This is a genomic window from Pseudomonas sp. OV546 (assembly GCF_900116845.1).
Taxonomy (GTDB): Bacteria; Pseudomonadota; Gammaproteobacteria; order Pseudomonadales; family Pseudomonadaceae; genus Aquipseudomonas; species Aquipseudomonas petroselini.
Genome location: NZ_FPCE01000002.1, coordinates 396449 through 510245, shown reverse-complemented (window position 1 = coordinate 510245; position 113797 = coordinate 396449). Strand labels below are relative to the sequence as shown.

Sequence of the window (113797 nt, the reverse complement as noted above, 5' to 3'; positions counted from 1 at the left end):
CGTCGGCGCTGATGGCCTGCTTGAGATAGCCGCTGATGTGTTGCAGCACGTTGGTGTGGGTGCCACGGGTAGCGCACTTGGTCAGGCCGGTCATCAGGTCGCTGAAATAACAACTGGCCAATTCGTCGAGGTTGGCGCCCTTGGTCATGCTGCCCAGCAGGTGGCCGAGACTTTTGTAATGCGCGGGGCTGTGGGCCATCAACAAGTATTTGTAGCGCGAATGAAAGGCCAGCAGGCGGTGACGGGTCAGGCCTTCGGCGAGCAATTGCTGCCAACTGGCGTACACGAACACGCGGGTCAGGAAGTTTTCACGCAGCACGGGGTCATTCAGCCGGCCATCTTCTTCCACTGGCAGGTTAGGGTGGCGTGCACAAAAGGCCTGGGCGTAGATGCCGCGTCCGCCGCCGTCGACCGGGGTGCCGTTTTCGCGGTACACCTTGACCCGCTCCAGGCCACAGGACGGCGACTTCTGCATAAAAATGTAACCGCACAGGTCAGTGTGTTCCGCGGCCATCTGCTGGCCGTAATCATCCAAAGGCTGGGTGACGTTCAGCTCGCGGTTCACCGTGCCGACGGCTTGCGGGTGGGCGGGGTCGCCCACCAGGCGGATAGGTTCACGCGGGATGCCCAGGCCAATGGCGACCTCGGGGCACAACGGCACGAAGTCGAAATAGTCGGCGAGGGTCTGGCTGCACAGCAGGGATTGTTTATGGCCACCGTTGAAACGCACGTTCTCGCCCAGCAGGCAGGCGCTGATGCCTATCTTCGGTTTGGTGGTGCTGGACATAAACCCATCCTCTGCAAGATTCCTGTACAAGATTTAAATCTTGTACAACTAAATCTCATCATAGGTTCGATGCTGTACAAGTCAAATTATTTGTACAAGTTTATGCGCAGGCTATTTCCAGCCGATTTTCCACGCGTCGACATCTTGCAGGGTTTGCCAGGGCAGGCGTTCGCTGCGGAGGGTCATGATGGCTTGCAGTTCGATTTCCAGCACGGTGCCTTCATCGTCGCGAAACAGCTCTGTGACCAGAAAGTGTTTTTCTTTGTTTCGGGGGCGCGCTGCTGTCCACTTCGACAGCAGCAATTTTGCGGGATTGATACGGTTCATTGCAGGTGTTCGATCAAGCGTCGCGCGGCTTCCTGGCCGCTGAGCCATGCACCTTCCACGCGGCCCGACAGGCACCAGTCGCCACACACATACAGGCCCAAGTCGGCATCGGCCAGCACGCCGAACTCGTGGCTGCTTGACGGTCGCGCATAGAGCCAGCGGTGCGCCAGGCTGAACGACGGCGCGGGCATGGCGCTGTGCAGCAGTTCGGCGAAGGCGCCGTGCAGGTGCTCGATCACCGCCTCCTTGGACAGGTCCAGATGGGCCTTGCTCCATGCGCTGGTGGCATGCAGCACCCAGGTATCGAGGGCGGTGTCGCGCCCCGGTTTGCTGCGGTTGCGCGCGAGCCAGTCGAGGGGGCTGTCTTGTACAAAGCAGCCTTCCATGGGCGTATCCAGGGGTTTATTGAACGCCAAGGCGATGGCCCAGGTCGGGTCCATCTTCACGCCGGCGGCGGCACTCGCCAGCTTGGGCGCGGCAGCCAGCAGGGCAGTGGCCTGGGGCGCCGGGGTGGCGATGATGACGTGGCTGAAGGGACCATGGTTTTCGCTGTCTGCATCCAGCAGGTTCCAGTGTTGTTTGCCCTGGAACACTTCGGTGATGCGGCACCCGAACTCCACCGGCAGGTCATCGAGCAGGGCCCGGGTTATTGCGCTCATGCGTGGCGTGCCGACCCAGCGGATTTGTTCATCGGGGGAGGGTGTGAGCTGGCCGGATTTGAAGTTATACAGCTGGGGCTTCCATTGCTCGGCCCAGCCATTGCTTTGCCAACGCTGCACTTCGTTGACGAAGCGCCGGTCGCGGGCGGTGAAGTATTGCGCGCCCATGTCCAGGGAGCCGGCATCGCTGCGCTTGCTGGACATGCGGCCACCGCTGCCGCGGCTTTTATCGAAGAGTTGTACAACGTGCCCCGCGTCTCGTAACGCTCGGGCGGCGGAGAGACCGGCGATGCCGGTGCCGATGATCGCGATGGGAACAGTCATGGGAGGCCTCGTTTTACCGTTGGGTACAGACTACGCCGACACCAATAGCTGTACAATATTGTTTTTTGGTATAAGTTTTGGCTTACCTGTTCTTACGGCGTGACCTATGGTTAAAGCAGAGGCTTAATCCAACGTCATGCCCGTTCAAATGATCCCTGCTTATAAAATAGACCAGTGATGGGCGGCGAACGTTACATGAGGAAGATCCCATGCACATTTTGCTGACCGGCGGTACTGGCCTGATCGGCCGTCAACTCTGCAAGCATTGGCTTGCCCACGGCCATCGCTTGACGGTGTGGAGTCGTCATCCGGACCAGGTCGCCAAACTGTGCGGCGAGCAGGTGTCGGGTGTTGCCAGCCTGCAAGAGGTTATCGGCCCGGTCGACGCGGTCATTAATCTTGCGGGCGCGCCCATCGCCGACCGCCCATGGACCCATAAACGCAAGGCGCTGTTGTGGAGCAGCCGTATCAGCCTCACGGAAACCTTGCTGGCTTGGCTTGAAACCCTCGCGCAAAAACCCGCGGTGTTGATCTCCGGTTCGGCGGTGGGCTGGTACGGCGACGGCGGCGAGCGCGAGTTGACCGAAGCCAGCGGCCCGGTACAGGACGATTTCCCCAGCCAGCTGTGCATCGCCTGGGAAGAAACCGCCCAGCGCGCCGAAGCCCTGGGGATCCGCGTAGTGCTGGTGCGTACCGGCTTGGTGCTGGCGGCCGAGGGCGGCTTGTTGTCGCGGCTGTTGCTGCCGTTCAAACTGGGGCTGGGCGGGCCGATCGGCAAGGGTCGGCAGTGGATGCCGTGGGTGCATATCAAGGATCAAATCGGCCTGATTGATTTTCTTCTGCACAAGCCTGACGCCAGCGGTCCTTATAATGCCTGCGCGCCACACCCGGTGCGCAATCGCGAGTTTGCGAAAACCCTGGGCCAGGTGCTCCACCGTCCGGCGTTCATGCCGATGCCGGCCTTTGCGTTGAAGGTCGGCCTGGGCGAGTTGTCCGGCCTGTTGCTGGGTGGGCAGAAGGCGGTGCCCGAACGGTTGCTGGCCGCCGGTTTCACTTTCCAGTTCACTGAGTTGCGTGCGGCCCTGGACGAATTGTCCAGCCGCCTCTAGAGATAGGATGTTGCATGACGGATCACGCGTTGTTACTGGTCAACCTGGGCTCACCGGCGTCCACTTCGGTGGCCGATGTGCGCAGCTACCTCAATCAGTTCCTGATGGACCCTTATGTGATCGACCTGCCGTGGCCGGTGCGGCGCTTGCTGGTGTCGCTGATCTTGATCAAGCGCCCCGAGCAGTCGGCGCACGCCTACGCCTCCATCTGGTGGGACGAGGGCTCGCCGTTGGTGGTGCTCAGTCGGCGCCTGCAGCAGCAGATGACCGCGCAGTGGACCCAAGGCCCGGTGGAATTGGCGATGCGCTACGGCGAGCCGTCGATTGAAAGCGTGCTGACCCGCCTCGCCACCCAGGGCATCCGTAACGTCACCTTGGCGCCGCTGTACCCGCAATTTGCCGATAGCACTGTGACCACGGTGATCGAAGAAGCCAAGCGCGTGGTGCGCGACAAAAAGCTCGATGTGCAGTTCTCGATCCTGCAGCCGTTCTACGATCAACCGGAGTATCTCGACGCACTGGTCGCGAGCGCGCGGCCTTATGTTGAGCAGGATTACGACCACCTGCTGCTGAGTTTCCACGGCTTGCCTGAGCGCCACCTGACCAAGCTCGACCCTACCGGCCAGCATTGCTTCAAGGATGCCGACTGTTGCAAGAACGCGTCCGCCGAGGTGCTCAAGACGTGCTATCGCGCGCAGTGTTTCAGCGTCGCTCGCGACTTCGCCGAGCGCATGGGGCTGCCGGAAGGTAAATGGTCAGTGGCCTTCCAATCGCGGCTGGGCCGCGCCAAGTGGATCGAACCCTACACCGAAGCGCGCCTGGAGGCCTTGGCCCAGCAAGGCGTGAAAAAGCTGCTGGTGATGTGCCCGGCGTTTGTCGCCGATTGCATCGAGACGCTGGAGGAGATTGGCGATCGCGGGCTGGAGCAGTTCCGCGAAGCGGGGGGCGAGGAGCTGGTGTTGGTGCCGTGCCTGAATGATGACCCGCAGTGGGCGAAGGCGCTCAATACGCTGTGCGAACGCGCACCGACGGCGCTGTAACCGAACCACGTGAAGATCGAAGTGTGGGAGGAGGCTTGCCCCTCCCACCTGTTGGTTGCGTTACAGGCTTAGGGTCAGGCTGACCGTAAAGTTGCGCGGTTCACCGGGGTTGATCCAGTAATTGCTGTAGGACCGTTCGTAGTACTTCTCATCAAACAGGTTGTTGAGGTTCAGGCCCACGGTGACATTCTCCGTGGCCTTGTAATGGGCCAGCAGATCGACCGTGTGGTAAGCCGGCAGCTCGAAACGCGTGCCGGCCTCGCCGGAGCGATCCCCCACATAAGTGAACGCCGCGCCCAGGTCTGAGCCGCGCAACACGCCATCCTGGAATTCATACACGCCCAGCAGACTGCCACTGCGCTTGGCAACGCCCAGAATCCGGCTGCCGGCGGGAATGGCTTTATCGCCCTTGGTCACTTCGGCGTCGATGTACGCAAACGCGCCGATCACGCGCACGGCCTCCGTCACTTGCCCTGTCAGTTGCAGGTCGAAGCCTTGGCTGCGAGCCTTGCCCATGGCGCGGCTGGTGTTGGTGGCCGGGTCCAGCGCGAGCACGTTTTCCTTTTCGATATGGAACGCGGCGAGGGTGGCGCTGAGGCGGTCGTCGAACAGCTCGCTTTTGATCCCCACTTCATAACCCACGCCTTCTTCCGGTTTGAAGGTTTTGCCGTTGGCGTCCAGGCCGCTGTTGGGTTTGAACGAGGTGGAGGCGTTGGCGAACACCCCGACTTGCGGGGTGAGCTGGTAAAGCAGACCGGCACGTTGGGTCAGCGCGTCGTGGGTTTGCCGGCTCTTGGCGTAGTTGCGCGCGAAGTCATCGGTGCTTTGCTCGAAATGCTCAAAGCGCGCGCCGACCATGCCGCGCAGGCGGTCGGTGAAAATGATTTGGTCTTGCAGGTTCAGCGCCTGGCTTTTGGTCTGCTCGAAGAAGTCGGTGCCGGAGCGTGTGCCGTTGGGTTTGGGCTGGCCGTAGACGGGGCTGTAGAGGTCGATGGGGTAGCGGCTGCCGCCGATAGCCGTGACGCGTTCTTTCTTGCGGTAGTCCTCGTATTCGGTGCCGATCAGCAGCTCATGCTGCCAACTGCCGATGTCGAACAGGCCGCGCAGTTCCAACTGGGTAATGCTGTCGTGCCAGCCCATGGAGCGTTCACGGTAGCGCCTGTCGAGGGTGTGACCGTCGGCATTCAGCGCACGGTTTTCCGAGGCGTCGCCCCACAGGCTGCCTTGTTTGTAGTGGCTGGCGAGGCGCAGTTTCCAGGCGTCGTTGAGGTGATGTTCGAGGGTGGCCTGGATACGGTTGTTGTGGTTGTCGATGTCACCGTCGTTCGGCTCGCCAAGGAAAGTTGAGCGCGAGATGCCTGGGGCGTCGACAACGCCGCGATCGAAGGTGGAGCTGTGGCGAACGAATTCGCTCTCCACCAGCAGGTGGGTGTCCGGGTCCAACTGCCAACTGAACGAGGGGGCGACGAATACCCGCTTGCTCTGCACGTGGTCGCGGAAGCTGTGGTTGTCTTCCACCGCCAGGTTGACCCGCGACAGCACGTTGCCTTCGCCGTCCAGCGGGGTGTTGACGTCAACGGCAGTGCGATAGCGGTCCCAACTGCCGGCGCTGGTTTGCACGGTGGTGAAGGCTTCCGGTTGGGGCTTCTTGGTGACGATATTCACGGTGCCGCCAGGATCTCCCCGGCCATACAGGCTGGCGGCGGGGCCCTTAAGCACTTCGATGCGTTCGATATTCGCCGCGTCAGGTGTACTCGGGTAGCCACGGTTGGCGCTGAACCCATCCTGGTAGAACTCTGAGGTCGTAAAGCCGCGCACGCTGTATTCGTAGAGGGTGAGGCCGCCGAAGTTGTTTTGTTTGGACACGCCACCGGCAAATTCCAGGGCGCGTTCCACATTGGTGCTGCCCAGGTCCTTGAGCACCGTGGCAGGAATCACACTGATGGACTGTGGGATATCGCGCAGGGCGGTGTCGGTTTTTGTCGCGCTGGCGGAACGGGTCGCGCGGTAGCCTTTGACCGGACCCGTGGCGGACTCATAGGCGTCGGTGGTGACGCTGATGGTGTCGAGTTCCAAGGTGTTTTCTTCGGCGAAGGCGGGATCGAGCAGCAAGCCCAAGGCCAGGCCAGCCAAGGGGGCGATTCTTCGAGACGGCATGATAGAGCGTTCCAATAGCGATATTGAAACAATATAACATGACCAATGAGAATGAATTGCTTTGAAATATAAACTTACAGGTACCCGCGAACGGGTACCTGGATCAGGCCGCTTATTCCTCTTCCTTGACCGGAGCCGGCGGTGGGCGAAGGCCGATTTCCGCCAGCAGCTTGATCTCTTTACCGTTGCGCATCACCTGGATCGCCACCTTGTCGGTCGGCTTGATCCGCGCCACCTGGTTCATCGACTTGCGGCCATCGCCGGCCGGTTCGCCATTGATGCTGAGGATCACATCCCCCAGCTGCAGGCCGGCTTTCTGCGCCGGGCCGTCGCGGAAGATCCCGGCGACCACGATGCCGGGGCGTCCGGTCAAGCCGAAGGACTCGGCCAGTTCCTTGGTCAACGGCTGCACTTCAATCCCCAGCCAGCCACGAATCACCTGGCCGTGCTCGATGATCGACTTCATCACTTCCATCGCGAGCTTCACCGGGATCGCAAACCCGATGCCTTGGGAGCCGCCGGACTTGGAGAAAATCGCCGTGTTGATACCGGTCAGGTTGCCATTGGCATCCACCAGCGCGCCGCCGGAGTTGCCCGGGTTGATCGCCGCGTCGGTCTGGATGAAGTCTTCGTAGCTGTTAAGGCCCAACTGGTTACGCCCGGTGGCGCTGATGATCCCCATGGTCACGGTCTGGCCCACCCCGAACGGGTTGCCGATAGCCAGCGCCACATCGCCCACCCGCAAGCCATCGGAACGGCCAAGGGTGATGGACGGCAGGTTCTTCAAATCGATCTTCAAGACGGCGAGGTCGGTTTCCGGGTCGCTGCCCACCACACGGGCCAGGGTTTCGCGACCGTCACGCAGCGCCACCACAATCTGGTCGGCGCCGGTGGTCACATGGTTATTGGTGAGGATGTAGCCTTCGGGGCTCATGATCACCCCGGAACCCAGGCTGGACTCCATGCGCCGCTGCTTGGGCCCGTTATCACCGAAGTAACGGCGGAACTGCGGGTCTTCAAACAGGGGATGGGCCGGTTTGTTGATGACCTTGGTGGTATACAGGTTCACCACGGCGGGTGCGGCGATCACCACCGCGTCCGCGTACGTCACCGGGCCTTGCACCACCGCGCTGGTCTGCGGTGCCTGTTGCAGGTTCACATCAAGGCTGGGTAGACCCACCAGCTCCGGGAAACGCTGAATAATCAGCATCGCGATCAGCACGCCAGCCAACAATGGCCATCCAAAAAAACGCAGCGCCTTGAGCATCAAGTAAGTCCTGACAGGTTGCAGGGGGCGGGAGAGCGCCCATAATGTCGCGCATTATACGAGGCTGCGACGCCTGCGAACGGGATATTTAGGAGTCTTTTATGGCCGTCCCCCTTACCACCCTCGTCGAGGAAGCAGACCGCTACCTCGGCAGTGCAAAAATTGCCGATTATTGCCCCAATGGCTTGCAAGTCGAAGGGCGCCCGCAAGTGATGCGCATCGTCAGCGGCGTGACCGCCAGCCAAGCCCTGCTGGACGCGGCCGTCGAAGCCCAGGCCGACCTGATCCTGGTGCACCACGGTTATTTCTGGAAGGGCGAAAACCCCTGCATTACCGGCATGAAGCAGCGCCGCCTGAAGACGCTGCTCAAGCACGACATCAGCCTGTTGGCCTACCACCTGCCGCTGGACCTGCACCCCGACGTCGGCAACAACGTGCAACTCGCTCGCCAGCTGGACATCACCGTCGAAGGCCCGTTGGACCCGAGCAACCCTAAAATCGTCGGCCTGGTCGGCTCCCTTGCCGAGCCCCTGTCGCCCCGCGACTTCGCCCGCCGCGTGCAGGACGTCATGGGACGCGAGCCGCTGCTGATCGAAGGCAGCGAGATGATCCGTCGCGTCGGTTGGTGCACCGGCGGTGGCCAGGGCTACATCGATGATGCGATTGCCGCCGGCGTCGACCTGTTCCTCAGCGGCGAGGCTTCCGAGCAGACTTTCCACAGCGCCCGCGAAAACGACATCAGCTTCATCGCCGCCGGTCACCATGCCACTGAGCGCTACGGCGTGCAGGCGCTGGGCGATTACCTGGCACGGCGCTTCGCCCTTGAGCACCTGTTCATCGATTGCCCCAACCCGATTTGAGGGCCAAACCTGGGGGCATATTCATATACCGTTTCGATCTAGCTGGCGCCCTGAATAGAAGCAGGTGCTGTGCTAGCATGCCCCGCTCGAACACGGCCCGCTGGCCGTCCATAAGATCGTTTTTCCGTGAGTAACCATGGTCGACAAACTGACGCATCTGAAACAGCTGGAGGCGGAAAGCATCCACATCATCCGCGAGGTCGCCGCCGAGTTCGATAACCCGGTGATGCTCTACTCGATCGGTAAAGACTCCGCCGTGATGCTGCACCTGGCGCGCAAGGCCTTTTTCCCGGGCAAATTGCCGTTCCCAGTGATGCACGTCGACACCCGCTGGAAATTCCAGGAGATGTACACGTTCCGCGACAAAATGGTCGAAGAGCTGGGCCTGGACCTGATTACCCACGTCAACCCGGACGGCGTGGCGCAGGGCATTAACCCGTTCACCCACGGCAGCGCCAAGCACACCGACATCATGAAGACCGAAGGCCTTAAGCAGGCCCTGGACAAACATGGTTTCGACGCAGCCTTTGGCGGTGCCCGTCGCGATGAAGAGAAATCCCGCGCCAAAGAGCGCGTGTACTCGTTCCGCGACAGCAAGCACCGCTGGGACCCGAAAAACCAGCGCCCCGAGCTGTGGAACGTCTACAACGGCAACGTCAACAAGGGTGAGTCCATCCGCGTGTTCCCGCTGTCCAACTGGACCGAGCTGGACATCTGGCAGTACATCTACCTGGAAGGCATCCCGATCGTACCGCTGTACTTCGCCGCCGAACGCGACGTGATTGAGAAGAACGGTACGTTGATCATGATCGACGACGACCGCATCCTCGAGCACCTGTCCGACGAAGACAAAGCCCGTATCGTCAAAAAGAAAGTCCGTTTCCGTACCCTTGGCTGCTACCCGTTGACGGGCGCGGTGGAGTCCGAAGCCGAGACGCTGACGGACATCATTCAGGAAATGCTCCTGACGCGAACTTCCGAGCGCCAGGGCCGTGTCATCGACCACGATGGCGCCGGCTCAATGGAAGATAAAAAACGTCAAGGCTATTTCTAAGGGGCTGTCATGTCGCATCAATCTGATTTGATCAGCGAGGACATCCTCGCCTACCTGGGCCAGCACGAGCGCAAGGAAATGTTGCGCTTCCTGACCTGTGGCAACGTCGACGACGGCAAGAGCACCCTGATCGGGCGCCTGCTGCACGACTCCAAGATGATCTACGAAGATCACCTGGAAGCCATCACCCGCGATTCGAAAAAATCCGGTACCACCGGTGACGATATCGACCTGGCCTTGCTGGTCGACGGGCTTCAGGCCGAGCGTGAGCAAGGCATCACCATCGATGTCGCCTACCGCTACTTCTCCACCGCCAAGCGCAAATTCATCATCGCCGACACCCCCGGCCATGAGCAGTACACCCGCAACATGGCCACCGGTGCGTCCACCTGTGACCTGGCGATCATCCTGATCGACGCCCGCTACGGCGTGCAGACCCAGACTCGTCGCCACAGCTTTATCGCCTCGTTGCTGGGCATCAAACACATCGTGGTGGCCGTCAACAAGATGGACATCAATGGCTTCGACCAAAGCGTATTCGAGCAGATCAAGGCCGATTACCTGAAGTTCGCCGACGGTATCGCTTTCAAGCCGAGCACCCTGGCGTTCGTGCCGATGTCGGCGCTCAAGGGCGACAACGTGGTGAACAAGAGCGAGCGTTCGCCCTGGTACACCGGGCAGTCGCTGATGGAAATTCTCGAAACCGTCGAGATCGCCAACGACCGCAACTACACCGACCTGCGTTTCCCGGTGCAGTACGTCAATCGTCCGAACCTGAACTTCCGTGGTTTTGCCGGCACCCTGGCCAGCGGCATCGTGCACAAGGGCGACGAAGTCGTGGTGCTGCCGTCGGGCAAGAGCAGTCGCGTCAAATCCATCGTCACCTTTGAAGGTGAGTTGGAGCACGCAGGCCCAGGCCAGGCCGTGACCCTGACCATGGAAGACGAGATCGACATCTCCCGTGGCGACCTGCTGGTGCATGCCGACAATGTGCCGCAAGTGACCGACGCCTTCGACGCCATGCTGGTGTGGATGGCCGAAGAACCGATGCTGCCGGGCAAGAAATACGACATCAAACGCGCCACCAGCTACGTGCCGGGTTCCATCACCAGCATCGTGCACCGTGTGGATGTGAACACCCTGGCCGAAGGTCCGGCGAGTTCGCTGCAGTTGAACGAGATCGGTCGGGTCAAGGTCAGCCTCGACGCGGCCATCGCCCTGGACGGCTATGACAGTAACCGCACCACGGGCGCGTTCATTGTCATCGACCGTCTGACTAATGGCACTGTGGCTGCGGGCATGATCATCGCGCCGCCGGTCACTCACGGCAGCTCGGCGCAGCACGGCAAGTTGGCCCACGTGGCCACCGAAGAGCGCGCCCTGCGCTTCGGTCAGCAACCGGCCACCGTGTTGTTCAGCGGCCTGTCCGGCGCGGGCAAGAGCACCTTGGCCTACGCGGTCGAGCGTAAGCTGTTCGACATGGGCCGCGCGGTGTTCGTGCTGGATGGCCAGAACCTGCGTCATGACCTGAACAAGGGCTTGCCGCAGGACCGTGCCGGGCGTACCGAGAACTGGCGTCGTGCCGCTCACGTGGCGCGCCAGTTCAACGAAGCGGGCCTGCTGACCCTGGCTGCGTTTGTGGCACCGGATGCCGAAGGTCGTGAACAGGCCAAGGCGCTGATCGGCGGCGACCGTCTGCTGACGGTCTACGTGCAAGCATCGCCGCTGGTGTGCGCCGAGCGTGACCCGCAAGGCTTGTATGCCGCCGGTGGGGATAACATCCCTGGCGAATCCTTCCCGTACGACGTGCCGTTGAATGCCGACCTGGTGATCGACACCCAGGCCCTGTCGTTGGAAGAGAGTGTCAAGCAAGTGCTGGAGCTGTTGCGTCAGCGCGGCGCGATCTAAAGATCTAAACCTCGCGGCCACAAAAAAGCCCGCCACCGAGTGATCGGTGGCGGGCTTTTTACAGTCTAGAGATCGGGCTCGGTCAAGTGTGGGAGGGGGCTTGCTGCCGATAGCGGTGTATCAGTAACAGCTGTACTGGCTGACACGCCGCCATCGGGAGCAAGCCCCCTCCCACAGGGTGATCATCGTTTGCCTGGGAATTCTGTGTGCAGTTTCTCCAGCAAGTGATCCTTGTCTTCCCATAGCTTGTTGATCCACCCCTGGAACGCCAACCGATACTCCCCATCCTGCTCATAATTCTTGCCGATAAACTCGGCCGGAATCTGCACCTCTTCGAACTGCACCACCACGTCCTTCACATTGCCACACAGCAAATCCCAATACCCTGGGCGCCCGGCCGGGTAGTGGATGGTCACGTTCACCAGTGACTTCAATTGCTCACCCATGGCATCCAGCACAAACGCGATACCGCCAGCCTTAGGCTTGAGCAGGTAGCGAAACGGCGAATTCTGCTGGGCGTGTTTGCCCGGTGTAAACCGGGTGCCTTCAGCAAAGTTGAAGATACCCACAGGGTTGTCGCGAAACTTCGCACAGGTCTTGCGGGTAGTTTCCAGGTCTTTGCCTTTCTTCTCCGGGTGCTTTTCCAGGTAAGCCTTGGTGTAGCGCTTCATAAAAGGGAAGCCCAGCGCCCACCACGCCAGGCCAATCACCGGCACCCAGATCAGCTCCTGCTTGAGGAAAAATTTCAACGGGCGAATCCGGCGGTTCAGCACGTATTGCAGCACCATGATGTCGACCCAGCTTTGGTGGTTGCTGGTCACCAGGTACGAGTGCTGATAGTCCAGTCCTTCAAGCCCGGTCAGGTGCCAGCGGGTGCGGCGTACCAGGTTCATCCAGCCCTTGTTGTTGGTCACCCACGCCTCATGGGTGTGGTTCATCAGCCATTCGCTGAAGCGCTTGGCGAACGGCAGCGCCTTGAACAGCGCCACGATAAACAGGAACGAACAGAGCAGGATCGTATTCAGCGCCAGCAACAGCGAAGCAATCACCCCGCGCACGGCGGCAGGTAGAAAATCCAGCATTTAGATATCCATAGGTCGGTTGGCGGCTTGGATCGCAGTCAGTGCGATGGTGTACACGATGTCATCCACCTGGGCGCCACGCGGCAGGTCGTTGACCGGTTTGCGTAGGCCCTGGAGCATTGGCCCCAGGCTCACGCAATCGGCGCTGCGCTGCACGGCCTTGTGGGTGGTGTTGCCAGTGTTCAGGTCGGGGAACACAAACACCGTGGCCTTGCCCGCCACCAGGCTGTTGGGCGCCAGTTGCCGGGCGACCGTCTCGTTGGCGGCGGCGTCGTATTGCAGCGGGCCGTCGATCAGCAGCGAGCTTTGTTGTTCGTGGGCGAGCAGGGTGGCTTCACGGACTTTTTCCACTTCCTCGCCGCTGGCCGAATCGCCGCTGGAGTAGCTGATCATCGCCACGCGCGGAGTGATGCCGAACGCGGCCGCCGAGTCGGCGCTTTGCAGGGCGATTTCCGCCAGTTCGGCGGCGCTCGGGTGTGGGTTCATCACGCAATCGCCGTACACCAGTACCTGCTCGGGGAACAGCATGAAGAACACCGACGATACCAGCGTGCAGCCGGGAGCGGTCTTGATCAACTGCAGGGCAGGGCGGATGGTGTTGGCGGTGGAGTGAATGACACCGGAGACCAGGCCATCCACTTCATCCAGGGCGAGCATCATGGTGGCGATCACCACGGTGTCTTCCAATTGCTGCTCGGCCATCGGCGCGTTGAGGCTCTTGCTCTTGCGCAAGGCGACCATCGGCTCGACGTAACGCTGGCGAATCAGGTCCGGGTCGAGGATCTCCAGGCCTTCGGGCAGTTCGATACCCTGGGCGCGGGCGACCGCTTCCACGTCCGCAGGCTTGGCCAGCAGCACGCAACGGGCAATTCCCCGCGCCTGGCAGATGGCGGCGGCTTGCACGGTCAGCGGCTCGCTGCCTTCGGGCAATACGATACGTTTGTTGGCCGCCTGGGCGCGTTGGATCAGCTGGTAGCGGAACACCGCGGGTGACAGGCGCATTTCCCGTGGCGTGCCGCAGCGTTGGTGCAGCCAGCGGGCATCGAGGTGGCTGGCGACGAAGTCAGTGATGATCTCCGCGCGCTCGCGGTCATCAATCGGGATTTCTTTGTTGAGGCTGTTGAGCTGGTTAGCGGTGTCGTAGGAGCCGGTGCTCACCGACAGCACCGGCAGCCCGGCCTGGAACGCGCCGCGACACAGGTCCATGATGCGCGGGTCGGGCAGGGTGTCGCTGGTCAGTAGCAAGCCGGCCAGGGGCACGCCGTTGATCGCGGCCAGGCTGACGGCGAGGATGATGTCGTCGCGGTCGCCGGGCGTCACCACCAGCACGCCAGGCTTGAGCAACTCCACGGTATTACGCATGGTGCGGGCGCAGATGATGATTTTGGTCATGCGCCGGGTTTCGTAGTCGCCGGCGTTGAGAATCTGGGCGCCCATCAGGTCAGCCACATCGCGGGTGCGCGGTGCATTGAGTTCCGGCTGGTAGGGAATGCAGCCGAGCAAGCGGAAGTCGCCGCTGCGCAACAGCGGCGAATGCTCTTTAAGGCGTGCCGAGAAGGCTTCCATGCTTTCTTCGGTGCGCACCTTGTTAAGAATCACACCGAGTACTTTTGGGTCCTTTGGGCCGCCGAACAGTTGTGCCTGCAATTCCACGCGGCCGGACAGTTCGGTGAGCACTTCGTTTTCCGGGGCGGACACCAGGATCACTTCCGCATCCAGGCTCTTGGCCAGGTGCAGGTTGACCCGCGCCGCATAGCTGGCGTTGCGCGTGGGCACCATGCCTTCGACGATCAGCACGTCCTTGCCCACCGCGGCTTGCTGGTACAGCGTGATGATTTCTTCGAGCAGTTCGTCGAGTTGGCCGTCGCCGAGCATCCGCTCTACGTGAGCCAGGCCCAGGGGCTGAGGCGGCTTGAGGCCGTGGGTGCGCGCCACCAGTTCGGTGGAACGCTCAGGGCCGGTATCGCCGGGATGCGGCTGGGCAATCGGCTTGAAAAAGCCGACTTTCAGCCCGGCCCGTTCAAGGGTGCGCACCAGCCCAAGGCTGATGGAGGTCAGACCCACACCAAAATCGGTGGGCGCGATAAAAAAAGTTTGCATGCGAATTCTCTGAAGGTGCATGGCTTCGGTGAGGTTCTATGTTTGAACATCTACCGGGAATCAGGCGCCAAGGTTATCGTTATTCGCGCGCTTGCGCACACCAGCCGCAGGCAAAGGGCTGGCCTATTTTTTCAAGGCGTTGCACGGGGTCGAGCACCCAGGCGCGTGCCTGCCAGGGTGGCTGGTGGCGTAGATGCTGGGTGTGGCCGCAGGACAGCTCGGCGACCCAGTGCTGGTCGGCGTCCTGGCGGAATCCGAGGATGAAGGAGGCCGTTGATCTGTCCCGTCCGTCCGGGTTCTGTTCGCTTTCGGGCAAATCCTTGTTTAGACTTGTCCGTTCTTCATTCTTATGCAAAAGGTCTCGCCCCATGACGATCGCCGCTAACAAGGCTGTCTCCATCGACTATACCCTGACCAACGACGCTGGTGAGGTCATCGACAGCTCCGCCGGCGGCGCGCCGCTGGTCTACCTGCAAGGCGCAGGTAACATCATTCCAGGCCTGGAGAAGGCGCTGGAAGGCAAACAAGTGGGTGATGAGCTGACTGTGGCCGTAGAACCTGAAGATGCCTATGGCGAGTACTCGGCCGAACTGGTCAGCACCCTGAGCCGCAGCATGTTTGAAGGCGTTGACGAGCTGGAAGTCGGCATGCAGTTCCACGCCTCCGCGCCGGACGGCCAAATGCAGATCGTCACCATCCGTGACCTGGACGGCGATGACGTGACCGTTGACGGCAACCACCCGCTGGCTGGCCAGCGCCTGAACTTCCAAGTGAAGATCGTTGCCATCCGCGACGCTTCCCAGGAAGAAGTGGCTCACGGCCACGTGCACGGCGAAGGCGGTCATCACCATTGATCGCGGTTTGATCAATAGGTAACAAAAACGCCCCGACTGGTTCGGGGCGTTTTTTTTTTGCCTGTGTTTTTTGGTTGACTGGTTTCCAGTGGTGAGCGGGCTTTTTGTGGTGAGCGGGCTTGCCCCGCGCTGGGGCGCGAAGCGGCCCTAAAACCTGAGATTGGGTTCTGTCTGGAGGAACGCGTTGAATGTATTGGGACTGCTGCGCAGCCCAGCGCGGGGCAAGCCCGCTCACCACAAAAAAGCCGCCGATCCAGGAAGGGGGGTATTTTCAGGCACAAACAAAAATGCCCCGGACCTTTCGGTACGGGGCATTTCTTAACTGTTGCACAACCTGGGCTGCGCGGCAGTTGTTACCACTTAGGCTGCAGCAGGAACGCTCAGAGCCTTGATGTGGCCATTCAGGCGGCTCTTATGGCGAGCGGCCTTGTTCTTGTGGATGATGCCTTTATCGGCCATACGGTCGATAACCGGCACTGCCAGAACGTAAGCAGCTTGGGCTTTTTCAGCGTCTTTGGTGTCGATGGCTTTAACTACATTCTTGATGTAGGTACGAACCATGGAACGCAGGCTGGCGTTGTGGCTGCGACGCTTCTCAGCCTGTTTTGCACGTTTTTTGGCGGAAGGTGTGTTGGCCACCGTCGAGCTCCTCGAAAGACTTTTTAGGAAATAGCAAACAAAATAGGCCGCGAATCATGCCGATGACTTGATGGGTTGTCAAGAGCGGCTGATGCGAACTGCTGAGTGGTCGATCTGAAGAGGCGGGTGATTTATTTCCGGCGCTTGACCTGTAAACTCGCGAGCTTTGGCTCTGTGCTGTTGCAGGCGCGCAGTATCGCATAAGTAGGCGCTTAGTTCGCCTGCTCTTTATCTATAGGCGCAAACTCTTTCAATGAATCTGCTCAAATCGTTGGCTGCCGTCAGCTCTATCACGATGATCTCCCGGGTTTTGGGGTTTGTGCGTGACACCCTGCTGGCGCGCATTTTTGGCGCCAGCATGGCCACGGATGCCTTCTTTATTGCATTTAAATTGCCCAACCTGCTGCGGCGGATCTTCGCCGAAGGCGCGTTTTCCCAGGCATTCGTGCCGATCCTGGCCGAATACAAGACCCAGCAGGGCGAGGAGGCGACTCGCACGTTTATTGCCTACGTCTCGGGCCTGCTGACCCTGGTGCTGATGCTGGTGACCGTCCTCGGCATGCTCGCCGCGCCCTGGGTGATCTGGGCCACGGCCCCCGGTTTTGCCAATACGCCGGAAAAATTCGCACTGACCACTGATCTGTTGCGCGTGACCTTTCCTTATATATTGCTGATCTCCCTGTCATCCCTGGCCGGGGCGATCCTCAATACCTGGAACCGTTTCTCGGTGCCGGCGTTTGTGCCGACGCTGCTGAACGTCAGCATGATCATCTTCGCGCTGTTTCTTACGCCGTATTTCGATCCGCCGGTAATGGCGCTGGGCTGGGCCGTACTGGCTGGCGGCCTGGCGCAATTGCTCTACCAACTGCCACATCTAAAAAAGATCGGCATGCTTGTACTGCCGCGCCTGAACCTCAAAGACACCGGCGTGTGGCGTGTCATGCGCAATATGCTGCCGGCGATCCTCGGCGTGTCGGTCAGCCAGATTTCGCTGATCATTAACACGGCGTTCGCTTCGCTGCTGGTGTCCGGCTCGGTGTCGTGGATGTACTACGCCGACCGCCTGATGGAGTTGCCGTCCGGCGTGCTTGGCGTGGCACTGGGCACGATCCTGCTGCCGACCCTGGCGCGCACCTATGCCAGCAAAGACCGTCAGGAATACTCACGCATCCTCGATTGGGGCCTGCGCCTGTGTTTTGTACTGGTGCTGCCGTGTGCGCTGGCGCTTGGGATCCTGGCCGAGCCGTTGACCGTGTCGCTGTTCCAATACGGCCAATTCGATGCCCATGACGCCTTGATGACGCAGCACGCGCTGGTCGCTTATTCCGTCGGTCTGCTCGGCATTATCGTGATCAAAGTGCTGGCCCCCGGCTTCTATGCCCAGCAAAACATCCGTACGCCGGTCAAAATCGCGATTTTCACGCTGATCGTCACGCAACTGCTCAACCTGGTGTTTATCGGTCCTTTGGCCCACGCCGGCCTGGCCCTGGCCATCAGTGCCGGTGCGTGCATCAACGCCGGGCTGTTGTTCTACCAACTGCGCAAACAGCAAATGTTCCAGCCTCAGCCAGGCTGGGGGATGTTCACCCTCAAGCTGTTGGTGGCGGTGGGCGCGATGTCGGCAGTGTTGCTTGGCCTGATGCATTTCATGCCCGCCTGGGACGAAGGCCATATGCTGGAGCGCTTCCTGCGCCTTGGCGTGCTGGTAGTCGCCGGTGTGGTGGTGTACTTCGGGATGTTGCTGCTGCAAGGCTTCCGCCTGCGCGATTTCAATCGCAAGTCACTGAGCTAGAGAGTTTGCCGCGATAAAACCGTTGTTTTATCGATTCGATCCATTTGGCCTGTGCTGTTGCCTGTCGTCCGAGGCCGGGTGTGGTTATAATCGACCACTTTATGAGCAAGAAGCGCGTTATGCAGCTGGTTCGAGGTCTCCACAACCTGCGCCCCGAGCATCGGGGCTGCGTCGCCACTATTGGCAACTTTGACGGTGTTCACCGTGGCCACCAGGCTATCCTGGCCAGGCTGCGCGAGCGTGCGGTCGAGTTGGGCGTGCCCAGCTGCGTGGTGATTTTCGAACCGCAGCCGCGGGAATACTTCACGCCCGAGACAGCGCCGGCCCGGCTCGCACGTCTCAGAGACAAGCTGCAACTGCTGGCTGAAGAGGGTGTAGACCGCGTTCTCTGCCTGGCTTTTAACCAGCGTTTGCAAAGCCTGAGCGCTGCCGAGTTCGTTGACCGCATCCTCGTCGATGGCCTGGGTGTGCAGCATTTGGAGGTCGGTGACGACTTCCGCTTTGGTTGCGACCGCGTCGGGGATTTCGATTTCCTGCAGGATGCCGGCGTCAACCAGGGGTTTACCGTCGAAGCCGCGCAAACCGTCGAACTGGACGGCCTGCGCGTGAGCAGTACCCAGGTGCGTAACGCCCTGGCCGCTGCCGACTTCGCCTTGGCCGAGCGGTTGCTCGGCCGCCCGTTCCGCATTGCCGGACGGGTCCTGCACGGCCAGAAGCTGGCGCGCCAATTGGGCACGCCAACCGCCAACGTGCAACTCAAGCGCCGCCGTGTGCCGCTGACCGGGGTTTACCTGGTGAGCGTCGACATCGACGGCCAATCGTGGCCGGGAGTCGCCAATATAGGCGTCAGGCCCACGGTTGCAGGTGATGGCAAGGCCCACCTGGAAGTGCATCTGTTGGATTTTGCCGGTGATCTGTATGACCGGCGTTTGACGGTGGTTTTCCACCAGAAGCTGCGTGAAGAGCAGCGTTTCGCCTCCCTTGAGGCGTTGAAAACGGCGATCAATGCGGATGTCGCCGCCGCCCGTGCACTAGCCGCACCTAGCGCCCATCGCTAACCGAAGAGCCTTAAATGACCGACTATAAAGCCACGCTAAACCTTCCGGACACCGCCTTCCCAATGAAGGCCGGCCTGCCACAGCGCGAACCGCAGATCCTGCAGCGCTGGGACAGTATTGGCCTGTACGGAAAGTTGCGCGAGATTGGCAAGGATCGTCCGAAATTCGTCCTGCACGACGGCCCTCCTTATGCCAACGGCACGATTCACATCGGTCATGCGCTGAACAAGATTCTCAAGGACATGATCCTGCGCTCGAAGACCCTGTCGGGCTTCGACGCGCCGTATGTTCCGGGTTGGGACTGCCACGGCCTGCCGATCGAACACAAAGTCGAAGTGACCTACGGCAAGAACCTGGGCGCGGATAAAACCCGCGAGCTGTGCCGCGCCTACGCCACCGAGCAGATCGAAGGGCAGAAGTCTGAATTCATCCGCCTCGGCGTGCTGGGCGAGTGGGATAACCCCTACAAGACCATGAACTTCAAGAACGAGGCCGGTGAAATCCGTGCCTTGGCCGAAATCGTCAAAGGCGGTTTTGTGTTCAAGGGCCTAAAGCCCGTGAACTGGTGTTTTGACTGCGGTTCGGCCCTGGCCGAAGCGGAAGTCGAGTACGAAGACAAGAAGTCCTCGACCATTGACGTGGCCTTCCCGGTTGCCGACGACGCCAAGCTGGCCGAGGCCTTTGGCCTGGCAAGCCTGAGCAAGCCGGCGGCCATCGTGATCTGGACCACCACCCCGTGGACCATCCCGGCCAACCAAGCGCTGAACGTGCACCCGGAATTCACCTACGCCCTGGTGGACGTCGGTGATCGCCTGCTGGTGCTGGCCGAGGAAATGGTCGAGGCCTGCCTGGCTCGCTATGAATTGCAAGGTTCGGTGATTGCGACCACCACCGGCTCCGCGCTGGAACTGGTCAACTTCCGTCACCCGTTCTATGACCGTCTGTCGCCGGTGTACCTGGCGGACTACGTTGAACTGGGCGCTGGCACCGGTATCGTTCACTCCGCGCCAGCTTATGGCGTGGACGACTTCGTGACCTGCAAAGCCTACGGCATGGTCAACGATGACATCCTGAACCCGGTGCAGAGCAATGGTGTGTACGCACCGTCGCTGGAGTTCTTCGGTGGCCAATTCATCTTCAAGGCCAATGATTCGATCATCGACAAGTTGTCGGAAGTCGGTTCGCTGTTGCACACCGAAACCATCAAGCACAGCTACATGCACTGCTGGCGTCACAAGACCCCGCTGATCTATCGCGCCACCGCGCAGTGGTTTATCGGCATGGACAAAGAACCGACCAGTGGCGACACCCTGCGTGTACGCTCGCTCAAGGCCATCGAAGACACCCAGTTCGTCCCGGCCTGGGGCCAGGCGCGCCTGCACTCGATGATCGCCAACCGTCCGGACTGGTGCATCTCCCGCCAGCGTAACTGGGGCGTGCCGATCCCGTTCTTCCTGAACAAGGAAAGCGGCGAGTTGCATCCACGTACCGTTGAGCTGATGGAAGAAGTGGCCCAGCGCGTTGAACTGGAAGGCATCGAAGCCTGGTTCAAAATGGACGCTGCCGAGCTGCTGGGCGATGAAGCGCCGCAGTACGACAAGATCAGCGACACCCTCGACGTATGGTTCGACTCGGGTACCACTCATTGGCACGTGCTGCGCGGCTCGCACCCGATGGGTCACGAAACCGGCCCGCGTGCCGACCTGTACCTGGAAGGCTCCGACCAACACCGTGGCTGGTTCCACTCGTCGCTGCTGACCGGTTGCGCCATCGACAACCACGCGCCGTACCGCGAACTGCTGACCCACGGCTTCACCGTCGACGAGACGGGCCGCAAGATGTCCAAGTCGCTGAAGAACGTGATCGAGCCGAAAAAGATCAACGACACCCTGGGCGCCGACATCATGCGTCTGTGGGTCGCCTCGACCGATTACTCGGGCGAAATCGCCGTGTCCGACCAGATCCTGGCTCGTAGCGCCGATGCCTACCGTCGTATCCGTAATACCGCACGCTTCCTGCTGTCGAACCTGACCGGTTTCAACCCGGCCACCGACATCCTGCCGGCCGAGGACATGCTCGCCCTGGACCGTTGGGCCGTGGACCGTACCCTGTTGCTGCAGCGTGAGTTGCAGGAAAACTACGGCGAATACCGTTTCTGGAACGTGTACTCGAAGATCCACAACTTCTGCGTGCAGGAGCTGGGTGGCTTCTACCTCGACATCATCAAGGACCGCCAGTACACCACCGGCGCCAACAGCAAGGCGCGCCGTTCGGCGCAGACCGCGCTTTACCACATCTCCGAAGCGCTGGTGCGCTGGATCGCGCCGATCCTGGCCTTCACCGCCGACGAACTGTGGGAATACCTGCCGGGCGAGCGTAACGAGTCGGTGATGCTCAACACCTGGTACGAAGGCCTGACCGAACTGCCGGCCGACTTCGAGCTGGGCCGCGAGTACTGGGAAGGCGTGATGGCTGTCAAAGTCGCGGTGAACAAGGAACTGGAAGTACAGCGTGCGGCCAAGGCCGTCGGTGGCAACCTGCAAGCCGAAGTCACCCTGTTCGCCGAGGAAGGCCTGACTGCCGACCTGGCCAAGCTGAGCAACGAGCTGCGCTTCGTGCTGATCACCTCCACCGCGAGCCTGGCACCCTTTGCCCAGGCCCCGGCGGATGCGGTGGCGACCGAAGTGCCGGGCCTCAAGCTCAAAGTGGTCAAGTCGGCCTTCCCTAAGTGCGCCCGTTGCTGGCACTGCCGCGAAGATGTCGGCGTGAACCCTGAGCATCCGGAAATCTGTGGTCGTTGTGTCGACAACATCTCGGGTGCTGGTGAGGTTCGTCACTATGCCTAACGCTTCCAGCCGTTTCGGACGTTTGGGCCTGCTCGTACTGAGCGTGCTGGTCCTGGTCATCGACCAGGTCAGCAAGGCTCATTTCGAGGGTTCCCTGGAGATGTTCCAGCAAATCGTGGTGATCCCGGATTACTTCAGCTGGACCCTGGCCTACAACACCGGCGCCGCTTTCAGCTTTTTGGCTGACGGCGGTGGCTGGCAGCGCTGGTTGTTCGCTGTGATTGCCTTGGTGGTCAGTGCGGTGCTGGTGGTATGGCTCAAGCGCCTTGGTCGCGATGACACTTGGCTGGCCGTTGCCCTGGCACTGGTGCTCGGCGGCGCGCTGGGCAACCTGTACGACCGCATTGCCTTGGGCCATGTGATCGACTTCATTCTGGTGCATTGGCAGAACCGCCATTACTTCCCGGCGTTCAACTTTGCCGACAGCGCCATCACCGTCGGTGCAATTATGCTGGCGTTGGATATGTTCAAAAGCAAGAAAACCGGAGAGACCGTCAATGACTGATCAGGTATTGGCTGAGCAACGTATCGGCCAGAACACGGAAGTCACTTTGCATTTTGCATTGCGCCTTGAGAATGGCGACACGGTCGACAGCACGTTCGACAAAGCCCCGGCGACCTTCAAGGTCGGTGATGGCAACCTGCTGCCGGGTTTCGAAGCGGCCCTGTTCGGCTTCAAGGCGGGCGACAAGCGCACCTTGCAGATCCTGCCGGAAAACGCCTTTGGCCAGCCCAACCCGCAAAACGTGCAGATCATCCCGCGTTCGCAGTTCCAGGACATGGACTTGTCGGAAGGCCTGCTGGTGATCTTCAACGATGCGGCGAATACCGAGCTGCCCGGTGTGGTGAAAACCTTCGATGACGCGCAAGTGACCATCGACTTCAACCACCCGTTGGCCGGTAAAACCTTGACGTTCGACGTTGAAATCATCGACGTTAAAGCGATCTGATCAACGACGCAGTTCAGAAAATGTGGGAGGGGGCTTGCCCCCCGATAGCTGGGTGTCAGTCAGTGCATCTGTGACTGACCCACCGCCATCGGGGGCAAGCCCCCTCCCACCTTTGATCTTCATTGTCAGTTGGGTTAGCGTCACGCCTGACCCAAAACGGCTGCAAGACACGAGGCACAGCATGCAAATCAAACTCGCCAACCCCCGTGGCTTCTGCGCTGGCGTGGACCGGGCGATTGAAATCGTCAACCGCGCCCTGGAAGTCTTCGGGCCGCCGATTTATGTGCGCCATGAAGTCGTCCACAATAAATTCGTGGTCGAAGACCTGCGCGCCCGCGGCGCCATCTTTGTCGAAGAGCTGGACCAGGTGCCGGATGACGTTATCGTCATTTTCAGCGCCCACGGTGTGTCCCAGGCAGTGCGTACCGAAGCGGCAGGCCGTGGCCTGAAAGTCTTCGATGCCACCTGCCCACTGGTCACCAAGGTCCATATCGAGGTCGCACGCTACAGCCGTGACGGTCGCGAGTGCATCCTGATCGGCCACGCCGGCCACCCGGAAGTCGAAGGCACCATGGGCCAGTACGACGCCAGCAATGGCGGCGCCATTTACTTGGTGGAAGACGAAAAAGACGTCGCCAACCTGCAGGTGCAGAACCCCGAGCGCCTGGCATTCGTGACCCAGACCACCCTGTCCATGGACGACACCAGCCGCGTGATCGACGCGCTGCGCAATCGCTTCCCGGCCATCGGCGGGCCGCGCAAGGACGATATTTGCTACGCCACCCAGAACCGACAGGACGCGGTCAAGCAACTGGCCGATGAATGCGATGTGGTCCTGGTTGTCGGCAGCCCCAACAGCTCCAACTCCAACCGCCTGCGTGAGTTGGCTGAGCGCATGGCAACGCCTGCGTACCTGATCGACGGTGCTGAAGACATGCAACGCAGCTGGTTCGATGGGGTCGAGCGTATCGGCATCACGGCAGGCGCTTCGGCCCCCGAAGTGCTGGTGCGCGGTGTTATCCAACAACTGCACGCCTGGGGGGCGACTGGTGCTGATGAACTGGCCGGTCGCGAGGAGAACATCACGTTCTCCATGCCCAAGGAACTGCGGGTTCGCTCATTGCTCTGAGTGCCCGGCTGCCGGATTGATTCCGGCACAGCGCCTGCTCGGCACTGTCGCTGCGCAGGCTGATCCGCCCGCTGGGCGCCAGCACGATCTGATGCAGGCTCTGCGCCTGCTCCCTGGCGCAGACATGCACAGTGCCGGCACGGAATCCGCCGCCTGAAAATATCGGCTCGCCCAGGCCGCTGAAGCGAACCTGGCTCTTGAGCGGTCCATTGCCCACGATCGTACCCCGCATACTGTCTCGGCGCTCCAGCAGCACCGGGTTGTCATCGTCCAAGTGGCCGCGTCCGCTGACATCCACGATTACCCGCCAACCCAGGCTCCAATCATCTTCCAATGCGTGAATGACCACCGGGCGGTTGCGTGCGACGGCCTCGGCGCGTGCGTAGCGTAGCCCGCCGGCCAAGGATTGCGCCGCACTGTATCGCTGCTGTGATTCCAACAGGCTCTTGAAGCTCGGCACTGCCAGGTTGGCCAGGATGCCACTCACGATCAGTCCGAGCAGCAGTTCGATCAGGGTGAAGCCTCGTTGCTGCATGTGTCATCCCTCCGTGGATGTGGGTGCAGCCCTAGGTATAGCGCTCAAGCGATAGCGTTGAATGATGGCCTTTACGTCCAAAGTATTTCCCTTTGTTCCTGGAGCAGCGCAGGCGAAAAACCGGCGCTAGTCTTGGGCCGCACAGCAGGTTTCACCTGCTCTTTTTCGGACCTCGACACGGATGACGACGGTAATGCTTGTCTGCACGAACACCTGTTTGCCCCACGCCTTAACCCGGCAACAAACCGGCATGACGCTGATCGAGGTGCTGGTCTCGGTACTGATTCTGGCCATCGGCCTGCTGGGCGCGGCGGTGATCCAGCTCAATGCGCTCAAATACACGGACAGTTCCAGAATGACCAGCCAGGCCAGTTTCATTGCCTACGACATGCTCGACCGAATCCGCGCCAATGCCGCCGCCGATTACACGTGGGGCCGAGCTGAGCGTGCGCTGGCCAATACCGCTACCGCCAACGTGCGCGACCTGGACCTGCACGATTTCGAGGCCAATATTCTCGGATTTGCCGGGGAGAGCGCCAAAGGCTCGGTGTCGGTCAGTGGGCGTGAGGTGGTCGTCAGTATCAGCTGGGACGACAGTCGAGGCACAAACAGGCCGGGTGCCCGGGAAACCTTCACCCTGACCAGCCGCATAGGCGATGAGCCGGCGGTGGCGCAGTGAGGCGGCGTGCTCGAGGTTTCAGCCTGGTGGAGTTGCTGCTGGCTCTGGCCTTGGGGTTGGTGCTGGTCCTCGGTGTCAGCCAGGTGGCGATCAACTCCAGCACCACCCACGCCAGCCAGCAGGCCGCTCTGTTGCTGCAGGATGATGCGCGGTTTGTGCTGGGTAAGTTGCTCCAGGATATCCGTCAGGCGGGCATGTTTGGCTGTTTGGCCACCGGGTTTATCGAGAATGCTCCACCGGCTTTTGATCGGCCGGTCAGCTGGAGTGTCGGGGGGGATTCACAATCGCTGACGCTGGTGACCACGGATGTCGGCGATGGCAATGGTAAGCCGGACTGGATGGTGTTGTCCGATTGCACCGGGACCGCCCAGGCCTATACCGGAAACGCCCCCGCGCCTGCCCCCGGACAGATCCGTTTTGCACTGCGTCAGCTGACCTACACCTTCGAAGCGGGCCAATTGAAGGTCAGCACGCCTGCCTCGCCCGCCAAGGCGGTACTGGTGGATAACGTGCAGGCGTTCGATCTCAGTTTTGGCGTGGCCGCCAAGCCCACCTCGATGGAGGTGGAGCGCTACGACGCCAGGCCGGCCGACGCGTCGCTGATACGCAGTGTGCGCATCCTGATGACCCTGCAAGACCCGGGCGGCCGGGTCAAAGATCAAACCTACAGCGTCGTGGCGGCGCTGCGTAACCGTGTGGGGTAGGGCGGCCATGGTGCTCACAAAGGCGATTCGTTTCCGCCAGGCCGGCATGGTGCTGCTGATCAGCCTGGTGTTCCTGTTGCTGTTGTCGCTGATCGGTTTGTCATCGATGCAGGGCGCGGTCATTCAGCAAAAGATCACGGGCAGCCTCTGGCACCGTAATCAGTCGCTGCAAAGTGCCGAGACTGGCTTGAGGCGCGGAGAGTCAGCGATACAACAGTCATTTTCGACACTGCCCTTGTGCCGGTCGATTGTCACCTGTGCGCCACCGCAGGCGGCCTTTTCGGTGCTTGCGCCCGGAGTGGACCCTGGTTCGGGCGTCACCTGGGTTGCGCTGACAGGCGGTCTGTACGGCATTCAATTCCTGGGGCCGGCTGTAGGGCTGGCGCACCTGCCACCGCAAACGCCGGCGGCGGTGTATCGAGTGACGGCAGTCGGGCTAAGCGGCCAATTGCGCACAGTATTGGAGAGCGTCTACGCGCGGACAGAACAGGAGGGCAATTCGCGTTTTCGGCGAGTGGCATGGCGACAACTTCAATAGACGCACATAAGGAGCAATTGGAATGGGCATGGACAGCCAAGGCTTTACCCTGATCGAGCTACTCATCGCCGTGGCGATCACCGCGGTCGTGGCCGGGATTGCTTACCCTGGGTATACCGGCCATCTCAAAAAGGTGTATCGCGCTGAGATCGTCGCTCTATTGACCGAGCAGGCTCACTACCTGGAGCGATTTTATGCGAGGAACGGCACTTTTATTGACGCAAGCAGCGTCAGTGGTGGCAATGATCGCTATAGAATCACCGCTGCATTGAACCCCCAGGATTTTCAGCTGCTGGCCACGCCGGTCGTCGATTCGGTGATGGCCGGTGACCCTTGCGGCGACTACGGTCTGACCGGCACGGGCGCGCGGACGAATCCGGGCGCGGCACCTGACATGTCCCGCAAGCTGTGCTGGGGGCAATGATGAGGGTTCTGGATGATTGGGCGCCGGGCGCGCTTGTTCCTATTTATCGGCTGGATCAAATGATGGCTAAGCAACAGCAAGTGGTGATTGTCGGTGGCGGAGTCATCGGCTTGTTGACGGCGTTCAACCTGGCCGCCCAAGGGCAGGCGGTTGTGCTGCTGGAGCGCGCGGGATTGGGGCAGGAGTCATCCTGGGCCGGTGGTGGCATCGTCTCGCCCTTGTATCCGTGGCGCTATAGCCCGGCGGTCACGGCGCTGGCCCATTGGTCACAGGATTTTTATCCACAGCTGGCGGAGCACTTGTTTGCTGCGACGGGTGTCGACCCAGAGGTGCACACCACAGGGCTGTACTGGCTGGACCTGGACGACGAAGCCGAAGCCCTGGCCTGGGCGGCACGGGAAGGCCGTCCACTGAGTAAAGTGGACATCTCGGCCGCCCATGACGCCGTTCCGGTGCTGGGTGGCGGGTATTCCCAGGCGATCTATATGGCCAACGTCGCCAATGTGCGCAACCCGCGCTTGGTCAAATCCCTCAAGGCAGCGCTGCTGGCGTTACCCGGCGTGACCCTTCATGAGCAGTGCGAAGTGACCGGGTTTGTCGTGGACGCCGGTAGCGTGGTGGGTGTGAACACGGCGCAGGGCCCGGTTCTTGGCGACCAGGTGGTACTGGCGGCGGGAGCCTGGAGCGGTGAGTTGCTTGGCACCCTGGGTTTGTCGCTTCCGGTGGAGCCAGTTAAAGGCCAGATGATTCTGTACAAATGCGCCTCGGATTTCTTGTCGAGCATGGTGCTGGCCAAGGGGCGTTATGCAATCCCTCGGCGTGACGGGCATATCCTGATCGGCAGTACTCTGGAGCACGAAGGTTTCGATAAGACGCCCACCGACAAGGCGCTTGAAAGCCTCAAGGCGTCAGCGGTGGAGTTGATTCCCGCGCTGGCGGACGCCGAAGTCGTCGGGCATTGGGCCGGATTGCGCCCCGGTTCGCCGGAGGGCATTCCTTACATCGGCCCGGTGCCGGGCTTCAAGGGGTTGTGGCTCAACTGCGGGCATTACCGCAACGGCCTGGTGCTCGCGCCGGCGTCCTGCCAGTTGTTTGCCGATTTGCTGCTGATGCGTGCGCCGATCATCGACCCGGCGCCTTATGCACCCGAAGGTCGGATCAACGCTGGATAGACTTCGGCCCTTGCTCCAGGTGCGCCTGGGTGCAATACCACTCCTGGCGTGAGCTCAAGGCGCGATCCTGCGGCAAGTGCACGCCGCAGTGGGCGCAGCGCACCATCAGGGCAGCGCCGGGTTCACTGGCGCGTTGCTGTCTAGCGGCCGGGCTTTTGAATTTGCGCCAGAACCATACTGCGGCGGCAATGACGGCAATCCAGAACAATAAACGAAGCATGATGGGCAGTTTCTCGACGAGGAATGCGCCAGTTTAGCCAAGGACGTGTCAGGCGCACAGCGCAATAATACCGCCCACAAAAAAGGAGCCTCGAAAGGCTCCTTTTGATGACGCAGGGTGCAATCAGTCGAACACACCGAAGGTCATGTAGCTGAACCACGAGCGATCCTGGTTGTTGCCCTGGGCTTGTGGCTCTTCCTCTTCGATTACGTCGCCGTTCTCGTCGTGGGGCTTGAGCTCCGAAGGAATGGCTTCCTTGGCGTCCTGGAACTGCTTGATCACGTCCTGGTTGGCGCGGGTTTCGCCCGGCGGCAGCGGTGGACGGGACTCGATCAGGCCCAGGGTGTACTTGCTCAGCCACGAACGGTTGTCGGCTTCAGCAACCTGAGGCACGAACTGGCCGTCTTTCAGGCTTGGGTGGTCCGGGTAGTTGAGCTTGAGGGTTTCCAGGCTGGTGCTGGCCAGCTCGTCCAGGTGCAGACGCTGGTAAGCCTCGGTCATCACGGCCAGGCCATCACCCACGGAAGGGGTTTCCTGGAAGTTTTCGACAACATAACGGCCACGGTTGGCGGCTGCTACGTAGGCCTGACGCGTCAGGTAGTAGTGGGCCACGTGGATCTCGTAGGACGCCAGCAGGTTGCGCAGGTAGATCATGCGCTGCTTGGCGTCCGGCGCGTAGCGGCTGTTGGGGTAGCGGCTGGTCAGCTGGGCGAACTCGTTGTAGGAGTCGCGGGCAGCGCCCGGGTCACGCTTGGTCATGTCCAGCGGCAGGAAGCGCGCCAGCAGGCCGACGTCCTGGTCGAACGAAGTCAGGCCCTTCATGTAGTAGGCGTAGTCGACGTTCGGGTGCTGCGGATGCAGGCGGATGAAACGCTCGGCGGCGGACTTGGCGGCTTCCGGCTCGGCGTTCTTGTAGTTGGCGTAGATCAGTTCGAGCTGGGCCTGGTCGGCATAACGCCCGAACGGATAGCGCGACTCCAGTGCCTTCAGCTTCGCTGTGGCGCTGGTGTAGCTATTGTTGTCCAGGTCTTTCTGAGCCAGTTGGTACAACTCGACTTCGCTCAGGTTTTCGTCGACGACGTCCTTTGTTGACGAGCAAGCAGCAGTCATGGCGAGGATGGCGATCAGCAGCAGGTGTTTCACTTGCATGGCGGCTTGCGTCCCTATGACGGCCGCTGTCTTGGGCGGGGCCGTCCTGTTATGATGAGCGCCCCGTTGAAAGCCTCGGGGCAAAAGACGCCGTATTTAACCACAAGCGCGCAGCCGAAACCAAAGGCTACGCCACGCCTAGTCTGAGCATGTCCGATAAAATTGAACTTCGCGCAGAGGTGCCGTCCGAATTGGGCGGCCAACGCCTCGATCAAGTCGCCGCACAATTATTCGCTGAGCACTCGCGCTCGCGCCTTTCCGCCTGGATCAAAGACGGCCGCCTGACTGTGGATGGAGCGGTTATCCGCCCGCGAGACATAGTCCATGGCGGTGCGATTCTTGAGCTGACTGCCGAGCAGGAAGCCCAGGGAGAATGGGTCGCCCAAGACATCGAGCTGGATATCGTCTATGAAGACGACGACATCCTGGTCATCAACAAACCCGCAGGCCTGGTGGTTCACCCGGCGGCCGGGCACGCTGATGGCACCTTGCTCAATGCCCTGTTGCACCATGTGCCGGACATCATCAACGTCCCGCGCTGCGGTATCGTGCACCGTCTGGACAAGGACACCACCGGCTTGATGGTGGTGGCCAAGACCATTCAGGCTCAGACGCAGTTGGTCACACAATTGCAGAGCCGCAGCGTCAGCCGGATCTACGAATGCATCGTGATCGGCGTGGTGGTGGCGGGTGGCAAGATCAACGCGCCAATCGGTCGTCACGGCCAGCAGCGCCAGCGTATGGCGGTGATGGAGGGCGGCAAGCAGGCCGTGAGCCACTACCGTGTGCTCGAGCGTTTCCGCTCCCACACCCATGTGCGGGTCAAGCTGGAGACCGGGCGTACCCACCAGATTCGCGTCCATATGGCGCATATCAACTTCCCGTTGGTCGGTGATCCGGCCTACGGCGGGCGCTTCCGTATTCCACCGGCGGCCAGCGCAACTATGGTTGAGTCGTTGAAAACCTTCCCGCGCCAGGCACTGCACGCACGCTTCCTGGAGCTGGACCATCCGACGAGCGGTAAGCGGATGAGCTGGGAATCGCCTCTGCCGGACGATCTGGTCTGGTTGTTGTCGTTGCTCAAGCAGGATCGCGAGGCGTTTGTCGGGTGAGTGACTGGCTGATACCTGACTGGCCCGCACCGGCCCAGGTCAAAGCCTGCGTCACTACGCGTGCGGGCGGCGTCAGCCTGGCGCCGTTCGACAGCCTCAACCTGGGCGATCATGTCGAGGACGGCCTGGAGGCCGTCCTTGAAAATCGCCGTCGTCTGACCGATGTATTCGACATACAGCCTGCCTGGTTGCGCCAAGTCCACGGAGTCACCGTGGTTGAGGCCGATCCGTCGCGCACCGCCGAAGCGGATGGCAGTTGGACCAGCACCCCCGGCATCGCCTGCACCTCCATGACCGCCGATTGCCTGCCTGCGTTGTTCTGCAACCGTGCTGGTACCCGTGTGGCTGCTGCTCATGCCGGTTGGCGTGGGCTGGCGGCGGGCGTCCTGGAAGCGGCGTTCGAAAGCCTCGATGCCCAGCCTGATGACGTATTGGTCTGGCTCGGTCCAGCGATTGGTCCGCAAGCTTTTGAAGTCGGCCCGGAAGTGCGTGAAGCCTTCATGCAGCAACTGCCGGCCACCGCCGAAGCCTTTGTGCCCAGCCGCAACACCGGCAAGTTCATGGCCGACATCTATAAGCTCGCCCGTTTGCGCCTCGCCGCGCGCGGTGTCACGGCTGTTTATGGTGGTGGGTTCTGCACGGTGACCGACCCGCGCTTCTTTTCCTACCGGCGCAGCCCCCGCACCGGACGTTTCGCCTCGCTTATCTGGCTTGAACGCTAGACTCTCTTGACCTGGGTCAAACCCGGTCCATATCGACCATCGCTCGCTTGAATCTTGCAGAATCCTCCCCATCTATAGGGGTATCTGGCAGGTTTCTTCATTCAGGATGTTTTATAGCTCCGGCCTGCTCAAAAGGAAGGTGACTAATGCGTATTGATCGTTTAACCAGCAAATTGCAGTTGGCACTGTCTGACTCTCAATCCTTGGCGGTGGGCCTCGACCACCCGGCCATTGAGCCTGCGCACTTGATGCAGGCGCTTCTGGAGCAGCAAGGTGGTTCTATCAAACCCTTGCTGATGCAGGTGGGCTTTGACGTCAACAGCCTGCGCAAGGAGTTGAGCAAAGAGCTCGACCAACTGCCGAAAATCCAAAATCCTACCGGCGACGTGAATATGTCGCAGGATCTGGCGCGCCTGCTTAACCAGGCAGACCGCCTGGCCCAGCAGAAAGGTGACCAGTTCATCTCCAGTGAACTGGTGCTGCTCGCGGCCATGGACGAGAACAGCAAGCTCGGCAAGTTGTTGCTGGGTCAGGGCGTGAGCAAGAAAGCACTGGAAAACGCCATCAACAACCTGCGTGGCGGCGATGCGGTGAACGACCCCAACCACGAGGAGTCGCGCCAGGCCTTGGATAAATACACCGTTGACCTGACCAAGCGCGCCGAAGAGGGCAAGCTTGACCCGGTGATCGGCCGTGACGATGAAATCCGTCGCACCATCCAAGTGCTGCAACGTCGTACCAAGAACAATCCGGTATTGATCGGTGAGCCTGGCGTGGGTAAAACCGCGATTGCCGAAGGGCTGGCCCAGCGCATCATCAACGGAGAAGTGCCGGACGGCCTCAAAGGCAAGCGCCTGCTGTCCCTGGACATGGGGTCGTTGATCGCCGGTGCCAAGTTCCGTGGCGAGTTCGAAGAACGCCTGAAATCCCTGCTCAATGAGCTGTCGAAGCAGGAAGGGCAGATCATTCTGTTTATCGACGAGCTGCACACCATGGTCGGCGCCGGTAAAGGCGAAGGCTCGATGGACGCTGGTAACATGCTCAAGCCTGCCTTGGCGCGGGGTGAGTTGCACTGCGTGGGTGCGACCACGCTCAACGAATACCGCCAGTACATTGAAAAGGACGCGGCCCTTGAGCGTCGTTTCCAGAAAGTGCTGGTGGAAGAGCCGAGCGAAGAAGACACCATCGCCATCCTGCGTGGCTTGAAAGAACGCTATGAGGTCCACCACAAGGTGGCGATCACCGACGGCGCGATCATTGCGGCGGCCAAATTGAGCCATCGCTATATCACCGACCGTCAGTTGCCCGACAAGGCCATCGACTTGATCGACGAAGCTGCCAGCCGTATCCGCATGGAAATCGACTCCAAGCCGGAAGTGCTCGACCGTCTGGACCGGCGCCTGATTCAACTGAAAGTTGAGTCCCAGGCCCTGAAGAAAGAAGAAGACGACGCGGCGAAGAAACGCCTGGAAAAACTCCAGGAAGAAATCGTCCGTCTGGAACGTGAGTATTCGGATCTGGAAGAAATCTGGACCTCGGAAAAAGCCGAAGTACAGGGCTCTGCCCAGATCCAGCAAAAGATCGAGCAGTCGCGGCAGGAACTTGAAGCTGCCCGCCGTAAAGGCGACCTGAACCGCATGGCCGAATTGCAGTACGGGGTGATCCCTGACCTGGAGCGCAGCCTGCAGATGGTCGACCAGCACGGCAAAAGCGAGAACCAGTTGCTGCGCAGCAAGGTGACCGAGGAAGAAATTGCCGAAGTCGTCTCCAAGTGGACCGGTATCCCGGTGTCGAAGATGCTCGAAGGCGAGCGCGACAAGCTGCTGAAAATGGAAAGCCTGTTGCACCAGCGTGTCATCGGTCAGGAAGAGGCCGTGGTGGCGGTGTCCAATGCGGTGCGGCGCTCCCGGGCCGGTTTGTCCGACCCGAATCGTCCGAGCGGCTCGTTCATGTTCCTCGGCCCGACCGGTGTGGGTAAGACCGAGCTGTGCAAGGCCTTGGCCGAGTTCCTCTTTGATACTGAAGAGGCCATGGTGCGAATCGACATGTCTGAGTTCATGGAGAAGCACTCGGTGGCTCGCCTGATTGGCGCTCCACCAGGCTATGTGGGCTACGAGGAGGGCGGTTACCTGACCGAAGCCGTGCGGCGTAAGCCTTACTCGGTGATCCTGCTGGATGAGGTCGAGAAGGCGCACCCGGATGTGTTCAACATCCTCTTGCAAGTGCTGGAGGATGGCCGCCTGACCGACAGCCACGGGCGTACGGTGGACTTCCGCAACACGGTGATCGTGATGACCTCCAACCTGGGCTCGGCGCAGATCCAGGAACTGGTGGGCGACCGTGAAGCCCAGCGTGCGGCGGTGATGGATGCGTTGACCACGCACTTCCGCCCGGAATTCATTAACCGGGTCGATGAAGTGGTGATCTTCGAGCCTTTGGCACGGGATCAGATTGCGGGCATCACCGAGATCCAACTGGGTCGTCTGCGTGGCCGTCTGACTGAGCGCGAGTTGTCGCTGGACCTGAGCCAGGAGGCGTTGGACAAGCTGATCGCGGTGGGTTACGACCCGGTGTATGGCGCACGGCCGTTGAAACGTGCGATCCAGCGCTGGATCGAGAACCCGTTGGCCCAGCTGATCCTGTCGGGCGGCTTTATGCCAGGGACCAGCGTTACGGCAACGGTGGAAAACGACGAAATCGTCTTCCACTGAGCCCCAACTGCTGGGTAATAAGAGAAGGCCTCGCATTGCGAGGCCTTTTTTTTCGATAGGGCGTTGAACTGTAAGGCAAAGGCTTGTAAAGTGCGCCCCGCAGCAACGTCAGCCCACGGGTTTCTTCTCCCCAAGAAGAAATCAGAAACAAGCGCAAATCATTGTCTTAAAAGCAATTTAAAGGGTTGACAGGGTTTTTTAAGATTGTAGAATAGCGCGCCTCAGAGACACGAACGTAGCGATACGGAAAGGTCAAAGAGAAGGTTGCACCGCAGTAAAAATGCTTTGAAATAAGTAACACTTTGAAATATGTAGTTCCGTGATAGCTCAGTCGGTAGAGCAAATGACTGTTAATCATTGGGTCCCAGGTTCGAGTCCTGGTCACGGAGCCAATTTCAAACCGGGGTATAGCGCAGTCCGGTAGCGCGCCTGCTTTGGGAGCAGGATGTCAGGAGTTCGAATCCCCTTACCCCGACCATATTTGGGTCGTTAGCTCAGTTGGTAGAGCAGTTGGCTTTTAACCAATTGGTCGTAGGTTCGAATCCCACACGACCCACCATTTTTGAGACCAGTTAACGCTGGAATCGAATCTTAAGATCAGAGGCCAAAAGCGCTGATCGAAGAAGGCGACTGAGAGGTCGCCTTTTTTTTACCGGGGTATAGCGCAGTCCGGTAGCGCGCCTGCTTTGGGAGCAGGATGTCAGGAGTTCGAATCCCCTTACCCCGACCATATTAAAAATCCTCGTATCGAAAGATACGGGGATTTTTTTTGTGCGCGTAAATCCTGAACTCACCGCAAAGCAAAGGTGGGAGGGGGCAAGCCCCCTCCCACCTTTACAAGGTCCCATCCGAGACCGAGTTATCAGTGCAATTTCAGACGTGGCTCAGTCCCGCGCCCAATCTTGCTGCCCAGCATCAGCATCCCTGTCCGGAAGACCCCATACAGCGCCATCTGGTGCATGCGGTACAGCGACACGTAGAACATCCGCGCCAACCAGCCCTCCAGCATTACGCTGCCGGTGAGGTTGCCCATCAAGTTGCCCACCGCCGAGAACCGCGACAGCGAGATCAGCGACCCATAGTCGGTGTACTTGTACGACGGCAGGTCCTTGCCCTCGATGCGCAATTTCAGTGACTTGGCCAACAGTGAAGCTTGCTGGTGAGCTGCCTGGGCCCGTGGTGGCACATTACGGTCGGTGCCCGCTTGCGGGCAGGCGGCGCAATCACCGAAGGCGAAGATGTTTTCGTCGCGGGTAGTTTGCAGCGTCGGCAGCACTTGCAACTGGTTGATGCGGTTGGTTTCCAAGCCATCGATGTCCTTGAGGAAACCCGGCGCGCGAATACCGGCCGCCCATACCTTGAGGCTCGCAGGGATGACCTGGCCGCTACTGGTGATCAGCGCATCGGCAGTCACTTCGCTGACCGCCGAGTTGGTCAGGACCGTCACCCCAAGCTTCTCCAGGGTTTTATGCACCGGCACGCCGATCCGCTCCGGCAGCGCAGGCAGTACCCGCGGGCCGGCTTCGATCAGGGTGATGTGCATGTTTTCCGGCTTGATGCGGTCCAGGCCGTAGGCGGCCAGCTCATGGGCGGCGTTATGCAGTTCGGCGGCCAGCTCGACCCCCGTAGCCCCTGCGCCGACGATGGCGACGCTGATTTTTTCCACCACATCCGTCTGCCCGGCATGGGCGCGCAGGTAGTGGTTGAGCAATTGCTGGTGGAAGCGCTCGGCCTGCTTGCGGGTGTCGAGGAACAGGCAATGTTGCGCTGCGCCTTCAGTACCGAAATCGTTGGTAGTGCTGCCGACTGCGATCACCAGGCTGTCATAGCCCAGTACCCGCGCGGGCACCAGCTCACGGCCTTCTTCGTCGAGGGTGGCGGCCAGCTGGATTTTCTTCTGTTCGCGGTCGAGCCCGCTCATGCGCCCCAGTTGGAACTCGAAGTGGTTCCATTTGGCCTGGGCGACATAATTGAGTTCGTCTTCGGAAGAGTTCAGCGAACCGGCTGCCACTTCGTGCAGCAAGGGCTTCCAGATATGGGTCAGGTTGGCGTCCACCAGCGTGATGCTGGCGGTGCCGCGCTTGCCCAGAGTCTTACCCAGGCGGGTAGCCAACTCCAGGCCGCCGGCGCCGCCGCCGACGATAATAATACGATGGGTCATGGGGATATCTCGCAAGGCTAAAAGAAATCGGAGCAGTTACCCCCGCGAGCGCCAGGCAGCTCATAGCGTCAGGTAACTCAAAAGGCGACTCAGCAAGCCGAGGCCGATCACCACTGCCAACACCACACCAAGGAGCAGCCACGGCCGGAAAGGCTTACGCTCGACTTGGTTCTGGGAGAGTTGCAGGTACTCTTCGACATGCTGTTGGTCATCGGGGTTCAGGCGGCTGGTCATAAAGGCCTCGTCAGGTAGACGTTGCAAAAGGGCGCCACGTTACAGTCCGGGGGCTCAGAGGCTGATACCCACGTCGAACACTATGCTGCGACCCAGGTTGTTGCGCAAGAAATCCGGCGCATCCGGATGGGCGAACAACACCCGTGCGAAAGTCGGCCCCACCAGCGACAGTGAGCGCCAGCCCTGGCGCAGGTATTCCGTCGGTGGCGGGAAGTGGCTATTGAGGTCGAGCACTTCACGCTTGAGGCTGGTGAAGGCGACGATATCCAGCTCCCCCAGGTCCATGCCGCGCTCTTTGTAGTTATGGGCCTTCTTGCGCAGCGTGGGCGCCAGGCGCAGTAAGAACTCATGGGCCGGGATGCGTCGCGGCTTGGCTTCGCGCCGCACCAACTGGCTCAGGGAGAACGCGCTGCGTCGGCGCAGCAACTCGTCGCGCCATTCGTCATTCAAGCGTCGGCCCTCGTCCAGCACGAAAAACACCTCGAAGCTGGCATCGCGAAACAGCACATCCGGGGGCTCTTGCCCGGCGGCGTGGAATTCTTCGGCCCGGTAGGGCACGTTCAAGCCTTGCAGCAGGCGCTGGCAGACCCAACGCTCACGCTCCCATTTGCGGGCATTGGACAAGAACGCATTGGCTTGTTCGGCCGCTACGGTGAGCAGGCGCAAGTAATCAGAGTCATCCATAGCTAGCAGCTTAGCGCCCAAATGATGACCGCAGGAAGTACCCTTGTGAAACGTCGGTGTAGACTGATCATCCGACTAATGTCCGACGCAGGGGGAGTACTGCCGTGATCAGTGCCGCCATGTTGGCGCCGACAACAATGGGCATCGGCTGGCTGTTGTACGCACCCGTGGTGGCGTGGGCCATCTTGCGTTCACCTTGGGTCGAACTGTTTGCCGACCGACGGCGTCAGCATCTGCTGTTCGGCACCGTGTTCGCGTTGTTCATGCTGTGGCTGGTGCGGCGGGATTTTGATACGGGGGTGTCCTACCACTTTATCGGCATGACTGCCGTGACCCTGCTGCTGGATTGGCCGCTGGCCATCGTCGGTGGCTTTGCCGCCCAGTTGGGTCTGATGGTGCTGGGGCGCCAGGACCTTGCAGCACTTGGCGTCAACGGCCTGCTGCTGATCGTGCTGCCGGTGCTGGTCACCGAAGCCTGCGCGCTGCTGGTCGAGCGTGCGCAGCCACGCAATCCCTTTGTGTATATCTTCTGTTCCGGTTTTTTCGCGGCCGCGCTGTCGGCGCTGCTGTGCTTGCTACTAGGGCTGGGGCTTTTGTGGCTCGACGGCCGTTTTGCCATGCCGGAATGGCTGGAGGATTTTGTCGGTTATCTGTGGCTACTCATCTTTCCCGAAGCCTTCATCAACGGCATGGTCATCAGCGCCTTGGTGGTGTTCTGCCCGGAATGGCTGGAGACTTTCAACCGTACGCGCTACCTCTCGGCACCCTGGAAGGACGGCGATTCAGAGCGTTGACCCAGATCAAATCCCGCCCGGCCGAGCAGGCCCATGCTCTGCGAAATTTTCCTAGGCAAGGCGGGAGCACAGATCATGAGTGTGTATGAGTGGGCACGGCAGGAGTTGCGCAGAAGCCAGGATGCGGCGCTGGAAATCGGTTTTGACCCAGGCTTGACCCTGCGCGCCATGCTCAGCGCGGTGGTGCAGCAGAGCAAGGGCGTGCGCAGCTTTGAAGACCTGGCCGACGAGCTGCAATACCTTGCAGAAAACCTCGACGACCAGCAGGAATATGCCTTTATGCGCCCTTAGTGACGCGGCGGAAGGTCTTCGGAAAACAGCTCGTCTTCGGCATCCGGGGCCACCGGAATCTTATGTTCCTCAGCGGCCCAGGCGCCCAGGTCGATGAGTTTGCAGCGGTCCGAGCAGAACGGCCGGTTGAGGTTGGTCGCTGTCCATTCCACGGGGGCGCCGCAGGTTGGGCAGTCGACGGTCAAGGGTTGGCTCATGATCGGCCTCCACGCAAAGTAAGGTAAAAGTGGTGCAGTCGCTCGACCTCGCTGTGCAGCCAGGCAAGGTCCTGGTCGTTGACCAGCACGTCATCGGCATGGTTCAAGCGGTCTTCGCGGCTGGATTGGGCCTTGAGGATCGCCTGCACCTGTTGTTCGCTGATGCCGTCGCGCTGCAGGGTACGCTGAATCTGCAGCGATTGCGGCACGTCGATCACCAGGATGCGCTGGGTCATGCTGTACTGGCCGGACTCGATCAGCAGCGGCGACACCAGTATCGCGTAAGGCGACTTCGCGCGCGCCAGGTGGCTACGAATCTCATCGCCAATCAGTGGGTGCAGCAAGGCTTCGAGCCAGCGGCGCTCTTCGGGTACTTCAAAGATCAGCTTGCGCAATGCCCCTCGGTCCAACTGGCCGTCCGGCTGCAGCACGCCGGCGCCAAAATGCTCGGCGATGCGCGCCAGTGCCGGCCGGCCAGGTTCGACCACCCAGCGCGCCGCGTGGTCGGCGTCCACCAGGTCGACCCCCAGGTCGATAAAGTGCTGGGCCGCTGCGCTTTTACCGCTGCCGATGCCGCCGGTGAGGCCTAGAATCCAGGGTGTTGCAACAGAAGTGGTCATCTGAAACCGACAGACTGCAAATAGAAGTCGGTTATTTGACCACCCCAGAGCAATGCAATCCAGCCGGCAATTGCCAGATACGGACCAAACGGCATCGGTGTCGACGCCCGGGCCTTGCGCAGGCGCATCAGGATCAAGCCTACGAACACCCCGACCAGCGACGATATCAGCAGTGTCATCGGCAGGATCTGCCAGCCACCCCAGGCACCGAGCAGTGCCAGCAGCTTGAAGTCACCGTGGCCCATGCCGTCCTTGCCGGTGGTCAGCTTGAACAGCCAGAACACGCTCCACAGGCTCATGTACCCGATAACCGCGCCCCAGAGGGCATCGGGTAGCGTCGTCAGCAGGCCAAGCGCGTTGACGATCAGTCCCAGCCAGAGCAGCGGCATCACCAGCGCATCCGGCAACAGTTGATGGTCGGCATCGATCAGGCTCATCGCCAACAAGCCCCAACTCAGCACCAGCATCGCGCCCGCCTGCCAGCCAAAGCCGAAATGCCAGGCCACCCAGGCCGAGATCAACCCGCACGCCAGTTCAGTGAGTGGATAACGGGCGCTGATCGGACCTTGGCAATGGGCGCAGCGGCCGCGCAGAAACAGGTAACTGAGCAACGGGATATTTTCCCATGGGCGTATCGGATGGTTGCAGTGCGGGCAGCAGGAGTTGGGGTGCATCAGGTTGTAAGTCGGCCCGGCAGGCTCAGCGGGCAAGCCGAGCACTTCGTGGGCCTGGGCGCGCCATTCCCGTTCGAGCATTTTCGGCAGGCGCCACACCAGCACGTTGAGAAAACTGCCGACGATCAGCCCCAGCACCCCGGCCATCGCCACAAAAGCCCAGGGCTGCTCAACCAATAGCAGGTTCAAAACGCGCTCCCCAACTGAAAGACCGGCAGGTACATGGCGATCACCAGCGCGCCGACGATGCCCCCCAATACCACCATGATCAGCGGTTCCATCAGGCTGGTGAGGTTATCGACCAGGTTGTCCACATCGGCCTCGTAATGGTTGGCGACTTTTTCCAGCATGCGGTCCAACGTGCCCGACTCTTCGCCGATGGCCGTCATCTGGATCGCCATGCTGGGAAACAGGCCGCTGGCGGCCATGGATTGATTCAATTGCATACCGGTGGATACATCATGTCGCATATGCTCGATTGCCTGTCTGAATGGCCCCGACCCTGCGGCGCCGGCCACTGAATCCAGCGCCTGCACCAATGGAACACCGGCGGCGAAGGTGGTGGAAAGCGTACGGGCGTAGCGGGCCACTGCGGATTTTTTCAGCAGTTTGCCTGCCAGGGGCGCTTTCAACAAACCGGCGTCTACCCGCAGACGAAAATCAGGGAAGGTGCGATACGCTTGGCGCCACCCCAAGCCTCCGGCAAGCATGCCCAGGGCCACGACCCACCAGGCTTTTTGCGTGAACTCGGAGAGGGCGATGACCTGCAAGGTAAACTCGGGCAGCTTGCCGTCGACCCCGGCGAACAAACTCTGGAACTGTGGCACTACCTTTATCAGCAGCACGCCGGTGACCAGGCTGGCGACCACCAGGACTGCGATCGGATAGGTCATGGCCTTTTTGATCCTGGCCCGTAGCTGCTCGCTCTTTTCGCGGTGGATCGCCACGCGCTCCAGCAGCGTTTCAAGTGCGCCAGCCTGTTCGCCGGCGGCCACCAGGTTGCAGTACAGCTCATCGAAATAGCGCGGTTGTTTGCGCAGCGCCTCGGCCAGGCTGGTGCCGGCGGCGATTGCCTGTTTCAACACCTGCACCAGCTCGCGCACAGGGCGGCTTTCGAAGCCTTCACCGATAATGTCGAAGGCTTGTAGAAGTGGGATTCCAGCCTTCAGCAGCGTGGCCAGCTGTCGAGTTAGCAGGGTGATGTCCGCCGATTTGATCGACGGCGCGAGGCTCGGTAGCAAGGCGGATTTCTTGTACACAGCCCCTGGGCTGATGCCTTGCCGGCGCAACTGAGCCTTGACCAGGGCAAGGTTGTGCCCCGTGGTTTGCCCGGACACCCAGCGTCCTTTGCGGTTGATGCCTTCCCAGGCGTAGATCGTTGCAGCGTTGTCCATGTCACGGTTCCGCACAGAGGTCGTCGAAGATTTATAGCGTAGTCAGGTGACGACTTCGGGCACGCTGGCGGTGCAGGATAAAATGTCAGAATGTGCGTCCTGCAGGCGCTTGACCGCCTGCGGATGAGTACACTGGCGCCGCTGCAAAATACGGGGCGCAGGACGCGCCCTGTCATGAGTTCTATCCTGGAGAGTGAATGTGATACGTCAAAAAGGTTTTACCCTGATCGAGCTGTTGATCGTCGTGGCAATCATTGGCATTTTGGCCACCATTGGCCTGCCCATGTACACCACCCACCAGGCCAAGGCCAAGTTCACCGCAGGCCTGGCTGAAATCACTGCGTTGAAACCCGGGTACGAAGACACCCTCAACCAAGGCACCGTACCGACCCTCGCATTGATCGGCGGTACCAGCCCGACAGCCAACTGCAAGATCGACGTGGCAGGCGATGTAGGCACGGGTGCGGGCTCTATCAGCTGCGAAATACTCGACGCTCCAGCGCCGGTGCTGGGCAAGACCATCAGCCTGACGCGCAATGCCACCACCGGTTGGAAATGCACCACCACCGCCGACGCAAAGTATGTCGCCAAGGGATGCGGCGCCGACGGGGCATAAGTGCTGAACCGTCAACATGGACGTAAGAGGTGGCCGATGTCGTTATCCGTACAGCAGCGCGGCAGTATTTTTCTGGTCACAGTGGTGTGTCTGCTGGTTGTCGGGATTTGTGCACCGTTCAGTGGGCATGATTTGCAGCGGGCGATGCAGATCGCCGTCGGGTTCTGCGCGGTGCTGTACGGGCTGTCGGTCGTCCGCGTTGAACGGTTGACGGACCGGCCCACCGCACTGGGCCTGACGCTCATTATCGTGCTGGGCCTGGTGTCATCAGCGCTGGCCCATCAGCCCCTCTGGGCGTTTGCCGAAGTGGCGTTGTTTGTCAGTTGCGGGGCGATTGCCGTGGCGTTTGCCTTGCTGCGTCGTCACGGGGGCGAGTCTTTGGATCGCGTCTTGATCATGGTGGTGGTGCTGCTGTGCCTGATCAAGTCGGTTCAATACGTGTATGCGGGCGTGCTTGCGTTCGCCGCTGCTGAGCGGACGCTGGATCCTGACCTGTTGCTGTCGGGCTTTTCCAACAAACGCTTCTACGGTCAATTCCAGACGTTCACCCTGCCGCTGCTGGCGCTGCCCTTGTTGATCCCCACGCTCTCCCGCTCGCTCAAAGCTGCAGTGTTTGCGTTGCTGTGCGTGTGGTGGATGATCGCGATCGGCGGCGGCACGCGCGGCACCTGGCTCGGCATGGGCGCGGCGGGTGGGGTGTTGGCAGTGCTGGGGCCATGGGGCCGACGCTGGTTGGGTTGGCAACTCGCCGCAGTGCTTGGCGGGCTGTTGCTGTATTGGCTGTCGTTTGCGGTGTTGGCGGATTACCTCGGGATCGAGATCGCCAATGCTGCCGGCGATCGCCTCACCACCTCGCTGTCGGGGCGCGGCCCGATCTGGTGGCAGGCCTGGCACATGCTCGTCGAAAGGCCATGGCTGGGGTTCGGGCCGATGCATTTTGCCGATGTTGCCAACAAGATTGCCGCTCACCCCCACCAGGCCATCCTGCAGTGGGCCAGTGAATGGGGGGTGCCATCGGCGCTGTGCGTTACGGTTTTGGCGTGGCGAGGCGGGTGGGCCACGCTCGGGGTACTGCGTGAGCGTGCGCAGTGCGCCGAACGTGCAGACCTGCTGCGGCTGTGTCTGTTTGCCGCGCTGATCGGTGCGTTGGTGCAATCGATGGTCGACGGTGTGATGGTGATGCCCAACTCTCAAGTCTGGTTGGCGCTGGTGGTGGGCTGGTTGATGGCGCTGCATGTGTGGCGAACCGCTGTCGGTGTCGAGCGGTCATTCGCCTGGCGCATCTGGAAAACACTGAGCGTGTTGGCCGTTGGTCTGTTGATCGTGATCGCTGTGCGTGACGTACCTCACATCAAGCAAGCCCAGCAGCAGTACCTGGACGCCCATGGCACTTACCTTCAGCCACGCTTCTGGGCCCAAGGGGTGATTGCTCGCTGACGGCGGCAAGTTGCCGGACTTCCGATGCGGTGCTAGCTTTAGCCCACCGCCCGTGTAGCTCAGTCGGTAGAGCAGCGCACTCGTAACGCGAAGGTCGCAGGTTCGATTCCTGTCTCGGGCAAAAAGGCAACAAAGGTTCCACCGTTTCAAAGGCAATGTTTTCAGATGATCCCAGAATGGTTCTGAAGGCCAGACGAGCCGGCATTTGCGCCCGCTCTTTTGTATCTGCGCAACCTTGATGACCCAGATGCATCCCCATTCCTCGATCTAAGAGAACGACATGACCACGACTGAAATGACCCAGGAAGTTCGGCATCAAGCAGCCCTCGAGAAATACCTTGAGGAATCGCCGCAGCTTAAAGAAGAGATCAAGGACCTGAGCGCCGATGACCAGCGCGACCAGATTCAGTGGGCATTCGAGGACGAGGCCGAAAGCCAGGGCTACCAGCCCTGGGAGCTGACCCTCAAGTACACATCGACACCGGAAGAGTTCGAAGCGGCACGGCTGGCCTTGCATAGAGAGGCGGCCGAGGTGCTGGGTGTCGAGTGGGAAGAGTATTGCGAGATGAATGACCTAGTCGTTTAAACGCCGTTGTAGTGAGCGGGCTTGCCCCGCGCTGGGCTGCGAAGCGGCCCCAACACCTGCCACCTCGTTCTACCTGACAAAACGCGGCGGCCTCGTTGGGGCTGCTACGCAGCCCAGCGCGGGGCAAGCCCGCTCACCACACACGCATTTCGAGCGCTCTGGATACTTAAGGTGCATCGACACCGAAAGAGCATTGCGAGATGAATGACCTAGTCGTTTAAACGCCGTTGTAGTGAGCGGGCTTGCCCCGCGCTGGGCTGCGAAGCAGGCCCAACACCTACCACCCCGTTCTACCTGACAAAACGCGGCGGCCTTGTTGGGGCTGCTACGCACCCCAGCGCGGGGCAAGCCCGCTCACCACACACGCATTTTCGAACATGCTGGATACTAAGGTGCATCGACACCGAAAGAGCATTGCGAGACGAATGACCTGGTCACTCAAACGCCGTTGTAGTGAGCGGGCTTGCCCCGCGCTGGGCTGCGAAGCGGACCCAAAACCTGCCACCCCGTTCTATCTGACAAAACGCGGCGGCCTCGTTAGGGCTGCTACGCAGCCCAGCGCGGAGCAAGCCCGCTCACCAAACACGCATTTCGAAAGTGCTAGATACTGAGGCGCATCGACAAGTCCACTGCCTTCACATCTTTGGTCATCGCGCCGATCGAGATGTAGTCCACCCCGGTCTCTGCAATCGGCAGCAGGGTGCTTTCATTGATCCCGCCGCTGGCCTCCAGCTTGGCCTTGCCGCCGTTCAGGCGCACGGCTTCACGCATATCGTCCAGGCTCAACTCATCGAGCATGATGATGTCGGCGCCTGCCGCCAGGGCTTCGCGCAGTTCCTCCAGGCTTTCCACTTCGATTTCCACCGGCTTGCCGGGTGCGATCTTGTGGGCGGCCGTGATCGCCTGGGCAATGCCGCCGCAGGCTGCGATATGGTTTTCCTTGATCAGGAACGCGTCATATAAACCGATACGGTGGTTGTGGCAGCCCCCGCAGGTGACTGCGTACTTCTGCGCCAGACGCAGGCCCGGCAAAGTCTTGCGGGTATCCAGCAGCTTGACCTGGGTGCTGGCGACAAAATCCGCCAGGAATTGGGCGCGTGTGGCGACGCCGGACAGCAGTTGCAGGAAATTCAGTGCACAACGTTCGCCGCTCAGCAGCGAGCGCGCCGGGCCTTCAAGGTGGAACAGCGCCTGGTTGGGGCTGACGCGTTCACCGTCGGCCACCTGCCAATGCACGGCGACCCGCGGGTCCAGTTGGCGGAAGACCGCATCCACCCAGGCTGTACCGGCGATAACCGCCGCGTCACGGGTAATGATGGTGGCCGTGGCCAGCCGTTCGGCCGGGATCAACTGCGCAGTGATGTCGCCGCTGCCGATGTCTTCCAGCAGTGCGCGGCGCACGTTGGCTTCGATTTCGGCGGTGAGGTCGGCAAGACGGAGATTCGGCATAACAGGCTCCACAGACAAAGTGCCCCGATTATAGGGGCAGTGTGCGTTCGAACCCAGGCTCACCACTCATTTACCGCGTAATGGCAGAGTTTGCTGGCGCAACCCCCCTCATTTGCAAGATAATCTCGCGCCTTGCAATTGGCGTCATAGCTTTGACGTCTTGAGGATAAGCGGTTATTTCTGGTTCCCGACGGGGCCCGTACCCGATGTTTCCCCACCCCAATACCGCCGTTTCAGGAGGCCAGGATGCACAATGACGGAAAGGTGGTGCCAATCAACAAGGCACACGCTACGCCATCGCCGCTCGCCCGCCTGCCGGTGGTGTTGCAGCAGCTGCGCGACAAGGCCGCGCAACAGCTTCAACAAGGTCTGCAGGACCTGTTCGATAACGCTGACGACACGTTGTTCGAAATGGCCGACAAGGCGCGCAACAACCTCGATCACCATATTTTCTTTGAAGCCATGCGCGACCTGCGCCTCAAGCGCAAGAATTTCGAACGCGTGTTCATGGAGCAACTGTTTGGAGCTTTTGCCAGCCTGGGCCAGGCGGGGCGAGGGGAATTGCAACTGGTGCCCGTGGTTTCCTATGACGCGGTGCCGGGGTCTTCCAAGGATGACCTGGAGAAAGCCGTAGCGCTTGAAGCCATGCTGGGGCGGGTGCGGCACCGTGACGGCCTGGCCCTGGGGCAACTCACGGCGCGCTTGAGCGCTTTGCTGGGCAACCGCCTGGATGAGCGTGAGAACCCTCTGGGGCCGGCACTGCTGTGTGAGTTTTTCCTGCGCGCGGGGCGCAGCCTGGGCGTAGAGATCCGCGTCAAACTGATCATGCTCAAGTTGTTTGAAAAATACGTGCTCAGCGATGCCGACCAGCTCTACGGCGAAGCCAATCAATTGCTGGTCGCGACGGGTGTATTGCCTGAACTCAAGGCCGTACCTTGCCGCCGCATCGAGGGGCGTGCGGGGCGTGAACTCCCGCCTGAAGAAACCTCGTCGGCCGCCGACCCGCTCGTCGACGAAAATGGCCAGCAAGCGTTCGCCGCGCTCCAGCCATTACTGACAGCGGTACGCGGCAGTGTGGCGCCGACGCTTGAAGCCAGCGCTGAACCGCTGCCCATTGCCACCCGTGACCTGTTGCGCCTGCTCTCCCACTTGCAGCAGTACGTGCCGGAGCCTGAGGCCGAGGACGATTTCGACCTGCGTAACCAGCTTGAGCAGTTGCTCACCCGAGTCAGCGTCAAGAGTGGTAAGTCGCGGGTGGTGGAGGCGGCTGACGAAGACGTGATCAACCTGATTGCGCTGCTGTTCGAATTCATCCTCAACGACCGCGCCATACCCCATGCCTTCAAGGCCCTGATCGGCCGCCTGCAGATCCCGATGCTGAAAGTAGCGGTGCTGGACAAAAGCTTTTTCAGCCACCCCAGCCACCCGGCGCGGCGCCTGCTCAATGAAATCGCCGCGGCCGCCATGGGCAGCAGCCCGCGTGATGACTACCAGCGTGACCACCTCTACCTGCGCATTGAGCAGGTGGTGCAGCGCTTGCTCAATGAGTTCGTCGAAGATCCGGCGATTTTTTCCCAATTGCTCGCGGAGTTCAGCGCGTTTACCGCCGATGAACGGCGGCGCAGCGACTTGCTTGAACAGCACACCCGCGATGCCGAAGCCGGGCGCGTGCGCACCGAAGCCGCCCGCCAGCGCGTGGCCGACGTGCTGAATAAACGGCTGTTAGGCAAGGTCCTGCCGCGTCCGGTCGTACAGTTCCTGCAGCAGGCCTGGAGCCAGGTGCTGTTGCTGGCCAGCCTCAAACACGGCGAGCAGTCAGTGCAATGGCAAGCGGGCCTGCGCACCATGGACGAGCTGATCTGGAGCGTCAGCTTGCAACAAGACACCGAAGCCGGGCGCCATTTACTCGAGCAACTGCCCGGTTTGCTCAAGGCGTTGCGCGACGGTCTGACCAGCGCGGCGTTCGACCCCTTCAGCACGCGAGAATTTTTTGTGCGCTTGCAGGCCCTGCATGTCCAGGCGCCTGAAGGCGTTGATGAGTTGATCGAAGTGCGCGAGCCGTTTGTACTCAGCGCAACGTCCTCCGATCAGGTCATCGACTTGCCGGACAACGACCCCGACCTGCTCAGGGCCCATCAACTCAAGGTGGGAGGCTGGGTGGTGTTCCAGGAAGACGACGCCAACGCGCTGCGGTGCAAGTTGACGGCGATCATGGCGCCAGCCCATACGTATATTTTTACCAGTCGCACGGGGCTCAAGGTCTTGGAGAGAAGCGCCGGCCAGTTGGCCTTGGCGTTCAAGCGTGGCGTGCTGCATACCTTGGATGACGGACCGCTGTTCGAGCGCGCGTTGGCCGCGGTAGTGGGCAAGTTGCGGCAACTCAATCACGGCAAGTGATCGCAACCGGAGGGGCGAACGCGGCATACTGGTCAGACTTTGTCTCATTCAAGGAACCTGTATGCAGTTGGACCCCACCAGCGGTTGGTGCGAGGGCATCCGTCATTGCCCTTCACCCAACTTCAACGAGCGCCCCACAGGCGAAATCTCACTGTTGGTGGTGCATAACATCAGCCTGCCACCGGCGCAGTTCGCCACTGGCAAAGTGCAGGAATTTTTCCAGAATCGCCTGGATGTCACGGAACATCCCTACTTTGAAGGGATTGCCGCCCTACGGGTGTCCGCGCATTTTCTGATTGAGCGCGACGGTACGGTGACGCAGTTTGTATCCTGCCTCGATCGGGCCTGGCATGCCGGGGTCTCGCAGTTCGAGGGGCGAGAAACCTGCAATGACTTTTCTTTGGGGATTGAGCTGGAAGGTACGGATGATCTGCCGTTCACAGATGCCCAATACGCATCGCTGATCGATCTGAGCCGCCAGTTGCTGGCGGCTTACCCCGACATTACTCCCCAGCGCGTGTGTGGTCACAGCGATATCGCCCCGGGGCGCAAGACCGATCCCGGCCCCGCTTTTGATTGGACGCGCTTTCGCAGCGCCCTGCAGGATGGAGGACACGCACGATGAGTTTCCTGGTGTTGGTACTGGCCGTATGGATCGAGAAGTTCTCGGCGCTGCGCCAGCGATTGCAACGTGATGGCGGTTGGTTGCGCGAACTGGCCAAGCTGGAATCGAGCCCACGCATGGGCAAGCAACCCTGGCTGATTCTGGCGTTACTGGTGTTGTTCCCCGTCGCGCTACTGGCCTTGTTGCTGCTGGTACTGGAGCCGGTGGCCTACGGACTGCTGGCACTGCCAGTGCACCTGCTGGTCGTGATCTACAGCCTGGGCCGCGGTGATCTGCTCGCCGGGCTCGGGCCCTTCCGCGATGCCTGGCGACGTGGCGACCTGCAAGCGGCCGAGCATGTCGCGGAGCGTGACCTGAACCTGAGCGCCGACAGTGGCGAGCAATTGCTCGAACGCGTCCAGGGCCATCTGTTGTGGCAGGCCTACCAGAGCTTTTTCGCGGTGATTTTCTGGTATTTCCTGCTGGGCCCGGTTGCCGCGTTGGCGTACCGCCTGCTCGCATTGGCCAGTGAACACAGCAAGAACCCCCTGGTGGCTGAGCGTGCCGGGCAACTGCGTCATGCATTTGACTGGTTGCCGGTACGCCTGCTGGCGGCCAGTTTTGCCCTGGTGGGCAACTTCGTCGCAGTCGGTCGTGTGATGTTGCACGAACTGCTGAGTTGGGACATCAGCGCTGCTGAACTGGTGGAAAAAGTCGGCTTGGTCGCTGCCGAAATCCCGCCGCCGGCGGTAGGTCCCGAGGGCATCAACAGCCTGGACCGGATATGGGAGCTGCTGCTGCGTGCGGCGGTGCTGTGGTATGCCGGGTTTGCGATCTGGACCGTGTTGCCCTGACTGCGAACGCACTCAAAAAATGTGGGGCCGGGCTTGCTGTAGTGAGCAGGCTTGCCCTGCGCTGGGCTGCGAAGCACCCCCACCGTATCCTGAGTGAAACCGCATTGTTTCCGTGGCGCCCCTCCTTTCGTTAACCTTAAGTTACAAAACTCCCTTTCAAATTGAGCTATACAGATGCTGGCTAACTGCCGCCCTGCGCCTCAATAAAAATAAAAGAAGGGGAGTTCACAGTGAAGAGCTTGCTCTATCCCGCTGTCGCGTTGATGAACCGCCTGAGCTTCGGCATGAAGTTCAGTTTGATCAGTGTGTTGTTCCTGCTGCCGATGCTGGCGACCAACTACTACCTGGTGCGTGATTCGTGGCGTGAATTCCAGGGTACCCGTGTGGAGCTGCAAAGCCTCGACTTGCTCGGCAGCAGCCTGGCCCTGCGCCGCGACCTGGAAACCCTCAACAACCAAGTACAGATCAACGCGACCCTTGGCCAATCCGGCAAGGCCGGTGACCTTGAGGGCAAGATCAGCGCCTTGGAACACAGCGTGCTGACCCGCCTGCAAGGCCTCAATGCCGTGACCGCCGAGCCTGAGCAAATCACCGCGTTTGACGCCAAGCGCGACGAGTTGATTGCGGCCTTTAAGGCCCAGCAACAGGAAACGTCGCTGCTGAGCAAAAGTGCACTGATCGGCAAGTTGCTCAACAAGGCCCAGATGCTCAGCCAGATCATCGCCAGTCAATCCGGCTTGAGCCGCGATTCCCAGAGTGATTTGCGCCAGCTCAGCGCACTGATCACCAGCGTCACCCCGCAGGTCACCCAGACCCTCGGCGAAGGTCGGGCGATGGGCGCTTACTCCCTGGGCCAGGGGTTTCTCAATTCGGCGTCCAGTACGCGCTTTGACGAACTGCTGCAGCAATTGGAAAAACTCCAAGCCGAATATGGCCTGAAGTTGCAGGATGCCCTGGGCTCCAGCAACGCCGCCCACGCGACGCTAGACAGCCTGGCCCAGGCCAGCAGTGCCAGCCTCAAGCAAGGCAGCGAGTTGTTTGAGGAGCAGGTGGTGATGGCCGAAACCCTCGACGCGCCCTGGCAGGGATTCTACGACAGCGTCAGCCAACTGATGGTCCGGACCTACCAGCTTGACGACGCCACGTTGACGTTCCTGGAGCAGCAGTTGGAGCAGCGCCTGGCGCAGAATCGCACGCATATGGTGGTGCTGGTCTCTGCCCTGACGGCGGTGTTCTTGCTGATCTTCTATCTGTACGCAGGCTTCTATGCCTCCACCCGCACCACGCTGCGCCGACTGGGCGCGATGATGGACAAGGTGGCGGCCGGCGACATGACCGTCACGTTTGTCGCCCAGAGCCGCGATGAACTGGGCGACCTGGGTCAGCTGTTCAACGGCACTGTGGCGAAGATCCATGACTTGATCGAGCGCGTCGGGCACACCGTCAGCCAGGTTGAACTCCAGGCTGGCCAGGTGGAAACGGTCTCGGCCCGGAGCAATCAGGCGGTTGCCGGGCAGCGTACCCGGATCGAGCAGGTGGCGACGGCCATGAACCAGATGTCGTCCACTGCCCAGGAGGTCGCGCGCAGCGCGGCGACGGCGGTCAGCAGCGCTCACAGCGTCAACGACGAAACCGTCAGCGGCCGTGGCTTGGTGCAATCCCAGCAGGGCAGCATTGCGCGGCTGGCCTCGGAGATCGATCAGTCGGTGCGGGTGATCAACCAATTGGCCACCGACAGCCAGTCCATCAGTAGCGTATTGGAAGTGATCAAAAGCATCGCCGAGCAAACCAACCTGCTGGCACTCAATGCCGCCATCGAGGCGGCGCGGGCCGGTGAGCAGGGGCGTGGTTTTGCGGTGGTGGCCGACGAGGTGCGCACCCTGGCCCGGCGCACCCAGCACTCCACTGAGGAAATCGAACAGATGATCAGCCGCTTGCAAGGCGGTGTGGCGGCGGCAGTAAGGGCCATGGGCAGCAGCCATGAGATGGCCAACGGCACCGTGGGTCAGTCGGAAAAAGTCCAGCAGGCTTTGGAAAATATCCTCGGCGCCGTAGGGATGATCGTTGATCAGAATCAGCAGATCGCCGCCGCCGTGGAACAACAGACCGCCGTTGCCCACGACATTGACCAGAACATCGTGGCCATCAATCGGGCTGGCGAATACGCCGCCGAAGGAGCGCACCAGACCGAGGCGGCGAGCCGGCAACTGTCGATGCAGGTGATTGAGTTGAAGCACTTGATCGGTGCGTTTCGCGTGTAAGACCGTGGTGTGGGAATTCGCTCTTGTTGGTGTAGTGCCTGTCCTGATTTCACGGAGTCCCTTTTCTGGCCGCGTGAAGGGGGGAGAATTTGTTTCAATCAAATTCAGGTTCAACGGAGCGCGACGACGATGACCACTGCGATCGGCATCAAAGGGCATTGTGCCCATTGTGATATCAGGTTTGAACTCAAGCCGTGGCAATTGAATGCCATCGCGATCCAAGAGCCTTTCGACTGCCCGTACTGCCAACGGATCGTGCAGTTGAACTGCCCCCGCCAATTGCGCCAGTTCAAGGCGCTGGACCATTGGGCGCTGGTGCAACCGAGCATGGTGGTGTTCACCTGCATGGTGCTGATTGTGGCGCTGGTGGCGGAGTGGGTGGGGCTGATCAGCGTGATCGGTCAGTTCAACGTCTCGCTGGTGATGCTGCTGATGCATTTCCTGGTGCTGCGCTACGCCCGCTACCGGCAGCGAATGACGCTGGACCTGCAAGTGGTCACGCCGGTGCTACCAATTGAACAGCTCGCACGCATTGCGTGTGCTCGCCTCAGCCAGTAACAACGGGCTGATGCCCATGCGCTCGGCCAGGGCGGTGCAGATGTCCGGCAGGTGCTCGGGGCTGTTGCGTTGACCGGGAAACATGGCGGGCGCCATATCAGGGGCGTCGGTTTCCAGCACCACCGCGTCCAGCGGCAGTTGCGCCAACACCTTGTGCATACGCAGGGCCTGGGGCCAGGTGGCGGCACCGCCCAAACCCAGCTTGAAGCCGAGCTTGATGTACTCGCGGGCTTCTTCGCGGCTCCCGGCAAACGCATGGATGATGCCGCCGCGGGGCAGGCGGATGCGCTTGAGGGTAGCGATCACCGCGGCATGGCTGCGACGTACATGCAGCAACGCCGGTAATTGGAAGTCCGCCGCCAGCTTGAGCTGGGCTTCAAACAGGCTTTGCTGGCGTTCGCGGTCCAGCTGTTCGAGAAAGTAATCCAGGCCGATCTCGCCCACCGCGCACAGCTGCCGGTGGCCGTGCAGGCGCGTCAACCAGTCGCCCAATTGCACAAGGTCGGCGGGTCGATGCTCATCGAGGTACACCGGATGTAAACCAAAGGCTGCGAATATTCCTTCATCCGCTTGCGCCAGGTCCCACAGGCGCTGCCAATTCTGCTGATACACCCCCAGCACCACCATGCGCCGCACGCCCAACGTCCGGCTGTGGGCGAGGACGTCCCGGCGGTCGCTGTCGAACTCCGGGAAATCCAGGTGGGTGTGGGTGTCGATCAGCTCCACGCTCAAGCCTCGTGAATACGCTGCTTGAAGGTCCGGCCGATGGCGTGTACGCCAGGTTGGTAGTGCTCTTCTTCGATAGCGGCCAGCGCCAGGCGCAGCGCGGTGTCTGCGATCAGTTGATGTTGCTGGGCCATGGCGTTGACCGGCAACGGCAGGAAGTCCAGCAACTGCGTATCACCAAAGGTGCCCAAGCGCAGCGGGCGCGACTTGAGCGGGAAGTCATGCAGGGCGTCGAACACACCTTGCAGCAGCACATAGGAGGTGGTCACCAGCGCGTCAGGCAAATGCCCCAGTTGCTGCAGAAGTTGCTCCATCAGCTGTCGGCCGCAGTCGCGACTGAAGGCTTCACCGTGTTCGACAATCACCTCGCCGGTGAACCCTTCGAGGGCCTCACGGAAACCGGCGGCACGCTCCTGGCTGATGCTCAGTTCGGGCCGTGCGCCGATCAACGCGATCTGTTTGGGCAACGGTTGCAGCAGGCTGCTGGTCAATTGCTTGCAAGCCTGGCGGTCGTCGCTGACCACCGAGCAGAATTGATCCGCGCCCATCACCCGGTCGATGGCAATCACCGGCAGCCCCTTGGCTTGCAACTCGCGGTAACTGTCATCGCTGGCCGGCAGGCAACTGGCGACGAACAACGCATCACAGCGCCGGGCGCGGAACAGTTGCAGCAATTGGCGCTCGCTGTCGGCCTCATCGTCGGAGCTGGCGATCAGCAACTGATAGCCACGCGCCCGAGCGCCTTGCTCCAGGAGTTTGGCGATGCGTGCGTAGCTGGGGTTTTCCAGGTCGGGCAGGATAAAACCCAAGGTGCGCGTATGCCGACTGCGCAGCCCGGCGGCCTGGGGGTTGGGCGTAAAGCCATGGGCTTCGACCACGGCGCGCACCCGCTCGACGGTTGCGTTGCTGATGCGTTGCTGTTCAGCCTTGCCATTGATGACGTAGCTGGCGGTGGTCACGGACACACCGGCGAGACGTGCGATATCACTGAGTTTCAAACCGGGATTTCCTTGTTTTTTGGAGCTTGCCCCGACATTTTGTCCAATCGTAACCGATTCCAGCACCGGACCTATGTCTCAGCTCAAGTGCCGAGTGGTTGTTCAAGGATGCGCAATTAACGCGTAGTCTTCCATAAACTCTAGATTAAACGTTTCAGCCAGCGTATTTTTACGACGTTCGCGACTGAGTAGCCACTGCCAATTGACTGCTCAGTCAGTTATTTATGAGCACCCCTTACACTGTTTGTTTAAAACAATACCTAGTGCGCCACTGCACTAACTAGGAGAACGGCATGCTTGAGCTCACTGTAGAGCAGATTTCCATGGGCCAGGTGGCTGTGGATAAATCTGCTGCCTTGCACCTGCTCGCTGAAAAACTGGTGGCCGATGGCCTGGTCGCCGAGGGTTACCTCAGCGGTTTGCAAGCCCGTGAAGCTCAGGGCTCGACGTTCCTGGGCCAAGGTATTGCCATCCCCCACGGCACCCCTGAAACCCGCGACCAGGTGTTCTCTACCGGCGTGCGCCTGCTGCAGTTCCCCGAAGGGGTGGACTGGGGCGACGGCCAGATCGTATACCTGGCCATCGGCATTGCCGCCAAATCCGACGAACACCTGCGGCTGTTGCAACTGCTCACCCGTGCCCTCGGCGAAACCGACCTGGGCCAGGCGTTGCGCCGTGCCGGCACCGCCGAAGCGTTGCTGAAACTGTTGCAAGGCGCGCCGCAGGAACTGGCGCTGGATGCACAGATGATCAGCCTGGGCGTGTCCGCCGATGACTTCGAAGAGCTGGTTTGGCGCGGTGCACGCCTGCTGCGTCAGGCCGATTGTGTGAGCAATGGTTTCGCCGCGGTGTTGCAGCAGGTGGATGCGCTGCCCCTGGGCGATGGCCTGTGGTGGTTGCACAGCGAGCAGACGGTCAAGCGCCCGGGCCTGGCGTTTGTCACCCCGGACAAACCCATGCGCTACCTCGGCCAGCCGCTCAATGGCCTGTTCTGCTTGGCCAGCCTCGGTGAAGCCCACCAGGCCTTGCTTGAACGCTTGTGCGCCTTGCTGATTGAAGGGCGTGGCCAAGAGCTTGGCCGCGCCACCAGCAGCCGCGCGGTCCTCGAAGTGCTCGGCGGCGAACTGCCTCCGGACTGGCCCAGCGCACGCATCACCCTGGCCAACGCCCACGGTTTGCACGCGCGGCCGGCGAAGATCCTCGCCCAGTTGGCGAAAAATTTTGACGGTGATGTGCGTGTGCGCATCGTCGATGGCCCAGTGGGCGCCGTGTCGGTGAAAAGCCTGAGCAAACTGTTGAGCCTCGGCGCTCGACGTGGCCAGGTGCTGGAGTTTGTCGCCGAGCCGACCATTGCCGGCGACGCACTGCCCGCGCTGCTGGCGGCGGTGGAAGAAGGCTTGGGCGAAGACGTCGAGCCACTGCCGACCCTGAGTGCCCAGCCCGAAGCCCTCGATATCGAACCGGTGATCAGCGCGCCAGTGGCCGGGAGCCAGATCCAGGCCATCGCCGCCGCGCCGGGCATCGCCATCGGCCCTGCGCATATCCAGGTTCAGCAAACGTTCGACTACCCACTGCGCGGAGAATCCTGCGCCATCGAGCGCCAGCGCCTGCACAGCGCCTTGAGCGAGGTGCGCACCGATATCCAAGGCCTGATCGAACGCAACCCCTCCAAGGCGATCCGCGAGATTTTCATCACCCACCAGGAAATGCTCGACGACCCGGAACTCACCGACGAAGTCGACACCCGCCTCAAGCAAGGCGAAAGCGCTGAAGCGGCGTGGATGAGTGTGATTGAAGCCGCCGCCAAGCAGCAGGAGTCGTTGCAGGACGCCCTGCTCGCCGAGCGCGCGGCCGACCTGCGGGATGTCGGCCGTCGTGTGCTGGCGCAACTGTGCGGCGTTGAAACCGCCCAGGAGCCGAGCGAGCCCTACATCCTAGTGATGGACGAAGTCGGTCCGTCCGACGTTGCACGGCTTGATCCGGCGCGCGTCGCCGGCATTCTCACCGCCCGTGGCGGCGCGACGGCGCATAGCGCTATCGTCGCCCGTGCCCTCGGTATTCCGGCCTTGGTCGGTGCCGGCCCGGCGGTGTTGCTGCTGGCTTCCGGCACGCCGCTGTTGCTCGACGGCCAGCGCGGTCGCCTGCATGTGGACGCCGACAGCGCCACCCTGCAACGCGCCACGGTCGAACGTGACACCCGCGAACAGCGCCTGCAAGCCGCTTCGGCGCAACGCCATGAACCGGCGCTGACCCGTGACGGCCACGCCGTGGAAGTGTTCGCCAACATCGGCGAAAGCGCCGGTGTTGCCAGTGCGGTGGAGCAGGGCGCCGAAGGCATCGGCTTGCTGCGCACCGAACTGATTTTCATGGCCCACCCGCAAGCGCCGGACGAAGCCACCCAGGAAGCCGAATACCGGCGTGTGCTCGACGGCCTCGGCGGTCGCCCGCTGGTGGTGCGCACCCTGGATGTGGGCGGCGACAAACCGCTGCCGTATTGGCCGATTGCCCAGGAAGAAAACCCCTTCCTCGGCGTGCGCGGCATTCGTCTCACCTTGCAACGCCCGCAGATCATGGAAGCGCAATTGCGTGCGCTGCTGCGTTCTGCGGATAACCGTCCGCTGCGCATCATGTTCCCCATGGTCGGCAGCGTCGATGAATGGCGTGCGGCCCGTGACATGACCGAACGCCTGCGCCTGGAAATCCCGGTGGCGGACCTGCAACTGGGCATCATGATCGAAGTGCCGTCGGCGGCATTGCTCGCGCCGGTGCTGGCCAAGGAAGTCGACTTTTTCAGCGTCGGCACCAACGACCTGACCCAGTACACCCTGGCCATCGACCGTGGTCACCCGACGCTGTCCGCCCAGGCCGACGGCCTGCACCCGGCGGTGCTGCAACTGATCGACATCACCGTGCGCGCCGCCCATGCCCATGGCAAATGGGTCGGCGTGTGCGGCGAGTTGGCGGCAGACCCGTTGGCGGTGCCTGTGTTGGTCGGCCTGGGGGTGGATGAGTTGAGCGTGTCGGCCCGCAGCATTCCCGAAGTGAAGGCGCGCGTGCGCGAATTCAGTCTGAGCGAGGCCCAGGGCCTGGCGCAAAAAGCACTGGCGGTGGGCTCGCCCGCCGAAGTGCGTGCCCTAGTGGAGGCCGTGTAGATGGCAAGGATTCTGACCCTGACGCTGAACCCGGCGTTGGACCTGACGGTGCGTTTGGCGCGCCTGGAGCCGGGTGAAGTCAACCGCAGCGAAACCCTGTTGACCCATGCCGCCGGCAAGGGCGTGAACGTGGCGCAGGTGTTGGCCGATCTGGGCCATGACGTGAGCGTGGGCGGTTTTCTCGGCGCCGCAAACCCCGAGGCGTTCGATGCACTGATCGCCAGCCGAGGGTTTGGCGATGCGTTCGTCCGTGTGCCGGGAGAGACGCGCAGCAATATCAAGATTGCCGAGCAGGATGGCCGGGTCACTGACATCAATGCGCCGGGGCCGCAGGTGACGGAGCAGGCGCAGAACGCCTTGCTGGAAAAACTGGCGCAGATTGCTCCCGGCTTTGATGCGGTGGTGGTGGCCGGCAGCTTGCCACGCGGCGTCAGTGCGCAGTGGTTTCAACGCCTGGTGACGGAACTGAAAAGCCTGGGTTTAAAAGTCGCCCTGGACACCAGCGGCGAAGCGCTGCGCGCCGGTCTGAAAGCCGGCCCGTGGCTGGTCAAACCCAATACCGAAGAGCTGGCCGATGCTCTGGGTCATGCCCCGGATGCAATCAGCCAGCTTCACCTGCAGGGCGTGGAACATGTGGTGGTCTCCGACGGCGCCGCGGGCGTGAGCTGGTACAGCTCGAATGCGACGCTGCACGCCACACCGCCCAAGGTGACGGTGGCCAGTACCGTCGGCGCCGGCGACTCGCTGCTGGCCGGGATGCTGCACGGCTTGCTCAGCGGCGATACGCCGGAGCAGACCCTGCGCCGCGCCACGGCGATTGCCGCAATGGCGGTGACGCAAATCGGTTTTGGCATCAGCGATGACGCGCAGTTGGCGCGCCTCGAAAGCGGCGTTGTTGTGCGCACGCTGACAGAACAATAAGAGGGTTTGTGATGAAGTTAGCCATTGTTACCGCCTGCCCGAACGGCATGGTCACCAGTGTGCTGTGCGCCCGCTTGTTGGACGCCGCCGCGCAGCGCCAAGGCTGGAGTACCAGCGTGGAAGTGGTGGATGTGCAACGTCCGGAACGCCAGCTGTCCCAGGCCACCCTCGACGATGCCGAATGGGTGTTGCTGGTCAGCAGCACCGCTGTAGATATGCAGCGGTTTGTCGGCAAGCGCGTGTTCCAGAGCACGCCGGCCCAGGCGCTGGCGGATGTCGACGCCGTACTGCGTCGCGGCGCGCAAGAGGCGCAGGTGTATGTCGCCACGGAACAAGCGGCCAAGCAGGCACCGCGCATCGTTGCGATCACTGCCTGCCCGACCGGCGTCGCCCACACCTTCATGGCGGCCGAAGCTTTGCAGCAGACGGCCAAGCGTTTGGGCTATGACCTGCAGGTGGAGACCCAAGGTTCGGTCGGTGCCCGTACACCGTTGAGCCCGCAAGCCATTGCCGAGGCTGATGTGGTGCTGTTGGCCGCCGATATTGAAGTCGCCACCGAGCGCTTCGCGGGTAAGAAGATCTACCGTTGCGGCACCGGCATCGCCCTCAAGCAATCCGAAGCCACCCTCAACAAGGCCCTCGCGGAAGGCGCGGTGGAAAGCGCAGCCAGCGGTGCGGTGGCCAAAAAGGAAAAAACCGGCGTCTATAAACACCTGCTGACCGGGGTGTCGTTCATGTTGCCGATGGTCGTGGCGGGCGGGTTGTTGATTGCCTTGTCATTCGTGTTCGGCATCCACGCCTTTGAACAGGAAGGCACCCTGGCGGCGGCACTGAAAACCGTGGGCGACCGTGCCTTCATGCTGATGGTGCCGTTGCTGGCGGGCTACATCGCCTACTCAATTGCCGACCGTCCCGGCATTGCGCCCGGCATGATCGGCGGCTTGTTGGCGGGTACCTTGGGCGCGGGGTTCATCGGCGGTATCTTTGCCGGTTTCCTGGCCGGCTACTGCGTCAAGCTGATCACCCGTGCGGTGAAGTTGCCGCAGAGCCTGGAGGCGCTCAAGCCGATCCTGATCATTCCGTTGCTGGCGAGCCTGTTTACCGGCCTGGCGATGATCTACCTGGTCGGCCCACCGGTGGCGCGCCTGCTCACCGGCCTCACCGACTTCCTCAGCACCATGGGCACCACCAATGCGGTGCTGCTGGGCATCCTGTTGGGCGGCATGATGTGTGTCGACCTCGGCGGGCCGATCAACAAGGCCGCGTATGCGTTTTCTGTCGGTTTACTGGCGGCGTCCAGTGGTGCGCCGATGGCGGCGACCATGGCCGCGGGTATGGTGCCGCCGATTGGCATGGGCATCGCCACGTTCCTGGCGCGCCGCAAGTTCGCCCAGACCGAACGCGAGGCCGGCAAGGCGGCGATGATTCTCGGCATGTGCTTTATCTCTGAGGGCGCGATTCCCTTTGCCGCCAAAGACCCGTTGCGTGTGATCCCGGCCAGCATTGCCGGCGGCGCCTTGACCGGTGCACTGTCGATGTACTTCGGCTGCAAACTGGCAGCGCCCCACGGTGGCTTGTTTGTGCTGGTGATTCCGAATGCGATGAACCATGCGTTGCTGTATCTGCTGGCGATTGTCGCCGGTAGCGTGCTGACCGGTGTGGTGTATGCGCTGATCAAGCGTCCGGATGTGGTCGAGCTGGCCGTCGCCCCCGCCAAGGCCTGACACGGCTCAAACCGGTAGGAGGGGGCTTGCTCCCGATAGCAGTGGATCAGTCAAATGTTTATTGCCTGTCACACTGTCATCGGGAGCAAGCCCCCTCCCACATTTGATCTCTACTGATCACACGATCAGTGTCATAACCGCTTCATCCGGTCGTGGTTAAGTTGCCCTTTTGATACTCAAGAGGGCACCTGCATGAGCCACTTCGATCTCGGCCGTCGCCGTGTGATGCAAGCCGTCGGCGCCGGCCTGTTGTTGCCAGGTTTGGCCCCGGCAGTGATCGCTTCGGTAAAGGATCGCCCGCAACTCACCGACGGCGTACAGTCCGGCGACCTGCTCGGCGATCGCGCCATGATCTGGAGCCGCAGCGATCGCCCGGCCCGCATGGTGGTGGAGTGGGACACCCGCAGCGTCTTCAGCAACCCGCGTCGATTCGTCTCGCCCCTGGCCGACAATCGCACCGACTTCACCGCCCGTGTTGAACTCACCGGATTGCCCGCCGACCAGGCGATTTTCTACCGCGTGCATTTTGAAGACGCCCAGACCGGCGTCGCCAGCGAACCCTGGTTCGGCCACCTGCGCAGCGTGCCGCAACAACGCCGCGACATCCGTTTTGTGTGGAGCGGCGACACCGTTGGCCAGGGCTTCGGTATCAATCCGGAGATTGGCGGCATGCGCATCTACGAAGCCATGCGCCTGCGCCTGCCGGACTTCTTTATCCACAGCGGCGACACCATCTACGCCGACGGCCCGGTGCCGGCGCAGCTGACCACCGAAGGCGGTCGCATCTGGCGCAATATCACCACCGAGGCCAAGAGCAAAGTCGCTGAAACCCTGGATGAATATCGCGGCAATTACCGCTACAACCTGATGGATGAAAACGTGCGCCGCTTCAACGCCGAGGTGCCGCAGATCTGGCAGTGGGACGACCACGAAGTGGTGAACAACTGGTCGCCAAGCAAGCAGTTGGATGAGCGTTACCAGACCAAGGACATCAACACCTTGGTGGGGCGTGCGCGCCAGGCCTGGCTGGAGTATTCACCGATGCGCCGGCAGAGCGCGGATGCGGGCGGGCGGATTTATCGCAAGCTCAGCTATGGCCCGCTGCTGGAGGTGTTCGTGCTGGATATGCGCAGTTATCGCGGACCCAACGATGACAACCTGGGCGCTGAAAAGCCCTTCCTCGGCCGCGAACAACTGGACTGGCTCAAGCGCGAACTCAAGGCGTCCCAGGCGCAGTGGAAAGTGATCGCCGCCGACATGCCCATCGGCCTCGGTGTGCCTGATGGTAAGGTCAGCCCCGGTGTGGCGCGTTGGGAGGCCATCGCCAACAACGACCCCGGTGCGCCGCAAGGTCGTGAAGTGGAAATCGCCGAGTTGCTGGGCTTTTTAAGGGCGCAACAGGTGCGCAACCATGTGTGGCTGACGGCCGATGTGCATTACTGCGCCGCGCATCACTATCACCCGGACCGTGCGGCGTTCCAGGATTTCGAACCGTTCTGCGAGTTTGTCGCCGGGCCGCTGAATGCGGGGAGCTTCGGGCCCAATCCGCTGGATAAGACCTTTGGCCCCGAGGTGGTGTTCGAGAAGGCACCGCCGGCGCAGAACACCTCGCCGTTCGCGGGTTTTCAGTTTTTTGGCGAGGTGCAGATTGATGGGCAGACGGCGGAGTTGACGGTGATCCTGCGGGATTTGGATGGCGTCTCGGTATTCGAACAGAAACTCCAACCGGCCTGATTGGAAGGCAATCAAGACTGTGGGAGGGGGCTTGCCCCTCCCACAGTTTGATTGTGGTTACGTCAGGGATTCAGTAGACGTCCCGGCGATAGCGACCTTGCTCGATCAGCCGTTCCACGGCTTCATTGCCGAGAATGTCCACCAGCGCCTGATCCACCCCAGCCGCCATCCCCTGCAAACTCCCGCACACATAAATCGCCGCGCCCTCCGCCAGCCACTTACGCAGCACCTCGGCCGATTCACGCAGGCGATCCTGCACATAGATTTTCTCTTCCTGATCGCGGGAAAACGCCAAGTCCAGCAACGCCAGATCTCCACTGGCCAGCCAGCCTTGCAGCTCGTCCTGGCACAGGTAGTCGTGGGCGATGTTGCGCTCGCCAAAGAGTAGCCAGTTGCGCTGCTGGCCGTCGGCAATGCGCGCCTTGAGCAAGCTGCGCAGGCCTGCCAGGCCGGTGCCGTTGCCCAGCAGGATCAGGGGCACCGGCATCTCCGGCAGGTGAAAACCGCTGTTACGGCGCAGGCGCAGGCTGATGCTTGAGCCGATGGCGGCGTGCTCGGTGAGCCAGCCACTCGCCAGGCCCAGGCTGCCGTCGGGGTGGCGCTCCTGGCGCACGATCAACTCCAGCACGCCCTCGCTGGCAATCGAGGCGATGGAGTATTCGCGCATGCCCAGGGGCACCAGCGCGTTCACCAGCGCCTGGGCATGCAGGCCCACCAGATGAGCGCGGTTGTCCGGCAGTTGGCGGGTGGCCAGGGCTTGGTTGAGGGACTGCGCCAAGCCTTCGAACACTACGGCATCGCTGCCGGCCAGGCCCAGGCCTTCGAGAAAGTGTTCGATGGCCCGGGGACCATTGCGGGGCAGCACTTCAACCAGGTCGCCGGCTTGCCAGGTGTGTGGCGCAGGCGAGGTGAGGCCCAGCAAATAGACCTGCGAGCCGCTGCTGTCGGGGTTGAGCAGGGTGCGTTGGCTGAGCGTCCAGTTTTCGTACTTGGCCGTCGGCCAAGCGGCTGCCGGGGCGTGGCCGGTGAGCTGGCCAAGTTGTTGTTGCCAGTGCAGCAGGGCGGTGGTGTCACCGCTGTCCACTTCGACCGGGGCGAACAAGGGATTGCCGCCCTGATTGGTCAGCCAGAAGTGCAGGCGCCGCGCAAAGCCGCAGAAGTGCTCGTATTGACGATCACCCAGGGCCAGCACCGAGTAGTTCAGGCCACTCAGGGACAGGTCCTGGCCGAGCACGCTGCGCTCGAAGCCGCGGGCGCTGTCGGGGGCTTCGCCGTCGCCGAAGGTGCTGACCACAAACAGCGCATTTTCCGACTGGCGCAGGTCGTCCTGGCTGACGCTGCCCAGCGGCTGCACCTTCACCGGCAAACCGGCCGCCTGCAATTGCCCTGCCGTTTGCCATGCAAGCTGTTCGGCAAAACCGCTCTGGCTGGCAAAGCCGATCAGCCAGGCCGGGGCGTCGCTGTGGTTGGCGCTCAGACCTTTGCGGGCATCACGCACCTGGCGCTTTTTGCGGCGACGGTCGAGGTACAGCAGCCAGCCGGTGATGAAGAACAACGGCATCAGCAGTGAGCTGACGGTCAGGACAATCCGCCCGGCCAGGCCGAAGTAACTGCCGGTGTGCAAGGCGTAGACGCTGGTCAGCAGTCTGGAGCCGAGGCTTTTGCTCGCGTACCGGTCGTGGGATTTGACCTCGCCAGTGGCCGGGTCCAGATTGATCTGGTTCAACGCGCGGTCATGGGGCGAGTCTTTCAGCAAGTAGAAGACGGTGGCCGGTTGCCCGGCGACCGCTGGCATACGGATGTTGTAAGCGCTCAGGCCGGGGCCGGCGTTGCTGTAGATGCTGCTCCAAATAGCCGCGTAATTGGCCACCGGCGCGGCACCTTCGGGCGCCGGGCCGCGCTTGCGAACCCGTTCATGTTGCGGGGCGTCGGACAGCAGTTGGGTCAGGCCCTGGCTGTACCAGTCGTAGGACCAATACAAACCGGTCAGCGCCGAAAACAGATAGGCCAGCAGGCACCAGGTGCCGAATACCGAGTGCAGGTCCCAGTTGAAGGCGCGGCCTTTTTTGCGCCAGTCCAACGTCAGCCAGGCTCGCCAGTTTGCCGCCTGGCGCGGCCAGCGCAGGTACAAGCCGGAGAGGCAGAAGAACACCAGGATCAGCGTGCACGCGCCGGTGATGTTTCGCCCGGTGTCGCCCAGTACGAGGAAACGGTGGAATTGCAGCAGGAACCCGAAGACGTCCTGGCCGACCACGTCGCCCATGTAGTCGCCGGTGTAGGGATCGAAATAACGCAACTGACCACGGCGTTCGCCAGGCGGGGGGGTGAAGAACACGCGGGCAGCCTTGCCGCTTTCACTTTCCACGAACAGCATGGCCACGGTCTGGCCTTCAGTGGCCTCCAGCTTGCGCACCAGCTCGGCGGGCGGCAGTACGCCGGCGTCGCGTTTTTCCACGGTCAGTACGCTGGGGTTGAGCGCCTGCAGCATTTCATCCTGGAACGAGACCGCAGCCCCGCTGATCCCCATCAAGGCCAGCACCAGCCCGGCGGTAATGCCGAAGAACCAGTGCAACTGGAACAGGGTTTTCTTCAACACGTCTAACCGCCTCGTCTGTCTGAATGGGTAGGGCACGGCGCGCATTATGCCGTGGCTTGTCGAGAAACATTCTGTTTAACACGCAAAAGCCCCACGCATCCGATGCGTGGGGCTTTTTGCTGCGTGGCGCTGCTGCTTAGAAGTGGAACCGGGTGGACAGCAGTGCCTGTCCGAAGTCCACCCGCTGGCCAAGGAAATCGGCGCGGCGATGCTGGAGCGTTTGTGGCAGAACCCCCTGTTCATAAGCACCGTGCGCCCGTGGCGCGCGCTACGCCGCGTTCTTCTGGACGCAAAGCCTGGTGCGCGAAGACAGCCATCGCACTGTTCAGGTGGCTGAACAACCCCGCGAAGTGGTTTTTTCTTACGCATAAAGACTCAGGCTTCTTGTCCAGCGCGTTTACTTTTTCGTGTCTCTGTCAGGAGAAGACAGATTCTTTGCTGCAAGGCGGGATGACAACGTTCCTGTTTGTCGCTAGTCGATAAACAGGTGCCACAACTCGGGCACCGTCTTTAACAAAGCAAGGAGCAATGTCCATGACGTCTGTCACTCAACCCCCTGTTTCGCGCACGGGTTACGAATTGGTGCAACGGCAACTCAGCCGTAATGAGCGGGGTAAAGAGCCATCCTCTGCAGATGAGGAACCTTCGCTGACCGGCAAGCAGGTCGCCGATCGGCTTACTCGAACAGGTCACCGTTGGCACGATAGCAACCATAACGGCAGGACGGAGTTAACTTATGAGTTCTCGACCGTTGAGCCAGACAGCTTCAAAAAAGACCAAATCGATAGCCGCAACAAGGCCCGAAAATTTGTTCCGTTAAATGCTCGTCAAAAAGACTATGTCAGGACCGCGCAACAAGAGTATGCCGATATTGCCAATATATCGTTCACCGAAAAGGCCGGCGGCGGCGCTGAGGGGCATCTGATTTACAATGGTTATGACACTGGCAGTAACGTCAGCCCCATCCGGGGGTCCGGTTTTTTTCCAGATCCCCAGGGTCCTGAGCGCCCAGGGCATGTCTGGATGCGCAATACGGATCAGGCGAGCCGGTTCAACGAAAAAGAAGACGGCGGTTTTCTTGAAGGATTTGGAGATGACATCTGGCGTGAAAACTTGATTCACGAGATCGGGCATATTGTGGGTTTGAGTCATCCCCACGGCGACTCCGAGGAGGAAGGTCTTCCCGATTATCAGGAAAATTGGAAAAATTACTCAATCATGAGCTACAACACCCCGTTATTTTCCGAGGCGGAAGACAGTGGCGGACCGGTCAGCCTGATGATCGATGATATAGCAGCCCTGCAAAAAACCTACGGTGCCAACCACGCCACGCGCGCGGGCGACACTACTTACGGTTTCAACTCTAACTCTGGCCGAGAACACTCCAGCCTTACTTCTTCCGACGACAAACCGCTGTTTGCCGTCTGGGATGGCGGCGGTTGGGACACGCTCGATTTCTCAGGGTTCAGCCAAAACCAAGTGATTAACCTCAATGCAGGCTCGCTGTCCTCGGTCGGTGGCTTGAGTCGTAATGTCGGCATCGCTGAGGGGGCCGTGATCGAAGAGGCCAGGGGCGGCAAAGGCAGGAATATCCTGATCGGCAATGAAGTCTTCAATGTGCTCCGAGGCGGACCTGGCGAGGATGTCATGTACGGGGGCAGTGGAGGAGCACAGATGTGGGGTGGTGCGGGGCCGAACACATTTGTCTTTGACGGCGCGTCCAGCGGAAAAGCGAACTGGGTGATGGATTTTGTCAGCGGCAAAGACAAGATTGATCTTTCAGGGCTGAGCAAGAAATTAGGGACTCTGACCTTCGTCTCCCAATTGCCACTTGATCACAGTAAACCGCAGGATCCAGTCAATCCGACGTTTCTTACCAAACCGGGTGATGTACTGGTGAGTTACGACCGTGCCTTTGGGCGAACGTTCTTCAGGCTGGATACCACCGGAGATGGCAGGATGGACATGTGCATTGACGTGCAAGGAAAAGTTGTTCGCAAGGATGTAGTGGTATAAAAAAAGGGCCCATGACCTGTCATGGGCCCTTTTTCGCGGCCTTACACGTAGAACGATTTTAGCGGCGGAAAGCCATTGAACTCAACCGCGCTGTAGCTGGTGGTGTACGCACCGGTGGACAGCCAGTACAAACGGTCACCGATCGCCAGGTTCAGCGGCAGGCCGTACTTGTAGTTCTCGTACATGATGTCGGCGCTGTCGCAGGTAGGACCGGCGATCACCACTTCTTCCATCTCGCCCTTTTTCTCGGTCCAGATTGGGAACTTGATGGCTTCGTCCATGGTTTCGATCAGGCCGGAGAACTTGCCCACATCCGTGTACACCCAACGCTCGACGGCGGTACGGGATTTACGCGCCACCAGCACCACTTCACTGACCAGGATGCCGGCGTTGGCGATCAACGAACGGCCCGGTTCCAGGATGATTTCCGGCAGGTCGTCGCCGAAATCTTCCTTGAGGAAGCGGATGATTTCTTCGGCATAGGTTTCCAGGCTGTTGGTGCGGGTGATGTAGTTGGCCGGGAAGCCGCCGCCCATGTTGATCAGCTTGAGGTGGATATTGTCTTCTTCTTTCAGGCGCTCGAAGATCACTTTGACCTTGGCGATCGCTGCGTCCCACACGCTGATGTCACGCTGTTGCGAGCCGACGTGGAACGAGATGCCGTACGGCACCAGGCCCAGGTCGCGGGCGAGGATCAGCAGGTCCATGGCCATGTCGGTCTGGCAGCCGAATTTGCGCGACAAAGGCCAGTCAGCCGTGGTCGAGCCTTCGGTGAGGATACGCACATACACTTTCGAACCCGGCGCGGCCTTGGCGATGTTGCGCAGGTCGGCTTCGGAGTCGGTGGAGAACAGGCGCACGCCCTTCTCGTAGAAGTAGCGGATGTCCTTGGATTTCTTGATGGTGTTGCCGTAGCTGATACGGTCGGGGCTGACGCCACGGTCCATCACTTTGTCCAGCTCGTAGATCGACGCGATGTCGAAGCTTGAGCCTTTATCCTTGAGCAGGTCGATGATCTCGACGGCCGGGTTGGCCTTGACGGCGTAATAGACCTTGGCGAATTCGAAACCGGCGCGCAGGTCATCGTAGGCCTGGCTGATCATCGCGGTGTCGATCACCACGAATGGGGTTTCTTGCTTGTCGGCGAACGCCTTCATTTTGTCAAACGTGGCGCGCGCGAAATAATCTTCGACATTGATCGACATGCTGGGAACTCCTAAGGGCAAACTGAAATTAGCAATGGGTGCAAATGAACGTCCTCCGTATCCCCACTTTGGTTCGCCTACTTCCCAAGGCATGTCGCCGAAAGCAAAAAGGCCATGGGATCACTTGCGTCCCTTGGCCTTGCTGTCTCGTCGTCAGTACTTGAGCCGGATGGATCGTTTCCAGCATGGACGTTCGGCGCGAACTTTAGGACGTGAGGGGCCATAGATCAACTAAAAATGTCGCGTTTTTGCACGCGTTCGTCGCGCGATGCCGTGCAGCTACTTATGTAACCGACCGGTGTGACGGAATGATGTTCCCCGCAGAAGGGAAATTGAGGGCATTTCCCTGACACACCGGAGGCTAAATGTGGGAGGGGGCTTGCCCCGATGGCGGTGGATCAGTGACTGATGAAGTGACTGAAACACCGCCATCGGGGCAAGCCCCCTCCCACATTTTTACCTGTGTTGTGTCAGATCAGGCCAGGGCAGTCTCAGCCGGCGACACGATACTGGTCTTGCCCCCACGCGACTTACCGGAGCTCAGGTACTCGGCAATCGACTCCTGCGTCACCTCACCCAGGAACACCCGCTCCGCATCCATCACCGGCAACCACGAACGGTTGAACTCATACATGCGCGACAACAGGATGCGCAAATGCTCGTCATACGCCGCGGTGGCGTTGAACTCACGCAGATACTGGCCGCAGGTACCGGTCTGACGGTGCAGGTCGCGGCGGCGCACATACCCCAGCGCTTTGTTCTCGGCGCAGGTGACCACCACGTAGCGACGGTCCAGTTCGTCCATTTGCTCCAGGGCCTCGGCCACCGGCGTTTCCGGGCTCACCGACGGCGCGTTGTCCGCGGCATCTTCGGCCTTCACCAGCAGCAAGCGCTTGAGGGTGCTGTCCTGGCCCACGAAGTTGCTGACGAATTCGTCGGCCGGGTGCGCCAGCAGCGTGTCCGGGTGATCGATCTGCAGCAGCTTGCCGGCGCGGAAGATGGCGATCTTGTCACCGAGCTTGATGGCTTCGTCGATGTCGTGGCTGACCATGATCACGGTCTTGTTCAGCGCGCGCTGCATCTCGAAGAATTCGTTCTGGATCATCTCGCGGTTGATCGGGTCGACCGCGCCGAACGGCTCATCCATCAGCAGCAACGGCGCATCGGCCGCCAGTGCGCGGATCACGCCGATGCGCTGTTGCTGGCCACCGGACAGCTCACGCGGGTAGCGATGCAGGTACTGCTTGGGTTCCAGCTTGATCATGCTCATCAACTCGCGGGCGCGGTCGTGGCATTTTTGTTTGTCCCAACCCAACAGCTTGGGCACGACCACGATGTTTTCCTCGATGGTCATGTTCGGAAACAGGCCGATCTGCTGGATCACATAGCCGATGTTGCGACGCAGGGTCACTTCGTCGAGGTCGGTGGTGTCTTCGCCGTTGATCAGAATCTTGCCCGAAGTGGGCTTGATCAGGCGGTTGATCATTTTCAGCGTGGTGCTCTTGCCGCAACCCGATGGGCCGAGGAATACGCAAATTTCGCCTTCGTTGACGGTCAGGCTTACGTCGTTGACGGCGGAAACCGTCTTGCCGTTGCTTTGAAAAGTCTTGGTCAGGTTTTGAAGTTCGATCATTTGAGCAGTCCTTTTGGAGTCAGCGAGCGTTGCAGCCATTGCAGAAGCAGGTCGGCGAAGATGGCCAGGAGACTGACCAGCACGGCGCCGACGATCAGCATCGACATGTCGCTGCGGCTGATGGAAGCCAGAATAAGTACACCCAGGCCACCGGCGCCGATGGTGGCGGCGATGGTCATCACACCAATGTTCATCACCACGGCGGTGCGCACACCGGCGAGGATCACCGGCACGGCGATGGGCAGCTCGACCATGCGCAGGCGCTGGCCGAAGGTCATGCCGATGCCTTTGGCGGCTTCACGGATACCGGGTTCCACGCCGGTGAGGGCGAGGTAGGTGTTACGCATGATCGGCAGCAGCGAGTAGAGGAACACGGCGGTGATCGCCGGCATCGGCCCCAGGCCCTGGCCGAACTTGGAGTAGAACGGCAGCAGCAGGCCGAACAAGGCGATGGACGGCACGGTCAGCAGCACCGTGGCGCTGGCTTGCAGCGGGCCGGCCAAGGTGGGGAAGCGGGTCATCAGCACGCCCAGGGGCACGCCTACGACGATTGCCAGGATCACCGCGATGCCGACCAGGGTGATGTGCTGCCAGGTCAGATGCAGGACTTGGGCCCAATCAAGATGGGAAAAGGCGTTTAAAAATTCCATGTCTTCTCCTCTTTAGTTGATCGGATGTTGGCGCAGAAAATCTGCGGCCACGGCGGACGGGCTTTCATGCTCGACGTCGACCCGCGCATTCAGCTCGCGCATGGTTTTGTCATCGAACAGATCGGCCAGCGGCTTGAGTTCAGCGGCCAGCCGAGGGTGCTGGTCGAGGTATTGCTGACGAATCACCGGCGCGGCGGTGTAGTCCGGGAAGTAGTGCTTGTCGTCTTCCAGCAGCTTGAGCTTGAAGGCGTTCAGGCGACCGTCGGTGGTGTAGACCAGGCCGGCGAACACTTGGCCATTACGCAGCGCGGTGTAAACCAGGCCCGCGTCCATCTGCCGGGTGTTTTTGCGGGTCAGGTTCATGTCGTACAGCTTGACCATGCCGCCCATGCCGTCGGAACGGTTGGCGAACTCGGTGTCCAGGGCCACCAGGCGCGTGCCTTTGGTTTTTTCCGCCAGGGCTTGGGTCAGGTCGCTGATGCTATTGATCTGCGGGAATTCCTTGGCCACGTTCTCGGGTAACGCCAGCGCGTAGGTGTTGCTGAAGCGCGACGGCGAGAGCCAGACAAGGCCTTTTTTCGCGTCGAGTTCTTTAACCCGAGCGTAGGACTGTTCGCTGTCGAGTTTCTCGTCAATGTGGTTATAGGCCACCAGCGACACGCCGGTGTATTCCCACAGCAGGTCCAGTTGCCCGCTTTCCTGGGCACTGCGCGCCAGGTTGCTGCCCAGGCCGCCGGTCACCTGGGTTTGATAGCCCTTGGTGCGCAGGTACTGGGAGGTGATTTCGGCCAGCAGGGTCTGTTCGGTGAACACCCGGGCGCCGATGCGGATCAACGGTTTTTCAGCGGCGTGCGCAATGCCTGCAAACAGCAGGACGCAGCTCAATATCAGAGTCAGTCTTTTCATGTGATTTCCTTTGCCAAGCCTTAAGACGGACGCAACCCACGTTCCAGCCAGAGGCGGCTGGCCATGGTCACCAGACCGTCAAGCAGCAACGCCAGCAACGCGGTGCACGCGGCGCCGAGCAGCAATTGCGGCTGATTGTTCAGGGCGATGCCGGGGAAGATCAGGCTGCCGAGGCTGTTGGCACCAATCAGGAACGCCAGCGGTGCGGTGCCGACGTTGATGGCCAGGGCCACGCGCACACCGCCGATGATGATCGGCACGGCGTTGGGCAGTTCCACGCGAAACAGTACCTGGCGCGGCGTCATGCCGATGCCGGTGGCGGCTTCTTTCAGCGAGCCTTGAACGTTTTTCAGGCCTTCGTAGGTGTTGCGCACGATAGGCAGGAGGGAAGCGAGGAACAGCGCGAAAATGGCCGGGCCGCTGCCGATGCCAAGAACGCCGAGGGCGATGGCCAGTACGGCCAGGGGCGGGACGGTGTTACCGATGTTGAAGATCTGCATGAAGCGTTCTGCGCGCCCGACCATGTTCGGTCGGCTGAGCAGGATACCGGCGGGGATGCCCACAATCAGGGCGGCCAGCATGGAGACTAGAACGAGGATCAAATGAGCTTGCAGGTAAAACAACAAATCGTCGCGGTACAGTTCGATCGTGTTGATGCCGATCCAGTGGACCAGCAGGGCCAAGAGGGCGACGACAACCGCTCCTCCTATCAGCCCTTTGCCATAGCGAATAGCCACAGGCGGACTCCTTCTTTCTTCTGTCGGCGCCCACATTCTCCGGCGGCAATGCCATGCCTGGCTGCCTCTGAATGTGGTCGCGAAATGCAGCTCGCCGATACCGGCAACGCGGTATGCGATCGAGCCATGAGCGCAGCCTCGTCAGGCTAACTTGCTGATTTATCAGCCCCTGTTCCGAGTGCGGTAGCAGGGGAGTGGACGTCTCTACCTTTTAAAAGGTTCCACACTTGGCAGCATTTAGCCACCCCCAATGGGCTGAACGGTGGTCCGTCCTCCTGGGTTTGCGCTATACTCGCCGCCCTTTTTTGACTCACCTGCCAGGCGATTTCCCATGACCCACCAGGCCGCCGAAGTCGCGAAACGCCGCACTTTCGCCATTATTTCCCACCCCGATGCCGGTAAAACCACCATCACCGAGAAGCTGTTGCTGATGGGCAAGGCAATCGCGGTGGCCGGCACGGTGAAATCCCGCAAGTCCGACCGCCATGCCACCTCCGACTGGATGGAAATGGAAAAACAACGGGGTATCTCCATTACCACGTCGGTCATGCAGTTCCCGTATCGCGACCACATGGTCAACCTGCTCGACACCCCGGGCCACGAAGACTTCTCCGAAGACACCTACCGCACTCTGACGGCGGTCGACTCGGCGCTGATGGTCCTCGACGGCGGTAAAGGCGTCGAGCCACGGACCATCGCGTTGATGGACGTGTGCCGCTTGCGTGACACGCCGATCGTCAGCTTCATCAACAAACTCGACCGCGATATCCGCGACCCGATCGAGTTGCTCGATGAAATCGAAGCCGTCTTGAAGATCAAGGCCGCGCCGATCACCTGGCCGATCGGTTGCTACCGCGACTTCAAGGGCGTGTACCACCTGGCCGACGACTACATCATTGTCTACACCGCCGGCCATGGCCACGAGCGCACCGACGTCAAGATCATCGAGAAGCTCGACTCTGACGAAGCCCGCGCCCACCTGGGCGACGAGTACGACCGTTTTGTCGACCAGCTGGAACTGGTGCAAGGCGCCTGCCACGCGTTCAACCAGCAGGAATTCCTCGACGGCCAACTGACCCCGGTGTTCTTCGGGACCGCCCTGGGCAACTTCGGTGTCGATCACGTGCTCGACGCTGTCGTGGACTGGGCCCCGCGCCCGCTGCCCCGTGTCGCCAACGAGCGCACCGTGGAACCGGTGGAAGAGAAGTTCTCCGGCTTCGTGTTCAAGATCCAGGCGAACATGGACCCTAAACACCGCGACCGCATCGCCTTCATGCGCATCTGCTCCGGCAAATACGACAAAGGCATGAAGATGCGCCACGTGCGCACCGGCAAGGACGTGCGCATCGGCGATGCCCTGACGTTCTTCTCCTCCGAGCGTGAACAGCTCGAAGAAGCCTTCGCCGGCGACATCATCGGCCTGCACAACCACGGCACCATCCAGATCGGCGACACCTTCACCGAAGGCGAGTCCCTGAGCTTCACCGGCATCCCGCACTTCGCCCCGGAACTGTTCCGCCGCGTGCGCCTGCGTGACCCGCTCAAATCCAAGCAACTACGCCAAGGCCTGCAGCAATTGGCGGAAGAGGGCGCCACCCAGGTGTTCTTCCCTGAGCGCAGCAACGACATCATCCTCGGCGCCGTCGGTGTGCTGCAGTTCGATGTGGTCGCGAGCCGCTTGAAAGAGGAATACAAGGTTGAGTGCTCGTATGAGCCGATCACCGTGTACTCCGCGCGTTGGATCGATTGCAGCGATAAGAAGAAGCTGGAAGAGTTCTCCAACAAGGCGGTGGAAAACCTGGCGGTGGATGGTGGTGGTCATTTGACCTACCTGGCGCCGACCCGAGTCAATTTGGCACTGATGGAAGAGCGCTGGCCGGATGTGAAATTCCGTGCGACCCGTGAGCACCATTAATCACTGAGCGTCGCAAAACAAAATGTGGGAGGGGCCCACATTTTGGGTCTCCACCAGGCATGGGATTGGCGAGAATCCGGCATCGGGTCTAGCGTTTACCCATCAATTGCAGAGGAGACCAACGTGCCAAATGCTCAACGCGCCATTCCCTTGGTGTTGCTGGCTGCCCTGGGGCTCACGTCCCTTCCGGCGTTGGCCGGCGCGGGAACGCCCCAATGGAAAGACACCGGCCCTGTCACCAAGAAAAAGCAGCAGGAGGTCAACTCCGGCAGTTGGCAACCTCAGGCTCAGCCTGCCCCCAAAGAGGACGCAGAAAACCCCTACAACGAAGGGGAAGACAGCGAAACCTATGATGACGGGGACACCTGATAGCTGGCGCAAACCCAGTATCACAACTAGCTTCAAGGACTGGCGACGGTGGATCACTGTCGTACGGGTTTCATCTACTGACTGGACGGAAATCGACCATGAGTATTTTTCAACGAGTCGTGCTGTTGATAAAGGTGCTGGTGCTGATGTCGTTGGGTATGTCGGCGGCCTGGGCACATAACCCGGTGCAGAGCGGTCAGGCGAGCTTTTCAGCGTCGCATGACAAGGGCCTGCAGTTGGCCAAGTCTGAAGCTGAGCCTGGGGACCAGGATCAGGGTGGCAGCAAGGACGATGATGACTCCACCACGAACGAGCCGGACAGTGACGACCCGGACGACGATGATGGCGACAGCCAAACCTAGGTCTTGACCAAAAGAAAGCCCCTCCCACCCGGCTGATGCGCAACCGGGTGGGAAGGGCTGTGAAACGCGTTACCACTGCTTATCCCTGTGGGCGCGGGCTGTTGTGGCGAGGGAGCTTGCTCCCGCTGGGGTGCGAAGCGCCCCCAAAAGCGGGCGACTGCTACGCAGTCGAACGGGAGCAAGCGCCCTCACCACAAGAGCAGCTCCCCTGAGGGAGCGTGTTGCTTTAAGCCACAAACTGCTCCGCGTAATGGCAAGCCACTTGGCGGTTATCCAACGGCCGCAGCTGCGGCTCCTCGGTGCTGCACCGCTGGGTCGCGTACGGGCAGCGTTTGTGGAACGCGCAGCCAGGCGGCGGGTTCAGGGGGTTGGGCAATTCGCCGACGATCTTGATCTTCGGCTTGCTCGGGTCCGGGTGGATGGTCGGGGTGGCCGACAGCAGCGCCTGGGTGTACGGGTGCAGCGGCCGGGCGTAGATGTCTTCCTTGGGGCCGACTTCCACCGGGCGGCCGAGGTACATCACCATCACGTCATCGGCGACGTGTTGCACCACCGCGAGGTTGTGGGAAATGAACACGTAGGCGGTGTTGAATTCCTGCTGCAAATCCATGAACAGGTTGAGCACCTGGGCCTGGATCGACACGTCGAGTGCCGAGGTCGGTTCATCCGCCACCAACACTTTCGGTTGCAGCATCATGGCGCGGGCCAGGGCGATGCGCTGGCGCTGGCCACCGGAGAACATGTGCGGGTAGCGCTGATAATGCTCAGGGCGCAGGCCCACTTGCTTCATCATCGCCTGGACTTTCTCGCGGCGCTCGGCGGCCGACAAGTTGGTGTTGATCAGCAACGGCTCGCCGAGTTGATCGCCGACCTTCTGGCGTGGGTTCAACGAGGCATACGGGCTCTGGAACACCATCTGCACGTCTTTGCGCAATTGCTTGCGCTGGGCCTTGTCGGCGCCGGCCACTTCCTGGCCGGCGATTTTCAAGGAGCCCGAAGACGGCTCTTCAATCAGCGTGAGTGCACGGGCCAGGGTGGATTTGCCGCAACCCGACTCGCCTACCACGGCGAGGGTCTTGCCGGCTTCCAGTTCAAACGACACACCATTAAGCGCGCGTACCAACGCATGGCCCTTGAACAGGCCACGGGACACTTCGTAGTGACGGGTGAGGTCGCGGGCGGTAAGAACGACGGCCATTACGCCACCTCCTGGTTCAAGGGGTAGAAGCAGCGCGCAAGGCTGTTGCTTTTCGGATCAAGCCCAGGCCGCTGGGTACGGCAGGACTCCTGCACATACGGGCAGCGCGGCGACAGCAGGCAACCCTGCGGGCGGTCATAACGACCGGGCACGATACCCGGCAGCGTGGCCAGGCGCGTGGCGCCGAGGCTGTGCTCGGGAATCGCCTTGAGCAGGGCTTCGCTGTACGGGTGCGCCGGAATGTCGAACAGTTGCGGCACCTGGCCGACTTCCACGGCTTGGCCGGCGTACATCACGCACACGCGCTGGGCGGTTTCGGCCACGACCGCGAGGTCGTGGGTGATCAGCACCAGGCCCATGTTCTGTTCTTTCTGCAGGGCCAGCAGCAGTTCCATGATCTGCGCCTGGATGGTCACGTCCAACGCGGTGGTCGGTTCGTCGGCGATCAGCAGCTTCGGCTCGCCGGCAATCGCCATGGCGATTGCCACGCGCTGGCTCATACCGCCGGACAGTTGGTGCGGGTAGGCGTCCATACGGCTGGCAGCGCCGGGGATTTCAACCTTTTCCAACAGTTCGATGGCGCGCTTGCGCGCTTGCTTGCCGGACATTTTCAGGTGCAGGCGCAGCACTTCTTCAATCTGGAAACCCACGGTGTAGCTGGGGTTCAGCGCGGTCATCGGGTCCTGGAATACCATCGCCAGGTCTTTACCGACGATCTGGCGACGCTGGCGGTTGCTCAGCTTGAGCATGTCCTTGCCGTCGAAGTTCAGCGCGTCGGCGGTGACGATGCCGGGGTGTTCGATCAGGCCCATCAGCGCCATCATGGTCACGGATTTACCCGAGCCCGACTCGCCAACAATCGCCAGGACTTCGCCTTTGTCGACGGTAATGTCGAGGCCATCGACCACCGGCACGGCGGTCTTGTCGCCGAAGCGCACGTTGAGATTCTTGATTTCTAGCAGTGACATGGGAATCTCCTCAGGCGGCGTTCTTGAGTTTCGGGTCCAGCGCATCGCGCAGACCGTCGCCCATCAAGTTGATTGCCAGCACGCTGAGCAAAATGGTCAAACCCGGCAGGCTCACCACCCACCAGGCGCGTTCGATGTAGTCACGGGCCGAAGCCAGCATGGTGCCCCACTCAGGGGTTGGCGGTTGTACGCCAAGGCCAAGGAAGCCCAGGGCCGCAGCATCGAGGATCGCCGAGGAGAAACTCAGGGTGGCCTGGACGATCAGCGGTGCCATGCAGTTAGGCAGCACGGTGATGAACATCAGGCGTGGCAGGCCGGCGCCGGCGAGGCGGGCGGCAGTCACATAGTCACGGTTCAGCTCGCCCATCACTGCAGCGCGGGTCAGGCGGACATAGGACGGCAGCGACACGATGGCAATCGCGATCACGGTGTTGATCAGGCCAGGGCCGAGGATCGCGACAATGGCCACCGCCAGCAGCAGCGAGGGCAGGGCCAGCATGATGTCCATCAGGCGCATGATGGTCGGGCCGAGCAAGCGCGGGAAGAACCCGGCGAACAGGCCCAACAGGATGCCCGGGATCAGCGACATCACCACCGACGACAAACCGATCAGCAACGACAGGCGCGAGCCTTGGATAAGACGCGAGAGCAAGTCACGGCCAAGTTCGTCGGTGCCGAGCAGGAACTGGATCTGCCCGCCTTCCAGCCACGACGGCGGGGTCAGCAGGAAGTCGCGGTATTGCTCGCTAGGGTTATGCGGGGCAACCCACGGGGCGAAGATCGCGCAGAACACGATCAGCACCATGAACAGCAGGCCGGCAACCGCGCCTTTGTTCTTGGAGAAGGCTTGCCAGAATTCTTTGTACGGGGACGGGTACAGCAGGCTTTGATCGACTGCTGACACTTGAGTAGGTGTGGTCATGGTCATGATCTCAGCGCTGGTGACGGATGCGTGGGTTGGCGAAGCCGTAGAGGATATCCACCACGAAGTTCACCAGGATCACCAGGCAGGCGATCAGCAGGATGCCGTTCTGCACCACCGGGTAGTCCCGCGCGCCAATGGCTTCGATCAGCCATTTGCCGATGCCGGGCCACGAGAAGATGGTTTCGGTCAATACCGCACCGGCCAGCAGGGTGCCGACTTGCAGGCCAACCACGGTCAATACCGGGATCAGCGCGTTACGCAGGCCGTGCACGAATACCACGCGTGCCGGCGACAGGCCTTTGGCCTTGGCGGTACGGATGTAGTCTTCGCGCAGCACTTCGAGCATCGACGAACGGGTCATCCGCGCGATCACCGCCAACGGGATGGTACCGAGCACGATGGCCGGCAGGATCAGGTGGTGCAGTGCATCCCAGAACGCGTCCGGCTCGTCAGCCAGCAGGGTGTCGATCAGCATGAAGCCGGTGCGCGGCTCGATGTCGTAAAGCAGGTCGATACGCCCGGAAACCGGGGTCCAGCCCAGGCTTACCGAGAAGAACATGATCAGGATCAGGCCCCACCAGAAGATCGGCATCGAATAGCCCGCGAGGGAGATGCCCATCACCCCATGGTCGAACAGGGATCCTCGCTTCAAGGCCGCGATCACCCCGGCCAACAGGCCCAGGATACCGGCGAACAACAGGGCGGCCATGGACAGTTCCAGGGTCGCCGGGAAGAGGGCGGTGAATTCAGTCCACACGCTGGTGCGGGTGCGCAACGATTCGCCAAGGTCGCCCTGGGCGAGCTTGCCGACGTAATCCAGGTATTGCGCATACAACGGCTTGTTAAGGCCAAGGCGTTCCATTGCCTGTGCGTGCATCTCGGGGTCGACGCGCCGCTCGCCCATCATGACTTCGACGGGGTCGCCAGGGATCATGCGAATCAACGCAAACGTGAGCAACGTTATGCCGAAAAACGTGGGGATCAATAACCCCAGTCGGCGGGCAATAAAACTAAACATCTTGTGGTGTACCTCAATCAGCCGGTTAGGCAGGTCCGGCACCACCCTGGTGGGCGGTGCCGAGCGTTTCTCTTATTTACTTCACCTGGGTGGTGGCGAAGTTATTTGTACCTAGAGGGCTTTGGGTAAAGCCTTCTACGTTCTTGCGCATGGCGGTGAACAGTTTCGGGTAAGCCATGGGAAGCCATGGTTGGTCCTTGTCGAAAACGTCCTGTGCTTGTTCATAGAGTGCAGCGCGCTGGCCGGGTTCAGCGATGGCGCGCGCCTTGTCGATCAAGTCTTGAAACTCTTTGTTACACCAACGTGCGTAGTTTTCGCCGTTTTTTGCAGCATCGCAACTCAGGTTTGGCGTGAGGAAGTTGTCCGGGTCGCCGTTATCACCGACCCAGCCAGCCGAGACCATGTCGTGCTCGCCGTTTTTAGCACGCTTGAGCATCTCGCCCCATTCCATGACTCTGATATTGACCTTCAGGCCAATCTGCGCCAGATCCGCCTGCATGCGCTGGGCGCCGAGCATCGGGTTGGGGTTGGTCGGACCGCCGCCATTACGGGTGAACAGGGTGAATTCGGTGCCTTCCGGTACGCCGGCTTCCTTGAGCAGGGCGCGGGCCTTGTCCAGGTCGCGAGGCGGGTTTTTCAGTTTGTCGCTGAAACCCAGCAAGGTCGGCGGATAAGGGCCGGTACCTACCACCGCATTGCCTTTGCCGAACAGGGCTTCGGTATAGCCGGCCTTGTCGAACGCGATGTTGATTGCGTGACGGACCCGCGCATCGCTCATGTATTTGTGGGTGGTGTTCAGCGCGGTGTAACTGGTGGTCATCGCCGCCAATTCATCGACTTTCAGGTTTGGGTCTTTCTTGATGCTTGGAATGTCATCCGGCTTGGGGAACAGCGCGATCTGGCATTCGTTGGCCTTGAGTTTCTGCAGGCGCACGTTGTTATCGGTGCTGATCGCCAGGATCAGCGGGTCGACTGCCGGCTTGCCGCGGAAGTAGTCGGGGTTGGCCTTGAATCGCGCCTGGGCGTCTTTCTGATAACGGGTGAAGATGAACGGGCCAGTGCCGATGGGCCTGGCGTTGAGGTCTTCGGTCTTGCCGGATTTGAGCAACTGGTCGGCGTATTCCTTCGAATGGATGGAAGAGAACGCCATGCCCAGGTCGGCCAAAAACGGTGCTTCAGGACGGGTCAGGGTAAAGACGACCGTGTAATCGTCGGTCTTCTCTACGCTCTTGAGCAGTTCCTTGAAACCCATACTTTCGAAGTACGGATAGCCCACGAGGGACTGTTTATGCCATGGGTGATTCGGGTCCAGCTGGCGCTGGAAGCTCCAAAGCACGTCGTCGGCGTTCATGTTGCGCGTGGGTTTGAAGTAGTCGGTGGTGTGGAACTTGATGTCGTCACGCAGGTGGAAGGTGTAGGTCAGGCCATCGGCGCTGATCTCGGGCAAGTCTTTGGCCAGCGCGGGGATCACTTCGGTGGTGCCGGGCTTGAAGTCCACCAGGCGGTTGAACATGGTTTCAGCAGCGGCGTCAGCGGTCACGGCCGTGGTGTACAGGACCGGGTCGAAACCTTCCGGGCTGGCTTCGGTGCAGACCACCAGCGGTTTGGCCGAAACGCCGATCGCCACGCTCAACAGCGCGGCAGCCATAGCGGCTTGTAGCGGGAGCATTTTCATTCAGAGCCCTCTGCAATCGATGGGACCAGACAAGCGTAGACGGCGGGCTCGTCCTGAGCCCGCCGTCTACCTGGCGCTAATTAAAGAATGTTGAATGGGATGGTGGTGACCAGGCGGAACTCTTTGATGTTGCCGTCAGCTTGTTCGGAGCTGGCACGGTGAGTCACGTAGGTTGCACGAATGGTAGTGGCCTTGAGTGGGCCGCTCTGGATCGCGTAGGACGAGCCAACACCGTATTCCTGGTGCTTCTCGCCGTCCATCAGGCGCAAGTCGCTGCGCGACGCGCCGGCTTCGCCGTAGGCGGTGCCGTTGTAGTGAGTACCGTCGATGCCCCAACCGCGAGCCGAGTAGACGTTGAACTTCAGGCCTGGCACGCCGTATTCGGCCATGTTGATGCCGTAGGCGATCTGGAAGGACTTCTCGTTCGGGCTGTTGAAGTCCGAAGTCAGGGAGTTGGCCAGGTAGATGCCGTTGGTTTCGTGCAGGTAGTCGAAGTACTCGTCACCGTTCACTTCCTGGTACGAGAAGGTCAGGCTGTGGGCTTGGTGAGTCAGGCCCAGGGACAACGAGTAGGTGTCGTTGTCGATGTTGCCCATCTTCTTGCTGCCGGTGTCAGTGGTTTTGTAGTAGTTCAGGCCTGTGGTCAGTGCCAGGGTCTGTGCATCACCCAGTTCATGGGTAGCGCCGAAGTAGTACTGGTTCCAGAAGTCTTCGACGTTAGCGGCGAACACGCTGGTTTTCAGGCTCTTGAACGGCTGGTAGTTGAAGCCCAGGGTTTTGACCTTGTCGGTTTCCTGGCCATTGCCGTATTCGGAACGGAATTTCGACAGGCTCTGCTCGGTACGCGGCGAAACGCGGTCGAAGATACCGCCCTGGAACGACAGGTTGCTGAACTCTTCGCTGTTGAAGCTCACACCTTCAAAGCTTGAAGGCAGGGCGCGGTTGCCGATGGTGTCGACGATACCGGTGCTGAAATTCTGGCGACCGGCGGTCAAGGTGGTGTTGGACACACGGAACTTGACGTTGGCCAGGCCCAGTTTGCTCCACTGGCCTACAGCGTCACCGCCGGAATCCGCCAGGGTACGGTTGGAGCCGCCGGCGATATCCTTGCGGTCGCGATCAAGGGCGATGAAGTTGTAAGCAGCAACTTCAGTGCTGACCCCTACAGTGCCTTGGGTGAAGCCCGAGGTGTAGTTGAGGATGGTGCCTTGGGCCCAGTTGATACGACGGGAGATCGGCGTCTTCACACCGTCTTTACGGTAGCTGAAGCGGTCGTTGCGAAACTTCATTTCGTTCGCATACCAGTTACGGGTTGTACCGCCCAGGCTTTGACCGTCGATAAAGCCTTTGGCCTCGCTTTGCGCGCTGGTGCCGGCCAGGGTGGTCGGAACGAAGTCCTGGCTGGTGGTTTCAGCGTAGGCGGTAGCCGTGATGGTGCTGATGGCCAGGGCCAGAAGCGCTTTGCTGCTCAGTTTCATGAATGAAGCTCCTTTGGTTCTCTTTTTAATGCCGGTCTTTTTTGGTGATCCGGCTATTGGGTGTGTAACTCGTTCAAGCTCATGCAAACGTTTGGCGTAGGAAAAATCCCAACAAAAGGCCGCGCGTTTGCAGCAAGGCGGGGGCCGCCCTGCGCAATCCGGTTATTTTCTTATGGGGTGATACTGACGCCCGAGAACACGTTGCGGCCGAAAGGGCTGACCTTGAAACCTTCGACTTTGGCGCTTAACGGCTGGTTGACCGTCGAGTGGGCGACTGGCGTGATCGGCACCTGCTGCTTGAGCAGTTGCTGCGCCTGTTTGTAGAGAACAGTCCTTTGTTCGCGGTCGGTCACGACCTTGGCTTGCTTGATCAGCTTGTCGTACGCCGGGTCACACCACATGGAGTAGTTGTTCCCGCCGATGGCGTCGCAGCTGTAGAGGGTGCCCAGCCAGTTGTCCGGGTCACCGTTGTCGCCGGTCCAGCCGATCAGGCTCACATCGTGCTCACCATTCTTGGTGCGCTTGATGTATTCGCCCCACTCGTAGCTGACGATCTTGACCTTGAGGCCGATCTTGGCCCAGTCGCTTTGCAGCATCTCGGCCATCAGCTTGGCGTTGGGGTTGTACGGGCGTTGTACCGGCATCGCCCATAGGGTGATTTCGGTGCCTTCCTTCACGCCGGCGGCCTTGAGCAGTTCCTTGGCCTTTTCCGGGTTGTAGGCGGCGTCCTGGATACTGTCGTCGTAGGACCACTGCGTCGGCGGCATGGCGTTGACCGCCAGTTGCCCTGCGCCTTGGTACACGGCGTTCAGAATGCTCTGCTTGTTCACCGCCATGTCCAGCGCCTGGCGCACTTCGAGCTGGTCGAACGGCTTGTGGCGCACGTTGTAGGCGATATAGCCGAGGTTGAAACCCGGCTTGGTCAGCAGTTGCAGGTTTGGGTCGGCCTTGAGGGCGTCGACGTCAGCCGGGCGCGGATGCAGCGTCACCTGGCATTCGCCCGCCTTGAGCTTTTGCACCCGCACCGACGCGTCGGTGTTGATGGCGAAGATCAACTGGTCCAGCTTGACCTTGCTCGGGTCCCAGTACTGTTTGTTGGCCACGTACCGGATCTGCGAATCTTTCTGGTACCGCTGGAACACGAAAGGGCCGGTGCCGATGGGCTTCTGGTTGATGTCGCTGGGCTTGCCGGTCTTGAGCAGTTGCTCGGCATATTCGGCCGAGAGGATCGCGGCGAAGCTCATGGCGATGTTCTGGATAAACGCGGCGTCGACCGTGTTCAGGGTCATCACCACGGTGTGCGGGTCGGTTTTCTCGACCTTGGCAATGTTCTTGTTCAGGCTCATCCCGTTGAAGTACGGAAACTCGGTGGGGTAGGCCTTGCGAAACGGATGGTCGGCGTCAAGCATGCGGTTGAAGGTGAACAGCACGTCGTCGGCGTTGAAATCCCGCGTCGGTTTGAATTCCTTGTTGCTGTGGAATTTCACCCCTTCGCGCAGGTGAAAGGTGTAGGTCAGGCCATCTGGCGAAATATCCCACTTGGTTGCCAGCGCAGGTACGACACCGGTCTCGCCCTTTTCAAACTCAACCAGACGGTTGTACAGCGGTTCGGCCGCATCGTTATCGGTGGCGGTGGTGTATTGCGCGGTGTCAAAGCCTGCCGGGCTGCCTTCTGAGCAGAACACCAGGCTCTTTTTGTCGGCGGCATAGCCCATCGTGGCCGCAGCCAACAGGCTGGTGCCAAAAATTGCGGATAGAACGGTGGTATGGCGCATGACGATCCCGATCCTTGTTTGTAATTGTCATCAGCGAGCAACCCCCCTGGCGTACGGCCAGGGGAACATCACTGATCCCACACGCAGCAAGTGCCTTTCCGTGTTAGCAGCCTCTGCTGTCCTACGACGTTATGGGTCTCGGACTTCGCAGTAAATGCGCCAAATCGGATTGACCTTGTAGGCAACGGCGTCGCGCTTCGCAGTTCATTGCTGTAGGACGCAACGATTGCGAGCACGGCCTGTTGCCTACAGGCCAGGCGGATGCAATAACGGCGACGTTATGAAACGTCGCCGTCAAGGCTTCTTACTTGCCGCTTACGCTCACGCCGTAGAAGGAGTTCAAGCCAAACGGGCTGATCTTGAAGTCCTGCACGGAGTTGCGCATGGGTTGATACACCGTCGAGTGCGCGATAGGTGTCATCGGGACTGCATCTTTGAGGATATGTTGCGCCTGCTTATACAGCTCGGTGCGTTTGGCGACATCCGATGTGGCCTTGGCTTCTTTCACGATGCCGTCGAATTTCTTGTCGCACCATTTGGAGAAGTTGTTACCGGACAGCGAGTCGCAGCCGAACAGCACGTTCAGCCAGTTGTCCGGGTCACCATTGTCACCGCTCCAGCCAATGATCATGGCCTGGTTCTCGCCACCTTTGGAGCGCTTGATGTACTCGCCCCACTCGTAGCTGGTGATTTTCACGTTCAGACCGATCTTCTTCCAGTCGTTTTGCAGCATTTCAGCCATCAGCTTGGCGTTCGGGTTGTACGGACGCTGGACCGGCATGGCCCACAGAACGATTTCGGTCCCTTCCTTGACGCCGGCTTCCTTGAGCAGTGCCTTGGCTTTCTCAGGATCGTACTTGGCGTCCTTGATGGTGGTGTCATACGACCATTGGGTCGGCGGCATGGCGTTGACGGCCAGTTGACCGGCGCCCTGGTACACGGAGTCGATGATCTGTTGCTTGTTCACCGACATGTCCAGCGCCTGGCGCACGCGCAGGTCAGCCAGCGGGTTGGGCTGGTCGCTGCCCTTGACCTTGTCCATGACGTTGTAGGCGATGTAGCCCAGGTTGAAACCGGCCTGGTTCGGCAGTTTCAGGTCCTTGTCGGCTTCCAGCGCCTTGAGGTCGGCCGGACGCGGGAACAGGGTGATCTGGCATTCGTTTTTCTTCAGCTTCTGGATACGCACCGACGGGTCGGTGGTGATGGCGAAGATCAGGTTGTCGATCTTCACGTCTTCAGGTTTCCAGTAGTCCTTGTTGCCGGTGTAACGGATGTTCGAGTCTTTCTGGTAGCTCTTGAACACGAACGGGCCAGTACCGACCGGTTTCTGGTTGATGTCCGAGGCCTTGCCTTCTTTCAACAGTTGGGCGGCGTATTCAGCCGACTGGATCGACGCGAAGCTCATTGCCAGGTTCTGGATAAAGGCGGCGTCCACAGTGCCAAGGGTGAACTTGACCGTGTGCTCATCGACTTTCTCGATGTTCTTGATGTTGGTGTCCATCCCCATGTCCGTGAAGTACGGGAACTCGGTGGGGTAGGCTTTGCGGAACGGATCGTCCTTGTTGATCATGCGGTTGAACGTGAACAGCACGTCATCGGCATTGAAGGTACGGGTCGGCTTGAAGTACGCGGTGGTGTGGAACTTGACGCCATCACGCAGGTGGAAAGTGTAGGTCAAGCCATCCGGGGACACGTCCCAGCTGGTGGCCAGCCCAGGAATCACAGCGGTGCCGCCGCGTTCGAACTGGGTCAGGCGGTTGAACATGGTTTCGGCCGAGGCATCGAAGTCTGTTCCGGTGGTGTACTGGCCTGGGTCGAAACCGGCCGGGCTCCCTTCGGAGCAGAACACCAGGTTAGTTGCCGCAAGGGCTACGGGGGCGGCGGCCATAAGGCCAGCGCTCACTAATAACGGAAGGACTGCGTGTTTAAGCATGTTGGCCTCATGATTTGTTGTCATTTTTGGTGGTGAGGGCGACCTCGTGAGTCGGCCTGCGGATACTTATGCAGGCGCCATACCCATTGCAAGATGCTGAACCGTTGCAAGGGTGAAACAGTGGTACGAACGTACAGGAATGTCGCAATTATGAAAGTTTGTACATATTTGCGCATATTTTGAGGGTTTTTTCGGTGCGTGAGCTGCACCAAAAAAGACCAACCGAGGCGTCTGGCGCACTCGGTTGGCGCACGGCTGTTACTTATCTAGACTCACGCCGTAGAACGGCGTCAGCCCGAAAGGGCTGATCTTGAAGTCTTGGACTTCCTTGCGCAGCGGTTGGAAAACCGTCGAGTTCGCAATAGGCGTTATAGGTACTTGTTCCTTAAGGATTTTTTGTGCCTGTTGATACCACTTGATGCGCTGCTCGCGGTCGTTGCTGACTTTGGCTTGCTGCACCAGTTTGTCGTAGGCCGGGTTACACCATTTGGCGTAGTTGCTGCCCTTGACCGCGGCACAACTGTAGAGCACGCCGAGCCAGTTATCCGGGTCGCCGTTGTCGCCAGTCCAGCCATAAATCATCGCGTCATGCTCGCCGTTTTTGGCGCGCTTGATGTATTCGCCCCACTCATAGCTGACGATGTTGGCCTTGATGCCGATCTTTGCCCAATCCTGCTGGATCATTTGTGCCGACATCCGCGCGTTCGGGTTGGAAGCACGCTGTACGGTCATCGCCCACAGGTTGATGGTGGTACCTGGTGCAACCCCTGCTTCTTTTAGTAGCGCCTTGGCCTTTGCCGGGTCGTGGGGCGCGTCCTTGATACTGGGGTCATAAGACCACTGGGCAGGCGGCAGCGCGTTCTGCGCCAATTGCCCGGCGCTCTGGTACACCGCCTTGATGATCGCCGGCTTATCGATGGCCATGTCCAGCGCCTGGCGCACCTTGAGCTGGTCCAGCGGCGGGTGGGTCACGTTGTAGGCCAGGAAGCCCAGGTTGAACCCGGCTTGCTGCAGCACGCGCAAGTTCGGGTCTTGTTTCATCACTTCAATGTCGGCAGGGCGCGGGTAACCGCTGACCTGGCATTCGCCGGCCTTGAGCTTCTGCAGGCGCGACGCGGCATCCGGGGTGATGGCGAACACCAAGTTGTCGAGCTTCACATCCTCGGGTTTCCAATATTGCTTGTTGGCCACGTAGCGGATCTGCGAGTCCTTCTGGTAACGCTTGAACACAAACGGGCCGGTGCCCACCGGTTTTTGATTGATGTCGGAAGCGTTGCCTTGCTTGAGCAGTTGGGCGGCGTATTCGGCGGACTGCACCGAGGCAAAGCTCATGGCCAGGTTCTGCACGAACGAAGCGTCGACGTTGTTCAGGTTGAAACGCACGGTGTGTTCGTCGAGTTTTTCGACGTTTTTGATCGTGGTGTTCAACCCCATGTCGGTGAAGTACGGCGACTCGGACGGGTAGGCCTTGCGGAACGGGCTATCGGCATCCAGCAGGCGGTTGAAGGTAAACAGCACATCATCCGCGTTGAAGTCGCGGGTAGGGGTGAAGAAATCAGTGGTGTGGAACTTGACGCCATCCCGCAGGTGGAAGGTGTAGGTCAGGCCGTCTTTGGAGATATCCCAACTGGTCGCCAGGCCAGGTTCGACTTCGGTGCCGCCGCGCTTGAACTGGGTCAGGCGGTTGAACACGGTTTCGGCGGAAGCGTCAAAGTCGGTGCCGCTGGTGTACTGGCTGGGGTCGAAACCGGCGGGGCTGGCTTCGGAGCAGTAGACCAGGGTGCTGGCCGCTTGGGCCAGTGGCATAAAGGCCAGCAGGCCTGCGGCGAGGATGAGCGGTTTTAAGGCAATTCTTTCCATGGAGACCCCTGAAATGGCAGGCATATATAAGCTGCCCAAACGAAAACGGCGCTACCGAGGGTAACGCCGTTCAGGCCAATCAGGTAGGGGTCACTGCATCTGCACTTCGATCACGCCATCGGCGCTCATGCTTACCTGGCTGGTGCCGGCCTCGACTTCAGGCGTCGGTGCCGAATCCGCCATGGCTGCTTTCATCATCATGCCGCCACGGGCGTAAGGCATCGGGTAGCCGTTGGTGTTGAAGTTCAGGTTCACGATCTTGTAACCCTTGCCGCCCAACGCATCGGTGGCCAGTTGCGCGCGTGCTTTAAACGCGGCGACTGCGTCCTTGAGCAGCGCATCTTCGCTGGACTTGCGCGTGGCGTCGGCGATGGCGAAGTCCATGTTTTCCATTTTCAGGCTGTTCAACAGTTCGCCGGTGAGTTTGGACAGCGCCGGGAAGTCTGCGCTTTCCAGGCGCAGTTCGGCGCGTTCACGCCAGCCGGTGATCTTCTGGTTCTTGTTGTCGTAGATCGGGTAGCTGTTACGGCTGCCCTGGCGCAGGGTCACGCCTTTGACTTCGCGGGCTTCACCGAGGGCCTTGTTCAGGGTGTTGGTGATTTCGGCGGCAAGCTTGGCCGGGTCGCTGTTCTGCGATTCGGTGTAGAGGGTCACGATCATCTTGTCGCGGGCCACCTCCTGGCTGACCTCGGCGCGCAGGGAAATCTGGTTGTAATGCAGCTCATCGGCGGCCAGGGCTGGAAGGCTGGCCAGGGCGCCGACGCTGAGCGTGATGACGGCTGCACTGCGAGTGAAACGAGACATGGAAGCTCCTGGGGATGTGCGTGTTGGGTATGACTGTAGACGGTGGCAGTGGGTTCTTCGGGTTTACACATTACCTACACATGTGGCGATGCCGACGAACGGTCATTTGCCCGGGCTGCGGCAAAGAGCCACACGCGCCGTGCCAGGCGGTCTGCTTCGTTTATACTCCTGCCGATCCGCCTGCAGCGCTCATCGGGAGAGCTCATGCTCGCCGCCGTAAAACTGACTTCCGCCACCCGCCAGAACCTCTGGCGCCTGACGTTCATCCGTACCCTGGTACTGGCCGCACAGGCCGGCTCCGTCGGGCTCGCCTATTGGTTCGACCTGTTGCCGCTGCCGTGGCTGCAATTGGGCGTGACCCTGGGTTTCTCCATCGTGCTCTGTGTGTTTACCGCCATCCGGTTGCGCACCACGTGGCCGGTGACCGAGCTGGAATACGCCCTGCAATTGGCGTGCGACCTGTTTATCCACAGTGTGTTGTTGTATTTCTCCGGTGGTTCCACCAATCCGTTTGTTTCTTATTACCTGGTGCCACTGACCATCGCCGCAGTGACCCTGCCGTGGCGCTATTCGGTGGTGCTGTCGGGCATCGCGTTGACGCTGTACACCTTGCTGTTGGCGCGCTTCTATCCGCTGCAAACGTTCCCGATCGCGCGGGAAAACCTGCAGATCTACGGGATGTGGCTGAGCTTTGCGCTGTCCGCTGCGGTCATTACGTTCTTCGCTGCCCGCATGGCCGAAGAACTGCGCCGCCAGGAAGAACTGCGCGCGATTCGCCGTGAAGAAGGCTTGCGCGACCAGCAGTTGTTGGCCGTTGCCACCCAGGCCGCCGGCGCCGCCCATGAGCTGGGCACACCCTTGGCCACCATGAGCGTGCTGCTCAACGAAATGACCCAGGACCATCACGACCCGGCGTTGCAAGAAGATCTCGGCGTGCTGCGTGAGCAGGTCAAGCAGTGCAAGCAGACCCTTCAGCAGTTGGTGCGCGCCGCCGAAGCCAATCGCCGCCTGGCGGTGGAGATGCAGGACGTGACCCAGTGGCTCGATGAAGCCCTGAACCGCTGGCACCTGATGCGCCCCGAAGCCAGTTACCGTTTTCATCTATTAGGGCAAGGCACCGTGCCGCGCATGGCGCCGCCGCCGGACTTGACCCAGGCCCTGCTCAACTTGTTGAACAATGCCGCCGACGCCTGCCCCGAAGGCCTGGGCGTTCAACTGGACTGGGACCTGGAAAACGTCACCATCAGTATTCGTGACCACGGCGCGGGCGTGCCGCTGGCCATTGCCGAACAGATCGGCAAACCGTTCTTTACCACCAAGGGCAAAGGCTTCGGCCTCGGTCTTTTTTTGAGCAAGGCCAGCGTGACCCGCGCCGGTGGCTCAGTAAAACTCTATAGTCATGAGGAAGGCGGCACGCTCACCGAGCTGCGCCTGCCCCGTGTCGCACGAGGAGATATCGATGAGTGACGAGATCCAAGTCGAAGGCGAAGAACTGCCGCACCTGTTGCTGGTAGATGACGACGCCACCTTTACCCGCGTGATGGCGCGCGCCATGAGCCGTCGCGGTTTTCGCGTGAGCACCGCAGGCTCCGCCGAAGAAGGGCTGACCATCGCCCAGGCCGATCTGCCGGACTACGCCGCGCTCGACCTGAAAATGGACGGCGACTCCGGCCTGGTGCTGCTGCCCAAGCTGCTGGAGCTCGACCCGGAAATGCGCGTGGTGATCCTCACCGGTTACTCCAGCATTGCCACCGCTGTCGAGGCGATCAAGCGCGGCGCCTGCAACTACCTGTGCAAGCCGGCAGATGCCGACGACGTGCTGGCCGCGTTGCTGTCCGAGCATGCCGACCTTGACACCCTGGTGCCGGAAAACCCGATGTCGGTGGACCGCCTGCAGTGGGAGCACATCCAGCGCGTGCTGACCGAGCACGAAGGCAATATCTCCGCCACCGCGCGGGCCTTGGGTATGCATCGTCGCACCCTGCAACGCAAGCTGCAGAAACGTCCGGTACGACGCTGAACCTAAGCTGAACAACCTGCTTCAGGCCGCGCGAAACGCTGAACCGATCACCTATGATCGGTTCAAACGCCTGCCTTCTTCCCTACGAGCCTGAACGATGAATCCGAACGCTGAGTACTCCGCGGTCAATGACGCTGTGCGTGGGCAATTCTTTCGCCGAACCTGGGCGATGATCACGCCTTATTGGCGAAGTGAAGAGAAGGGCAAAGCCTGGTTGCTGTTGGCCGCGGTGATCGGCCTGTCGCTGTTCAGCGTGGCAATTTCCGTATGGCTCAACCACTGGTACAAGGACTTCTACAACGCCCTGGAAAAAAAGGACACCGCCGCCTTCTGGCAACAGATCGGCTATTTTTGCGCTATCGCAGCGGTGGCTATTCTCGGCGCGGTATACCGCCTTTACCTGACTCAGATGCTGACCATTCGCTGGCGGGCGTGGCTCACCGAAAAGCACTTTGCGCGCTGGCTCGGCAACAAAAACTACTACCAGTTGGAGCAGGGCGGCTATACCGATAACCCGGACCAACGTATCTCCGAAGACCTCAATAGTTTTACCTCTAACACGCTGAGTCTAGGTCTTGGGCTGCTGCGCAATGTGGTCAGCCTGGTGTCGTTTTCCGTCATCCTGTGGGGCGTTTCGGGCAGCATTGACGTGTTCGGTATCACCATCCCCGGCTACATGTTCTGGTGTGCATTGGTCTACGCCGGCGTGGGCAGTTGGTTGACCCACCTGATCGGTCGCCGGTTGATCGGCTTGAGCAACCAACAACAACGTTTCGAAGCGGACCTGCGTTTCTCCATGGTGCGGGTGCGGGAGAATGCCGAGAGCATCGCCTTGTACAACGGCGAGGCTAACGAAAACCAGCGCTTGAGCACGCGATTCGGCAAGGTCTGGCATAACTTCTGGGACATCATGAAGGTGTCCAAGCGCCTGACATTCTTTACCGCCGGCTATGAACAGATTGCGATCGTGTTTGCCTTTGTGGTCGCCGCGCCCCGCTACTTTGCCGGGAAGATCGAGCTGGGTGAGCTGATGCAAATCAACTCGGCGTTTGGCAACGTGCAAGGCAACTTCAGCTGGTTTATCAGCGCTTATGCCGACCTGGCCGGTTGGCGGGCGACCAGCGATCGTCTCTTGAGCTTTCAGCAGGCCATGGATGAAAACGAGCAACGCCCGGCCGCCATTGAGGTGCACGCGGAAGGCGAACGCCTGGTGGTGCAAGGGTTGGGCATGAACCTGGCCGATGGCCGCCACCTGCTCACCGACGCCAACATGATCGTCGAGCCGGGTCAGCGCGTCATGCTCAGCGGCCGTTCCGGCAGCGGCAAAAGTACCTTGCTGCGCGCCATGGGCCATCTCTGGCCTGCGGGTCACGGCAGCATTCGCCTGCCGGCCAAGCGTTACCTGTTCCTGCCACAGAAACCCTACTTGCCGATTGGCACGTTGAAGGCGGTATTGAGTTATCCACAGGACGACAGCGTCTACTCGGCAGAACGTTATGCACAGGTCCTGGAAACCTGCCGCCTGCCGCACCTGGTGGGGCGCCTGGATGAAGCCAATCACTGGCAGCGCATGCTCTCGCCGGGTGAGCAGCAACGCCTGGCCTTTGCCCGCGCTTTGTTGTTCGCACCGCAATGGCTGTACATGGACGAAGCCACGTCAGCGATGGATGAAGAGGACGAGGCGACGCTGTACCAGGCGCTGATTGATGAGCTGCCGGGTCTGAGCATCGTCAGCGTGGGTCATCGCAGCAGCCTCAAACGCTTCCATGGTAGGCATGTGCGGATCGAGGGTGGCTGGTTGCAGGAGCAACCACTGGCTTAAGGTCGCGTGCAGCTAGTGTGAGAGCACGCCCACAGTGGATCTACCGTGTTCTGGAGAACGAGCGTGCACAAAAAAGCCCGGCTGATCATCGATCAACCGGGCTTTTTAATTGCCTGAAGAGGACTTACTTCTTCAAGCCGTAATGCTCATCCAGCATGCCTGGGGCGTTCGGCGTCTTTGGCGCGTAGTCCCGTGGTGGCTCCTGGTTTTCCCGTGGCGGGGTCAGGCGTTCCCGTGGAGTTTGCGGTGCATCGGAATGCAACGCGGCCAGCAGACGCTGACGGGTGATGTCGTCGAGGGCCAGGCGGTTAGCGCCATCGGCGAGGTGATCCTGTACTTCCTGGTAGCTCTGGGTGAGCTTCTTGACCAGGGTCGCGGTGCTGTTGAAGTGGGTAACAACCTCGTTCTGATAACTGTCAAAACGTTCCTGAATGTCATCCAGCTGACGCTGCGTGCGGTTAGGCGCGGCATTCGGCAGCAAGCGAGCAACCAGGAATCCAATGGCGACACCGGCAACCAGGGCAAGAGTCGGCAACAACCAAACTAAGAGCGAGTGTTCCACGAGTCCTTCCTCTATAAACGGCTTTGCTTTACGTTAACGGCTCGGACCTGCGCTGTATACCGCGATTAAGCTCGCAATGATGCCATGCACAGACTTTTAGCTAGACGAGTCGACCCTTTGAGAGGTCACGGAGTTCATTCCTTGCTCATGCGTGAAACCCCCGTTTTGATCGATGGCCCGGTAGGCCAATTGGAAGCCCTGTACCTGGATCACCCCGAGCCACGTGGCCTGGCGCTGATCTGCCACCCTAACCCGGTGCAGGGTGGGACCATGCTCAATAAAGTTGTATCGACCCTGCAACGTACCGCCCGCGATGCCGGTTTGATTACCTTGCGTTTCAATTACCGTGGCGTCGGCGCCAGTGCCGGCACGCACGATATGAGCACCGGTGAAGTGGACGATGCCGAAGCGGTCGCCACGTGGCTGCGGGAAAAACACCCTGATCTGCCGATCACCCTGCTTGGGTTTTCCTTCGGCGGCTACGTGGCTGCCAGCCTTGGCGGGCGCCTGGAAGCCAAGGGTGAAAAACTCGCGCACCTGTTCATGGTCGCCGCTGCGGTGATGCGCCTGCGCGATACCGACACGCTTCCCCAAGGCTGCCCGCTGACCTTGATCCAACCGGAAACCGACGAAGTGGTCGACCCGCAACTGGTCTACGATTGGTCCGCCGCCCTGAAACGCCCCCATGAGCTGCTGAAAGTGGCAGAATGCGGACACTTTTTTCACGGCAAGCTGACCGATCTCAAGGATCTGGTGCTGCCGCGTCTCTCGAATTGATAGCAGTCTGATAAGCGATTACCCATGACGACTCGTACCCGTATCCTCACCGGCATCACCACCACCGGCACGCCGCACCTGGGCAACTACGCCGGTGCGATCCGCCCGGCAATCCTGGCCAGCCAGGACGCGAATGCCGACTCGTTCTACTTCCTGGCCGACTACCACGCCCTGATCAAATGCGATGACCCGCAGCGTATCCAGCGCTCGCGTATGGAAATCGCCGCGACCTGGCTGGCCGGTGGCCTGGATGTGAACCGGGTGACGTTCTATCGGCAGTCGGACATCCCGGAAATCCCCGAGCTGACCTGGCTGCTGACCTGCGTGGCCGCCAAGGGCCTGCTCAACCGCGCCCACGCCTACAAAGCCTCGGTGGACAAGAACGTGGAAACCGGCGAAGACCCGGATGCGGGCATCACCATGGGCCTGTACAGCTACCCGGTGCTCATGGCGGCGGACATCCTGATGTTCAACGCGCACAAAGTGCCGGTGGGTCGCGACCAGATCCAACACGTGGAAATGGCCCGTGACATTGGCCAGCGCTTCAACCACCTGTTCGGCAACGGCAAAGAATTCTTCACCATGCCCGAGGCGTTGATCGAAGAAAGCGTCGCCACCTTGCCGGGCCTGGATGGCCGCAAGATGTCGAAGAGCTACGACAACACCATCCCGTTGTTCACCAGCGCCAAGGACATGAAGGACGCCATCTCGCGGATCGTTACCGACTCCCGCGCGCCTGGCGAAGCCAAGGACCCGGACAATTCGCACCTGTTCACCCTGTACCAGGCGTTTGCCAGCAAGGCCCAAGAAGAAGAGTTCCGTGCCGAGCTGCTGCAAGGGCTGGGTTGGGGCGAGGCGAAAAGCCGTCTGTTCCAGCTGCTGGATGGCCAACTGGGCGAAGCCCGTGAACGCTACCATCAACTGATGTCACGCCCATCGGACATGGAAGACCTGCTGCTGGTCGGTGCCAAGAAGGCCCGTGCCGTGGCGGCACCGTTCCTGGCTGAACTGCGCGAAGCGGTGGGCCTGCGTTCGTTCGTCAACCAGGCTGCGGCGCCGGTTGCGGCCAAGAAGAAAGCGGCGAAAGCTGCACGGTTCGTGAGCTTTCGCGAAGACGATGGCAGCTTCCGCTTCCGCCTGCTGGCGGCGGATGGTGAGCAACTGCTGCTGTCGCGCCACTTTGCCGATGGCAAGGCGGCGGGCGTGGTGACCAAGCAGCTGCAGAGCGGTGACGCTTTGGACGTACGCACTGAGGCCCTGGGCTTCAGCGTATGGCTGGACGGTTCCGCCGTGGCAGACAGCGCCGAGTTCGCCGACGAAGCATCCCGTGATGCCGCCATCGAAGCCTTGCGCGTTGCGTTGACCCCCCTCGAGGATTAACCCGACCAAGGGTTGATTGCCATTATCCAGGGCCGTCGTTACAGTGACGGCCCGTTTTTGTTGCCTTGCTAACGAATTATGACGCCCCTAGAACGATATCAAGCTGATCTGAAACGCCCTGAATTCTTCCATGACGCAGCCCAGGAAACGGCGGTGCGTCATTTGCAGCGCCTGTACGACGACTTGGTCGCGGCCTCGCAGAGCAAGCCAGGCATGTTCAGCAAGCTGTTTGGCAAGAAAGACCACACGCCGGTCAAAGGCTTGTACTTCTGGGGCGGCGTCGGCCGCGGCAAGACTTACCTGGTCGACACCTTCTTTGAAGCGCTGCCGTTCAAGGAAAAGGTGCGCACGCACTTCCACCGCTTCATGAAGCGCGTGCACGAAGAGATGAAGACCCTGCCGGGCGAGAAAAACCCGCTGACCATCATCGCCAAGCGTTTCTCCGATGAAGCGCGAGTGATCTGCTTCGATGAGTTCTTCGTCTCCGACATCACCGACGCCATGATCCTCGGCACCCTGATGGAAGAACTGTTCAAGAACGGCGTGACCCTGGTCGCCACCTCGAACATCGTACCCGACGGCTTGTACAAGGACGGCCTGCAACGCGCGCGCTTCCTGCCGGCCATCGCGCTGATCAAGCAGAACACCGAGATCGTCAACGTCGACAGCGGCGTCGACTACCGCCTGCGTCACCTGGAGCAAGCGGAGCTGTTCCACTTCCCGCTGAATGAAGCAGCCCACGAAAGCCTGAAAAAGAGCTTCCGCGCCCTCACGCCGGAATGCACCCAGGCGGTGGAAAACGACAAGCTGATGATCGAGAACCGCGAAATCATCGCGCTGCGCACCTGCGATGACGTGGCCTGGTTCGAGTTCCGCCAACTGTGCGACGGCCCGCGTAGCCAGAACGACTACATCGAACTGGGCAAGATCTTCCACGCAGTGATCCTGAGCGGCGTGGAGCAGATGAGCGTTACCACCGACGACATCGCGCGACGTTTCATCAACATGGTCGACGAGTTCTACGACCGTAACGTCAAGCTGATCATCTCGGCGGAAGTCGAGCTCAAGGACCTGTACACCGGCGGCCGCCTGAACTTCGAGTTCCAGCGCACGTTGAGCCGCTTGCTGGAGATGCAGTCCCACGAGTTCCTGTCGCGTGGACACAAGCCCTAAGCACTACGCAGATCATATGTGGGTTTTTTTTGTGGTGAGCGGGCTTGTCCCGCGCTGGGCTGCGGAGCAGCCCCATTGGGTCTGCGGTGAACCCGTCGGGGGACAAGCCCCACTCACCACAACACGCCCTTTTCCACCTTTATTTCAGGCAGCCTGCTGAAACTGCTGCCGGTACTGGTTAGGCGACAACTCCGTGTGCTGCCTGAACAGCCGCGCAAAGAAGCTCGCATCGTCATACCCCACCTCATAACTGATGGTCTTGATGCTCTTGCGGCTGCCCGAGAGCAAGCCCTTGGCCGTTTCGATGCGCAAGCGTTGCAGATAATGCAGTGGCTTATCACCGGTGGCGGTCTGGAAGCGGCGCATGAAGTTGCGGATGCTCATGCCGTGTTCCCTGGCCACGTCTTCGAAGCGGAACTTGTCGGCGAAGTGCTCTTCGAGCCAGTGCTGGATCTGCAGGATAATCACATCCTGATGCAGCTTCTGCCCGCCAAACCCAATGCGTCCAGGTGAGTAGCTGCGCTGCACCTCGTAGAGAATGTCGCGGGCCACGGCCTGGGCAATGTTGGCGCCGCAGAAACGTTCGATCAGGTAGATGTAGAGGTCGCACGCCGACGTGGTGCCGCCGGCGCAATACAGGTTGTCGGCGTCGGTGAGGTGCTTGTCCTGGTTGAGCTGCACCTTGGGGAAGCGTTCGCTGAAGGCGTTGAAGAAGCGCCAGTAGGTCGTGGCCTCCTTGCCGTCGAGCAGGCCGGCTTCGGCCAGCCAGAACACCCCGGTGGCTTCGCCGCATAACACCGCACCGCGTGCGTGCTGCTCGCGCAACCACGGCAGCACCTGCGGGTAGCGCGTGCACAAGGCGTCGAAGTCATCCCAGAAGGCCGGCAACACAATGATGTCGGCGTCTTCCAGGCCGCCATCCACCGGCATGATTACATCACTGAAGCTGCACACCGATTGCCCGTCGGGGCTGACCAGGCGTGTTTCGAATGCCGGGGTGAGGCCCAGGCCTTGTTGCTTGCCGTAACGCAGGCTGGCGAGGTGGAAGAAATCCTTGGCTTGCATGAGGGTTGAAGCAAATACCCGATCAATGGCCAAAATGCTGACGCGCCGCAACGGCGTGGAGATTTGGTTAGACATAATTTCATTTATTCTTATAGGGGAAAGTGGTCACCAGACGGCTGGATCGTCTTATTTTTTGTCGCATGTGTCCAGTGTCCTGTGATGCCTTCGGGGCATAGTCTCTGTGGGCTCGTCTTTGTCCGACAATCCACGCAGGTGACCCATGATTCCCAGAACCTTGTTCAGTCCGGAACACGAACTCTTCCGCGAGAGCGTGCGCACCTTCCTGGAAAAAGACGCCGCGCCGTTCCACGGGCAATGGGAGAAACAGGGCTATATCGACCGCAGTCTGTGGAGCAAGGCGGGGGAGGCGGGCATGTTGTGCTCCCACCTGCCGGAAGCCTATGGCGGGCTCGGTGCGGACTTTCTGTACAGCGCGGTGGTGATCGAAGAGATCAGCCGGCTGGGCCTGACCGGCATCGGTTTTTCCCTGCACTCGGACATCGTTGCGCCGTACATCCTGCATTACGGCAGTGAGGCGCTGAAGCACAAATACCTGCCCAAGCTGATCTCCGGCGAGATGGTCACGGCCATTGCCATGACCGAGCCGGGAGCTGGTTCCGATCTGCAAGGGGTCAAGACCACGGCGGTGCTGGACGGCGATGAGTATGTGATCAATGGCTCCAAGACGTTTATCACCAACGGCTACCTGGCCGAGTTGGTGATCGTGGTGGCCAAGACCGATCCCAAGGCGGGCGCCAAGGGCACCAGCCTGTTCCTGGTAGAGGCCGACACGCCGGGCTTCGACAAGGGCAAACGCCTGGAGAAGGTGGGTATGAAGGCCCAGGACACCTCGGAGCTGTTCTTTCAGGATGTACGGGTGCCCAAGGAAAACCTGCTGGGCCAGGCGGGAATGGGGTTTGCCTATCTGATGCAGGAGTTGCCCCAGGAGCGCCTGACGGTGGCTATCGGCGCGTTGTCATCAGCCGAGGCGGCGCTGGCGTGGACCCTGGAATACACCCGCGAGCGCAAGGCGTTCGGCAAGGCGATTGCCGACTTCCAGAACACTCGCTTCAAGTTGGCGGAGATGGCCACCGAGATTCAGATCGGTCGGGTGTTCGTGGACAAGTGCATGGCGTTGCACCTGGAGGGCAAGCTGGACGTGCCCACGGCGGCGATGGCCAAGTACTGGGCCACGGACCTGCAGTGCAAGGTGCTCGACGAATGCGTGCAGTTGCACGGCGGCTACGGCTTCATGTGGGAATACCCGATTGCGCGGGCGTGGGCGGATGCGCGGGTGCAGCGGATTTATGCGGGGACCAATGAAATCATGAAGGAGATTATTGCGCGGGCGCTTTGATTTTTGCGGGTCTTGAGTGCGTCATCGGGGGCAAGCCCCCTCCCACATTGGCATGCATTCCACGTGTGGGAGGGGGCTTGCCCCCGATAGCGGTCTACAGGTCAATCAAGGCGCAGGATTCGGATGATCCTTCTGAATCGCCTCAATCCCTTCCAGCACTTCCTTCGACAGCTTCAGGTCAGCACTGGCGATGTTGCTGTCCAGTTGCTCCAGTGACGTTGCGCCAATAATGTTGCTGGTCACGAACGGCTGTTGTGTCACAAACGCCAATGCCATCTGCGCCGGATCCAGGCCGTGCTCGCGCGCCAGTGCCACGTAACGGCTGCACGCCGCCTCCGACTGCGGGTTGAAGTAGCGGCTGAAACGGCTGTACTCGGTCAGGCGTGCCTTGGCCGGGCGCGCGCCACCTTCGTACTTGCCGCTGAGCATGCCGAATGCCAGGGGCGAATACGCCAGCAGGCCGCATTGCTCACGAATCGCGATTTCCGCCAGGCCCACTTCAAAACTGCGGTTGAGCAGGTTGTAGGGGTTCTGGATCGACACCGCGCGGGACCAGCCACGGGCTTCGGCCAGGGCCAGGAATTTCATGGTGCCCCACGGGGTCTCGTTGGACAGGCCAATGTGGCGGATCTTGCCGGCCTTCACTTGCTCATCCAGTGCTTCGAGGGTTTCCTCCAGCGGAGTGAGGTCGTCTTCGTCCTTGTGCTTGTAGCTCAGTTGACCGAAAAAGTTGGTGCTGCGCTCCGGCCAGTGCAGCTGGTAGAGATCGATCCAGTCGGTTTGCAGGCGTTTGAGGCTGGCATCCAGGGCTTCGACGATGTGTTTGCGGTTGTGGCGCAGGTGACCATCGCGGATGTAGTCGATGGTGTTGCCGGGGCCGGCGATCTTGCTGGCGAGGATCCAGTCGGCGCGGTCGCCACGGCTTTTGAAGTAATTGCCGATATAGCGTTCGGTGGTGGCGTAGGTGTCGGCCTTGGGCGGCACCGGGTACATTTCCGCGGTATCGAGGAAGTTGATGCCGGCGGCCTTGGCCCGTTCGATCTGTGCGAAGGCCTCTGCCTCGCTGTTCTGCTCGCCCCAGGTCATGGTGCCCAAGGCGATCGCGCTCACGTTCAGATCGGTGCGGCCCAGCTGTCGATAATCCATCGGGTACTCCTTCGGGGAAAACAATCATAAAAGCAGGTTGAATTTTTTTTCGCAATCTGCATAATTGCCCACCTCTTTCTGCAGTGGAAGTGATGCGCCGCCTGCCGAAGAATCTTGCCGTTGAACGGACGCGCCGACCCGAGCCCCCGATAGCGTCTGTATCCGGCTGCCTTTGACTTGTCAAAGTACGCACTATTCAGTAAGATCCGCCGTCTAATTTACAGGGCGGCCCCTGAGGCTATTAAAGAATGACAACTTTTACTGCAAAACCGGAAACAGTTCAGCGCGACTGGTTTGTCGTCGACGCCGCTGGTCAGACCCTGGGTCGTCTGGCCACTGAAGTCGCCAGCCGTCTGCGTGGCAAGCACAAGCCTGAGTACACCCCTCACGTTGACACCGGTGACTACATCGTGATCATCAACGCTGAGCAGGTTCGTGTAACCGGCAACAAAGCAAGCGACAAAATGTACTACCGTCACTCCGGTTTCCCAGGCGGTATCAAGTCTTCCAATTTCGAAGGCCTGATTGCCAAGAAGCCTGAAGCCCCGATCGAAATCGCGGTCAAAGGCATGCTGCCTAAGGGCCCACTGGGTCGCGATATGTTTCGCAAGCTGAAAGTCTATGCGGGCGCTGTACACCCTCATGCTGCTCAGCAGCCCCAAGAACTGAAGTTTTAACGGAATAGTTCATTATGTCGGCGACTCAAAATTACGGCACTGGCCGTCGCAAAACCGCAACCGCACGCGTTTTCCTGCGTCCGGGTACTGGTAACATCTCGATCAACAACCGCACTCTGGACAACTTCTTCGGCCGCGAAACTGCCCGCATGGTAGTTCGTCAGCCGCTGGAACTGACCGAGACAGTTGAAAAGTTCGACATCTATGTCACCGTTATCGGTGGCGGTGTAAGTGGTCAAGCTGGCGCAATCCGCCACGGTATCACTCGCGCTCTGATGCAGTACGACGAAACCCTGCGTGGCGCTCTGCGCAAAGCTGGCTTCGTGACTCGTGATGCCCGTGAAGTTGAACGTAAGAAAGTCGGTCTGCGTAAAGCGCGTAAGCGTCCGCAGTACTCGAAGCGTTAATTCGCTTTACGTTCCACAAAAACGCCCAGCCTCCTCACGGAGCTGGGCGTTTTTTATTGCCTGCGATTTATACACAAATTTCGCCGTGACAACTTGCCACATCCGTAGACCCCCTATACTACAAGGCCTGGAGGCTGAGCCCAGGGCAATTCCCTTGTCATACGTGGGGCTTTTCATTACCATTCGGCAAAATTTTTATAAGTAAAGATTCAACACTTAGTAGACGCCTGATTTAACAGGCCAAAAAAGCTGATGGGAGAGGACTGAATGAGCAATGACGGCGTGAATGCAGGCCGGCGTCGCTTCTTGGTAGCAGCCACATCCGTGGTGGGTGCTGCAGGAGCGGTGGGGGCTGCGGTCCCGTTCGTGGGGTCATGGTTTCCCAGTGCCAAGGCGAAAGCCGCAGGTGCACCGGTGAAGGTGAATATCAGCAAGATCGAGCCAGGGCAGCAGATGATTGCTGAGTGGCGCGGCCAGCCGGTCTTCATTGTTCGTCGTACCGAGGAAATCCTGGGGAATCTGAAAAAGATCGAAGGCCAGCTGTCTGACCCCAAATCTGAGAATTCCGACCAGCCCGCCTACGCCAAGAACGAAGTGCGTTCGATCAAGCCAGAGATCCTGCTGCTGGTCGGTCTTTGTACCCACCTGGGTTGCTCGCCTACCTTTCGCCCGGAAGTGGCCCCGGTCGATCTGGGCAAGGACTGGGTCGGCGGTTACTTCTGCCCCTGCCACGGCTCCCACTACGACCTCGCCGGCCGTGTCTACAAGTCCCAGCCTGCTCCGTTGAACTTGCCGGTTCCTCCGCACAACTACGAATCTGACGACATCATTGTCATTGGCCTCGACAAGGAGAACGCGTGATGAGCAAGTTCATGGATTGGGTGGATGCGCGCTTCCCCGCCACAAAAATGTGGGAAGACCATCTCAGCAAATATTACGCGCCGAAGAACTTCAACTTCTTCTACTTCTTCGGCTCCCTGGCACTGCTGGTGCTGGTCAACCAGATCGTCACCGGGGTGTGGTTGACGATGAGCTATACGCCGTCGGCGGAAGAGGCGTTTGCCTCCGTCGAATACATCATGCGTGACGTCGAGTACGGCTCGATCCTGCGCCTGCTGCACTCCACCGGCGCGTCGGCGTTCTTTATCGTCGTCTACCTGCACATGTTCCGTGGCCTGCTCTACGGCTCGTACCAGAAGCCCCGCGAGCTGGTGTGGGTGTTCGGCATGCTGATCTACCTGGCGCTGATGGCGGAAGCCTTCATGGGCTACCTGCTGCCGTGGGGCCAGATGTCGTACTGGGGGGCCCAGGTGATCATCTCGCTGTTCGGTGCGATCCCGGTGATCGGCAACGACCTGACCCAGTGGATCCGTGGTGACTACCTGATCTCCGGCATCACCCTGAACCGCTTCTTCGCCCTGCACGTGGTGGCCTTGCCAATCGTGATCCTCGGCCTGGTAGTGCTGCACATCCTGGCCCTGCACGAAGTGGGTTCCAACAACCCCGACGGCGTCGACATCAAGAAGCACAAGGACGAAAACGGCATCCCGCTGGATGGCATTCCGTTCCACCCTTACTACACCGTGAAAGACATTGTCGGCGTGGTGGTGTTCCTGTTCGTGTTCTGCTCGATCGTGTTCTTTTTCCCGGAGATGGGCGGTTATTTCCTCGAGAAGCCGAACTTCGAACAAGCCAACGCCTTCAAGACGCCTGAGCACATTGCCCCGGTCTGGTATTTCACGCCGTTCTACGCGATCTTGCGCGCAATCCCCGACAAGCTCATGGGCGTGATCGCCATGGGCGCGGCCATTGCGGTGCTGTTCGTGTTGCCTTGGCTCGACCGCAGCCCGGTCAAGTCCATGCGCTACAAAGGCTGGCTGAGCAAGATCTGGCTGTGGGTGTTCTGCATTGCGTTCGTGATCCTGGGCGTGCTGGGCGTATTGGCGCCGACCCCGGAGCGTACGTTGTTGTCGCAGGTCTGCACCTTCCTGTACTTCGCCTACTTCATTCTGATGCCGTTCTACACCCGGCTCGAGAAGACCAAACCGGTTCCGGAAAGGGTGACTGGCTGATGAAAAAGTTATTCGTTGCATTGATGCTTGCGGCCCTGCCGCTACTGTCCTTCGCTGCCGAGCACGGCGGCCCGGAACTGGAAAAAGTCGATATCGACATGTCTGACAAGGCGGCTATGCAAGACGGCGCGCGTACGTTCGCCAACTATTGCATGGGCTGCCACAGCGCCAAGTTCCAGCGTTACGAGCGGGTGGCCGATGACCTCGGTATCCCCCATGAAATGATGCTGGAGAAGCTGGTGTTCACCGGTGCCAAGATCGGCGACCACATGAACATCGGCATGAAGCCTGCCGACGCCAAGACCTGGTTCGGCGCAGCACCGCCTGACTTGACTCTGGTGGCACGTGTACGCGGCACCGACTGGCTCTACGGCTACCTGAAATCCTTCTACGAGGACCCGGCGCGCCCTTATGGCGTGAACAACCGTGTGTTCCCGAATGTCGGCATGCCTAACGTTCTGGTCGGCCTGCAAGGCAAGCAAGTGGTAGGATGCAAGCAGATCCAGGTCGTTGAAGACGGCAAGAAGCAATACGATCCGTTGACCGGCACACCTTTGACTCATGAAGCGTGCGATCAACTGAAGATAGAAACCCCAGGTTCGTTGACGGACGAGCAGTTCGACGAGAAGGTCAAGAACCTTGTGACCTTCCTGGCCTACTCCGCCAACCCGGTCAAACTGCAGCATCAGCGCATCGGTACGTATGTGTTGCTGTACCTGGCCTTCTTCTTCGTATTCGCCTATCTGCTCAAACGCGAATACTGGAAGGATGTGCATTGATCCAACCGTAAGCAATTGCTGTTAATCTTGCGCGCCCAGCGGCATCTCTGACTACGTAGCGGTCTGGTTCTACCAGGCGTTACAGGGATGCTCCCTGGGCGCGCTCGTTTTTGAGCTTTCGATAATTTCAACAAGCGAGGAGGACCGCCATGGGCGTGACCAACCGGTTGGCCTGTTACTCCGACCCCGCCGACCACTATTCCCACCGAGTACGCATCGTGCTCGCAGAGAAGGGTGTCAGCGCCGAGATCATCAGTGTGGAAGTGGGTCGTCATCCGCCGAAACTGATCGAAGTGAACCCTTACGGCAGCTTGCCCACCCTGGTCGATCGTGACCTGGCGTTGTGGGAGTCAACCGTGGTGATGGAATACCTGGATGAGCGTTATCCGCATCCGCCTTTGCTGCCGGTTTATCCGGTGGCGCGTGCCAACAGCCGACTGCTGATCCATCGGATCCAGCGTGACTGGTGCGGGTTGGTGGATTCGATTCTGGATTCGCGTACAAAAGAAGCTGTTCGGGTGCAGGCGCGTAAGGAATTGCGCGAGAGCCTGACCGGCGTTTCGCCGTTGTTCGCGGATAAACCTTTTTTCCTCAGTGAGGAACAAAGCTTGGTGGATTGCTGCCTATTACCGATACTCTGGCGCTTGCCGATTCTCGGTATTGAACTGCCGCGGCCGGCCAAGCCGCTGCTTGATTACATGGAGCGCCAGTTTGCGCGTGAGGCTTTCCAGGCGAGTCTGTCTGGCGTCGAACGCGATATGCGCTAAGGCTTAAGGAGCCGCTGATGAACTCCAGTCGACCCTACCTGGTCCGCGCGCTCTATGAGTGGATTGTGGACAACGATTGCACCCCGCACATGCTGGTCAATTCCGAATTTCCTGCGGTTCAGGTACCGGAGGGTTTTTCCAGTGATGGGCAGATTGTGCTGAACGTATCACCCAGTGCGGTGCGTCACCTGCACATGGACAATGAAGCGGTGAGCTTCGAAGGGCGTTTCGGCGGGGTGCCGCATACGCTGTACGTGCCGATTGGCGCCATCCTCGGCATCTATGCCCGGGAGAATGGTCAAGGCATGGTGTTCGATCTGGAGTCGCCTTTCGAGGAGGATGAATCGATCGAAAGCGAAGCGGGTGATGATTTGCCACCACCGGATTCCGAGCCACCGCGCCCTAGCGGCCGGCCGAGCCTGAAGGTGGTGAAATGATGGGCTTGACCTTCGGGTAGGCCGAAAAAATGCCTCGACCTGTGTCGGGGCATTTTTTTGCGCGCAGGATAGGGATGAAAGTCGTGCCCGGACGGTGATCGTACAACCACCATAGGCTATGATGCGTGTTCAAGCTCAACGAGAAAGATGATTCATCATGGAAAACGCCAACACCGCCCCTCGTCTTCCCCGCAAGCGCCGCAGCCTTGCCCAGGAATTGGTCACGGTGTTGTCCGAGCAGATCCGTGACGGCCAACTCAAGCGGGGCGATAAGCTGCCCACCGAGTCGGCGATCATGGACGCCCATGGGGTCAGCCGCACGGTGGTGCGGGAGGCTATCTCACGTCTGCAGGCGGCGGGGCAGGTAGAAACCCGTCATGGCATCGGCACTTTTGTGCTCGACACGCCAAGCCCGAGCGGCTTTCGCATCGATCCGGCCACGGTCGTTACCCTGCGTGATGTGCTGGCGATTCTGGAGCTGCGGATCAGCCTGGAAGTGGAGTCCGCCGGCCTCGCCGCATTGCGCCGCAACGATGAACAATTGGCCGCCATGCGTGCGGCGCTCGATGCCCTGAATGAAAGCGCGGCCCACGCCGGCGATGCGGTGGCATCCGACTTTGCGTTCCACCTGGAAATTGCGCTGTCCACCGGCAACCGCTACTTCACCGACATCATGACCCACCTGGGCACGAGCATCATTCCGCGTACCCGCCTGAACTCGGCGCGCTTGGCCCATGACGACCAGCAGCACTACATGGGGCGCTTGAGTCGTGAGCATGAAGAGATTTACGAGGCGATTGCGCGTCAGGATTCGGATGCGGCGCGGGCGGCGATGCGGTTGCATTTGACGAATAGTCGGGAGCGGCTGCGCCATGCCCATGAAGAGGCGGAGGCGCAGCGGGGTTGATTCTGTCGGTTGGGGCTGGGTTAGTTAGGCCAAATCGAAATCGATTTGGTCGACAGCGCCATTGTTGATATGGAAGTTTTTGCCCACGACTTCCAGAGGTGGATCACCGTCAAGTTGGATGGTGTCACCAATATTGGGGAGATCAACAGCGTCAATGTTCTGAGTTCCCCCTTTTGATTTATTGGAGCGGGATTTAAAGGTGCACTTTTTAGTAGCCATGATATGCCTCATTGATTTCAAGATGAGTAAATGGCCTCCAAGGTGACAGCGCCTCTGAGTCGTGCAGAGGTAACCCGGCGGTCGAATGCAAGCTACTGGAGTTTTATTGGCTCTCGATACTGTCAGAGTTGACAGTGGCGATGAACGGGCCCATGTGTGCGTTTACACACATGGGCACTGATTAGCTCAAGTCTGCGGGGTGTTCGGCTTGTAATCCTTGAGCAACAAATACGTACTCCACCCCCACCAATCATTCGTCCAGTGCTTGTCGTTCAGGTCATTCACCTCCTTGCGGCGCAGCACCTTATCTCCCTCCATCTTGAACAGCGGCGAGAAGTTATTCGCCGGGTTCTGCGCCGCATTCAGGTCCGGAACATACAGCGGCGCCTTGAAATTGGCCGGGGAGGGCGCGACACCGCTGATAAATGTCTCGAAGACCTCATCCGCCGAAGCCTGCACCGCACGTTTGACCTGCACCCGATTGTCCGCATCAATCGCGTCGAAGTAGCGTTTATCCCCATAGGCGTGCCACTGATCGCCCATGGCGTTACGCACCTTGAGCCCGAACTTGCTGTCTTCGTCATGCATGAAACGGCTGATCAGCGAACCCAGTTCACCGGGTGTCACCACCGCTGCGAGTTGTTTGCGCGGCACACGTAAATGGCCTGCCGAAAACAGATCGGTCAAAAAGTGATCAGCAAAACCGTTCATGGCATACGCCAGTTCCAGCGCCTGATCGGTGCCGGTCTGGTGAGCCACGACAGCTTGCTGCAACGCCGCCGTATGCCCCGCCAGATAGGCCGACAGCGCCCACTCGCCGAAGTGGTCGGCATTGTCCGCCGCCAACTTCAAATAGCGTCCCAGTGGAATCAGCGCCGACACTGCGCTGCCTCCGCCGGTGATACGGTTCCATTCTCCAGACAACGTATCGCCCAGCGCGTCGTAAGCCTCATGGGCCTGCTTGCCCTCCTTGACCGCCTGCTGGACCGCAGAAATCTCCTTTTGCATCACGGCAAGGATCTTGTGTGCTTCTTCGCGCGCGGCGGGCAGCACGGCCAGGGAGTTGAAGGCTGCGGTAAAGCGTTGCACGCGTTCGGCAGGGGAGGTGCCATCGCTGATGGGCTGGCCAGGAATGCCATAGAAGTCGCCGCCCAGGGCGATGACTTGGCCATACGTCAGCGCCAGTCCGTTGGGCAGGTGCAGTTCGATCTGGCGCGCGGGAATCGGCGCGGCATCTTTGACGAAGCGCAACAGGGTGTCATCGCCGATGGCGGTGTGTTCACCCCCTTCAAAACGCAGGGTGGGCGGTTTTTTTTCGGGTGCTGCGAGTTCAAGACCTGACATGTTAGTTCCTTGCTATGTCGTATGAATCTTCCTTAAATGCTGTATGTATATACAGCTTTAGCGAGCATAGAGGAAAAAAGTCCCACGTCAAGAACAGCGGTTTTGAAGTGTTCCGCCCCTGCATCTGCGAACGGTCGATGAATTGCAGTTGACGAAATTATTTATAGTTGTACGATGACGTACGACATCACCAAAACCAACAACAACCTTTCAATAGAAAGTCTTCGCCCAGGGTGTTCGAATAATGAATCCACAAGAACTGAAGTCCATCCTCTCCCACGGTCTGCTGTCTTTCCCGGTGACCGATTTCAATGCCCAGGGTGACTTCCACCAGGCGGGCTACATCAAGCGCCTGGAATGGCTGGCCCCTTACGGCGCTACCGCCCTGTTCGCTGCCGGCGGTACCGGTGAGTTTTTCTCCCTCGCTGCCAGCGAATATTCCCAAGTGGTGAAAACCGCCGTTGATACCTGCGCCACCAGCGTGCCGATTCTTGCCGGTGTCGGCGGTGCAACCCGCCAGGCCATCGAGTACGCCCAAGAGGCCGAGCGCCTGGGTGCCAAAGGCCTGTTGCTGCTGCCGCACTACCTCACCGAAGCCAGCCAGGACGGTGTTGCCGCCCACGTTGAAGCCGTGTGCAAGTCGGTCAAGATCGGCGTCGTGGTCTATAACCGCAACGTTTGCCGCTTGACGGCGCCCCTGCTGGAACGCCTGGCCGAGCGCTGCCCGAACCTGATCGGCTACAAAGACGGCCTGGGTGACATCGAGTTGATGGTGTCGATCCGCCGTCGCCTGGGCGACCGTTTCAGCTACCTCGGTGGCTTGCCGACTGCAGAGGTTTACGCCGCTGCCTACAAGGCACTGGGCGTGCCGGTGTACTCCTCGGCGGTGTTCAACTTCATCCCGAAAACCGCGATGGACTTCTACCACGCCATTGCCCGCGACGATCACGCCACCGTCGGCAAGATCATCGACGACTTCTTCCTGCCGTACCTGGACATCCGTAACCGTAAGGCCGGTTACGCCGTGAGCATCGTCAAGGCCGGCGCGAAAATCGCCGGCTATGACGCAGGCCCTGTGCGCACCCCGCTGACCGATCTGCTGCCGGAAGAATACGAAGCCCTGGCCGCGCTGATCGACAAGCAAGGTCCGCAATAAATTATCCACAAGGCCGCTGAGCAATCAGCGGCCTTTTGCGTCAGGAGAAGATTCGTGTCTCAAGCTCAACGTTTTGATAACTACATCAATGGCCAGTGGGTGGCCGGCGCTGACTATTGCGTCAACCTCAACCCGTCGGAGTTGTCCGATGTCATTGGCGAATACGCCAAGGCTGACGTTGCTCAAGTCAACACCGCCATCGATGCTGCCCGCGCCGCGTTCCCGGCTTGGTCCACTTCCGGGATCCAGGCTCGCCACGATGCCTTGGATAAAGTCGGCAGCGAAATCCTCGCCCGCCGCGAAGAGCTCGGCACCCTGCTGGCCCGTGAAGAGGGCAAGACCCTGCCCGAAGCCATTGGCGAAGTGACCCGCGCCGGTAACATCTTCAAGTTCTTCGCCGGTGAGTGCCTGCGCCTGTCCGGTGACTACGTGCCATCGGTTCGCCCGGGCGTCAATGTCGAAGTCACCCGCGAAGCCCTGGGTGTGGTCGGTTTGATCACGCCGTGGAACTTCCCGATCGCCATCCCTGCGTGGAAAATCGCCCCGGCCCTGGCCTACGGCAACTGCGTGGTGATCAAGCCCGCCGAGCTGGTACCGGGCTGCGCGTGGGCGCTGGCAGAGATCATTTCCCGTGCCGGTTTCCCTGCCGGTGTATTCAACCTGGTAATGGGCAGCGGCCGTGTGGTCGGTGATGTGCTGGTCAACAGCCCGAAAGTCGATGGCATCAGCTTCACCGGTTCGGTGGGCGTCGGTCGCCAGATCGCCGTCAGCTGCGTGTCGCGCCAGGCCAAAGTGCAGTTGGAAATGGGCGGCAAGAACCCGCAGGTCATTCTCGACGACGCCGACCTCAAGCAGGCCGTCGAGCTGTCCGTACAGAGCGCGTTCTACTCCACCGGCCAGCGTTGCACGGCGTCCAGTCGCCTGATCGTCACCGCCGGTATCCACGACCAGTTCGTCGCGGCCATGGCTGAGCGCATGAAGTCGATCAAGGTCGGTCACGCCCTCAAAAGCGGCACCGACATCGGTCCGGTGGTTTCCCAGGCCCAGTTGGACCAGGACCTCAAGTACATCGACATCGGCCAAAGCGAAGGTGCGCGGCTGGTCAGCGGTGGCGGCCTGGTGACCTGCGATACCGAAGGTTACTACCTGGCGCCGACGCTGTTTGCCGACAGCGAAGCCGCCATGCGCATCAGCCGTGAAGAGATCTTCGGCCCAGTGGCCAACGTAGTGCGCGTCGCGGACTACGAGGCGGCGCTGGCCATGGCCAATGACACCGAGTTCGGTTTGTCGGCGGGCATTGCCACGACGTCGCTGAAGTACGCCAATCACTTCAAGCGCCACTCGCAGGCCGGGATGGTAATGGTCAACCTGCCAACCGCCGGTGTGGACTATCACGTTCCGTTCGGTGGCCGTAAGGGTTCATCCTATGGTTCGCGTGAGCAAGGTCGCTATGCGCAAGAGTTCTACACCGTGGTGAAAACCAGCTACATCGGTTCGTAACACGCAACACCTGTGGAACCTGCTTATGTGGGAGCTGGCTTGTCTGCATCGCAGGCAAGCCAGCTCCCACATACAGCGGTCCGCAGTAGCAATACACACAACAATTACCCGCAAAAAAAATAATTAGTGGGAGTACTTCTACATGCAAGCGACCAAGCCGACCCACGTCCGCTATTTGATCCTGCTCATGCTGTTCCTGGTGACCACGATCAACTACGCCGACCGGGCCACCATCGCCATCGCGGGCTCCAGCCTGCAAAAAGACCTCGGCATCGACGCGGTCACCCTCGGTTATATCTTCTCCGCATTCGGTTGGGCCTACGTGGCCGGGCAAATCCCCGGCGGCTGGCTGCTCGACCGCTTCGGTTCGAAAAAAGTCTATGCCCTGAGCATTTTCACCTGGTCGCTGTTCACCGTGCTGCAAGGCTATGTCGGTGAGTTCGGTGTCTCCACTGCGGTTGTCGCGCTGTTTATGCTGCGTTTCATGGTGGGCCTGGCTGAAGCGCCATCTTTCCCGGGTAACGCACGCATTGTGGCCGCCTGGTTCCCGACGGCCGAGCGCGGCACGGCATCGGCGATCTTCAACTCGGCGCAGTACTTCGCCACGGTACTGTTTGCACCGCTGATGGGATGGATCGTCTACCGCTTCGGCTGGCAGCACGTGTTTATCGTGATGGGCGTGATCGGCATCGTGTTCTCGCTGATCTGGCTGAAAGTGATCCACAGCCCACGCCAGCACCCGATGATCAACGAAGCCGAGCTCAACCACATCGCCGCCAATGGCGCGATGGTCGATATGGACCAGGATAAGGGCAAGGGTAAGAAAACCGACGGTCCGAAGTGGGATTACATCCGCCAGTTACTGACCAACCGCATGATGCTCGGCGTGTACCTGGGCCAGTATTGCATCAATGGCATCACCTACTTCTTCCTGACCTGGTTCCCGGTGTACCTGGTGCAGGACCGTGGCATGACCATCCTCAAGGCCGGTTTCATCGCCTCGTTGCCGGCGATCTGCGGCTTCATCGGCGGCGTGCTGGGTGGGGTGATTTCCGATTACCTGCTGCGCAAGGGCCATTCGCTGACGTTCGCCCGCAAGGCGCCGATCATCGCCGGCTTGCTGGTCTCCAGCAGCATCATTGCGTGTAACTATGTCGATGTTGAGTGGATGGTCGTGGGCTTCATGGCCTTGGCTTTCTTCGGCAAAGGCGTTGGCGCACTGGGCTGGGCGGTGGTGTCTGACACGTCGCCGAAACAAATCGCCGGTCTCAGTGGCGGCTTGTTTAACACCTTCGGTAACCTGGCCTCGATCACTACGCCGATTGTCATCGGCTACATCATCAGCACCACCGGTTCGTTCAAATGGGCCCTGGTGTTCGTCGGCGCCAACGCGCTGGTGGCAGTGTTCAGCTACCTGGTCATCGTTGGCCCGATCAAGCGTGTAGTACTCAAAGAGCCGCCAGCCAAGGGCCCTGAGTTGAACAACCTAACCGAAGCGCATTCCTGAGGGGCCGTGTGATGCAGTTGATTGAACATGCCGACTCGCCGCGCTCGATTCGTTTGCATGAGCGCGACAACGTGGTGATCGTGGTCAATGACCAAGGCGTACCGGCCGGGACGGAGTTCCCGGACGGCCTGGTGACCGTGGATTTCATCCCCCAGAGCCACAAGGTGACCCTGGAAGATATCCCCGAAGGCGGTCAGATTATTCGCTACGGCCAGACCATTGGTTACGCCTTGGCGCCGATTCCGCGCGGCAGTTGGGTCCAGGAAGATCAACTGCGCATGCCGACCGCGCCACCGCTGGACAGCTTGCCGCTGTCCACCGAGGTGCCTGAAACCCAGGCGCCGCTGGAAGGGTTTACGTTCGAGGGTTACCGCAATGCCGACGGCACCGTGGGCACGCGCAATATCCTCGGCATCACCACCACGGTGCAATGCGTTACCGGTGTGCTGGACCACGCGGTCAAGCGCATCAAGGACGAATTGCTGCCCAAATACGCCCACGTCGATGACGTGGTGGCGCTGACCCACAGCTACGGCTGTGGGGTGGCGATTACGGCGACGGATGCCTACATCCCGATCCGTACCGTGCGTAACCTGGCGCGCAACCCGAACCTGGGCGGCGAAGCCTTGGTGATCAGCCTGGGCTGCGAGAAATTGCAGGCCGGGCAGGTGATGCACGACAACGACAGCTCCGTCGACCTGAGCGAGCCGTGGTTGTACCGGTTGCAGGATTCCAGCCACGGGTTTACCGAAATGATCGAGCAGATCATGGCGCTGGCCGAGGTTCGCTTGAAGAAGCTCGACCAGCGCCGCCGGGAAACCGTGCCGGCGTCGGAGCTGATCCTGGGCATGCAGTGCGGCGGCAGTGATGCGTTTTCCGGCATCACCGCCAACCCGGCGCTGGGTTATGCCTCGGATTTGCTGCTACGGGCCGGGGCGACGGTGATGTTTTCCGAAGTGACTGAAGTCCGCGATGCCATTTACCTGCTGACTTCGCGTGCAGAGACGAAGGAAGTTGCCGAGGAACTGGTACGGGAAATGGACTGGTACGACCGTTACCTGGCCAAGGGCGAGGCGGATCGCAGCGCCAACACCACGCCAGGCAACAAGAAAGGCGGGTTGTCGAATATTGTCGAGAAGTCCCTGGGCTCCATCGTCAAATCCGGCAGCAGCGCGATCAACGGCGTGCTGGGTCCGGGCGAGCGGTTCAAGGGCAAAGGCCTGATCTTTTGCGCCACGCCGGCCAGCGACTTTGTGTGCGGCACCTTGCAACTGGCAGCGGGGATGAACCTGCACGTGTTCACCACTGGGCGTGGCACGCCTTATGGGTTGGCCATGGCGCCGGTAGTGAAAGTCTCGACCCGTACGGAGTTGGCGCAGCGCTGGCCGGACCTCATCGATATCGACGCCGGGCGCATTGCCACCGGGCGCGCGACCATCGAAGAGTTGGGCTGGGAGTTGTTCCACTTCTACCTGGATGTGGCCAGCGGCAAGAAGCAAACGTGGGCGGAGCATCACAAGTTGCATAACGACATTACGTTGTTCAACCCGGCGCCGATCACCTAGGTCTTCTTGCTGGAATCAAGGCAGTGCCCTCATCAAGGCCTGGAGATGGGGGTAAACCTGTTTCGGGCTGTCAGCCCGGAGGATATGCCCGGACATCTCGGGCATAGGCTGCGTCGTGTAGTAGTCGGCGCAGACAAAGCCGTCAACCCAGCCATCGGCATACACCTGATGGTCGGAGCCAGCGTCTCCGACCATCAGGACGCTTCCCTGGAGCCGGCCGTTCTTGCGCCATTGCCGAACAATCTTGCTCTTGCCCCTGCTGGGGTTTATCAGTGGCGACGGTCGCGGGCACACGGCGCGTGATCCGGCCCAGAAAAGACGGTTGGCTTTAACGTCCTGTGCGTTGATATTCAGTGAGTGAGCAATGGGGGCAATCCACTCTGTGTATCCGCCGGAAAGGATATGCACCTGTGTACCTTCTTGCTGCAGGTTGTGCAGCGTTTGCACAAGCGCTGGGTCGAGGTTGCCAATGATCGCTTGGGTATAACGATGAACGTGATGCTTGCGCACGCACGCCAGGGTCTTCATCAAGTACAGCAATTCCCGGATATTGGCTTGGCCTGACAAGGCTTTGGGCACAATCAGTTTGAGTTGTTCCAGCGTTACCTGAGCGTTCGGGCTGTCGGCAATTGCCGATTTGACGATCTCAAGCGTGCTTTCGTGGTTCACCAAGGTCTGGTCGAAGTCGAAAATGACATGCGTTGCAGGGGGCGCTTTCATCGGCGTGCCTGCGCATCTATCTGGCGATAGCGGTGCTTATCCTCTCGGGTCCAGTGGGTCGCGGCAATTCCCAAGTGCTGGGCGATGCGTGCTTGTATCTGGTCGGCAAACGCTTGCCCGCTCTGATGCTCCTCGCGTTCCAGGCGTTCCAGATAGGTCATTTCGCATACCATCCAGGGCATCATCAGCAAGCGTAGGAAACTCGCCAGGGCGGATGCATGAAGTGGGCTTGCGACCAGGCCGAACGGGAGAATCAGGCGCCCGGCCAGCGGTACGACGGGTAACTGGCGGCTCAACAGCCCAGCCCGAAAGCGATACAAGCCGTGGCCATTGTTAATGGTCGCTTCGGGGGTCGTGTAGAGAGCGGTCCCTTGGGGGGTGGTTCGCATCTTTTGCAGATTGCGGGAGAAGGTCTTCTTATCGGCACCGTTCCAGAAGTGCCCACCCGAGCATTTGATCAGCAGCAAAGCCATGAGGGCGACAACCCGGTTGTAGCCGCTGGACGCCACCAGCGTTGCTCCTGGCATCGCCAGGATTGCAAACGGATCAATCACGCTGACGTGGTTGGCGGCCACCACACAACCGCTGGTGAGCGTTGAGATTTGTCGCGGTGACAGGGCGCACTTGATGCGAATGCCCAGTATCCAGAGAAGGCCTCGATACAGGATTCGCTTGGCGCCTACTGGAAGCGGCCAGGCGATCAGGCTCACTGCGATCATCGAGACCAGGCGCACACACGCCAGCACACAACCGAAGGGCAGGTAAAGTTGCCGTAGAACGCTGGGGAACGCCCAGGTTTTCCGAGTGCACAGGCCTGCTATAGAGTGAAGGGGGTCGAGTGGCGGCACTTTGTTGTTCATGGTGGCTTACTCTGCAGTGTTTTTTTCAAGCCAGCTTTTTCTGCTCGGCAGTTTTCATTCGGCGTGAGAACCGATTGATTCGCTCCAGGTTGGCAGGGCTTATTTCTTTGAAGCGTTCACACGTAAGGTCGATCTTTGTGTGAGGGCCAAAGGCGGTTTCCATCACCTCTCCTGTGAGCTCCGGCATGTGCAAGAATGCTTTGTTCATTTCCAGCGCACGGTGATGGTTGACGTTGGTCAGTGTGTAAATGCGGTCAAAACCCACGTGCAAAAACCCGTACTCAAGTGCCAGGTGGATGGCAATAAAGGGGTAGGGTGTGCCCCAGTATTTTTTGAGGAAACGATTGCCAAAGTTAATGCCATGCTCTTTTTTCGAGAATCCGGCATAACCAATAAAGGGGCCGTCCAGGCCAATGCTTACAGCCCAGCGCGACCAGTTCTGCTCGGCAATTTCTTTTTTGAACGTTGATATTTCGTTTATGGCAGCGGCCCTGTCTCGTGTGCTGCCGGCCGAAATGAACTTCATTGCCTCGGGGTCGCTGAGGAGTTCGGTATAACCCTCAACGTCCTGATCATCCCAA

103 protein-coding genes, 5 tRNA genes and 3 pseudogenes (2 of these 111 cut by a window edge) are annotated in these 113797 nt (G+C 60.4%); 65 read left to right on the top strand and 46 right to left on the bottom strand.

Annotation, left to right across the window (positions count from 1 at the left end):
• From BM403_RS07575 to BM403_RS07565, 3 genes are all read right to left on the bottom strand, one after another.
• On the bottom strand, positions 1-787 hold the 5' portion of the coding sequence (locus tag BM403_RS07575; RefSeq protein WP_046034105.1) for a YbgA family protein. It extends 173 nt beyond the left edge of the window; the window shows 787 of its 960 coding nt (coding positions 1-787); it begins with the start codon at positions 785-787; the stop codon falls past the left edge of the window.
• Positions 788-898: 111 nt separating this feature from the next.
• The gene (locus BM403_RS07570) at positions 899-1114 is read right to left on the bottom strand and encodes a TIGR02450 family Trp-rich protein (protein ID WP_046034103.1); all 216 of its coding nucleotides are present in this window, start codon (positions 1112-1114) and stop codon (positions 899-901) included.
• Complete coding sequence (locus BM403_RS07565; RefSeq protein ID WP_093542257.1) at positions 1111-2097, bottom strand: NAD(P)/FAD-dependent oxidoreductase; 987 nt, start codon at positions 2095-2097, stop codon at positions 1111-1113. The genes BM403_RS07570 and BM403_RS07565 overlap by 4 nt, the downstream gene beginning before the upstream one ends.
• Before the next feature lie 209 nt (positions 2098-2306).
• Between BM403_RS07565 and BM403_RS07560 the strand changes: the two genes are divergently transcribed.
• Both BM403_RS07560 and hemH read left to right on the top strand, forming a co-directional pair.
• Positions 2307-3206 carry a TIGR01777 family oxidoreductase gene (locus tag BM403_RS07560; RefSeq protein WP_093542255.1) on the top strand — a complete coding sequence of 300 codons (900 nt, stop codon included), beginning with the start codon at positions 2307-2309 and terminating at the stop codon, positions 3204-3206.
• Positions 3207-3220: 14 nt separating this feature from the next.
• Positions 3221-4246 carry a ferrochelatase gene (gene hemH / locus BM403_RS07555; protein WP_012722128.1) on the top strand — a complete coding sequence of 342 codons (1026 nt, stop codon included), beginning with the start codon at positions 3221-3223 and terminating at the stop codon, positions 4244-4246.
• 60 nt (positions 4247-4306) lie between these two features.
• Here hemH and BM403_RS07550 read toward each other — a convergent pair whose 3' ends face one another.
• The gene (locus BM403_RS07550; RefSeq protein WP_093542253.1) at positions 4307-6403 is read right to left on the bottom strand and encodes a TonB-dependent siderophore receptor; all 2097 of its coding nucleotides are present in this window, start codon (positions 6401-6403) and stop codon (positions 4307-4309) included.
• A gap of 112 nt (positions 6404-6515) precedes the next feature.
• Entirely contained in the window at positions 6516-7670 is a 1155-nt protein-coding gene (gene algW / locus BM403_RS07545) for a Do family serine endopeptidase AlgW (RefSeq protein WP_012722130.1), read from the bottom strand.
• A 101-nt stretch (positions 7671-7771) separates the two neighbouring features.
• Here algW and BM403_RS07540 point away from each other — a divergent pair, with 101 nt between their 5' ends.
• The 3 genes from BM403_RS07540 (at position 7772) to cysN (ending at position 11492) form a co-directional block, all read left to right on the top strand.
• Positions 7772-8530, top strand: a complete 759-nt coding sequence (locus tag BM403_RS07540; RefSeq protein ID WP_012722131.1) for a Nif3-like dinuclear metal center hexameric protein — start codon at positions 7772-7774, stop codon at positions 8528-8530.
• A gap of 136 nt (positions 8531-8666) precedes the next feature.
• Positions 8667-9584 carry a sulfate adenylyltransferase subunit CysD gene (gene cysD / locus BM403_RS07535; protein WP_012722132.1) on the top strand — a complete coding sequence of 306 codons (918 nt, stop codon included), beginning with the start codon at positions 8667-8669 and terminating at the stop codon, positions 9582-9584.
• A gap of 9 nt (positions 9585-9593) precedes the next feature.
• Positions 9594-11492: a sulfate adenylyltransferase subunit CysN gene (cysN, locus tag BM403_RS07530; protein ID WP_012722133.1), complete on the top strand. Its 1899-nt coding sequence runs from the start codon at positions 9594-9596 to the stop codon at positions 11490-11492.
• 182 nt (positions 11493-11674) lie between these two features.
• Here the strand turns inward: cysN and BM403_RS07525 are convergent, their stop codons facing one another.
• The 3 genes from BM403_RS07525 to BM403_RS07515 all read right to left on the bottom strand — a co-directional run bounded on the left by BM403_RS07525 (position 11675) and on the right by BM403_RS07515 (position 15044).
• The gene (locus BM403_RS07525; protein ID WP_093542251.1) at positions 11675-12574 is read right to left on the bottom strand and encodes an acyltransferase; all 900 of its coding nucleotides are present in this window, start codon (positions 12572-12574) and stop codon (positions 11675-11677) included.
• Positions 12575-14674: a phosphate acetyltransferase gene (gene pta, locus BM403_RS07520; protein ID WP_012722135.1), complete on the bottom strand. Its 2100-nt coding sequence runs from the start codon at positions 14672-14674 to the stop codon at positions 12575-12577. It abuts the gene before it with no gap.
• Positions 14675-14753: 79 nt separating this feature from the next.
• A complete protein-coding gene (locus BM403_RS07515; protein WP_012722136.1) occupies positions 14754-15044 on the bottom strand; it encodes a DUF3565 domain-containing protein in 291 nt (96 codons plus the stop codon).
• On the opposite strand from BM403_RS07515, the gene BM403_RS07510 reads away from it, so the two are divergent.
• On the top strand, positions 15043-15528 hold the full coding sequence (locus BM403_RS07510; protein WP_012722137.1) for an FKBP-type peptidyl-prolyl cis-trans isomerase: 486 nt from the start codon (positions 15043-15045) through the stop codon (positions 15526-15528). The genes BM403_RS07515 and BM403_RS07510 overlap by 2 nt on opposite strands.
• A gap of 360 nt (positions 15529-15888) precedes the next feature.
• On the opposite strand, the gene rpsT is transcribed toward BM403_RS07510, so the two are convergent.
• Positions 15889-16167 carry a 30S ribosomal protein S20 gene (gene rpsT / locus BM403_RS07505; RefSeq protein ID WP_003188401.1) on the bottom strand — a complete coding sequence of 93 codons (279 nt, stop codon included), beginning with the start codon at positions 16165-16167 and terminating at the stop codon, positions 15889-15891.
• 253 nt (positions 16168-16420) lie between these two features.
• Here rpsT and murJ point away from each other — a divergent pair, with 253 nt between their 5' ends.
• From murJ to ispH, 6 genes are all read left to right on the top strand, one after another.
• Complete coding sequence (gene murJ / locus BM403_RS07495) at positions 16421-17959, top strand: murein biosynthesis integral membrane protein MurJ (RefSeq protein WP_093542249.1); 1539 nt, start codon at positions 16421-16423, stop codon at positions 17957-17959.
• 119 nt (positions 17960-18078) lie between these two features.
• Positions 18079-19017, top strand: coding sequence for a bifunctional riboflavin kinase/FAD synthetase (gene ribF, locus BM403_RS07490; RefSeq protein WP_175538052.1), 939 nt, complete (start codon positions 18079-18081; stop codon positions 19015-19017).
• 14 nt (positions 19018-19031) lie between these two features.
• A complete protein-coding gene (gene ileS, locus BM403_RS07485; RefSeq protein WP_093542245.1) occupies positions 19032-21863 on the top strand; it encodes an isoleucine--tRNA ligase in 2832 nt (943 codons plus the stop codon).
• Complete coding sequence (lspA, locus tag BM403_RS07480) at positions 21856-22368, top strand: signal peptidase II (RefSeq protein WP_012722140.1); 513 nt, start codon at positions 21856-21858, stop codon at positions 22366-22368. The genes ileS and lspA overlap by 8 nt, the downstream gene beginning before the upstream one ends.
• A gap of 7 nt (positions 22369-22375) precedes the next feature.
• Positions 22376-22813 carry an FKBP-type peptidyl-prolyl cis-trans isomerase gene (fkpB, locus tag BM403_RS07475; RefSeq protein WP_173390393.1) on the top strand — a complete coding sequence of 146 codons (438 nt, stop codon included), beginning with the start codon at positions 22376-22378 and terminating at the stop codon, positions 22811-22813.
• 181 nt (positions 22814-22994) lie between these two features.
• Complete coding sequence (gene ispH / locus BM403_RS07470) at positions 22995-23942, top strand: 4-hydroxy-3-methylbut-2-enyl diphosphate reductase (protein ID WP_046034095.1); 948 nt, start codon at positions 22995-22997, stop codon at positions 23940-23942.
• Here ispH and BM403_RS07465 read toward each other — a convergent pair.
• Complete coding sequence (locus BM403_RS07465; RefSeq protein ID WP_046034093.1) at positions 23896-24477, bottom strand: GspH/FimT family pseudopilin; 582 nt, start codon at positions 24475-24477, stop codon at positions 23896-23898. The genes ispH and BM403_RS07465 overlap by 47 nt on opposite strands.
• A 193-nt stretch (positions 24478-24670) precedes the next feature.
• Between BM403_RS07465 and pilV the strand changes: the two genes are divergently transcribed.
• From pilV to thiO, 5 genes are all read left to right on the top strand, one after another.
• Positions 24671-25156 (top strand): type IV pilus modification protein PilV, encoded by a 486-nt coding sequence (pilV, locus tag BM403_RS07460; protein WP_043204762.1) that lies wholly within the window; start codon positions 24671-24673, stop codon positions 25154-25156.
• Positions 25153-25860 carry a prepilin-type N-terminal cleavage/methylation domain-containing protein gene (locus BM403_RS07455; RefSeq protein WP_093542243.1) on the top strand — a complete coding sequence of 236 codons (708 nt, stop codon included), beginning with the start codon at positions 25153-25155 and terminating at the stop codon, positions 25858-25860. Before pilV ends, BM403_RS07455 begins: the two co-directional genes overlap by 4 nt.
• 7 nt (positions 25861-25867) lie before the next feature.
• A complete protein-coding gene (locus tag BM403_RS07450; RefSeq protein WP_093542369.1) occupies positions 25868-26398 on the top strand; it encodes a pilus assembly PilX family protein in 531 nt (176 codons plus the stop codon).
• Positions 26399-26420: 22 nt separating this feature from the next.
• On the top strand, positions 26421-26822 hold the full coding sequence (locus BM403_RS07445) for a type IV pilin protein (RefSeq protein WP_012722147.1): 402 nt from the start codon (positions 26421-26423) through the stop codon (positions 26820-26822).
• A gap of 62 nt (positions 26823-26884) precedes the next feature.
• Entirely contained in the window at positions 26885-27994 is a 1110-nt protein-coding gene (thiO, locus tag BM403_RS07440) for a glycine oxidase ThiO (protein ID WP_093542241.1), read from the top strand.
• On the opposite strand, the gene BM403_RS07435 is transcribed toward thiO, so the two are convergent.
• Both BM403_RS07435 and BM403_RS07430 read right to left on the bottom strand, forming a co-directional pair.
• Positions 27981-28214, bottom strand: coding sequence for a PP0621 family protein (locus tag BM403_RS07435; RefSeq protein WP_012722149.1), 234 nt, complete (start codon positions 28212-28214; stop codon positions 27981-27983). The genes thiO and BM403_RS07435 overlap by 14 nt on opposite strands.
• A 123-nt stretch (positions 28215-28337) precedes the next feature.
• Positions 28338-29363, bottom strand: a complete 1026-nt coding sequence (locus tag BM403_RS07430) for an outer membrane protein assembly factor BamD (RefSeq protein ID WP_012722150.1) — start codon at positions 29361-29363, stop codon at positions 28338-28340.
• Between the two features lie 149 nt (positions 29364-29512).
• On the opposite strand from BM403_RS07430, the gene rluD reads away from it, so the two are divergent.
• The 7 genes from rluD to BM403_RS07395 all read left to right on the top strand — a co-directional run bounded on the left by rluD (position 29513) and on the right by BM403_RS07395 (position 34638).
• The gene (gene rluD, locus BM403_RS07425) at positions 29513-30475 is read left to right on the top strand and encodes a 23S rRNA pseudouridine(1911/1915/1917) synthase RluD (protein ID WP_010565584.1); all 963 of its coding nucleotides are present in this window, start codon (positions 29513-29515) and stop codon (positions 30473-30475) included.
• Complete coding sequence (gene pgeF / locus BM403_RS07420) at positions 30472-31197, top strand: peptidoglycan editing factor PgeF (RefSeq protein WP_093542239.1); 726 nt, start codon at positions 30472-30474, stop codon at positions 31195-31197. The genes rluD and pgeF overlap by 4 nt, the downstream gene beginning before the upstream one ends.
• Before the next feature lie 146 nt (positions 31198-31343).
• Complete coding sequence (gene clpB / locus BM403_RS07415) at positions 31344-33908, top strand: ATP-dependent chaperone ClpB (protein ID WP_046034085.1); 2565 nt, start codon at positions 31344-31346, stop codon at positions 33906-33908.
• 316 nt (positions 33909-34224) lie between these two features.
• Positions 34225-34300 (top strand) — tRNA-Asn (locus BM403_RS07410).
• A gap of 9 nt (positions 34301-34309) precedes the next feature.
• A tRNA-Pro gene (locus BM403_RS07405) sits at positions 34310-34386 on the top strand.
• Between the two features lie 5 nt (positions 34387-34391).
• A tRNA-Lys gene (locus BM403_RS07400) sits at positions 34392-34467 on the top strand.
• A gap of 94 nt (positions 34468-34561) precedes the next feature.
• Positions 34562-34638, top strand: a tRNA-Pro gene (locus tag BM403_RS07395).
• Between the two features lie 132 nt (positions 34639-34770).
• On the opposite strand, the gene BM403_RS07390 is transcribed toward BM403_RS07395, so the two are convergent.
• Genes BM403_RS07390 through BM403_RS07380 form a run of 3 tightly spaced genes read right to left on the bottom strand, consistent with a single transcriptional unit; the run spans position 34771 to position 36987 of the window.
• Positions 34771-36069, bottom strand: a complete 1299-nt coding sequence (locus BM403_RS07390; protein WP_046034084.1) for an NAD(P)/FAD-dependent oxidoreductase — start codon at positions 36067-36069, stop codon at positions 34771-34773.
• Between the two features lie 60 nt (positions 36070-36129).
• Positions 36130-36303 carry a DUF3094 family protein gene (locus tag BM403_RS07385; protein WP_012722154.1) on the bottom strand — a complete coding sequence of 58 codons (174 nt, stop codon included), beginning with the start codon at positions 36301-36303 and terminating at the stop codon, positions 36130-36132.
• A gap of 54 nt (positions 36304-36357) precedes the next feature.
• The gene (locus tag BM403_RS07380) at positions 36358-36987 is read right to left on the bottom strand and encodes a DUF1780 domain-containing protein (protein WP_010213242.1); all 630 of its coding nucleotides are present in this window, start codon (positions 36985-36987) and stop codon (positions 36358-36360) included.
• A gap of 104 nt (positions 36988-37091) precedes the next feature.
• Between BM403_RS07380 and BM403_RS07375 the strand changes: the two genes are divergently transcribed.
• On the top strand, positions 37092-37781 hold the full coding sequence (locus BM403_RS07375; RefSeq protein ID WP_093542237.1) for an energy-coupling factor ABC transporter permease: 690 nt from the start codon (positions 37092-37094) through the stop codon (positions 37779-37781).
• Between the two features lie 75 nt (positions 37782-37856).
• Complete coding sequence (locus tag BM403_RS07370) at positions 37857-38072, top strand: hypothetical protein (RefSeq protein ID WP_012722156.1); 216 nt, start codon at positions 37857-37859, stop codon at positions 38070-38072.
• Here BM403_RS07370 and yacG read toward each other — a convergent pair.
• The 4 genes from yacG to BM403_RS07350 are packed head-to-tail and all read right to left on the bottom strand — an operon-like array spanning position 38069 to position 40957.
• Positions 38069-38269, bottom strand: a complete 201-nt coding sequence (gene yacG / locus BM403_RS07365; protein ID WP_064054725.1) for a DNA gyrase inhibitor YacG — start codon at positions 38267-38269, stop codon at positions 38069-38071. The two genes, BM403_RS07370 and yacG, sit on opposite strands and share 4 nt — an antisense overlap.
• On the bottom strand, positions 38266-38889 hold the full coding sequence (coaE, locus tag BM403_RS07360) for a dephospho-CoA kinase (protein WP_093542235.1): 624 nt from the start codon (positions 38887-38889) through the stop codon (positions 38266-38268). The genes yacG and coaE overlap by 4 nt, the downstream gene beginning before the upstream one ends.
• The gene (locus tag BM403_RS07355; protein ID WP_093542233.1) at positions 38886-39752 is read right to left on the bottom strand and encodes a prepilin peptidase; all 867 of its coding nucleotides are present in this window, start codon (positions 39750-39752) and stop codon (positions 38886-38888) included. The genes coaE and BM403_RS07355 overlap by 4 nt, the downstream gene beginning before the upstream one ends.
• Complete coding sequence (locus BM403_RS07350; protein ID WP_093542231.1) at positions 39749-40957, bottom strand: type II secretion system F family protein; 1209 nt, start codon at positions 40955-40957, stop codon at positions 39749-39751. The genes BM403_RS07355 and BM403_RS07350 overlap by 4 nt, the downstream gene beginning before the upstream one ends.
• A gap of 202 nt (positions 40958-41159) precedes the next feature.
• On the opposite strand from BM403_RS07350, the gene BM403_RS07345 reads away from it, so the two are divergent.
• The 4 genes from BM403_RS07345 to BM403_RS07330 all read left to right on the top strand — a co-directional run bounded on the left by BM403_RS07345 (position 41160) and on the right by BM403_RS07330 (position 43596).
• Positions 41160-41573: a pilin gene (locus BM403_RS07345; RefSeq protein ID WP_043206123.1), complete on the top strand. Its 414-nt coding sequence runs from the start codon at positions 41160-41162 to the stop codon at positions 41571-41573.
• Positions 41574-41609: 36 nt separating this feature from the next.
• Complete coding sequence (locus BM403_RS07340; RefSeq protein ID WP_093542229.1) at positions 41610-43010, top strand: O-antigen ligase family protein; 1401 nt, start codon at positions 41610-41612, stop codon at positions 43008-43010.
• 48 nt (positions 43011-43058) lie between these two features.
• A tRNA-Thr gene (locus BM403_RS07335) sits at positions 43059-43131 on the top strand.
• Between the two features lie 159 nt (positions 43132-43290).
• Positions 43291-43596, top strand: coding sequence for a DUF6388 family protein (locus tag BM403_RS07330; RefSeq protein WP_064054729.1), 306 nt, complete (start codon positions 43291-43293; stop codon positions 43594-43596).
• Between the two features lie 600 nt (positions 43597-44196).
• Here the strand turns inward: BM403_RS07330 and nadC are convergent.
• Entirely contained in the window at positions 44197-45045 is an 849-nt protein-coding gene (gene nadC / locus BM403_RS07325) for a carboxylating nicotinate-nucleotide diphosphorylase (protein ID WP_012722164.1), read from the bottom strand.
• A 246-nt stretch (positions 45046-45291) separates the two neighbouring features.
• Between nadC and BM403_RS07320 the strand changes: the two genes are divergently transcribed.
• The 6 genes and pseudogenes from BM403_RS07320 (at position 45292) to BM403_RS07300 (ending at position 51719) form a co-directional block, all read left to right on the top strand.
• Complete coding sequence (locus BM403_RS07320) at positions 45292-47442, top strand: DUF1631 domain-containing protein (protein WP_093542227.1); 2151 nt, start codon at positions 45292-45294, stop codon at positions 47440-47442.
• Between the two features lie 61 nt (positions 47443-47503).
• Positions 47504-48067: a 1,6-anhydro-N-acetylmuramyl-L-alanine amidase AmpD gene (gene ampD, locus BM403_RS07315; RefSeq protein ID WP_012722166.1), complete on the top strand. Its 564-nt coding sequence runs from the start codon at positions 47504-47506 to the stop codon at positions 48065-48067.
• Entirely contained in the window at positions 48064-48900 is an 837-nt protein-coding gene (gene ampE, locus BM403_RS07310) for a regulatory signaling modulator protein AmpE (protein WP_093542225.1), read from the top strand. The genes ampD and ampE overlap by 4 nt, the downstream gene beginning before the upstream one ends.
• 263 nt (positions 48901-49163) lie before the next feature.
• A pseudogene (locus tag BM403_RS32470) lies at positions 49164-50255 on the top strand (methyl-accepting chemotaxis protein); the annotation flags it as partial.
• Positions 50232-51161 carry a methyl-accepting chemotaxis protein gene (locus tag BM403_RS32465; RefSeq protein ID WP_371914009.1) on the top strand — a complete coding sequence of 310 codons (930 nt, stop codon included), beginning with the start codon at positions 50232-50234 and terminating at the stop codon, positions 51159-51161. The pseudogene BM403_RS32470 and the gene BM403_RS32465, both read left to right, overlap by 24 nt.
• A 129-nt stretch (positions 51162-51290) precedes the next feature.
• On the top strand, positions 51291-51719 hold the full coding sequence (locus BM403_RS07300) for a hypothetical protein (protein ID WP_012722169.1): 429 nt from the start codon (positions 51291-51293) through the stop codon (positions 51717-51719).
• Here the strand turns inward: BM403_RS07300 and BM403_RS07295 are convergent.
• Together BM403_RS07295 and cra are read right to left on the bottom strand one after the other, a co-directional pair.
• Positions 51669-52445, bottom strand: coding sequence for a TatD family hydrolase (locus tag BM403_RS07295; protein ID WP_093542221.1), 777 nt, complete (start codon positions 52443-52445; stop codon positions 51669-51671). The genes BM403_RS07300 and BM403_RS07295 overlap by 51 nt on opposite strands.
• 2 nt (positions 52446-52447) lie before the next feature.
• Positions 52448-53443: a catabolite repressor/activator gene (gene cra, locus BM403_RS07290; protein WP_012722171.1), complete on the bottom strand. Its 996-nt coding sequence runs from the start codon at positions 53441-53443 to the stop codon at positions 52448-52450.
• A gap of 293 nt (positions 53444-53736) precedes the next feature.
• Between cra and ptsP the strand changes: the two genes are divergently transcribed.
• The 4 genes from ptsP to BM403_RS07270 all read left to right on the top strand — a co-directional run bounded on the left by ptsP (position 53737) and on the right by BM403_RS07270 (position 60974).
• Complete coding sequence (gene ptsP / locus BM403_RS07285) at positions 53737-56595, top strand: phosphoenolpyruvate--protein phosphotransferase (protein ID WP_093542219.1); 2859 nt, start codon at positions 53737-53739, stop codon at positions 56593-56595.
• A complete protein-coding gene (gene pfkB, locus BM403_RS07280) occupies positions 56596-57516 on the top strand; it encodes a 1-phosphofructokinase (RefSeq protein ID WP_093542217.1) in 921 nt (306 codons plus the stop codon).
• An 11-nt stretch (positions 57517-57527) separates the two neighbouring features.
• The gene (locus tag BM403_RS07275) at positions 57528-59240 is read left to right on the top strand and encodes a PTS fructose-like transporter subunit IIB (RefSeq protein ID WP_093542215.1); all 1713 of its coding nucleotides are present in this window, start codon (positions 57528-57530) and stop codon (positions 59238-59240) included.
• A gap of 192 nt (positions 59241-59432) precedes the next feature.
• Complete coding sequence (locus BM403_RS07270; protein ID WP_093542213.1) at positions 59433-60974, top strand: alkaline phosphatase D family protein; 1542 nt, start codon at positions 59433-59435, stop codon at positions 60972-60974.
• 70 nt (positions 60975-61044) lie between these two features.
• On the opposite strand, the gene BM403_RS07265 is transcribed toward BM403_RS07270, so the two are convergent.
• Complete coding sequence (locus tag BM403_RS07265) at positions 61045-63570, bottom strand: PepSY domain-containing protein (RefSeq protein WP_093542211.1); 2526 nt, start codon at positions 63568-63570, stop codon at positions 61045-61047.
• 166 nt (positions 63571-63736) lie between these two features.
• On the opposite strand from BM403_RS07265, the pseudogene BM403_RS31380 reads away from it, so the two are divergent.
• The 3 genes and pseudogenes from BM403_RS31380 to BM403_RS07260 all read left to right on the top strand — a co-directional run.
• Positions 63737-63853, top strand: a pseudogene (locus tag BM403_RS31380) (PKHD-type hydroxylase); the annotation flags it as partial.
• Positions 63819-63896 (top strand): annotated as a pseudogene (locus tag BM403_RS31375) (PKHD-type hydroxylase); the annotation flags it as partial. The pseudogenes BM403_RS31380 and BM403_RS31375, both read left to right, overlap by 35 nt.
• 208 nt (positions 63897-64104) lie before the next feature.
• Positions 64105-65586, top strand: a complete 1482-nt coding sequence (locus BM403_RS07260; protein WP_175538051.1) for a M10 family metallopeptidase C-terminal domain-containing protein — start codon at positions 64105-64107, stop codon at positions 65584-65586.
• A gap of 41 nt (positions 65587-65627) precedes the next feature.
• Here the strand turns inward: BM403_RS07260 and BM403_RS07255 are convergent, their stop codons facing one another.
• From BM403_RS07255 to BM403_RS07235, 5 genes are all read right to left on the bottom strand, one after another.
• Positions 65628-66791, bottom strand: a complete 1164-nt coding sequence (locus BM403_RS07255; RefSeq protein WP_012722179.1) for a type III PLP-dependent enzyme — start codon at positions 66789-66791, stop codon at positions 65628-65630.
• A gap of 475 nt (positions 66792-67266) precedes the next feature.
• Positions 67267-68424, bottom strand: a complete 1158-nt coding sequence (locus BM403_RS07250; RefSeq protein ID WP_012722180.1) for an osmoprotectant ABC transporter ATP-binding protein OsmV — start codon at positions 68422-68424, stop codon at positions 67267-67269.
• The gene (locus tag BM403_RS07245; RefSeq protein WP_027604864.1) at positions 68421-69074 is read right to left on the bottom strand and encodes an ABC transporter permease; all 654 of its coding nucleotides are present in this window, start codon (positions 69072-69074) and stop codon (positions 68421-68423) included. Before BM403_RS07245 ends, BM403_RS07250 begins: the two co-directional genes overlap by 4 nt.
• 12 nt (positions 69075-69086) lie before the next feature.
• On the bottom strand, positions 69087-69980 hold the full coding sequence (locus BM403_RS07240) for a glycine betaine ABC transporter substrate-binding protein (protein ID WP_093542207.1): 894 nt from the start codon (positions 69978-69980) through the stop codon (positions 69087-69089).
• Between the two features lie 20 nt (positions 69981-70000).
• A complete protein-coding gene (locus BM403_RS07235; RefSeq protein WP_371914006.1) occupies positions 70001-70753 on the bottom strand; it encodes an ABC transporter permease in 753 nt (250 codons plus the stop codon).
• 295 nt (positions 70754-71048) lie between these two features.
• On the opposite strand from BM403_RS07235, the gene BM403_RS07230 reads away from it, so the two are divergent.
• The 3 genes from BM403_RS07230 to BM403_RS07220 all read left to right on the top strand — a co-directional run bounded on the left by BM403_RS07230 (position 71049) and on the right by BM403_RS07220 (position 73363).
• The gene (locus BM403_RS07230; RefSeq protein ID WP_012722183.1) at positions 71049-72632 is read left to right on the top strand and encodes a peptide chain release factor 3; all 1584 of its coding nucleotides are present in this window, start codon (positions 71049-71051) and stop codon (positions 72630-72632) included.
• 123 nt (positions 72633-72755) lie between these two features.
• A complete protein-coding gene (locus BM403_RS07225; protein WP_046034311.1) occupies positions 72756-73001 on the top strand; it encodes a hypothetical protein in 246 nt (81 codons plus the stop codon).
• A 98-nt stretch (positions 73002-73099) separates the two neighbouring features.
• The gene (locus BM403_RS07220; protein WP_012722185.1) at positions 73100-73363 is read left to right on the top strand and encodes a hypothetical protein; all 264 of its coding nucleotides are present in this window, start codon (positions 73100-73102) and stop codon (positions 73361-73363) included.
• A 226-nt stretch (positions 73364-73589) separates the two neighbouring features.
• Here BM403_RS07220 and BM403_RS07215 read toward each other — a convergent pair whose 3' ends face one another.
• The 10 genes from BM403_RS07215 to BM403_RS07170 all read right to left on the bottom strand — a co-directional run bounded on the left by BM403_RS07215 (position 73590) and on the right by BM403_RS07170 (position 86997).
• Positions 73590-74561, bottom strand: coding sequence for a peptide ABC transporter ATP-binding protein (locus tag BM403_RS07215; protein WP_012722186.1), 972 nt, complete (start codon positions 74559-74561; stop codon positions 73590-73592).
• A complete protein-coding gene (locus BM403_RS07210; RefSeq protein WP_012722187.1) occupies positions 74561-75529 on the bottom strand; it encodes an ABC transporter ATP-binding protein in 969 nt (322 codons plus the stop codon). The genes BM403_RS07215 and BM403_RS07210 overlap by 1 nt, the downstream gene beginning before the upstream one ends.
• A 10-nt stretch (positions 75530-75539) precedes the next feature.
• Complete coding sequence (locus BM403_RS07205; protein ID WP_043204774.1) at positions 75540-76451, bottom strand: ABC transporter permease subunit; 912 nt, start codon at positions 76449-76451, stop codon at positions 75540-75542.
• Between the two features lie 10 nt (positions 76452-76461).
• Positions 76462-77472 carry an ABC transporter permease subunit gene (locus tag BM403_RS07200; RefSeq protein WP_003171721.1) on the bottom strand — a complete coding sequence of 337 codons (1011 nt, stop codon included), beginning with the start codon at positions 77470-77472 and terminating at the stop codon, positions 76462-76464.
• Positions 77473-77548: 76 nt separating this feature from the next.
• Positions 77549-79147 carry an ABC transporter substrate-binding protein gene (locus BM403_RS07195; protein ID WP_093542205.1) on the bottom strand — a complete coding sequence of 533 codons (1599 nt, stop codon included), beginning with the start codon at positions 79145-79147 and terminating at the stop codon, positions 77549-77551.
• 80 nt (positions 79148-79227) lie between these two features.
• Positions 79228-80625 (bottom strand): OprD family outer membrane porin, encoded by a 1398-nt coding sequence (locus tag BM403_RS07190; RefSeq protein WP_046034312.1) that lies wholly within the window; start codon positions 80623-80625, stop codon positions 79228-79230.
• A gap of 170 nt (positions 80626-80795) precedes the next feature.
• On the bottom strand, positions 80796-82400 hold the full coding sequence (locus tag BM403_RS07185; protein WP_012722191.1) for an ABC transporter substrate-binding protein: 1605 nt from the start codon (positions 82398-82400) through the stop codon (positions 80796-80798).
• 304 nt (positions 82401-82704) lie between these two features.
• Positions 82705-84333, bottom strand: a complete 1629-nt coding sequence (locus tag BM403_RS07180; RefSeq protein ID WP_046034313.1) for an ABC transporter substrate-binding protein — start codon at positions 84331-84333, stop codon at positions 82705-82707.
• 258 nt (positions 84334-84591) lie between these two features.
• Positions 84592-86193, bottom strand: coding sequence for an ABC transporter substrate-binding protein (locus BM403_RS07175; RefSeq protein WP_093542203.1), 1602 nt, complete (start codon positions 86191-86193; stop codon positions 84592-84594).
• Positions 86194-86283: 90 nt separating this feature from the next.
• Entirely contained in the window at positions 86284-86997 is a 714-nt protein-coding gene (locus tag BM403_RS07170; RefSeq protein ID WP_046034315.1) for an SIMPL domain-containing protein, read from the bottom strand.
• Between the two features lie 204 nt (positions 86998-87201).
• Here BM403_RS07170 and BM403_RS07165 point away from each other — a divergent pair, with 204 nt between their 5' ends.
• The 3 genes from BM403_RS07165 to BM403_RS07155 all read left to right on the top strand — a co-directional run bounded on the left by BM403_RS07165 (position 87202) and on the right by BM403_RS07155 (position 90839).
• On the top strand, positions 87202-88464 hold the full coding sequence (locus BM403_RS07165; RefSeq protein ID WP_012722195.1) for an ATP-binding protein: 1263 nt from the start codon (positions 87202-87204) through the stop codon (positions 88462-88464).
• Complete coding sequence (locus tag BM403_RS07160) at positions 88457-89017, top strand: response regulator transcription factor (protein ID WP_003171731.1); 561 nt, start codon at positions 88457-88459, stop codon at positions 89015-89017. The genes BM403_RS07165 and BM403_RS07160 overlap by 8 nt, the downstream gene beginning before the upstream one ends.
• Before the next feature lie 97 nt (positions 89018-89114).
• A complete protein-coding gene (locus BM403_RS07155; RefSeq protein ID WP_064054748.1) occupies positions 89115-90839 on the top strand; it encodes an ABC transporter ATP-binding protein/permease in 1725 nt (574 codons plus the stop codon).
• Positions 90840-90963: 124 nt separating this feature from the next.
• On the opposite strand, the gene BM403_RS07150 is transcribed toward BM403_RS07155, so the two are convergent.
• Positions 90964-91401 (bottom strand): Z-ring associated ZapG family protein, encoded by a 438-nt coding sequence (locus BM403_RS07150; RefSeq protein WP_003171734.1) that lies wholly within the window; start codon positions 91399-91401, stop codon positions 90964-90966.
• A 147-nt stretch (positions 91402-91548) separates the two neighbouring features.
• Here BM403_RS07150 and BM403_RS07145 point away from each other — a divergent pair, with 147 nt between their 5' ends.
• The 3 genes from BM403_RS07145 to zapE all read left to right on the top strand — a co-directional run bounded on the left by BM403_RS07145 (position 91549) and on the right by zapE (position 94731).
• Positions 91549-92178 carry an alpha/beta hydrolase gene (locus tag BM403_RS07145; RefSeq protein ID WP_012722197.1) on the top strand — a complete coding sequence of 210 codons (630 nt, stop codon included), beginning with the start codon at positions 91549-91551 and terminating at the stop codon, positions 92176-92178.
• A gap of 24 nt (positions 92179-92202) precedes the next feature.
• Complete coding sequence (locus tag BM403_RS07140; protein WP_012722198.1) at positions 92203-93558, top strand: tryptophan--tRNA ligase; 1356 nt, start codon at positions 92203-92205, stop codon at positions 93556-93558.
• A 78-nt stretch (positions 93559-93636) separates the two neighbouring features.
• On the top strand, positions 93637-94731 hold the full coding sequence (gene zapE / locus BM403_RS07135) for a cell division protein ZapE (RefSeq protein ID WP_012722199.1): 1095 nt from the start codon (positions 93637-93639) through the stop codon (positions 94729-94731).
• Positions 94732-94875: 144 nt separating this feature from the next.
• On the opposite strand, the gene BM403_RS07130 is transcribed toward zapE, so the two are convergent.
• Positions 94876-95796 carry a GlxA family transcriptional regulator gene (locus tag BM403_RS07130; protein WP_175538057.1) on the bottom strand — a complete coding sequence of 307 codons (921 nt, stop codon included), beginning with the start codon at positions 95794-95796 and terminating at the stop codon, positions 94876-94878.
• 220 nt (positions 95797-96016) lie between these two features.
• On the opposite strand from BM403_RS07130, the gene BM403_RS07125 reads away from it, so the two are divergent.
• Positions 96017-97153 (top strand): acyl-CoA dehydrogenase family protein, encoded by a 1137-nt coding sequence (locus tag BM403_RS07125; protein ID WP_012722201.1) that lies wholly within the window; start codon positions 96017-96019, stop codon positions 97151-97153.
• 105 nt (positions 97154-97258) lie between these two features.
• On the opposite strand, the gene BM403_RS07120 is transcribed toward BM403_RS07125, so the two are convergent.
• The gene (locus BM403_RS07120; RefSeq protein WP_064054751.1) at positions 97259-98299 is read right to left on the bottom strand and encodes an NADP(H)-dependent aldo-keto reductase; all 1041 of its coding nucleotides are present in this window, start codon (positions 98297-98299) and stop codon (positions 97259-97261) included.
• Positions 98300-98547: 248 nt separating this feature from the next.
• On the opposite strand from BM403_RS07120, the gene rplM reads away from it, so the two are divergent.
• The 8 genes from rplM to BM403_RS07080 all read left to right on the top strand — a co-directional run bounded on the left by rplM (position 98548) and on the right by BM403_RS07080 (position 104345).
• Positions 98548-98976: a 50S ribosomal protein L13 gene (rplM, locus tag BM403_RS07115; protein ID WP_003188508.1), complete on the top strand. Its 429-nt coding sequence runs from the start codon at positions 98548-98550 to the stop codon at positions 98974-98976.
• 14 nt (positions 98977-98990) lie between these two features.
• Complete coding sequence (rpsI, locus tag BM403_RS07110) at positions 98991-99383, top strand: 30S ribosomal protein S9 (RefSeq protein WP_003171743.1); 393 nt, start codon at positions 98991-98993, stop codon at positions 99381-99383.
• 267 nt (positions 99384-99650) lie between these two features.
• Complete coding sequence (petA, locus tag BM403_RS07105) at positions 99651-100244, top strand: ubiquinol-cytochrome c reductase iron-sulfur subunit (protein ID WP_012722203.1); 594 nt, start codon at positions 99651-99653, stop codon at positions 100242-100244.
• Positions 100244-101455, top strand: coding sequence for a cytochrome b (locus tag BM403_RS07100; protein WP_003171746.1), 1212 nt, complete (start codon positions 100244-100246; stop codon positions 101453-101455). Before petA ends, BM403_RS07100 begins: the two co-directional genes overlap by 1 nt.
• Entirely contained in the window at positions 101455-102234 is a 780-nt protein-coding gene (locus tag BM403_RS07095) for a cytochrome c1 (protein WP_093542200.1), read from the top strand. Before BM403_RS07100 ends, BM403_RS07095 begins: the two co-directional genes overlap by 1 nt.
• A 149-nt stretch (positions 102235-102383) precedes the next feature.
• A complete protein-coding gene (locus BM403_RS07090) occupies positions 102384-103001 on the top strand; it encodes a glutathione S-transferase N-terminal domain-containing protein (RefSeq protein WP_012722206.1) in 618 nt (205 codons plus the stop codon).
• Between the two features lie 17 nt (positions 103002-103018).
• Positions 103019-103438 (top strand): ClpXP protease specificity-enhancing factor, encoded by a 420-nt coding sequence (locus BM403_RS07085; RefSeq protein WP_093542198.1) that lies wholly within the window; start codon positions 103019-103021, stop codon positions 103436-103438.
• A 157-nt stretch (positions 103439-103595) separates the two neighbouring features.
• Positions 103596-104345, top strand: a complete 750-nt coding sequence (locus BM403_RS07080) for a FadR/GntR family transcriptional regulator (protein ID WP_012722208.1) — start codon at positions 103596-103598, stop codon at positions 104343-104345.
• Between the two features lie 24 nt (positions 104346-104369).
• On the opposite strand, the gene BM403_RS07075 is transcribed toward BM403_RS07080, so the two are convergent.
• Positions 104370-104564, bottom strand: a complete 195-nt coding sequence (locus BM403_RS07075; RefSeq protein WP_043204780.1) for a hypothetical protein — start codon at positions 104562-104564, stop codon at positions 104370-104372.
• A 186-nt stretch (positions 104565-104750) separates the two neighbouring features.
• Positions 104751-105908 (bottom strand): phospholipase, encoded by a 1158-nt coding sequence (locus BM403_RS07070; protein WP_093542196.1) that lies wholly within the window; start codon positions 105906-105908, stop codon positions 104751-104753.
• Between the two features lie 244 nt (positions 105909-106152).
• Here BM403_RS07070 and kdgD point away from each other — a divergent pair, with 244 nt between their 5' ends.
• The 4 genes from kdgD to garD all read left to right on the top strand — a co-directional run bounded on the left by kdgD (position 106153) and on the right by garD (position 111636).
• A complete protein-coding gene (gene kdgD, locus BM403_RS07065) occupies positions 106153-107064 on the top strand; it encodes a 5-dehydro-4-deoxyglucarate dehydratase (protein WP_012722210.1) in 912 nt (303 codons plus the stop codon).
• 54 nt (positions 107065-107118) lie between these two features.
• A complete protein-coding gene (locus BM403_RS07060; RefSeq protein ID WP_093542194.1) occupies positions 107119-108564 on the top strand; it encodes an aldehyde dehydrogenase family protein in 1446 nt (481 codons plus the stop codon).
• A gap of 142 nt (positions 108565-108706) precedes the next feature.
• Positions 108707-110071 carry an MFS transporter gene (locus BM403_RS07055; protein ID WP_012722212.1) on the top strand — a complete coding sequence of 455 codons (1365 nt, stop codon included), beginning with the start codon at positions 108707-108709 and terminating at the stop codon, positions 110069-110071.
• Positions 110072-110082: 11 nt separating this feature from the next.
• Positions 110083-111636: a galactarate dehydratase gene (garD, locus tag BM403_RS07050; protein WP_093542192.1), complete on the top strand. Its 1554-nt coding sequence runs from the start codon at positions 110083-110085 to the stop codon at positions 111634-111636.
• 15 nt (positions 111637-111651) lie between these two features.
• Here the strand turns inward: garD and BM403_RS07045 are convergent, their stop codons facing one another.
• The 3 genes in view from BM403_RS07045 to BM403_RS07035 are tightly spaced (at most 25 nt apart) and all read right to left on the bottom strand, a layout consistent with a single transcriptional unit that may run on beyond the window.
• Complete coding sequence (locus BM403_RS07045; protein WP_012722214.1) at positions 111652-112356, bottom strand: HAD-IB family phosphatase; 705 nt, start codon at positions 112354-112356, stop codon at positions 111652-111654.
• Complete coding sequence (locus BM403_RS07040; RefSeq protein WP_139237948.1) at positions 112353-113216, bottom strand: 1-acyl-sn-glycerol-3-phosphate acyltransferase; 864 nt, start codon at positions 113214-113216, stop codon at positions 112353-112355. Before BM403_RS07040 ends, BM403_RS07045 begins: the two co-directional genes overlap by 4 nt.
• Positions 113217-113241: 25 nt before the next feature.
• Positions 113242-113797: the 3' portion of a GNAT family N-acetyltransferase gene (locus tag BM403_RS07035; protein WP_012722216.1), read on the bottom strand. Its footprint extends 44 nt past the window's final position; 556 of the gene's 600 nt are visible here — the last part of the coding sequence; its start codon lies beyond the right edge, outside the window — the gene reads right to left on this strand; its stop codon occupies positions 113242-113244.

Excerpts from the sequence above, each read along its gene's own strand:
- BM403_RS07250 (WP_012722180.1), bottom strand. The coding sequence starts at position 68,424 with ATGATCGAACTTCAAAACCTGACCAAGACTTTTCAAAGCAACGGCAAG.
- BM403_RS07125 (WP_012722201.1), top strand. The coding sequence starts at position 96,017 with ATGATTCCCAGAACCTTGTTCAGTCCGGAACACGAACTCTTCCGCGAG.
- BM403_RS07450 (WP_093542369.1), top strand. The coding sequence starts at position 25,868 with ATGGTGCTCACAAAGGCGATTCGTTTCCGCCAGGCCGGCATGGTGCTG.
- BM403_RS07215 (WP_012722186.1), bottom strand. The coding sequence starts at position 74,561 with ATGGCCGTCGTTCTTACCGCCCGCGACCTCACCCGTCACTACGAAGTG.
- BM403_RS07140 (WP_012722198.1), top strand. The coding sequence starts at position 92,203 with ATGACGACTCGTACCCGTATCCTCACCGGCATCACCACCACCGGCACG.
- BM403_RS07340 (WP_093542229.1), top strand. The coding sequence starts at position 41,610 with ATGTCGTTATCCGTACAGCAGCGCGGCAGTATTTTTCTGGTCACAGTG.
- coaE (WP_093542235.1), bottom strand. The coding sequence starts at position 38,889 with ATGACCACTTCTGTTGCAACACCCTGGATTCTAGGCCTCACCGGCGGC.
- BM403_RS07090 (WP_012722206.1), top strand. The coding sequence starts at position 102,384 with ATGGGCGTGACCAACCGGTTGGCCTGTTACTCCGACCCCGCCGACCAC.
- BM403_RS07510 (WP_012722137.1), top strand. The coding sequence starts at position 15,043 with ATGACGATCGCCGCTAACAAGGCTGTCTCCATCGACTATACCCTGACC.
- BM403_RS07085 (WP_093542198.1), top strand. The coding sequence starts at position 103,019 with ATGAACTCCAGTCGACCCTACCTGGTCCGCGCGCTCTATGAGTGGATT.
- BM403_RS07070 (WP_093542196.1), bottom strand. The coding sequence starts at position 105,908 with ATGTCAGGTCTTGAACTCGCAGCACCCGAAAAAAAACCGCCCACCCTG.
- BM403_RS07385 (WP_012722154.1), bottom strand. The coding sequence starts at position 36,303 with ATGACCAGCCGCCTGAACCCCGATGACCAACAGCATGTCGAAGAGTAC.
- BM403_RS07130 (WP_175538057.1), bottom strand. The coding sequence starts at position 95,796 with ATGCAAGCCAAGGATTTCTTCCACCTCGCCAGCCTGCGTTACGGCAAG.
- BM403_RS32465 (WP_371914009.1), top strand. The coding sequence starts at position 50,232 with ATGACCGTCACGTTTGTCGCCCAGAGCCGCGATGAACTGGGCGACCTG.
- garD (WP_093542192.1), top strand. The coding sequence starts at position 110,083 with ATGCAGTTGATTGAACATGCCGACTCGCCGCGCTCGATTCGTTTGCAT.
- cysN (WP_012722133.1), top strand. The coding sequence starts at position 9,594 with ATGTCGCATCAATCTGATTTGATCAGCGAGGACATCCTCGCCTACCTG.
- BM403_RS07190 (WP_046034312.1), bottom strand. The coding sequence starts at position 80,625 with ATGAAACTGAGCAGCAAAGCGCTTCTGGCCCTGGCCATCAGCACCATC.
- BM403_RS07145 (WP_012722197.1), top strand. The coding sequence starts at position 91,549 with ATGCGTGAAACCCCCGTTTTGATCGATGGCCCGGTAGGCCAATTGGAA.
- BM403_RS07550 (WP_093542253.1), bottom strand. The coding sequence starts at position 6,403 with ATGCCGTCTCGAAGAATCGCCCCCTTGGCTGGCCTGGCCTTGGGCTTG.
- ptsP (WP_093542219.1), top strand. The coding sequence starts at position 53,737 with ATGCTTGAGCTCACTGTAGAGCAGATTTCCATGGGCCAGGTGGCTGTG.
- algW (WP_012722130.1), bottom strand. The coding sequence starts at position 7,670 with ATGCTCAAGGCGCTGCGTTTTTTTGGATGGCCATTGTTGGCTGGCGTG.
- thiO (WP_093542241.1), top strand. The coding sequence starts at position 26,885 with ATGGCTAAGCAACAGCAAGTGGTGATTGTCGGTGGCGGAGTCATCGGC.
- ampE (WP_093542225.1), top strand. The coding sequence starts at position 48,064 with ATGAGTTTCCTGGTGTTGGTACTGGCCGTATGGATCGAGAAGTTCTCG.
- BM403_RS07235 (WP_371914006.1), bottom strand. The coding sequence starts at position 70,753 with ATGTGGGCGCCGACAGAAGAAAGAAGGAGTCCGCCTGTGGCTATTCGC.
- BM403_RS07045 (WP_012722214.1), bottom strand. The coding sequence starts at position 112,356 with ATGAAAGCGCCCCCTGCAACGCATGTCATTTTCGACTTCGACCAGACC.
- BM403_RS07100 (WP_003171746.1), top strand. The coding sequence starts at position 100,244 with ATGAGCAAGTTCATGGATTGGGTGGATGCGCGCTTCCCCGCCACAAAA.
- lspA (WP_012722140.1), top strand. The coding sequence starts at position 21,856 with ATGCCTAACGCTTCCAGCCGTTTCGGACGTTTGGGCCTGCTCGTACTG.
- BM403_RS07435 (WP_012722149.1), bottom strand. The coding sequence starts at position 28,214 with ATGCTTCGTTTATTGTTCTGGATTGCCGTCATTGCCGCCGCAGTATGG.
- BM403_RS07210 (WP_012722187.1), bottom strand. The coding sequence starts at position 75,529 with ATGTCACTGCTAGAAATCAAGAATCTCAACGTGCGCTTCGGCGACAAG.
- rplM (WP_003188508.1), top strand. The coding sequence starts at position 98,548 with ATGACAACTTTTACTGCAAAACCGGAAACAGTTCAGCGCGACTGGTTT.
- BM403_RS07245 (WP_027604864.1), bottom strand. The coding sequence starts at position 69,074 with ATGGAATTTTTAAACGCCTTTTCCCATCTTGATTGGGCCCAAGTCCTG.
- ribF (WP_175538052.1), top strand. The coding sequence starts at position 18,079 with ATGCAGCTGGTTCGAGGTCTCCACAACCTGCGCCCCGAGCATCGGGGC.
- BM403_RS07040 (WP_139237948.1), bottom strand. The coding sequence starts at position 113,216 with ATGAACAACAAAGTGCCGCCACTCGACCCCCTTCACTCTATAGCAGGC.
- BM403_RS07275 (WP_093542215.1), top strand. The coding sequence starts at position 57,528 with ATGAAGTTAGCCATTGTTACCGCCTGCCCGAACGGCATGGTCACCAGT.
- BM403_RS07095 (WP_093542200.1), top strand. The coding sequence starts at position 101,455 with ATGAAAAAGTTATTCGTTGCATTGATGCTTGCGGCCCTGCCGCTACTG.
- pta (WP_012722135.1), bottom strand. The coding sequence starts at position 14,674 with ATGCAAACTTTTTTTATCGCGCCCACCGATTTTGGTGTGGGTCTGACC.
- BM403_RS07565 (WP_093542257.1), bottom strand. The coding sequence starts at position 2,097 with ATGACTGTTCCCATCGCGATCATCGGCACCGGCATCGCCGGTCTCTCC.
- clpB (WP_046034085.1), top strand. The coding sequence starts at position 31,344 with ATGCGTATTGATCGTTTAACCAGCAAATTGCAGTTGGCACTGTCTGAC.
- nadC (WP_012722164.1), bottom strand. The coding sequence starts at position 45,045 with ATGCCGAATCTCCGTCTTGCCGACCTCACCGCCGAAATCGAAGCCAAC.
- rluD (WP_010565584.1), top strand. The coding sequence starts at position 29,513 with ATGTCCGATAAAATTGAACTTCGCGCAGAGGTGCCGTCCGAATTGGGC.
- BM403_RS07525 (WP_093542251.1), bottom strand. The coding sequence starts at position 12,574 with ATGCTGGATTTTCTACCTGCCGCCGTGCGCGGGGTGATTGCTTCGCTG.
- murJ (WP_093542249.1), top strand. The coding sequence starts at position 16,421 with ATGAATCTGCTCAAATCGTTGGCTGCCGTCAGCTCTATCACGATGATC.
- BM403_RS07370 (WP_012722156.1), top strand. The coding sequence starts at position 37,857 with ATGAGTGTGTATGAGTGGGCACGGCAGGAGTTGCGCAGAAGCCAGGAT.
- BM403_RS07200 (WP_003171721.1), bottom strand. The coding sequence starts at position 77,472 with ATGTTTAGTTTTATTGCCCGCCGACTGGGGTTATTGATCCCCACGTTT.
- BM403_RS07390 (WP_046034084.1), bottom strand. The coding sequence starts at position 36,069 with ATGACCCATCGTATTATTATCGTCGGCGGCGGCGCCGGCGGCCTGGAG.
- BM403_RS07165 (WP_012722195.1), top strand. The coding sequence starts at position 87,202 with ATGCTCGCCGCCGTAAAACTGACTTCCGCCACCCGCCAGAACCTCTGG.
- BM403_RS07465 (WP_046034093.1), bottom strand. The coding sequence starts at position 24,477 with ATGCAGCAACGAGGCTTCACCCTGATCGAACTGCTGCTCGGACTGATC.
- pilV (WP_043204762.1), top strand. The coding sequence starts at position 24,671 with ATGCTTGTCTGCACGAACACCTGTTTGCCCCACGCCTTAACCCGGCAA.
- BM403_RS07570 (WP_046034103.1), bottom strand. The coding sequence starts at position 1,114 with ATGAACCGTATCAATCCCGCAAAATTGCTGCTGTCGAAGTGGACAGCA.
- BM403_RS07515 (WP_012722136.1), bottom strand. The coding sequence starts at position 15,044 with ATGGGGCGAGACCTTTTGCATAAGAATGAAGAACGGACAAGTCTAAAC.
- BM403_RS07230 (WP_012722183.1), top strand. The coding sequence starts at position 71,049 with ATGACCCACCAGGCCGCCGAAGTCGCGAAACGCCGCACTTTCGCCATT.
- BM403_RS07120 (WP_064054751.1), bottom strand. The coding sequence starts at position 98,299 with ATGGATTATCGACAGCTGGGCCGCACCGATCTGAACGTGAGCGCGATC.
- ileS (WP_093542245.1), top strand. The coding sequence starts at position 19,032 with ATGACCGACTATAAAGCCACGCTAAACCTTCCGGACACCGCCTTCCCA.
- BM403_RS07185 (WP_012722191.1), bottom strand. The coding sequence starts at position 82,400 with ATGCGCCATACCACCGTTCTATCCGCAATTTTTGGCACCAGCCTGTTG.
- kdgD (WP_012722210.1), top strand. The coding sequence starts at position 106,153 with ATGAATCCACAAGAACTGAAGTCCATCCTCTCCCACGGTCTGCTGTCT.
- zapE (WP_012722199.1), top strand. The coding sequence starts at position 93,637 with ATGACGCCCCTAGAACGATATCAAGCTGATCTGAAACGCCCTGAATTC.
- BM403_RS07270 (WP_093542213.1), top strand. The coding sequence starts at position 59,433 with ATGAGCCACTTCGATCTCGGCCGTCGCCGTGTGATGCAAGCCGTCGGC.
- BM403_RS07155 (WP_064054748.1), top strand. The coding sequence starts at position 89,115 with ATGAATCCGAACGCTGAGTACTCCGCGGTCAATGACGCTGTGCGTGGG.
- BM403_RS07445 (WP_012722147.1), top strand. The coding sequence starts at position 26,421 with ATGGGCATGGACAGCCAAGGCTTTACCCTGATCGAGCTACTCATCGCC.
- ispH (WP_046034095.1), top strand. The coding sequence starts at position 22,995 with ATGCAAATCAAACTCGCCAACCCCCGTGGCTTCTGCGCTGGCGTGGAC.
- BM403_RS07160 (WP_003171731.1), top strand. The coding sequence starts at position 88,457 with ATGAGTGACGAGATCCAAGTCGAAGGCGAAGAACTGCCGCACCTGTTG.
- BM403_RS07205 (WP_043204774.1), bottom strand. The coding sequence starts at position 76,451 with ATGACCACACCTACTCAAGTGTCAGCAGTCGATCAAAGCCTGCTGTAC.
- BM403_RS07300 (WP_012722169.1), top strand. The coding sequence starts at position 51,291 with ATGACCACTGCGATCGGCATCAAAGGGCATTGTGCCCATTGTGATATC.
- BM403_RS07430 (WP_012722150.1), bottom strand. The coding sequence starts at position 29,363 with ATGCAAGTGAAACACCTGCTGCTGATCGCCATCCTCGCCATGACTGCT.
- BM403_RS07560 (WP_093542255.1), top strand. The coding sequence starts at position 2,307 with ATGCACATTTTGCTGACCGGCGGTACTGGCCTGATCGGCCGTCAACTC.
- BM403_RS07170 (WP_046034315.1), bottom strand. The coding sequence starts at position 86,997 with ATGTCTCGTTTCACTCGCAGTGCAGCCGTCATCACGCTCAGCGTCGGC.
- BM403_RS07255 (WP_012722179.1), bottom strand. The coding sequence starts at position 66,791 with ATGTCGATCAATGTCGAAGATTATTTCGCGCGCGCCACGTTTGACAAA.
- BM403_RS07320 (WP_093542227.1), top strand. The coding sequence starts at position 45,292 with ATGCACAATGACGGAAAGGTGGTGCCAATCAACAAGGCACACGCTACG.
- BM403_RS07330 (WP_064054729.1), top strand. The coding sequence starts at position 43,291 with ATGACCACGACTGAAATGACCCAGGAAGTTCGGCATCAAGCAGCCCTC.
- ampD (WP_012722166.1), top strand. The coding sequence starts at position 47,504 with ATGCAGTTGGACCCCACCAGCGGTTGGTGCGAGGGCATCCGTCATTGC.
- BM403_RS07380 (WP_010213242.1), bottom strand. The coding sequence starts at position 36,987 with ATGGATGACTCTGATTACTTGCGCCTGCTCACCGTAGCGGCCGAACAA.
- yacG (WP_064054725.1), bottom strand. The coding sequence starts at position 38,269 with ATGAGCCAACCCTTGACCGTCGACTGCCCAACCTGCGGCGCCCCCGTG.
- BM403_RS07220 (WP_012722185.1), top strand. The coding sequence starts at position 73,100 with ATGAGTATTTTTCAACGAGTCGTGCTGTTGATAAAGGTGCTGGTGCTG.
- BM403_RS07350 (WP_093542231.1), bottom strand. The coding sequence starts at position 40,957 with ATGGACAACGCTGCAACGATCTACGCCTGGGAAGGCATCAACCGCAAA.
- petA (WP_012722203.1), top strand. The coding sequence starts at position 99,651 with ATGAGCAATGACGGCGTGAATGCAGGCCGGCGTCGCTTCTTGGTAGCA.
- BM403_RS07175 (WP_093542203.1), bottom strand. The coding sequence starts at position 86,193 with ATGGAAAGAATTGCCTTAAAACCGCTCATCCTCGCCGCAGGCCTGCTG.
- BM403_RS07055 (WP_012722212.1), top strand. The coding sequence starts at position 108,707 with ATGCAAGCGACCAAGCCGACCCACGTCCGCTATTTGATCCTGCTCATG.
- rpsI (WP_003171743.1), top strand. The coding sequence starts at position 98,991 with ATGTCGGCGACTCAAAATTACGGCACTGGCCGTCGCAAAACCGCAACC.
- BM403_RS07260 (WP_175538051.1), top strand. The coding sequence starts at position 64,105 with ATGACGTCTGTCACTCAACCCCCTGTTTCGCGCACGGGTTACGAATTG.
- pfkB (WP_093542217.1), top strand. The coding sequence starts at position 56,596 with ATGGCAAGGATTCTGACCCTGACGCTGAACCCGGCGTTGGACCTGACG.
- BM403_RS07180 (WP_046034313.1), bottom strand. The coding sequence starts at position 84,333 with ATGCTTAAACACGCAGTCCTTCCGTTATTAGTGAGCGCTGGCCTTATG.
- BM403_RS07240 (WP_093542207.1), bottom strand. The coding sequence starts at position 69,980 with ATGAAAAGACTGACTCTGATATTGAGCTGCGTCCTGCTGTTTGCAGGC.
- BM403_RS07540 (WP_012722131.1), top strand. The coding sequence starts at position 7,772 with ATGGCCGTCCCCCTTACCACCCTCGTCGAGGAAGCAGACCGCTACCTC.
- cysD (WP_012722132.1), top strand. The coding sequence starts at position 8,667 with ATGGTCGACAAACTGACGCATCTGAAACAGCTGGAGGCGGAAAGCATC.
- BM403_RS07075 (WP_043204780.1), bottom strand. The coding sequence starts at position 104,564 with ATGGCTACTAAAAAGTGCACCTTTAAATCCCGCTCCAATAAATCAAAA.
- BM403_RS07080 (WP_012722208.1), top strand. The coding sequence starts at position 103,596 with ATGGAAAACGCCAACACCGCCCCTCGTCTTCCCCGCAAGCGCCGCAGC.
- hemH (WP_012722128.1), top strand. The coding sequence starts at position 3,221 with ATGACGGATCACGCGTTGTTACTGGTCAACCTGGGCTCACCGGCGTCC.
- BM403_RS07195 (WP_093542205.1), bottom strand. The coding sequence starts at position 79,147 with ATGAAAATGCTCCCGCTACAAGCCGCTATGGCTGCCGCGCTGTTGAGC.